Here is a 114,387-nt window from a genome sequence, read left to right as displayed (position 1 = left end):
AGTCGTGGCCGTCGCCTTCGGCGGCTCCCCGGGCCTGTCCTGGCTGCTGGCCCTCCCGGCGCTGGCCCTTCAGTTCGTCTTCAACACCGGACTGGCGCTGATCATGGCCAGGCTCGGGAGCAAGACCCCCGACCTCGCCCAGCTGATGCCGTTCATCATGCGGACCTGGATGTACGCGTCGGGCGTCATGTTCTCCATCCCGGTGATGCTCGCGAACAAGCCGGCCTGGATCGCCGATGTGCTCCAGTACAACCCGGCGGCCATCTACATGGACCTGATGCGCTTCGCCCTGATCAAGGGCTACGGCGCCGAGAACCTTCCGGCGCACGTCTGGATGGTGGCGCTCGCCTGGGCGGTCGTCGTCGGCGTCGCGGGCTTCGTGTACTTCTGGAAGGCGGAGGAGCGGTACGGCCGTGGCTGAGGACAACACTTCCGGGCGCGTCCCCACCGTCATCGCCGACGACGTGCACATCGTGTACCGCGTCAACGGCGGCGGGGGAGGCCGGGGCAGCGCCACCGCGGCGCTGAGCCGGATACTGCGCCGCGACAAGGGCGAGGGGCGCGGGGTGCGGAAGGTGCACGCCGTGCGCGGTGTCTCCTTCACCGCGTACCGGGGCGAGGCGATCGGCCTCATCGGGACCAACGGCTCCGGCAAGTCCACCCTGCTGCGGGCCATCGCCGGCCTGCTCCCGACCGAGAGCGGCAAGGTGTACACGGACGGCCAGCCGTCACTGCTCGGTGTGAACGCGGCGCTGATGAGCGATCTGACCGGGGAACGCAACGTGGTGCTCGGCGGCCTGGCCATGGGCATGTCGCGCGAGGAGATCCGCGAGCGCTACCAGGAGATCGTCGACTTCTCCGGCATCAACGAGAAGGGCGACTTCATCACGCTGCCGATGCGGACGTACTCCTCCGGCATGGCCGCCCGGCTGCGCTTCTCCATCGCCGCCGCCAAGAACCACGACGTCCTCATGATCGACGAGGCGCTGGCGACCGGCGACCGCAAGTTCCAGATCCGCTCCGAGAAGCGCATCAGGGAACTCCGCAAGGAGGCGGGCACGGTCTTCCTGGTCAGCCACAGCAACAAGTCCATCCGGGACACCTGCGACCGGGTGCTGTGGCTGGAGAAGGGCGAGTTGCTGATGGACGGTCCGACCGACGAGGTCCTCAAGGCGTACGAGCGCGAGACCGGCAAGTAGCCCGTTCCCGCGGCATACCGAATCGGCCTTCGCCGGAGCGCTCCGGCGAAGGCCGATTCGGTGTCCGGACCGTGGACCCGCCGGGGCGTCCTGCACGCCCGGCGGTAGGTGCTGGACAAGATCTCCTCCCGTCGGATGACGTCAAAATCCTTGAGCGCGGGGAAGGTTGGCGGAGCGGGATGTGGTGTGCGCCGGTGCACGACACCCCGTCCGTGCCGACGGGCTCGTACAACGTAAGCTGTACCGGTGCTGATTCGTAGCAAGTGGGGCGATACCGCCTGGCCGTACGGGCCGCAGGCGTGCTCCGCACTCGGCAGAGCGGGCGGCGTGTCCGGAATGGGATGTTTTGGGTCAGCAGTGTAGAACGGGAGATGTGACGGCAATGACGGAAGATCTCCAGCTCCGAGGTGTCCGCGCCGTCCCAGCGCCCCTCCCGGCACAGGGCGGTCCGTGGTGACCCCCACCCGGCAGGCCCGCCCGGCGGCGGCCGTGCCCACCACTCTCGACAAGGCCGCCGACGAGAACTTCCCCGTGGCCCCCTTCTTCCTGCCGCGAGCCTGGCGGGACGACCTGATGGCCGTCTATGGCTACGCCCGGCTCGTCGACGACATCGGCGACGGAGACCTCGCACCCGGCGGCGCGGACGCCCGCCATCTCGGCCTCGCCCCCGAGCAGGCCGACGACCGGCTCGCCCTGCTCGATGCCTTCGAGGCCGACCTGCGCCGGGTCTTCGCCACCACCGGCGACGGCCCGCACCACCCCCTGCTGAGCGCGCTGCGCCCCACCGTGCGGCGCCGCGCGCTCACCCCCGAACCCTTCCTCGGCCTCATCGAGGCGAACCGCCAGGACCAGAAGGTCCGCCGCTACGGGACGTACGAGGAGCTCGCGGCCTACTGCGAGCTCTCCGCCAACCCCGTGGGCCGGCTCGTCCTGCAGATCACCGGCACCGCCAGCCCCGAACGGATCCGCCGCTCCGACGCCGTCTGCACGGCCCTGCAGATCGTCGAGCACCTCCAGGACGTCGCCGAGGACCTCGGGCGCGACCGGATCTACCTGCCCGCCGACGACATGGCCCGGTTCCACGTCCGTGAATCCGACCTCGCCGCCCCCTCGGCGGGCGCGTCGGTGCGTTCGCTGGTCGCGTACGAGGCGGAACGCGCCCGGGAACTGCTGAATGAAGGCACCCCCCTGGTGGGTAGCGTCCACGGCAGGCTCAGGCTGCTTCTCGCCGGATTCGTGGGAGGGGGGCGCGCCGCCCTCTCCGCGATCGCGGCCGCCGGGTTCGACGTCCTGCCCGGACCCCCCAAGCCCACCAAGCCCAGCCTGCTGCGCGAAGTGGGAGTTGTCTTGAGAAGAGCGCGTGGAGAGGGGTGAGCCGGACCGTGGAGGCACAGACGACGCCCATGTCGGCACCGGTACAGGCCGCATACGGATACTGCGAGGCGGTCACCGGACAGCAGGCGCGCAACTTCGCGTACGGCATCAGACTGCTGCCGGCCGAGAAGCGACAGGCCATGTCGGCGCTGTACGCCTTCTCCCGGCGGGTCGACGACATCGGTGACGGCGACCTCGCGCCGGAGACGAAGCGGGCACGCCTGGAGAACACCCGCGAGGTGCTCGACCGGATCCGCGGTGGCGCGGTCGACGAGGACGACACCGACCCGGTGGCCGTCGCGCTCGCCGACGCCGCACGGAGGTTCCCGCTCCCGCTCGGCGGGCTCGACGAACTCATCGACGGCGTGCTGATGGACGTGCGCGGCGCGACGTACGAGACCTGGGACGACCTCAAGGTGTACTGCCGCTGTGTGGCGGGCGCCATCGGCCGCATCAGCCTGGGCATCTTCGGCACCCAGCGGGGCGCCCCCGGCGCCGACCGGGCCGCCGAGTACGCCGACACGCTCGGGCTCGCGCTCCAACTGACGAACATCCTGCGCGACGTCCGCGAGGACGCCGGCAACGGACGCACCTACCTGCCCGCCGACGACCTCGCCAAGTTCGGCTGCTCGGCCGGCTTCCACGCGGCCACCCCGCCGTCCGGCGCCGACTTCGCGGGGCTGGTGCACTTCGAGGTCCGCCGGGCCCGCACGCTGTTCGCCGAGGGATACCGGCTGCTGCCGATGCTGGACCGGCGCAGCGGAGCCTGTGTCGCGGCCATGGCAGGCATCTACCGGCGGCTGCTCGACCGCATCGAGCGCGACCCCGTGGCGGTGCTGCGCGGCCGGGTGTCGCTGCCCGGCCACGAGAAGGCGTACGTCGCGGTGCGCGGGCTCTCCGGACTCGACACGCGACACGTGTCCCGACGGACGGTCAGGAGGCGTGTCTGATGCGAAGCACGGACATCTCGCGCACCATGTGCATCACGGGCAGGCTTCCGTGCTCAACCCTCGGCCGTACCGACGCGTCCCTGACTGAAGCGACCCGACGAAAGGAGGACGCATGACGGACGACGCCCTGCGTTCCTCCCGCGCGGTGGTGATCGGCGGCGGACTCGCCGGCATCACCGCCGCTCTGCGACTGGCCGATGCCGGGCTCGAGGTGACCGTGCTCGAAGGGCGGCCCCGGCTCGGCGGACTCGCCTTCTCCTTCCGGCGCGGCGAACTGACCGTCGACAACGGACACCATGTCTACCTGCGCTGCTGCACCGCCTACCGCTGGTTCCTCGACCGCGTCGGCGGCACGAGCCTCGCGCCCCTGCAGAACCGTTTGGACGTGCCCGTTCTCGACGTCGGCCGACCCTCGGGGCCCAGGCTGGGACGACTGCGCCGCAACGACCTGCCGGTGCCGTTCCACCTCGCGGCCGGACTCGCCGGCTATCCCCACCTCTCGCTCGCCGAACGCGCGAGCGTCGGACGCGCCGCGCTCGCGCTGGGCCGCCTGGACCCGGAGGACCCCGCCCTCGACACCGTCGACTTCGGCAGCTGGCTGGCCCGGCACGGTCAGTCGCCGCGCACCGTCGAGGCGCTGTGGGACCTGGTCGGCGTCGCCACGCTCAACGCCACCGCCCCGAACTCCTCCCTGGCCCTGGCCGCGAAGGTCTTCAAGACCGGCCTCCTCTCGGAGCCCGGAGCCGCCGACATCGGCTGGGCGGGCGTACCCCTCGGCGAGATCCACGACACCCTCGCCCGCGCGGCACTCGACGCCGTCGGAGTCCGCGTCGAACTGCGCACCAAGGCGACCTCCCTCACTCGTACGGAGCAGGGCGGCTGGAGCGTCGGCACCGACGGCGAACGGATCGACGCGGACGCCGTCGTCCTCGCCGTCCCGCAGCGCGAGACCCACGGTCTGCTGCCCGCCGGAGCGATCGACGCACCGGACCGGCTGCTCGACATCGGCACCTCACCGATCCTGAACGTGCACGTGGTCTACGACCGCAAGGTGCTGCGCCGCCCGTTCTTCACCGCGCTCGGCTCCCCGGTGCAGTGGGTCTTCGACCGTACGGAGGCATCCGGCCTCACCGGCCCCGGGCAGTACCTCGCGGTGTCCCAGTCCGCGGCGGACGAGGAGATCGACCTCCCCGTGGCCGAACTGCGCGGGCGCTACCTGCCCGAGCTGGAGCGCCTCCTCCCGGCCGCCCGCACCGCAGGGATCAGGGACTTCTTCGTCACCCGGGAACGCGCGGCGACCTTCGCCCCCGCACCCGGCGTCGGCCGACTGCGGCCCGGTGCCCGCACCCGCCTCCCCGGCCTCGGCCTGGCGGGCGCGTGGACGGCCACCGGCTGGCCCGCGACGATGGAGGGCGCCGTCCGCAGCGGATCGAGCGCCGCGGACGTCGCGCTGAGGGCGCTGGGCCGCTCCCATGAACATCCGCTGCAGGAGGCGGCATGAGCAGTACCACCGGAACAAGAGGAGAGTCAGTGACCCCGGCGAATCCGGCTTTCGACACCGTGGCCGACACCACGGACGTCACCGCGCTTCTGGAGCGCGGACGGGCCCTTTCCACGCCGGTGCTCCGGGCCGCTGTGGACCGGCTCGCACCGCCCATGGACACCGTCGCCGCCTACCACTTCGGCTGGATCGACGCCCAGGGACAGCCCTCCGCCGGCGACGGCGGCAAGGCCGTCCGCCCGGCGCTCGCCCTGCTGTCCTCGGAGGCGGCGGGCGCCGCACCCGAGGCCGGCGTCCCCGGCGCCGTGGCCGTCGAACTCGTGCACAACTTCTCGTTGCTGCACGACGACCTGATGGACGGCGACGAACAGCGCCGCCACCGCGACACGGTCTGGAAGGTGCACGGCCCCGCCCAGGCGATCCTGGTCGGCGACGCGCTGTTCGCGCTCGCCAACGAGGTCCTGCTGGAGCTCGGCACCCCCGAGGCGGGCCGCGCGACCCGCCGGCTGACCGTCGCCACCCGCAAGCTCATCGACGGACAGGCCCAGGACATCTCCTACGAGCACCGCGAACGGGTCACCGTCGAGGAGTGCCTGGAGATGGAGGGCAACAAGACCGGCGCCCTGCTCGCCTGTGCCTGCTCCATCGGTGCGGTCCTCGGTGGCGCCGACGACCGCACCGCCGACACCCTGGAGGCGTACGGCTACCACCTCGGCCTCGCCTTCCAGGCCGTCGACGACGTGCTCGGCATCTGGGGCGACCCCGAGTCCACCGGCAAGCAGACGTGGAGCGACCTGCGCCAGCGCAAGAAGTCCCTCCCGGTCGTCGCCGCGCTCGCGGCGGGCGGACCGGCCTCGCGACAGCTGGGCGAACTGCTCGCCGCCGACGCCAAGAGCACCGATTTCGACAGCTTCTCCGAAGAGGAGTTCGCCGCCCGCGCGGCACTCATCGAGGAGGCGGGCGGCCGCGAATGGACCGCCCAGGAGGCGCGTCGCCAGCACGCGGTCGCCGTCGAGGCACTGCACCGCGTCGACATGCCGGAAACCGTGCGGGCGCAGCTCACGGCGCTCGCGGACTTCGTCGTCGTACGAAAGAGATGATCGCCATCTGCTCCATATGACTCGCAGTCGCCGGCCGGCGCCCCCACACCACAGGGCGCCGGCCGACGGAGACCCCAGCACAGCAGAGGACAAGACTGCACGAAGGGGAAGCCATGACAGCGACGACCGACGGAAGCGCAGGGGCCATGAACCCTCGCGCGGCCACGGCCACCAATCCGACCGATACGACCATCGCCGCGGAAGACGTGCTCGAAGCCGCGCGGCGCGCCGCGGAACGCTCGGTGGAGCACCTTCTCGGCAGACAGGACCAGCAGGGCTGGTGGAAGGGCGACCTCGCCACCAACGTCACCATGGACGCAGAGGACCTGCTGCTCCGCCAATTCCTCGGCATCCAGGAACCGTCCGTCGTCCGGGCGGCCGCCCGCTTCATCCGCGGCGAACAACTCGGCGACGGCACGTGGGCCACCTTCCACGGCGGCCCCGCGGACCTCTCCGCCACGATCGAGGCGTACGTGGCCCTGCGGCTGGCCGGGGACGCCCCCGACGCACCGCACATGGCCCGCGCCGCACGCTGGGTCAGGGAACAGGGCGGCATCGCCGAGAGCCGCGTCTTCACCCGCATCTGGCTCGCCCTCTTCGGCTGGTGGAAGTGGGAGGATCTTCCCCAGCTCCCGCCCGAGCTGATGTTCTTCCCCACGTGGGTCCCGCTCAACATCTACGAATTCGGCTGCTGGGCCCGCCAGACCATCGTGCCCCTCACCATCGTCTCGGCGAAGCGGCCGGTACGCCCCGCGCCCTTCCCGCTCGACGAACTCCACACCGACCCGGACAGCCCGAACCCGCCCCGACGCACCGCCTCCGCGGCCAGCTGGGACGGCCTCTTCCAGCGCCTCGACAAGGCGCTGCGCTTATACCACCGGATCGCACCGCGCAAGCTGCGCCGGGCCGCCATGAACAACGCGGCGCGCTGGATCGTCGAACGCCAGGAGAACGACGGCTGCTGGGGCGGCATCCAGCCTCCCGCCGTCTACTCCGTCATCGCCCTGCACCTGCTCGGCTACGACCTGGACCACCCGGTGATGCGCGCCGGTCTGGCCTCCCTCGACCGCTTCGCCGTCTGGCGCGAGGACGGCGCGCGGATGATCGAGGCGTGCCAGTCCCCGGTCTGGGACACCTGCCTCGCCACCATCGCGCTGGCCGACGCCGGGGTCCGCCCCGACCACCCGGCGCTCGTGAAGGCCGCGGACTGGATGCTCGGCGAACAGATCGACCGGCCCGGCGACTGGGCCGTACGCCGTCCCCGGCTCGCGCCGGGCGGCTGGGCGTTCGAGTTCCACAACGACAACTACCCGGACATCGACGACACCGCCGAAGTGGTCCTCGCGCTGCGCCGGGTCCGCCACCCCGACCCCTCGCGCGTCGAGGACGCCATCGCGCGCGGGGTGCGCTGGAACCTCGGCATGCAGTCCCGCGACGGGGCATGGGGGGCGTTCGACGCGGACAACACCAGCCCGTTCCCCAACCGGCTGCCCTTCTGCGACTTCGGCGAGGTCATCGACCCGCCGTCCGCCGACGTCACCGGACACGTGGTGGAGATGCTCGCCGTCGAGGGCCAGGCCGGCCGGCCCGCCGCCCGGCGCGGCATCCAGTGGCTGCTCGCCCAACAGGAGGCGAACGGCGGCTGGTTCGGCCGCTGGGGCGTCAACTACGTGTACGGCACGGGGTCGGTGGTGCCCGCGCTGGTGGCCGCCGGACTGCCCGCCGCCCATCCGGCGATCCGCCGGGCCGTCGCCTGGCTTGAGTCCGTGCAGAACGACGACGGCGGCTGGGGCGAGGACCTGCGCTCGTACCGCGAGGAGAAGTGGATCGGCCACGGCGCCTCCACCGCCTCCCAGACCGCGTGGGCCCTGCTCGCCCTGCTCGCCGCGGGACAGCGGGACACCGAGGCCGTACGGCGGGGCGTCTCCTGGCTCACCGGTGCGCAGCGGGCCGACGGCTCCTGGGACGAGCCGTACTTCACCGGCACCGGGTTCCCGTGGGACTTCTCCATCAACTACCACCTCTACCGTCAGGTCTTCCCGCTGACCGCGCTCGGGCGGTACGTGCACGGCGAACCGTTCGCCGACCGCGCGGCCGGCCTCAAGGGGGCCTGATGGGCGACGGCCCCCGGTCGGCCGGTCCCACGGCGCCGCTGCTGATCGCCTGCGCGCTCGGCATCGAGCGGTTCGCGCTGCGCAGCGGCAGGGGCAGGGCCGGCGGGGCGCCGGGGCCGGTGTCCGTCCTTCGCACGGGCATGGGGCCCAGGGCCGCCGACGCGGCCGTGACCAGGGCGCTCGGTACGGGCCGGGCGCCCGGTACGGCCGTCCTCGCCGCCGGGTTCTGCGCCGGACTGTCACCCGGCATGCACCCCGGGGACCTGGTGGTCGCCGACGAGACCCGGGGCACCGGAGACCCGACCGTCTGCACCGGCTCGGGGCTGCTCGTCGAGGCCCTCGCCCGGGCGGTACCCGGGCGCACCGTCCACACCGGTCCGCTGACCGGCTCCGCCCATGTCGTACGCGGACACGAGCGGGCCGAGCTGCGGGCCACCGGAGCGATCGCGGTGGACATGGAGTCCGCCGCCACCCTCGGCGCCGCACTGCGGTCCGGGCCGCGCCCCGTTGCGGCCGTACGGGTGGTCGTCGACGCCCCGGAGCATGAGCTCGTCCGTATCGGCACGATACGCGGTGGAATATCGGCTTTCTGCGTACTCCGTGCCGTCCTGCCTGCTTTTTATGAATGGCACCGATCTTTGCCGCTCCCCAGGAGGTGAGCCAGATGGCCATGCCGCTCCGTCAGTCCATCAAGGTTGCGACGTATCTCATGGAACAGAAGCTCCGCAAGCGGGACAAGTTCCCGCTCATCGTGGAACTGGAGCCCCTGTTCGCCTGCAACCTCGCGTGCGAGGGCTGCGGGAAGATCCAGCATCCGGCGGGAGTGCTCAAGCAGCGCATGCCGGTCGCCCAGGCCGTGGGCGCCGTGCTCGAATCGGGCGCTCCGATGGTCTCCATCGCGGGCGGCGAGCCGCTGATGCATCCGCAGATCGACGAGATCGTCCGGCAGCTGGTGGCACGCAAGAAGTACGTGTTCCTCTGCACCAACGCCATGCTGCTGCGGAAGAAGATCGACAAGTTCTCGCCCTCCCCGTTCTTCGCCTTCGCCGTGCACATCGACGGACTGCGCGAGCGCCATGACGAATCGGTCGCCAAGGAAGGCGTCTTCGACGAGGCGGTGGCGGCCATAAAGGAGGCCAAGCGGCGCGGCTTCCGGGTCACCACGAACTCCACCTTCTTCAACACCGACACCCCGCAGACCGTCATCGAGGTCCTCAACTACCTCAACGACGACCTGAAGGTCGACGAGATGATGATCTCGCCCGCCTACGCCTACGAGAAGGCGCCCGACCAGGAGCACTTCCTCGGCGTCGAGCAGACCCGCGAACTCTTCAAGAAGTCCTTCGCGGGCGGCAACCGCTCGCGCTGGCGGCTCAACCACTCGCCCCTCTTCCTGGACTTCCTGGAGGGCAAGGCGGACTTCCCCTGCACCGCATGGGCGATTCCGAACTACTCGCTGTTCGGCTGGCAGCGCCCCTGCTACCTGATGAGCGACGGATACGTCCCCACGTACCGCGAACTCATCGAGAAGACGGACTGGGACAAGTACGGCCGCGGCAAGGACCCGCGCTGTGCCAACTGCATGGCGCACTGCGGCTACGAGCCGACCGCCGTCCTCGCCACCATGGGATCGCTGAAGGAGTCCCTGCGCGCCGCGCGCGAGACCGTCGCCGGGAGCCGGTGACACCGCGACCGCGATGGAGCCGGGCGTGCGGGCGGCCCGCCCGGCTCCGCGGGGCGTGCGGGCCGCGGCGGACGAGTACGCGCCCGCGCGGTCGACGGCCGCGGCGCGTACGGCCGGCCGCGGTCGCGGCCGGGGAGCGGACAGGCAGGGACGGCACGGGGACACCACCACGGTCGTCCCCGTCGGCGTGAGCCGAACGGAATCAGAGAGGGGGCCCGGGCGTGACGATTCTGGAGAGGATCCGGGGACCGCGCGACCTCGAGGCGCTGAGCGAGGCGCAACTCGGTGAACTCGCCAAGGAAATCAGGGAGTTCCTCATCCGGGCGGTGGCGAGGACCGGCGGCCACCTGGGGCCCAACCTGGGCGTGCTGGAGCTCACCATCGCCCTGCACCGGGCCTTCGACTCGCCCGCCGACCGCATCCTGTGGGACACCGGTCACCAGAGCTACGTGCACAAACTGCTCACCGGACGCCAGGACTTCTCCGAACTCCGTGGCAAGGAAGGTCTGTCCGGCTATCCGTCCCGCGAGGAGTCCGCACACGACGTCATCGAGAACTCGCACGCCTCGACCGTGCTCGGCTGGGCCGACGGCCTCGCCAAGGCCGACGAGGTGCGCGGCCGGGGCGACCACGTCGTGGCCGTCATCGGCGACGGCGCCCTCACCGGCGGCATGGCCTGGGAGGCGCTCAACAACATCGCGGCGGCGCGGGACCGGCCGCTGATCGTCGTCGTCAACGACAACGAGCGCTCCTACGCCCGGACGATCGGTGGCCTCGCCGACCACCTCGCCACCCTCCGCACCACCGACGGCTACGAGCGCTTCCTCGCCTGGGGCAAGGAGGTCCTCCAGCAGACCCCCGTCATCGGGCAGCCGCTGTACGAGTCGCTGCACGGCGCCAAGAAGGGGTTCAAGGACGCGTTCGCCCCGCAGGGCATGTTCGAGGACCTCGGCCTCAAGTACGTCGGGCCGGTCGACGGCCACGACATCGCGGCGGTCGAATCCGCCCTGCACCGGGCGAAGCGCTTCCACGGACCGGTGCTGGTGCACTGCATCACCGAGAAGGGCCGCGGCTACCCGCCCGCGCTGCTCGACGAGTACGACCGCTTCCACACCGTGGGTGCCATGGACCCGCTGACCTGCGCCCCGCTCGTACCGGCCGAAGCGCCGTCCTGGACCTCGGTGTTCGGGGACGAGATCGCCGCGATCGGGGCGCGGCGGCCGGACGTCGTGGCCCTCACCGCGGCGATGCTGCACCCTGTCGGCCTGACGAAGTTCGCGCAGGCGTTCCCCGACCGGGTCTGGGACGTCGGGATCGCCGAGCAGCACGCCGCGGTCTGCGCGGCGGGCCTGGCCACCGGCGGACTCCACCCGGTCGTCGCCGTCTACGCCACCTTCCTCAACCGGGCCTTCGATCAGGTGCTCATGGACGTGGCACTGCACCAATGCGGGGTGACGTTCGTCCTCGACCGGGCCGGGGTCACCGGCCCCGACGGACCGTCGCACAACGGGGTGTGGGACATGTCCGTGCTCCAGGTCGTCCCCGGACTGCGGATCGCCGCCCCGCGCGACCCGGACGAACTGCGCGCCCAGCTCCGCGAGGCCGTCGACATCGATGACGCGCCCACCGTGATCCGGTTCCCCAAGGAGCCGGTGGGGGAGCGGATCGGGGCCGTCGGCCGGATCGGGGGCATGGACGTCCTGCACCGGGCGGACGACCCCGACGTCCTGCTGGTGGCCGTCGGGGTGCTCGCCCCGGTGTGTCTGGGCGCCGCCGGCCTGCTGGCCGGGCGCGGCATCCGCTGCACCGTCGTCGACCCGCGCTGGGTCAAACCCGTCGACGCGCATCTCGCGCCGCTCGCCGAACGGCACCGGCTGGTCGCCGTCGTCGAGGACAACAGCCGGGCGGGGGGCGTGGGCTGGGCGGTCGGCCGGGCGCTGCGGGAGGCCGGGGTCGACGTACCGATGCGGACGTTCGGCATCCCCGAGCGGTTCCTCGCCCACGGCAAACGCGCCGAGGTGCTGGCGGACATCGGGCTCACGCCGGTCGAGATCGCCGGACGGATCAGCGCCGCCCTGGCCACCCGGGGAACGGCCGGACGGACCGAGAGGGGCACGGAATGAAGGCCGACGGATCCAAGGGCTTCGACCTGGCGAGGCTCCTCGCCGAGCGCGGCGCAGAGCGCTACGAGCTGCACGCGAAGCACCTCAATCACCAGCTGCCCCGCATGCTGCGCACCATCGGCTTCGACCAGGTCTACGAACGGGCCGAGGGCGCGTACTTCTGGGACGCGGACGGCAACGACTACCTCGACATGCTCGCCGGCTTCGGGGTGATGGGCCTCGGCCGCCACCACCCCGTCGTGCGCAAGGCGCTGCACGACGTCCTCGACGCCTCGCTCGCCGACCTCACCCGCTTCGACTGCCAGCCGCTGCCCGGCCTGCTGGCCGAGCGGCTGCTGGCGCACAGCCCGCACCTGGACCGGGTCTTCTTCGGTAACAGCGGTACGGAGGCCGTGGAGACCGCCCTGAAGTTCGCCCGGTACGCCACCGGCAGGCCCAGGGTCCTCTACTGCGCGCACGCGTTCCACGGGCTGACGGCCGGCTCGCTGTCGGTCAACGGGGAGAGCGGCTTCCGGGACGGCTTCGCGCCGCTGCTGCCGGACACCGCCCTCCCGCTCGGCGATCTCGACGCGCTGGGCCGCGAGCTGCGGCGCGGGGACGTCGCAGCGCTGGTCGTCGAGCCGATCCAGGGCAAGGGCGTGCACGCCGCGCCGCCCGGCTACCTGCGGGCCGCGCAGGAACTGCTGCACCGGCACGGGGCGCTGCTCATCGCCGATGAGGTGCAGACCGGACTCGGCAGGACCGGCGACTTCTACGCGTACCAGCACGAGGAGGGCGTCGAACCCGATCTGGTCTGTGTCGCCAAGGCCCTCTCCGGGGGCTATGTGCCGGTCGGGGCGACGCTCGGCAAAGACTGGATCTTCAGGAAGGTCTACTCCTCGATGGACCGGGTCCTGGTGCATTCCGCGAGTTTCGGCTCCAACGCGCAGGCGATGGCCGCCGGGCTCGCGGTCCTCGCGGTGATGGAGGACGAGGACGTCGTCGCGGGTGCGCGCCGCACCGGCGACCTGCTGCGCGAGCGGCTGGCCGCGCTGATCGACCGGTACGAACTGCTGCACGAGGTGCGCGGGCGCGGGCTGATGATCGGCATCGAGTTCGGACGGCCCTCGTCACTGAAGCTGCGCGGTCGCTGGACGATGCTGCAGACCGCCCGCAAGGGCCTCTTCGCACAGATGGTCGTGGTGCCCCTGCTCCGGAAGCACCGCATCCTCACCCAGGTGTCGGGCGACCACATGGAAGTGATCAAGCTGATTCCGCCGCTGGTGATCGGGGAGCCGGAGGTCGACCGGTTCGTCACGGCGTTCACCGCCGTCATGGAGGAGGCGCACAGCGGCGGCGGGCTGATGTGGGACTTCGGCAGGACCCTGGTGAAGCAGGCCGTCGTTCACCGCTGACCCCGGCTGCGGTCGGCTCGTCCGGACGGGGGATGGTCGCGCCCAGCGCTTTGCCTCTGAGGTAAGAAATTTGCCCGAGAGGAAAGTTTTTGGCCCAATAGGTACATGAACTCTCCGGACGGAGCGGCGGCCGACGAGCTGCCCGAGGTCGCGCCTCGCCTGCGCGACCTGCGCCGTGGCCGCGGTCTCACCCTGGAGGCCGCCGCTCAGCGGGCCGGGCTGTCGCCCGCCCATCTCTCCCGGCTCGAGACGGGCCGTCGGCAGCCGTCGCTGCCGATGCTGCTCGGTCTTGCCAGGATCTACGGTACGACGGTTTCCGAGCTGCTCGGCGAGAGGCCCCCCGAACGGGAGGCGATCATCCGTGGCGGGGCGTTCGAGGGTGCCGAGGCCGACGGCTGGCAGTACCGGCGGACGGGCAGCCCCGGTCGGGCGATGCAGGCGCTCCGGGTCCGGGTCCCGCACGGCGCGCAGGGCGACCTGGTGCGGGTGCATCCCGGTGAGGAGTGGCTGTACGTGCTCACAGGCCATCTGAGGGTCACGCTCGGGGACACCGTGCACGACCTCGCCCCCGGCGACAGCGCGCACTACGACTCACTCACCCCGCACCGTCTCACGGCCCTCGACCGTGACGGCGCCGAGCTCCTCTTCGTCCACACCCTGCTGCAGAGCCCCGCCGCCGAGCTGTGCCTCGGCGACGGTATCCACCGCCGCTGAGACCGGCCCCCGGCCGGTCACCAGAGAGGACCGCCATGTCCGATTCAGAGAACTTCGACCCACTGGGGTCGAGCAAGAAATACGAGGCCCAGGAGCGCAAGTTCCCGCGTGGCGTCGTGATCCGGCTGGTCGCCTACCTCATCGCCGGGCACGTCATCGCGGCCTTCCTCTACATCCTCTTCGAGGTGGCCGGCAAAGGCTGACCACCACGACCGAAGGGCGGCTGCCGTCAGACCGATTCGAGGAGCCGGTCGCGCAGCCGCTCGCGGGTCTCGGGGGACAGCCCCAGCCCCTCCTCCAGATAGCGCTCCGTGCCGCCCCAGGTCTCCTCGATGGTGGTGAATGCCGCGGAGAGGTAGTCGCGGTGCGCGCCGAAGAGCGGATTGAGCAGTTCCAGCACCTCGGCCGACACGCCGTTCGCCGAGGTGTCGCCGCGGCGGATCCGGTATCGGCGGTGCGCGTCGTTGGACTTCAGGTAGTCGGCCTCGATGGCGTCGCGTTCGACACCGACCGCGAGCAGTGACACGGCGATCGACAGACCGGCCCGGTCCTTGCCCGCCGCGCAGTGCATCAGCGCCGGAACGCTGTCCTCGGCCAGCGCGTGCAGCACCCGGCTGTGCTCGGCGGTGCGCTCCAGGACGATCGAGCGGTACGAGGCGATCATCCGGTCCGCCCCCTTCCCGTCGGCGAGGAGGGAGCGCAGCTGGTCCAGGTCGCCGTCGCGGACCATCCGCCAGAACTCTGCACCGTCCGCCGGGTCGGAGAGCGGGATGCTGAGATTCCGTACGCCCGGCAGCTCCACGTCCAGCCCGTCCAGCCGACGGTCGGCGGCGTTGCGGAAGTCGAAGACGGTGTGCAGCCCCAGACCGGCCAGGAAGGCCGTGTCCTCGGCGGTGGCGTGCGCGAGATGCCCGCTGCGGAAGAGCCGCCCACAGCGCACCCGCCGGCCGTCCGCGGTGGGCAGGCCGCCCACGTCACGGAAGTTGCGGACACCCGCCAGCTCGGGTTCCGTCGGCGGGATCTGCGGCAGCTGCTGCGTCACAGTGACTCCTGGGGTGTCCGGCCGTCGGTGCGAGTCGCCGACAAGGCCACTCCTGCGACGATACGACATCGGTTCCTCAGGCAATCATTTCGTCCTCCTCCCTGTCGAGACCCGTGCCAACCGCCGTGCCTCCGAGGCGAATTCGATCCGATTCCCTGTCACTGGACGTTGCCCGGTCGCTCGGTGATGGTCGATGATGTGCGGAACTGTTCGAATGTGGGGATTTCATGATCGAGACGGGCGACACGGGCCGGACCTGGCTGCTCTCCGGGGCGAGCAGCAGCTACGCACTGCGGCTCACCGAACGGGACGAACTGCTCCATCTGCACTGGGGGCCACGGATCCCGCTCGCCGCGGCCGAGGCCCTGGCCGCCGCGCCGGAACCACCGGTCAGGGGGTTCGAGTCGCCGCTCGACGGGCGTGAGGAGTACCCGGTCGAGGGCGGTCCCCGATTCGTGCGGCCCGCCCTCTCCGTCCGTACCCCCGAGGTCCGCGGCACCGAGTGGGTCTTCGCCGACGCCGCCGTGGACGGCGACGAACTCCGCGTCGGCTTCACCGACCCGGTCCACCGGCTGGCCCTCACCCTGCACTACCGGATGCGGGACGACTCCGACGTGATCGAGCGCTGGGCCACCGTCGCCCATGCCGGGACCGACGGCCCACCGCTGGAACTGCTGCGCGCCGACGCGGCCGTCTGGACACTGCCCGCCCGCGACAGCTGGCGGATGAGCCGGCTGCACGGCCGGTGGGCGGCCGAATCGCGGCTGGTGCGGACGGAGCTGACGTACGGCGAGAGCGTCGTCTCCAGCAGGCGCGGCCACACCGGCCACCAGCATCTGCCGTGGGTCGCGCTCGACGCGGACGGCGTGGCGACGGAGGAGAGCGGCGAGGTGTACGGCTGCGCGCTCGGCTGGTCCGGGTCGTGGCGGATCGGCGTGCAACAACTTCCCGACGGAATCGTGCAGATCGCCGGAGGCGCCGGTCACGACGACTCGGGACTGCAACTGCTCGCGCCGGGGGAGTCGTACGTGACTCCGGTCTTCGCCGGGCTGTGGAGCGACGCGGGCTTCGGGGGCGCGAGCCGTGCCTGGCACGCCTGGCAGCTGGCCCATGTCGTCCCGGACGCCCGGAAGGTGCGTCCGGTGCTCTACAACTCCTGGGAGGCGGCCGGATTCGACGTCACGCAGGAGCAGCAGCGCGTCCTGGCGGGGCGTGCCGCGGCGCTGGGGGTCGAACTGTTCGTCGTGGACGACGCGTGGTTCGGCCGGCGCACCAGCGACCGGGCCGGGCTGGGGGACTGGACGCCGAATCCGGATCGCTTTCCCGACGGCCTGAAGCCCCTGGCCGACGAAGTGCACGCGCTCGGCATGCAGTTCGGGATCTGGGTCGAACCGGAAATGGTCAATGCCGACAGTGATCTTTATCGCGCGCATCCCGACTGGGTGCAGAATTTCCCGGGAAGGACGCGAACGGAGTTCCGTCACCAACTGGTTCTCAATCTCGCCCGGAGCGATGTCCGTGAGTATCTGTGGGAGCAACTCGACGCGCTGCTCTCCGATACGCCGATCGACTATGTGAAATGGGACTTCAATCGCAGTTTCACCGATGCGGGATGGCCGGGCGAGGACTATCCGCGGAAACTCTGGGTCGAGCATGTCGACGGTCTGTACGCGCTGATCGACCGGCTGCGGGCGGCACACCCCTCGGTGGCCTTCGAGTCCTGCTCGGGCGGCGGCGGCCGGATCGACCTGGGCATCCTCTCCCGTACGGACCAGGTGTGGACCTCGGACAACACCGATCCACTCGACCGCTTCGCCATTCAGGAGGGGTTCAGTCAGATCCATCCGGCCCGGGTGATGGCCGCGTGGGTCACGGACAGCCCGAACGTCCAGTTCAACGACAGGGTCAGCTCGTTGCGACTCCGCTTCGTGAGCGCGATGGCCGGGGTGCTCGGGGTGGGCGGGGATCTCGCCGCATGGAGCGAGGCGGAACTCGCCGAGGCGCGGAATTGGGTGGATCTCTACAAGGAGATCCGGCCGGTGGTGCAGCTCGGGGCGCAGTACCGGCTTCGTTCCCCGCGCGGCGGCCTCGGCGCGGTCCAGTACGTCCGCGGGGAGGAGAGCGTGGTTCTGATGTGGCTGGACAGGCAGCGGTACGAGGAGCGGCCGCCGGCCCTGCGGCTGCGCGGGCTCGACCCGTCGGCGACCTACGTGTGCCGGGACACGGGGGAGGTGCACCACGGTTCGGTGCTGCTCCATCAGGGGCTGCGGACGGGGTTGCGCGGGGACCTCGACGCGCGGGTGCTGAGGCTCCGTCGTGCATGACATCGGCTGAATGTCCGTATTGAGGGTATTTGTTGGCGTGTGCCCAAATTCATTCCGCCGGGGGGTTCCTCCTCGTGAGCGGAATCATATCCGTGACCGAGCGTACCGGCGGGCCGATCGGATATTCCGTACGCGGCGCGGAAATTCAAGATCCCGGATCCACGGAGGGTGACCGGAATTCCGCGCCGAATTCTCGGTGCGGATTCCTTTCCGGAATCGGCGGCTTGTTCTCGGTCTCCGGCTCGCCTACGGTCGCCGTCAATCCGGACGGACCGCCCAATCCTGCCGCCGACCGGATATCGAACTCACTCGACGCGTGGCAGGAGCGGGGGAACCAGGTAGGCCGCCGACCGGCGAAGACCGGTCGGCTCGGGGTGAAGTCGCGCTCGCCGCGGCCGGGCATCTCCAGCCCGAACCCGACAGCTCACCTCGCAGGCGCCGGAGAGGAAGCGCATCATGCCCATCTCGGGTAAGCACCGTCGTACCAAGTCCAGTGTGATCGCCCGCGGTGTCGCCGCCGTGAGCACCGGCGGCGCCGTCATCGCCCTGCCGCTGCTCGGCGCCACCGGCGCCCATGCCGCCCAGCCGGCCGCCCCGGCCGCCGCGCACACCGTCCCGGTCCAGCGGGTCGCCCAGGAGCCGGTCACCGCCACGACGTACTCCGTCGTCCCCGGCGACCACCTGTCGAAGATCGCCGCCGAGCACGGTGTCGAGGGCGGCTGGCAGAAGCTCTACCAGGACAACCGCGAGGCCATCGGCGCCGACCCGGACCTGATCCGCCCGGGCACCGAGCTGGCGCTCGGCGGCGAGGTGTCGGCAGACGTCGCGCCCACCGGCGCGGGCGCGGGCTCCGTCCTTCCGTCGAAGGTCCTCGCGGTGCCGTCGAAGCTCGTCCAGAAGTCCGCCCCGGCCTCGTCCGCCCCCGCGAAGGCGAAGACCTCTGCCCCGGCCGCCACGAGCACCGCCTCCGGCTACGTCCACCCGGTCCCGGGCAACCACACCACCGGGTACCGGGCCTCCGGATCCAACTGGTCCAGTGGCAGCCACAGCGGAATCGACTTCCCCGTCTTCACCGGCACCAGCGTGAAGTCCATCACCGCCGGCACCGTCGTCACCGCCGGCTGGGGCGGCGCCTACGGCAACCAGGTCGTTGTCAAGCACGCCGACGGCCGCTACTCGCAGTACGGGCACCTGTCCTCGATCTCCGTCTCGGCGGGCCAGTCCGTGAGCACCGGCCAGCAGATCGGCCTCTCCGGCTCCACCGGCAACTCCACCGGACCGCACCTGCACTTCGAGGTCCGCACCGGCCCGGCGTACGGCTCCGACATCGACCCGGTCTCCTACCTCGCGGCGCACGGCATCTACGTCTGATCCAAGCCGACCACGCCCGAGCCGAACGGTCCGACGACCGGAGCGGCCGGGTCCGGCCCGGACGACACGGAGGGGCGGCGCGCCACGGCGCGCCGCCCCTCCGTGCCCTGTATTCCCCCGACGGCGAACCTGACCGGGTGGTCTATCTCACCACCCGTCAACCCCTTATTACGGTCGCGTAGGTCACATTCGTCGGTGCAGGATAAGCGTTCGTGGCAGACGATTCGAGAAATAATCAGCGTGGCGTCATCGACCGACAGGGCGTCATCGGGTCGTACGCGGCGATCGGCGACAGCTTCACGGAAGGGGTCGGCGACCCCGGCCCGGACGGGACCTACGTCGGCTGGGCGGACCGGTTCGCCGTGCTTCTCGCGGACCAGCTTCCGGAATCCGCCGGGGACACGAGCGCCGAAGGCCCCACGCACGCGGGCTTCCGGTACGCCAATCTCGCCGTACGCGGCCGCCTCCTCGACCAGATCGTCGAGGAACAGGTGCCGCGCGCCAAGGAGCTGGCACCCGACCTGGTGAGCTTCTGCGCGGGCGGCAACGACATCATCAGGCCCGGCACCGACCCCGACGACGTGGCCGAACGCTTCGAGCGCGCGGTCGCCGAGCTCACCGACTCGGTCGGCACCGTCATGGTCACCACCGGTTTCGACACCCGGGGCGTTCCCGTACTGCGCCATCTGCGCGGCAAGGTCGCCACGTACACCGCCCACGTACGGGCCATCGCCGACCGCTACGGCTGCCCCGTCCTCGACCTGTGGTCGCTGCGCTCCGTCCAGGACCGGCGGGCCTGGGACGACGACCGGCTCCACCTGTCACCCGAGGGACACACCAGGGTCGCGCTGCGCGCCGCCCAGGTCCTCGGGATCGAGGTGCCCGCCGACCCCGACCAGCCGTGGCCCCCGCAGGCCCAGCGCGGCACGCTCGAAGTCCGCCGCGACGACATCCACTGGGCGCGCGAGCACCTGGTGCCGTGGATCGGCCGACGACTGCGCGGCGAGTCCTCGGGCGACCACGTCGAGGCGAAGCGGCCGGACCTCCTGCCGCTCTGAGGAACGTCGCGCGGCGGCGTCCCCCGTCGGGAGAACGGCCCGGACCTCGCCGACGGGATCCGGCCGGCGTCCCCCGCCCCGCGCGCCCCTCCCACCTCGCCGGTGACCCCGGCCCGGGCCGCCGGCGAGCGGGGCACACCTGTCGGAGGTCGTGCGGATCCGGGCCGGCCCGCCCTCACGGACGCTCGGCGAGCGACGACGGCGGGCCCGCCGGTATCCGTTCCAGCACCCCGCCCGCGAACACGTCGTAGAGCGGCAGCGTCTCCAGGTGCACATAGCCGATGTGGCAGTCGCACACGGCCAGCGGGCAGGCGCGCGGACGGAGCGCCTCCCGGTAGCTCCCGTCGTAGAGGTTGCCCAGCTCCGCACGGACGAAGTGACAGCGCCGCACCGTGCCGTCGCCGTCCACGGAGATCACCGACTCGCCCGTCCGGCACGGCAGTCCGGCCGACCGGTGCGGATGCCTGCTGTACGGGAAGAGCGGGTCGATCGCCGTCCAGCGGTCCGCCTCCTCGTCCGTGTAGGTGTGTCCCTCCGCCGCGTTCACCCACAGGTACACCTCGTCCGGCAGCGCGGCACGCAGCCGACGCGCCTCGTCGAGGTGCTCGTCGAGCCCGACCACGCCGACGCTGTGGCGGATGCCGAGCGCGGACAGCTCCCGGCACTTGCCCAGGAACCGCTCGTACGGCGTCTGCCCCGGGTGGTACGTGCACCAGAGCGCGATCTTCTCGTGGCCGGCCCCACCCGCCTCGGCCAGCCAGGCCGTCCGGCCGCTGAGGTTGGTCTGGATCGCGACCCGGCCGATGTGCGGCAGCCGGGCGAGATCGACCAGCGCCCGCCGGTACCAGGACCGGACCAGGCCCTCGCCCCACGGCGTGAACAGGACCGAGAGCCGGTCACCGGTGCGCTCCGCGGCCCACGCCGTGAACCGCTCCAGCGCCGCGCGGTCGGCGCGCAGCTGGTCCGGGCTGTCCCGCCGCTTGGCGAACGGGCAGTACGGGCAGTCGTAGTCGCAGGACGCGAGCGGACCGCGATAGAGGATGGTCAGGTCCATGGGCAGGCTCACTTCAGCTCGTACGCGGCCATCGCGGCCCGTACGCCGGGGGAGAACAGCTCGGGGCCCAGCGCGTCGGAATGGGCCAGGCCCTCGGGGGAGAGCCTCAGCAGACCGGACGTCCCGGCCCCCGTGTCGAGCCAGCCACGCTCCTCGAACCGGGCCAGCTCGGCGGGGAAGTCGTCGGCGGGGAGGCTGCCGAACCGTTCGCGGTAGTCGGCCAGCGCCATGCCCTCGGCCTGGAGCACCGACTGCAGGAGGTGGCGTCGGCGCGCCTCGTCGCCGTCGACGTACCGCCCCACCTCGGCGCGCGAGAAGTCCTCGGCGGTGGTGTAGCCGTCGATGATCGCCCGCACCTCGCGCATCTCCACCGCGTAGTCGAAGGAGTAGTGCAGCCGTGAGGTGTACGAACGGGCCCCGCACCCCAGACCGATCATGCCGTCCGTCTGGCAGGCGTGGCCGTCGGGCCCGTCCGTGCGCGGGGCGTCGGCGCGGCGGAACATCCGCATCGACACCTGCTCGTAGCCATGGGCGAGGAGATGGTCCCGGCCCGCGCGGTACAGCCGCAGCCGCTGACGGTCCCAGGCGGCGTCCGCCGCCTCCTCCTCGTCCGCGCGCGCCTCCGCACCCAGCCGGCCGAGACCGGTCAGCGGGCGGACGTACAGCGGGTACAGGTACAGCTCCTCCGGCCGCCACCGCAGCGCCGCGTCCAGCGAGGTGTGCCAGCTGTCCTCGGTCTGCCCGTCGATGCCGTAGATCAGGTCGATGTTGAGGACCGGGACACCGACGTCGCGTATCCGGTCCAGGGCGCTCTCCACATCGGCGCGGTGCTGCGGCCGGACGGCGGCGCGGGCCTCGGCCTCGACGAAGCTCTGCACCCCGATGCTGATCCTCGTCGTGCCCCGGTCCGCGAGGACGGCCAGCCGGTCGGCGGTCGCGGTGGACGGCGACGTCTCGACGGACAGCGGGACGGCCCGCAGATCGGCGCCCATCCGCTTCTCCGCGATGTCGCACAGTCGCTCCAGCTCCACCGCCGTCAGGAACGTGGGCGTGCCCCCGCCGAACGCCGCGGCGGCGAACCGTACCGGTTCCGCGTCGCCCAGTGCGTCCCGGACGGCGACGGCCTGCCGGTCCAGCGCGTCGAGGTAACGGGTCGTCAGCTCGCCGGGAGCGCCGATCCGGGTGAACAGGTTGCAGAAGCCGCAGCGGACCTCGCAGAAGGGTATGTGCAGGTAGAGCGAGAGCGCGTCCTTGCGCTCCGACGCCCACAGCTCCCGCAGCGCCGGACGGTCCGGCAGCGGGCGGTAGGCCGTCTTGTGCGGATAGGCGTAGACGTAGCTCCGGTAGGGACGGACGGCCGGTGCGGCGGTGGTGCGGCTCATGACGCGGTGGCCCCCGGTTCCAGGAAGAAGTGGGCGTACGGGACCGTCCACACGGACTCGTGGCCGATCCGGTGGCCGGTGTAGCCGTCGTCCCCGTACGCCGTGCCGTGGTCGGAGCAGACGATGGCGAAGCAGCGGCGACGGCTGCTCGCGGCGGCGAAGAGACGCCCGATGTGGGCGTCGACGTATTCGAGCGCGGCGGCGTGGGTGGCGCGGGAGTCGCCCGCCTCGCGGGTGGCCCCCGGCGTGTGGAACCAGTTGGGCTGGTGCAGCGCGGACACGTTGACGAAGAGGAACAGCCGCTGCTCCGGGGCGAGGGAGGAGACCACCCGCTCCGCCCGGGCCACCTGCGCCTCGAAGGACGTGGGCGACGCGACACCGAACTCCGGCTCCCAGTGGCTCTCCTGGAACAGGCCGGGCAGCACGGAGCCCAGCGCCCCCTGCTTGTTGAAGAACCCGACACCGCCGATGCACACCGTGCGGTATCCCACCGAGGCGAGGCCGGACGGCAGGTCCGGCGTGTCGAAGACGAAGGTGCCCGACGCCGTGGACTCGCTGCCCGCGAACCGGGCCGCGAACAGCCGGGGATGGGGACCCGGGCCGACCGGGGTCGGCAGGAATCCCGCGAACATCGCCTGGTGCGAGGCATACGTGAAGCTGCCGGGAGCGTGGCGCGTCTCCCACGCGCCGCCGGGCAGATGGCGCGCCAGATGGGGGATGCGTCCCGCGGCGGCGAGCTCCTGCGCCACGTCGTGGCGCAGCGTGTCGAGGGTGACGAACAGCAGGTCGTGGCTTCCCACGACCCCGCTCATGTCCGGGTTCTCGCAGGCCACGGTGGTGGGTGCGGTGTCAGTGAATGGGGGTTGCACGGTGGTTCCTTGCTCGGTTCAGTACGGCGGCGACCTGCGCCGCATAGGTGTCCAGGCCCTCGGCGCCGCTGCCGGGGAGCCCGGTCAGTCGCGGCAGCAGGTCGCCGAAGGCGTTGACCTCGCAGACGGCGAAGCGCCGCAGGTCGGACGAGGGCAGCAGATCGACGCCGACACACAGCGTGTCCGGGAAGCAGGCGGCGGCCCGTTCGCACACGGCCAGGGCCTCGGCCCAGTCGCCGCCCGCGGCCGTGACGGCCGCGCGGAAGTCGTCGAGATCCCCCCGTGCGCCGCCGAGATGGAGATTGGTCATGGGGGAGCGGCTGGTGCGCACGACGGCGTGGGTGGCGCGGCCCGCCACCACCACGACCCGCAGGTCCGCCGCCCTGCCGTGCCGGGTCGCCTTGGGCAGCCAGCGTTCCACGTGCAGCCCGTCCGGAGCGAGCGCGTCGACGATCGCCCCGACCTCCCGCTCCGTCGTGCAACGGCGCACCCGCAGCGAATTGAAGAGCCGGCCGGCCCCGTCGCGCTCCACCGATGTGGTGGCCCGCACCCGGCCGGCTCCGGCCGTCTCCACGGCCAGGACTCCCGAGGCGGACGAGCCGTGCGCGAGCTTCACGAAGGCCCTGGGCATCCCGTGGGCCGCCATCCGCTCGCGCACGTCCGCCCAGTCGCGCACCGCGGGGGCCGCGGCCCCCGACGTCGGCGAGGCGGGCACCGGGATCCCGGCCCCGTCCAGCACGGCGTGACACAGCCGCTTGTCGAACAGCACCGCGATGTCGCCGGGGGCGTCGAGCAGCACGGCACCGGATTCGGCGGCGTCCCGCGCCACCGACCGCAGGGCGGCGGTGAACCGGGCGTACCACAGGGCGGAGCCCTCGACCCTGGTCGGATCGTCGACCGCCCGGAGCAGCCGCTCCACCTCGGCGTCCTCCCCGGGTGAGTCCATGCGCACGGTCTCGCCCGGACGGAACACGGCCTCGCCACGCAGCACGTCCAGCCAGGGGACGACCCGCGCGGGCGGCAGCCCGGCGGCGCGCACGGCGTCCTGGAAGAGCGTGACCCGGCGGTTGCCGGGCACCCCCACGACGGCGAGACGCGGCGCCGGACCCGCCGGACCCGGCCTATTCGCTGACGGCGACATAGCGGAACTCGTCCTCGTCCGGATCCCAGTACGCGACCTCGTCCACGTCGCGGATCACCCGGTCGGGACCGAGCAGCTTCCCGAGACGGTCCATCAGCGTCGCGCAGGCGTAGTGGTGGTGCAGATCCAGCGAGGTCAGATGGGTGAGCGGCTGGCCCGAGAGCAGCGCCTCGACTCCCTCGTCGCCCAGGGTCCCCATCGCGAGGGACAGCGATTCCAGCTGCGCGACCACCGGGGCGGAGGCCACCGCGGCCGCGATCTCGTCCTGGATCTCGCTGTTCTGCAGTCCGAGATGGCGCAGGGCCGGGAACGACGCCCCGGACAGCAGGGGCGCCAGGTCCTCGACGCCCGCGTCCCCGCCGTACTCGGACACGCCGAGCCAGAGTTCCAGATGTTCCAGCGCGGGCAGCTCGGATGCGCCGACCGCGCGCACGACCTCGGTCGGCAGTCCGCCCGACTCGAACCGCAGCTTCCTGAGCGAGGTGTGCCGCACCGGGCGCAGCGCGAGCGTCGACCCGTCGCCGAAGGTGCTGCCGCACCCGCGGACCGTCAGCTCCTCCAGCGCGCCGAACGCCTCGACGACCGGGGTGATGTCGGCCATCTCCAGCCAGGACAGCTCGCACTCCTCACCGACGACGTCGGCGAGGAAGAGCGCCTTCAGGGCTGGGAAGCGATCCGCGTCCCCGGCCAGCAACTCGACGACGGGAGTGAAGGACACGTAGTCCTCCTGCCACCACGGACCGATCAGCAGGGCCCGGACCTTCGTCGTGTCGACCGTGTCGACGAAATGCCGCCACAGCCCGGCGAACGTCAGATCGCCCTGCCAGGCGCTCTCCAGCCGCCATGCGACGGAGTCGGCCGCGGGAAGAGGATCAGTGCTCTGCGCGCCGGGCGCGGGCAGCGTGAGAACCGGAAGCCCGTGGAACGTCCCGGGGTGTTCGATGTCCGTCATCGCGCGTCACTCCGACACCGCGGTGTAGCGGCCCTCGACCCCGCGGTCGCCCCACGGCTTCTCGCGCTCCGACACGTCGACCCGTACGCCGTGGGGCTTCAGCGACTGGACGATCCGGCGCTCCATCGGCTCGGTCATGAAGTGGTGGTGCAGATCGAGGCATTCGAGATGGGTGAGCGGCTGGCCGTCCAGGAGCGCAGCCGCGCCCTCGTCGCCCAGCGTGCCGTTCGACAGGTCGAAGACCCGGAGCTGGGCGACGACCGGGGCGGCCGCGACGGCGGTCGCGATCTCGTTCTGCACCTCGCTGTTGCGCAGGCCGAGGTGCGTGAGCCTCGGGAAGCGGGAACCGGAGAGCAGCGGGGCGAGGTCCGCCACGTCGACGTCGCCGCCGTACGCGGAGACTCCGAGCCAGAGGTCGAGCCGCTCCAGCGCGGGCAGTTCACTGTCCAGGATGCCTCGGAGCGCACCGACCGGCAGGCCCCCGGTCTCGATGGTCAACGCGCGCAGCCGCTCGTGCTTGCAGGGGGAGAACTCCAGTTCCGTGCCGCCGCGCACCCCGAGCTCCAGCAGATCGGGGAAGGCGTCGAGCAGGGCCGTGACGTCGGACTGCTCGATCCAGGAGATCTCGTTCTCCTCCATGGTCATGTCGCCCACGAAGACGGCCTGGAGCGAGGTCAGCCGGTCGGCCGCGGCGATCACCAGACCGATCGGGTACGAGGAGGTCTCCTCGTAGGACTCGCCCCACTGGCCGATGATCAGTGCTCGGACCCCTGCCGGGTCGACGGTGTCGAGAAATGTCCGGAACGCCTCCTCCCAGGTCTTCTCGCACTCGTCGTCGTAGGGGTCGACCGAGATGCGCCAGGCCGCCGCGTCGGCTGCCTGGGCGGGTGCTTCGCCCGTCGCGTGCTGGAAGTCGACGGCGGGCAGGCCGAGCAACTCGTGCAGGTGGTCCACACCGGACATGGCCCTGAGCTCCTGGTACTGGGGAACGGCTGATGTCCGCAAGGTTTATCAAGCCCCACTGACAACGCCGTGACCGGGGACCGTCCGGCACGTGTCCGGTGATGCCCGGCAGGCCGCCCGAGGACGCGTTGTCAGACCCTGCCCTTAGCTTTTTCCTCGTGGCCGGCACAGCAGGTGCGGCCGTCGAGGGGAGAGGTCTGTGTACCGACAGGGCGATGTACTGATCATGTCGTTGGCGGAGTCGGCGGTGCCCGCGCATCTCGTGGAGGCTCCGGGCGAGCCGAGGGACGGCCGGGGCCGGATGGTCCTCGCACTGGGCGAGGTGACCGGGCACGCCCACGCGGTCCAGGGACCGGGCCGGCTGATGCGCGAGGCCGGAGCGTTCGGGCCGATGCTGCTGCACCTTCCCGAGGGCGGCCGGGTGGTGCACGAGGAACACGCGGCGATACCGCTGCCCAAGGGCTGGTACCGCGTGGTGCGTCAGCGGGAGTACGCGCCGGGCGCGGTCCGCATCGTCGCGGACTGACCCGGCCGACCGGGCGGCGGCCGGAAGAGACACCGGTGAGCGGTGATCCGATCCGGCGCCGGATCACCGCGGCATGCGGGGCACGCCGGGCCGGGGACGCGACGCGTACGACATGGCGTGCGGAATCACCCGGCACCGAACAATCAACACCGAACACCGAACACCTGACATCGAACGCACATTTAGGGGACGGGGAAGACGGATGCAGTACGTGGACTCCTGGCGGGCCGTGGCGGCGGCGACGGGCGCGGCGGACCGGGCCGCGGCCGAGGACGGGGTGCGGCTCGCCTACCGCCGCGCGGGGCTCGCGGAGCCGGAGCGGATCGTCTGGGTCGACTCGCCCAGAGCCGCCGTGGAGGCGGTCGAGAAGATCGTCGACACCGGGCGCTCGGTGCGCGACGAGGTACGGACCCGGCCCTGGGCCCAGGAACGGCGCCGGATGTACGACGAACTCGGCCCGGCGGGCTGGTCCGCCCTGTGGTCGGCCACGGGGGCGCAGCTCTGGGAGACGACGGCGGCGCTCGCCGAGCGGATCAGGGGCGGAATCGTCGCGGACCTCGCCCGGACCGCCGAGGAGGGGGCCGCTGTTCGCCTGGTGCTGCTCGACGCGGTGCTGGGCCAGCACGACGCGGCCTGGCTCGCCGCGTTCGACGGCCGTGGCGACCGGCTGGACGGCCTGGCCGAGGTCGCCAGGAACGCGGGCTGGTGGTGGCCCTACGAGCGCGTGGTGGTGATCAGCGAGCGCCCGGAGGCGCTTCACAGGGACGAGGCTGGCCGCCTCGACCGCGGGGACGGCCCGGCGCTCGCCTACCGGGACGGCTTCGCGCTCCACGCCTGGCGGGGCATGCCCGTGCCGGCGGAGTTCCTCGCGGAGCTGAACACCCTGACGCCCCGGCGGATACGCGAGGAGGAGAACGCGGAACTGCGGCGTGTGATGCTGGAGTTCTACGGCTACGACCGCTACCTCACCGAGTCGGGCGCCGAGCCCGTCCACCGCGACGAGACGGGGGTGCTCTGGCGGATCGCACTGGACGGCGACGAGGACGTGGTGATGGTCGAGGTGGTCAACTCCACGCCGGAGCCGGACGGTACGCACCGCACGTACTGGCTCCGGGTGCCGCCCGGCATGCGGACCGCGAAGGACGGGGTGGCCTGGACCTTCGGGCTCTCGGCGGACGTGTACGCGCCCGTGCGTCAGACCTGATCCCCGTGGCAGGGCCGACGGCGCCGACCCGTTCGGTGCCGTCCCGGGGACGGCCGGAGCATCCATGCGCCGGATTTCCCGGTCGGCAGACGGTGTCGGGGATTTTTCCGGCAGGCGGTCGCGGCGTCCCGCCGGACGGTGGAGTGGACATCGGCGGACGGCGACGGGCGACACTGGATGGTGACGGGCGACGATGGACGGGCCCTGGTCCGGTGCGCGGTCAGGCCGTCAGCGCCGCGTGGTCGATGCCGAGTTCGCGGGCGAGGGCCTCGTCGGTCCAGGCCATCATGGTGGCCTGGGAGAGCGGTGCCGCGTACGACGTCATCTGCACCGTCAGGCCGTCCAGCAGCGCGGTGAGCCGCCACGCCACGGACATCGGGTCGTCGCAGTGGAACTCACCGGCGGCGGCGCCTTCCTCGATGACCTCGGCCAATTCCGCCTTCCACTGCTGGTCGAGGTCACCGGCCACGTTGCGCAGGGCCGGGTCGCGCAGGGAGGCGGCCCACGCCTCGATCCACAGCCGCCATACCTTGGCGCGGCCCGTCGGCGCGTACCAGCGCACGGCCGCGCGCAGCCGCCGTACCGCACTGGTGCGGCGGCTCAGCAGTTTGCGCAGATGGGCGAGATCGGCTTCAGCGGCATGGGCGAAGGCGGCCGCGACGAGCTTCTCCTTGGTCGAGAAGTGGTAGAGCACGAGCGCGTTGCTCACCCCGAGCACGGAGGCCACATCGGCGATCCGGACCGCCGCGACACCTCTTACCTCGATCTGCTCGACGGTGGCGCGCAGGAGTTCCTCGCGTCGTTCCGCCACGCCCAGTCGCACTCTTGCCACGGCGTCACCCTAACGAATGCACGACCCCCGGGCGGACCGGGGGGCACGGTCGCCCGGTTGTCACACGCGTGCGCGACGGTGCGGAATCCTGTGGTGGCGACGGTCGTCGGACTCTGCATGACGGGAATCGACGCAGGAAACACGCGACACGAAGCGCTGCTCGCTCTGCTCGGCGAGGTGGACGCCGACGTGCGTGCGCAGGCCTCGACGCATGAATGCGTCTCGCTCGCCGACTGCCGCGCCCGGCACGGACGGGCTCGCACCGACCCGGATGTGCAGACCCTCCACGCGGCGACGCCGTTCATCCCCACCTGGGACGACCACGAAGTGTGCGGCAGTACATGGTCCGGCGGAGCGGACGACCACGATCCCGCCACAGAAGGCCCCTGGTCCGACCGGGGCGCCGCGGCCCAGCGGGCGTACTTCGAGTGGCTGCCGATGCGCCGGACTCGGGACCGGCGCCTCGTGCTGCGGCTGCGTGCCGAGCACGCCTACGGGCAGCCGTATGGGTGACGGCTCCGGGGCCGTCGGTCAGCCCTTCGGGTGACCCGCTCTCGCGCGGTCCGTCCGAATGTTCCGCGCTCGCGCGGGTGTGCGCCCCGCCCATAATTGAGACGACACCGACTCCCCCAGGAGATGATGTGACCGGCGCCGACCCCTTGCCTCCGCTCCGTTCCCGGATGCGCTCGCTGCGTCCCGCCGCATTCGGCGCCGAGCCGGAGGGCGCACGCATGGAGCGGATCCGCCGCTCGCCCCACTTCGTCGACGGCTCCTTCCGCAACCCCGTGGGTGCGCGGACCGGACCGTCCGGATCCGCGCTGGAATTCGCGAAGGTCTACTTCCGCAAGGAGGGACGGATACGCAGGGCTCCGGCCGGCACCGTCCCCGTCCACGCCACGACCTACGCGGACCTGGCCGAGCCGCCCGCCACCGGACTGCGGCTCACCTGGATGGGCCATTCCAGCGTGCTCGCGGAGATCGACGGCAGACGCGTGCTGTTCGACCCGGTGTGGGGTGAGCGCTGCTCGCCCTTCGCCTTCGTCGGCCCCAAGCGGCTGCACCCGGTGCCGCTTCCGCTCGCCGCTCTCGGCCCGGTGGACGTGGTGGTGATCTCGCACGACCACTACGACCACCTCGACCTCCCGACGATCCGGGCCCTCGCGGGCACGGGCACGGTGTTCGTGGTCCCGCTCGGAGTCGGTGCCCATCTGGAGCGGTGGGGCGTGCCCGACGACCGGATGCGCGAGCTCGACTGGAACGAGACCACGAGCGTCGCCGGAATCGCCCTCACCGCCACTCCGGCCCGCCACTTCTGCGGACGCGGCCTGCGCAACCAGCAGCACACGCTCTGGGCGTCCTGGTCCGTCGCCGGGCCCGAGCACCGGATCTACCACAGCGGCGACACCGGCTATTTCCCCGGCTTCAAGGACATCGGCGTCGAACACGGTCCGTTCGACGCGACGATGGTCCAGATCGGTGCCTATTGCGAGTACTGGGCCGACATACACATGACCCCGGCCGAGGGGGTGCGGGCGCATCTGGACCTCCAGGGGGGCGAGCCGCTCGGCACGATGCTGCCGATCCACTGGGCCACCTTCAACCTGGCCCCGCATCCGTGGGCCGAGCCGGGGGAGGGAACCCTCGCCGCCGCGGAGGACGCGGGCGCCGCGGTCGCCCTGCCACGGCCGGGCGAACCGTTCGAACCCACGTCACTGAGCCTCCCCACCGAGCCGTGGTGGCGTCCGGTGGCCCCGCAGCCGGTGGAGCACCGGCCCGCCGACGCCGCGCGGATCACGGAACTCGCGCAGGCCCCGACGGGAGTCATGTCCCCGGCGGGAGCGGGAACGGCGGGAGCGGGAACGACAGGCCCGGGAACGGCGGACGCGGGGACGGAGGACGGGAGCGGCCACTCCGAGGTGGCCCCGACACCGTGACGGCACCCGGGGTGTCCCACTCGCGTCGAGCGCGCGGGCGGCCCGGAGGGCGGCGGCGATACAACAGATGGCCCGTCCGGTACGACCGGACGGGCCGAGCTGTTCCATGCGCCGGGCGGCGCGTACGGCACGGCGGCCCGTTAGGCCGTTCGAGTGTACGCCGACCGGAGGTTCCCCATGGGGTAATTCGGTCTTGTGTGCGAGATGCCATACCAGAGTGGGACGGATGGTGGGGAAGTTCGACAACTGCCCGTCGCGCATACGTGACGGGCAACTACCGTGTGTGTCCGGTGAGCAACGGTGGGCTTCCATTTGCGGGTCCGCCCGACCGCCGGACCGAGCCCGACCGAGCACCGTAGAGGGCCACGCATGGACGCCGATTCCTGGTGCCCCACGTACCGAGGACACTGATGTCTCAACTTCGCGCACCCGAGGCGCGACCGGAACGCCGCGAGGGCGGACGGCACGGCCGACCGGGTAGCCGCTCCCACGCGGCCTCCACGAGGGCACGCACCGCCCATCCGTCCCCCGAGACGCGCATACGGCCCCAGATGCTGCGGACCGCGGTGCTGCCGACCGTTGTCGCAGTGCTGAGCGGGGCCGCGGCGGTCATTTGCACCATCGGCTCGTCCGGCGTCCGGCCGTCCGCCTCGCTGTGGATCGCGCTGGGCGGGGCCGGCGCGATGGCCCTCGCCGCCGTGCTGGCCGCCTTCATCGCCGCCAACCGGGTCGTCACCACCGTCTTCGGACGCTGTCTCGCGCTCCGCCGCGCCAGTGCGCAGGGCCAGGCCGAACTGCAACGGATGGTGGAACTCCTGCGCAACGGCGAGTCCCTGCCCGCACGGAGGCCCGCGCGGTCCGCCGGCCCCGGCAGCGACGCCTTCGAGCTTCTCGCGCAGGAGATCGGCCGTCAGCAGGAGGCAGCCGTCGCCGCCGTCGTGGAGGTGTCCCGGCTCACGGACCGCACGGGCGAGGAGCAGAAGGTCGAGGTGTTCGTGAACCTCGCCCGCAGGCTTCAGTCGCTCGTGCACCGCGAGATCCAGTTGCTCGACGAACTGGAGCACCAGGTCGAGGACCCCGATCTGCTCAAGGGCCTCTTCCATGTCGACCACCTCGCCACACGTATTCGCAGGCACGCGGAGAACCTCGCGGTTCTGGGCGGCGCGGTCTCGCGGCGGCAGTGGAGCAGCCCGGTCACCATGACCGAGGTGCTGCGCTCGGCGATCGCCGAGGTCGAGCAGTACCCGAGGGTCAAGCTGGTGCCGCCGATCGCCGGCACCCTGCGCGGGCACGCCGTGGCCGATGTGATCCACCTGCTGGCCGAACTGGTCGAGAACGCCACGGTCTTCTCCGCCCCGCACACCCAAGTGCTGCTGCGCGCCCAGCAGGTGACCGCCGGGCTGGCGCTGGAGGTCGAGGACCGGGGCCTGGGCATGCCGGTCAACGAGCAGAGGCGGATGAACGCCCTGCTCGCCGACCCCGATCAGGTCAGTGTGGCCCGCCTTCTGCAGGACGGCCGGATCGGCCTGTTCGTCGTCGCGTCCCTCGCCCGTCGGCACGGCATCGCGGTACGGCTGCAGAGCAACATCTACGGGGGCACACAGGCCGTACTCGTCCTGCCCCGGACCCTGTTGGGGGTGGACGAGGACGCCCCGGCCGGGCGGGACGCGGTACCGGCGTCGCCCTCCGGGCCTGTGCATCGTCCAACGGCCCCGCAGGGCACGGAGGTTCACCAACGACCGAACCCCCATCCGGCCCCGAATCCTCGCTCGAACCCGAATTCCGGCCCGAATTCCGGCCCGAATTCCGGCCCGAATTCCGGCCCGAATTCCGGCCCGAACCACGGGTCGAATCCGCACGCCATCGCGCCCCCGGCCCCGCACCGCGGCGCGGCCCCGGTCCCCGGACCGAACCCGGACGCCTCCCCGCCGCGCGACCCGGTAGCCGGACCCGCCGCGGGCCCACGGCCGGGCGCCAGGCCGCAGCCGTACGTCCCCGGCCAACCGCTGAGCCCGTCCGAGCGCGGCGGTCGCTCCGGTGGTCCCGCCCCGGCCGGGCCGCCTCCCGGAGTCCGGCCCACAGGTGACGGACCACCGGCGCGCGATGGAGAGCACGACGGGTCCGGGGCCGCGCGCGGCGCCGCGGACCGGCCCCGCCTCCCCAGGCGCAGCACCCAGGAGCACCTGGCTCCTCAGCTCAGGCAGCCCCCGGCCCCGCGCACCGAGGACGAACACGCCCTGCACGACCCGGGTCTCATGGCGGCCTTCCGGCGCGGTATCGATCTGGCCGAGGCACGCAGCGAGTCCGAGGCCGACATCGACGGCGGGGGCACGGACCCGGCCCCCGAACCGGTGGACCGGCCCCGGACCCCGCCGCAGTCCCTGCCAGTCCGGGTGCGGACGGAGCCCTTCTCCCCGCACCGGCGCCTCCCGGGCCAGGACGCGGGCCAGGCACCGGCCCCCGCGCCCGTGGACGACCCCCTCGAAGCGAACCCCCTCAAGGAGTAGATGCGCCATGGCGACCGATATGCCGTCCGGTCAGGTCTCGGACCTCGACTGGTTGTTGAGCGGACTGGTGCAGCGTGTGCCGTACACACGCAGCGCGGTCCTCCTGTCCGCCGACGGACTGGTGAAGTCCCTCCACGGCATGGATGCCGACAGTGCCGACCACATGGCCGCGCTGGCCGCGGGGCTGTACTCGCTCGGCCGAAGCGCCGGCGCGCGCTTCGGCGACAACGGTGACGTACGTCAGGTCGTGGTCGAACTGGACTCGACCCTGCTGTTCGTCTCCACCGCCGGATCGGGCACCTGCCTCGCCGTGCTCGCCGGACGCGAGGCGGACGCCGCGGTGCTGGGCTACGAGATGACCATGCTGGTCAAGAGCGTCCGGCCGTATCTGATGACCCCGACCCGACAGGCAGTCGCGGCACCGGGTGCCACGGGGCTGTGAGCGTGTCGGTTCCGCAGGACGGGCCGTTGCTCGACGACGCCGCCGGGCGGCTCATCCGTCCGTACACCGTGAGCAACGGCAGGACCCGTCCGAGCACCGTGCTCGACCTGCTCTCCCTGGTGAGGGCCACGGGCGCCGAACCACAGGCCCCCCTCGGTCCCGAGCACTCCGTCGCGCTGGGGCTGTGCGGCGGCCCCACGTCGGTGGCCGAGATCGCCGCCCATCTGCGGCTGCCCGCGGTCGTCACCAAAGTGCTCGTCTCCGACCTGGTGGACTGCGGGGCAGTCACCGCGCACCCGCCCGCCTTCCATGACACGCCCACCGACCGATCCCTGCTGGAGGCAGTGCTCGATGGCTTACGACGACAGCTCTGACGGCTTCGGCAGCCCCGCCGCGTACGGGAACAGCGAAGGTCCCGAGGGCTACGGGCTCCCCGAGGAGTACGGAGGCCACGGGCGCCCCGAAGGGTTCGGAACGTACGAACGTCCGGTGACCTACGAGAACCTCGGAGGCCATGAGGCCGCCCAGGGGCTCCACGTACGTCCCGCAAGTCCGGGGGACCGCGGCCGTCCGGAGGGGTACGGAGGCCCCGGCCCGGGGCACGGTTCTGGTGCAGGGTCCGGCTTCGACGGCACTGCCCGCTTCGAGGGCGGTCCCGGTCCCGGCGGGGGCCACGACTCCGGCGTTCCGTACGGGTACGGGGGATCCCCCGGGGCGAGCGGTGGCCACGCCCCGGGGGGAACCTACGACCGGGGCCGGGACACCGGCATGTCGACGGCTCCCGCCGGTTTTGCCGCTTGCGTCGATCCCCTCGACGCCGAAGGGCCCGCCGCCGAGGGGTTTCCCGTCGCGCTGAAGGTGCTGGTGGCCGGCGGGTTCGGCGTCGGCAAGACCACGTTCGTCGGCGCGGTCAGCGAGATCGCGCCGTTGAGCACGGAGGAACTGCTGACCCAGGCGGGTGCCACGACGGACAACCTCGACGGCATCGAGTCCAAGACGTCCACCACCGTGGCCATGGACTTCGGCCGCATCACGCTCGACGAGCAGCATGTGCTCTACCTGTTCGGCACTCCCGGGCAGGAGCGCTTCTGGTTCATGTGGGACGAACTCTCCCACGGCGCGCTGGGGGCGGTGGTGCTCGCGGACACGCGACGGCTCGCCGAGTGCTTCGCCGCCGTCGACTTCTTCGAACGCCGCGGCATCGGCTTCGTCATCGCGGTGAACGAGTTCGACGGGGCCCACCGCTACGCGCCCGAGGAGGTACGGGCCGCGCTCGACCTGGGCCCCGACGTACCGGTCGTGCTGTGCGACGCCCGCATCGCCAGCTCGGGCGCGGGGACCCTGGTCACGCTGGTCCAGCACCTCATCAACGCCACCTCCGCCCCGGCCCCGCGGACCGCCTTCGGAGCCCGCGCGTGACGCGGCCCGCCTCCGACCGGCTGCTGCTCACGCCCGTGGACCGCGACTCCGTCGTGCGTACCCATCGACTGCGGACCCTGGGGCTCGGGGAACGTGCCGACGCCTCGTTCGACAACTTCGACGCCTTCGCCGACCGGGTGGCCGAGGTCACCGACGTCCCCTACTCGATGGTCAACTTCATCGACGGCAACCAGCAGTTCTTCGCCGGACTGCACACGCCGAGCGGCACGTACAAGGGATCCGACCTGGGCGCCGCCACCGCGGGCAGCAGCCGGGCCGGGCGGTACGTGGCCCTGGACCGCGGCTACTGCCCGCACGTCGTCGTGCGGCGCAAGGCGCTCGTGCTGGAGGACGTCTGCGACTATCCGCGCTTCGCCGGAAACCCGGTCGTCGACGACATAGGCATCCGCTCCTACCTCGGCGCCCCGCTGATCGACCGGACGGGCATCGCCCTGGGCGCCGTCTGCGCGGTCGACACGGTGCCCCGCTCCTGGGGCAGGGCGGGGCTCGACACGATCAAGTCGCTGGCCCGGGAACTCGTCGGCCACATCGATCAGCGGGAGGGCATCAGCACCGGAATCTGACCGTTCGGGGGCTCAGACCTCGACCGTCGTGCCGTCCAGGAACGTCAGCACCACCGAGTCCGCCCCCGTGTGCACCCGCACCGAGTCGCGCAGCGCCTCCGGATGCACGGTGTCCCGGGAGAGGACGACCAGCGAGACATGGATGCTCCGCCCTCCCGGGTGCGGCCGGCTGCGCAGGTACGGGATCGCGGAACGCGGACCGTGGGCGTTGGACTGGACGTCACGCGCCACGGCGGCCCCCTCGACGCCGCCGTCCCAGCCGTGCAGCGCGACCAGGGCGCTGCTCAGGCCGTCCGGCGTACGGGCGAGTGCCCAGTCGGGACCCGCCTGGGCGAGGGGGCTCTCCGCGTGGGCGACCGCGTGACCGCCCTCGCGCACCACCACTCCCTCCGGCGCCTCGACCCGGTGCACCCGGACCTCCCAGGGGCCGTGCAGCACGCTCGTCGTCTCGACCCGGTACGTCCGGTCGTCGCCGGGGAGCCTCGCCGCGTACCAGGACGCGGCCACCCGGCCCTCGCAGCGCAGCGGATGGATCCGGCGGCGCGGCGACGGGGTGCCGTCCGGGGCAACGAGCGCCAGATGCCCGTCGACGGAGCGGGCCAGGGCATGCGGGGCGGCTTCGGGGGCGGTGGCCGTCGAGTAGCCGAGCTTCGCGTAGTGCGGGTCGTGCGTGCCCTCGGACGGGTCGGCGGTTTGGTCGTACGGCGGATTGTGGTCGCTGCCGTGGTTGACCAACCGCACGATGCCGTCGTCACGGGTGCCGTGCAGCAGCCAGCCGGGGGCGGGCAGCGCCATGTACTGGTCCGACTCCTCGACGGGCAGCGGGAGTTCGCGTGCGGTCCACACCGGATGGTCCGCCGGGAGCAGCAGTCCGAGGAAGCCCTTGCTGGCCCAGTACGGCGACGCGGGGCCGGAGTACGGCTGGGTGCTGGGCAGGAACGTGTCGTACCACCCGAGCGTCAGCAGCCCCCGCTCGTCCGGCACGCCGCGCTCGGCGAAGTGCCGCATCGTGCCCGAGGCGAGGCGCCGGGTGAGCCCCGGCGCGAGCGGGGTGCAGTCGGCCAGCGCCCCCATCCACACCGGAGCCAGCGCGGCGAACCGGTACGTGAGAGAACGTCCCTGGTGGACCGGCGCCCCGTCGGCGCCGAAGAAGTGCGGGTAGTCCTCCAGGAACCTGCGCAGCCGCTCTCGGTAGACGTCGGTCCGGCCCCCGTCGTCGGCGCCCGCCATCCGCGACCACAACAGCGGGTACAGATGCATGGCCCAGCCGATGTAGTAGTCGAAGTTGCGACCGTCCCCGTCGGTGTACCAGCCGTCGCCGACGTACCAGTCCTCGATCCGGTCCAGGCCGCTCTCGATGTCGGAGCGGCTGTAGGGGGCGCCGACCGAGGCGAGGAACTGCTCGGACACCACCTGGAAGAGGCGCCAGTTGTTGTCCCAGGTGCGGCCGCCGACGAACCCGGAGAACCAGTCGACGACCCGCTCCTGCACCCGTGCGTCGAGACGGTCCCAGATCCACGGCCGGGTCTCGTGCAGTGCCACCGCGACCGAGGCCGCCTCCACCATCTGCTGCGAACAGTCGGTCAGCCCCGGCCACGCCTCGCCGCTGCCCGGGTCCGTGCCCGCCGCGAGCCCCGCCGCGTACCGCTCGACGAGCGCGGGATCGACCGCCCCGCCCGCGCCCGCGATGCGGCAGGCGGCGAGCAGGAACGACCGGGCGAACCCTTCGAGGCCGTCCGAGACGATCCCCGACCAGCTGGTGCGGCCGGGCAGCCGGTACTGGGCGAAGCCGGGTGTCGCGTAGGGCACCAGCGCGTCCAGCATCCGGTCGGCCACCGCCTCCCAGTGGTCCCGGGTCCAGCCGGTGCGCGACGACAACAGCCTGTCGGGCGCGGGGAGTCGCAGATACGGGGGGACGGACATGGTGGTGCTGCTCCTCGAAGGTGTCGCTGTGCGGTGGTGGGGACGGACGGTGGCAGGGTCGGGCGGCTACCGGACGAGTTCGGCCCGGTGGGTGTGGCCGCGCGATCCGCCGACGGCGACGGTGAGCACGGTCCTGCGGCCGGGGAGCACGTGCACCGTGTCGTCCTTCTGCGCCACCGATTTCGTACGGAAGGGGAGTTCGACCGAGACGGTGGTGAGCGTGCGGCCCGGGTCGGCGACCGCGACACCGATGCGCGCTCCCCGGCGTCGTACCAGCACCGAGGCCGGACCCGAGGCGGTGATCCCGGCCGCGCTCCCCGCCGCCCAGAACTGCGCCGCGACGAGCCCCGACCGGCGTACCTCCACGGCCTGCGCCGTGGCGTCGTCGGCGACGATCCGGACCGGCATGGAGCGCGACCAGACCGAGGTCGCGGCCGCCGACGCGCCGGGCAGCAGCACGTACGCGTATCCGGCGTCGACGGGGGAGACGCCGTGGTCGATGCGGAGCGTGAGATAGCGGCGGGTGACGGGGTCGGTGCTTCCGCCCGTGTCCGCACCGGAGTTGATGGTGCGCCAGGTCCCGGTGCGCTGCTCGGGCCACGGCGCGGTCCGTCCGGCACTCCGGTCGAGGGTGTCCCAGAGGCCCCGGGCCGTGGCGTCCAGGGCGGCGACCGCGGCCGTGAAGTCGGGGTCGTCCGGGTCGAATCCGCGCCCGGTGAGCAGGGTCTCGGCCCGCTGGAGGAGGGCGTCGAAGCCGAGGTCCGCGCCTGCCCCGGCGGAGGCGGGGGCCGTGACGGGGTGCGCCCGCGCGGTCCCGGCCGATGTCATGAGCGCGGTGACGGCCGTGGCGCCGCCCGCCGCGATGAGGTTTCTTCTGCTGAGTTCCATGGTGGCTCCCGGTCGGCCGGCGTCAGTCGGTCAGCGTCGACGGGTCGACGGGCGGCTCCGGCAGGTTCAGCGCAGCCAGTTCGGCCCTGCCGACGGCGTCGACCGGGAACGCCCAGGTGTTCACGAAGAAGTCCGTGAGGTCGTACCCCGCCACGCGACTGGCGTAGGTGGCCAGGGCCCGGTACCGCTTGTCGTTCTCCGTGTAGTCGGACCACGGGTTCTCCTCGCGCACCAGCTTGTGCAGCCGCGGCCAGAAATCCTCGCCGAAGGCCAGCTCCAGCTGACGCAGCGGGACGAGCTTCTCGTACGCGCCGAAGGACTTCTCGTACGTCAGGCCCGCCGTGCCGAACTTCTGCCGCGCGGACCGGAAGTACGTGAGCCCGGTCGTCGGATCGACCGTGAGGAGGTTCGACGGCTGCCCCAGTGTGCGCTGTGCGGCCAGCGAGTAGATGTTGACGGTGACCTCGGTCAGACCGGCGGGCTTGTAGGCGAACTGCTGGTGCAGATGGCCGAGTTCGTGGTAGAGACCCCACCCCCGGGTGCGGAGCCCCGTGACGGTGGTCGCACGGTCGAGATAGGCGCGGGGGAAGCCGTTGTAACCGTGCGTCGCGTACGCGCCGACACCGGACGGCACCTTGCTCACCTCGGTGAAGTGGTACGGCCCGGCCTTGCGCCGGTGCGCCGGCCGGGAACCGTCGAGACCGCTGATCCGGGCGTGGGAGTCGATGATCGTCTCCATGAGTCCGAGGAGCGCGGCGTGGTCCTCGTCGCGGTACAGCAGAGCGCCCTCGCGGGTGAGCGTGATGATCGTGTGGGGTGCGTGCAGTTCGACGTACGGCGAGGCCGTCAGCGTGTCCAGCTGCCGCTGGAAGTCGGACTCCGTGGTGCGGCCCAGCGCGAAGACGGGCATGGCCGTCGCGCCGGAGCGGATCAGCACACCGGCGCGCTCGCCGTCACCGGTCAGGGTGAGGTAGACGGGGCCGCCGTGGGGGTCCGTGACCGTGTTCGAGCCGGGGGTCAGGGGATAGGAGCGGGGTTCGGTGATCTCTCCGTAGTAGTCCCAGGCGCCGATCCAGAGGGTGGGCAGCACGCCGTCGTACGGCTGGACGGTCAGGGAGACGGGGGTGGCGGGCGGGGCGTACAGGCCGGTCGGCCGGAACTCCGAGCCCCGCAGCGCCTGTCCGAGCCGCAGCCGCTCGGCCTCGGCGGCGGGCAGGGCGGTCAGCCGCAGCGCGACCGGACGGCCACCGCGTCCGCCGGGGGAGGGGGCGGCCGTGGCGGCCCGGGCCGTTCCCGCGCCCAGGGCGAGCGCCGCACCCGCCCCGGCCGCGGCGGCGAGCACGGAACGCCGCCCGAGGGGCGAACCGGTGACCGAAGGGGCGGGAGCCGCGGGACCGGTGGCGGCAGGGGCGATGGAGGCGGTGGCGGAGCCGGCGGGGTCTGTGGGCATACGCATGCGGAACTCTCCCTGCGGAACGAGTGAGGGGCGAAGGCGTGCGGAACGATCCTGCTCGGCGTCAGCATGTAAGCGGTTGCTACAGAGTGGCAAGAGGGGGGTGGGAAGTTACTGTGTTTTTCTATGGTCGGAGGTGGCCCGGATGGAGTAATCGGTCAACTGCGGGCGGGTCGTCCGAGCCGCGGTGCGACGGAATCGCGTACCACGATGTGTGTGCCGAGGCGCAGCGCGCCCGTGGTCGGCTCGCGCCAGTCGTCCTCGTCCTCGCCGCCGAAGGCCAGCCGCACCGCCTGCCGCCCCATCTCCTCCAGCGGGATGTGGACGGTGGTGAGCCGGGGCCGCAGCTCCTGGGCGACGGGGATGTCGTCGTACCCCACCAGCGACACGTCGTCCGGCACCCGCACCCCCGCCTCCTCCAGGGCCTGCGCCGCGCCCGCCGCGACCATGTCGTTCGCGGCGAACACCGCGGTGAAGTCCAGTCCCTCCCGCAGGATTTCGGCCATCCTCCGGTGTCCGAAGCCCCGGCTGAAGGCGCCGGGGTGGACCAGTCCCGGGTCCGGGGCCACACCACGCAGCTCCAGGGCGCGGCGGTGGCCGGCCAGCCGGTCGCGGGTGGTGGAGAGCCTGGGCGGGCCGCCCAGGTAGACGATCCGCTCGTGCCCCTGCATCAGCAGATGGTCGGTGATGGCGAACGCGCCGCCCTCGTTGTCGTACTCGACCGAGGCGGTGGGGACCCGGTCGCCCAGGGGCGGCCGGCCGCACAGCACGAGCTTCGAACCACCGGCGTCCAGGTCGCGCGCCCTGCGGGCCAGTTCGGTGGTGTAGCCGCGGTCCGCGATGGAGCCGCCGACCACGACCACGGCGTCGGCCCTGCGTTCGTGCATCAGGTCGATGAAGGCCAGTTCGCGCTGCGGGTCGCCCTGCGTGCAGCAGACCAGGCAGAGCCGCCCGCCGAGGGCCGCCTCCCGTTCCACGCCGCGTGAGATGTACGCGTAGAACGGGTCGACGAGCTCGTTGACGATGATGCCCACGGTGCGGTTGGAGACCCCGGCCAGCGCGCGGGCGTGGGCGTTGACCACGTAGCCGAGCTCGCGCATCGCGCTCTCGACCCGCTCCCGGGTCGCCTCGGCGACCGGGTAGTTGCGGTTGAGCACGCGGGAGACCGTGGCCGTCGAGACGCCCGCGCGCCGGGCGACGTCGGTGACCGTCGCGCGGCGTTGCCCGTCCGCGGCTGAACCCTGCCGGCGCATCCGGCTCACCCCCTGGTCGCTGTGGTGTGACGTCGAGCCTAGAGCCTGCGGGGGGCGGGGACTCACGCGATCCTCCCGAGATCGCCCCGGTGCACCGGGTGCTCGAACGGCGCGCCCTGCGCGTACCGGGCCAGTTCGTCGACGGCGAGCGCCCCGAGCCGCCCCACCTCGTTGCCCTGCGCGCCCGCCAGGTGCGGGGTGAGGAACACGTTCGGCAGGTCCCACAGGGGGTGGTCGGCCGGCAGCGGCTCCGGCGAGGTCACGTCCAGCACGGCGTCCAGCCGCCCGTCGACCAGGTGGCCGGTCAGCGCCTCGGTGTCCACCAGCGGACCGCGGGCGGTGTTGACGAGCAGGGTGCCGGGGCGCATCAGGCCGAGGCGCCGGGCGTCGATGATCCCCCGGGTCTCGGCCGTGTCCGGGGCGTGGAGCGTCACCACGTCGCTGGTCGCCACCAGGGTGTCCAGGTCGGTCGGGGTGACGCCGAGAGCCGCCGCCTCGGCCGTGTCGACGTAGGGGTCGTACAGCAGGACCTCGACGTCGAGGACCCGCAGCAGGTCGATGACGCGTCGGCCGATCCGGGAGGCGCCGACGACCCCGATGGTCAGACCGTGCGTGCCGAGCCAGTGCTGGCGGTCGAGGTCGGCGCCGGTGCGGTGGGTGCGCCGGGTCCGGAAGAGCCCGGCCAGCGGGAAGACGCGTTTGGCGCCCATGATGATCGCCGCCAGGGTGAACTCGGCGACCGGCAGGGCGTTGGCGGCGGCCGCCGACGAGACGACGATCCCGCGGTCGAACGCGGCGGGGGACAGGAACGTCTTCACCGTGCCGGCCGCGTGGACCACGGCACGCAGCGACGGTGCCCGGTCCAGCAGGGCGGCGTCGACGGGCGGGCAGCCCCAGCCGGTGAGCAGGACCTCGGCCCCGGCCAGTGCCGCGGCGGCCTCCGGCGAGTCGAACTCGCCGACCGGGGACGGCCGAAGAAGGTCGGCCGTCTCCTCCAGCCGGGCCCGTACCGGCGGCGGGAAGACGTCGTCGAGGAGTCCCGGGCTCATGACCAGGACGGTGCGGGGACGCCGCGGGGGTGGTGCCGCGGCTTCGCCACCGGAATGCGCCGGTGCCTCTTCGGTGGTTCGCACCCTGCCTCCGGATAGTAATCGTGTTCTATGGGATGACCGGAACGCTAGGAGCGTGATGGCCGACCGTCAAGCGCATCCCGGGAGTAAGTGCCCGACTATCGCTGAATTCTGGGGATTCATCACCCGAGAACACGTCGACATGGGTGCGTGCGGCCCAGATGACTTTCAGCCGATCTCTTGACGCTTGGGTTAACCGCTTACTAACTTGCCGCCCCAGAAGGCCCACCATGCGCCACCCAGCCGAACAGGACGCCCCCATGGCTGAATCAGCACCCTCTTTGCCGCGGGAGAAGCGGCCCGAGGCCGAAGAAACACCCCCGCAGCCCGCCGAACGGGCCGTCGTCACGCAGCACCGGCTGACGCTCCGACAGCGGCTCAAGCGGGACCGGGTGATGCTCCTGCTCACCCTGCCCGGCCTGCTGTACTTCGTCGTCTTCCACTACGTGCCGCTGCTCGGGTACGTGGTGGCCTTCCAGGACTACCAGCCGTACCTCGGTTACATGCACAGCGCCTGGGTGGGCTTCGCCAACTTCACCGCGGCGTTCAGCGAACCGGCCTTCTGGACCGCCACGTTCAACACGCTGGAGATCGCCCTCGTCCAACTGGTCTTCTTCTTCCCGATCCCGGTCGCCCTGGCCCTGCTGCTCAACAGCATCACCAGTGACCGTGTCCGGCGCTTCGTGCAGAGCGTCGTCTACCTGCCGCACTTCATCGGCTGGGTCATCATCGTCTCGATCTTCCAGCAGATCCTGGGCGGCGCCGGGCTCCTGCCCGACGTGCTCGACGGACTGGGACTGCCGCGCTACGACATGATGAGCGACCCCGACGCCTTCCCCTGGCTGCTGACCCTCCAGGTGGCCTGGAAGGACGCCGGCTGGGGCACGATCATCATCCTCGCCGCGCTGCTGAACATCGACAGACAGCAGTACGAGGCCGCCGCGATCGACGGCGCGGGCCGGGCCCGCCGCCTGTGGCACGTGACGCTGCCCGGCATCGCCCCCGTACTCATCCTGCTGCTGATCCTCAACCTCGGGCAGATCCTCTCCGTCGGCTTCGAGCAGATCCTGCTCCAGCGCGACGCGGTCGGCCCGGACGCCGGAGAGGTGCTCGACACGTACGTCTACTACCACGGCATCAAGGACAACGACTGGGGCGTCGCCGCCGCCGTCGGTCTCGTCAAGGCGGTCATCGGGACCGCACTCGTCCTGGGCGCCAACAAGTTCGCCCACCGCCTCGGCCACGAAGGGGTGTACCGCGGTGCTGACCGCTGAGAAGACGCGCGCCACGACGCGCCCCACCACCACACCGCGGCCTCCGGCCGCCCCCGCCCGCTCCTCCGAGGGCCGGCCCCCGTGGATGGAACGCCCGACCCGCCTCGGACAGGCCGCCAAGGCCGTCGCCGTCGTCGTGGTCGTCCTCGCCGTCGCCTACCCGCTGGTCGGCGTCATCGGCACGAGCTTCGCCTCGCAGACCGACATCATCAAGAGCTCCGGCCTCGTCCTGTGGCCCGATCACCCGACCCTGGACGCCTACCGCACCATCTTCACCGGCGGAGTCGTCACCCGGGCCCTGATCGTCTCCGTCGGCATCACCGTCCTCGGCACCCTCGCCAGCCTGCTGGTCACCATCGGCATGGCGTACGGACTCTCCCGGCGCGACGTCACCGGCTCCCGCTTCATCCTGATGACGGCCCTGTTCACGATGCTCTTCAACGCGGGCATCATCCCGAACTTCCTGCTGGTCAAGGGTCTCGGCCTGTACGACACCTACGCGGCGCTCGTCATGCCCACCCTGGTCAGCGCCTTCAACCTGGTGGTCCTGCGCTCCTTCTTCATGAACCTGCCGGAGGAGCTGTACGACGCCGCCAAGGTCGACGGCGCCGGGGACTTCCGCATCCTGGTGCGGATCGTCCTTCCGCTGTCCAAGGCCGTCCTCGCCGTGATCAGCCTCTTCTACGCGGTGACGTACTGGAACGCCTTCTTCAACGCGCTCCTGTACCTCAACGACTCCGACAAGTGGCCGCTGCCGATGGTGCTGCGCACCTACGTCCTGCAGGGCCAGAGCCTGAACGCGGCCTCCGCCGGCGAGGTCCTCGCCCCGCAGCAGGCCGTCCAGATGGCGGTCCTGGTGATCGCCGTCGTACCGATCCTCTGCGTCTACCCGTTCCTCCAGCGCTACTTCACCAAGGGCGTCCTCACCGGCGCCGTCAAGGGCTGAGCGCAGCCACCTCCCCCCACTCCTTCCTTCCCCTCTCTCAAGGAGATCCAGGTGTCGAGCTCCACCCCCATCAACCGCAGAGCACTGTTCCGCATGGGTGCCGGTATCGGTCTGGGACTGGCCGCCGCCCCGCTGCTCAGCGCCTGCGGCGACGGCGGCACGACCGCCAAGGCCGAGGCCAAGAGCGCCTCGCTGCTCCCCAACACCGCCGTGCGCAACATCGGCCTCGCGCCCGACCTCCAGGGCACCGCCGCCGGGGTCCCGCAGGGCTTCTTCCGCTACCCGGCCAAGCCGCTGCGCGCCACGAAGGGCGCCCCGCTCAAGGGCGCGCAGCCGATCAGCGCGACGATGGAGACCTTCTCCCCGCCGCCGCCCGCACGGGGCAAGAACGCCGCCTGGCAGGCGATCGAGAAGCTGCTCGGCGGCCGGGTGGACATCACCGCCGTCCCCGCCGACGACTACAGCACCAAGTTCTCCACCATGGTCGCCAGCGACAGCCTGCCCGACCTCTTCATGTACCCGGAGAGCGGCGGCGTCGACAACAAGGCCGCCTTCCTCCAGGCCACCTGCGCCGACCTGACCCCGTACCTCGCCGGGGACAAGGTCAAGGACTACCCGAACCTGGCCGCGATCCCGAAGGCCGCCTGGCAGTCCGCGATCTTCGGCGGGAAGCTGTACGGCATCCCGATCGCCCGCACCGGCACCGGCGGCGCCGGCTTCTACCGCCACGACCTGTTCGCGGAGGCGGGCGTCACCAGCCTCGACCAGATCACCGACCTCGACCGGTTCGTGGAGCTCTGCAAGGAACTCACCCGGCCGAAGAAGGACCAGTACGCCATCATCGCGGGCGCCACCACCATGCTCGCCATGTCCGCGGGCGCGCCCTCGTCCTGGCGGCTGGACGAGAAGTCCGGGAAATTCACCCTCGACCTGGAGACGCCGGAGTACCGCAAGGCCGTGGAAACCGCCCGGCTGCTGTACAAGGCGGGCTGCTACTACCCGGGCACCCTCCAGATGTCCGGGGCGCAGAAGGCCCAGTACACGGACATGTTCAAGAACGGCAAGGGTGCCTACGTCTACGACGGCATGCCCACCTACCTGGCGCCCGGCGTCGGCTACGTCGCCGCCATGAAGGCGATCGACAAGACGTACGACCCGCGTCCGTTCGTCCCGGTCGGCAAGGACGCGGTCGCCTGGATGGACAACGTCAAGCTGGAGAACACCCACGTCAAGAAGGCGTCCGAGGAACGCGTCGCGCAGATCCTCGCCCTGGCCGACTTCGCCGCCTCCCCGTTCGGCAGCCAGGAGTACACGCTCATCAACTACGGCGTCGAGGGAACCGACTTCACCCGTGACGCCAAGGGCAACCCGGCACTCACCAAGCAGGGCACCCAGGACGTCACCGTGCCGTGGAAGTTCATGGCCTCGGCGGTCCCCGCGATCTTCAGTGCCGACTCGGAGCAGGGCGTCCGGCACGTCCACGACACGTTCACGAAGATGATCCCGATGATGGTGACCGACCCGGTGCTCCAGTACTCGTCACCCACCTGGGACTCGAAGGGCACCGGCAGCCTCTACACGCTCAAGCAGGACGCGCTCAAGGACATCATCGCCGGGCGCAAGCCCATGTCCGCCTACGACCAGCTCATCAAGGACTACCTGGCCAAGGGCGGCGAGAAGGCCCGCGGCGAGTTCGAGGAAGCCGTCCAGAAGGGGAAGAAGTGACGACACGACGCGCGGTTCTCCGGATCGGCGGCGCGGCGGTCGCGGCGGCGGCCGCCGTCCCCGCCCTCGGCTCGCCCGCCGCCGCGCGTTCGCGCGGCTTCGACCCGAAGCCCGGCTCCGACGGCGTCGGCGACCCGCTCTTCCCGACCCTCGGCAACGGCGGCTACCAGGTCGTCCACTACGACCTCACCTTCGACTTCACCCCGGTGACCTACGACTTCACCGCCGTGGTGAAGATCCACGCCAAGGCCACCCAGGACCTCTCCGCGTTCAACCTGGACACCGACGGCCACACCATCGACTCCGTCACCGTCGCCGGCCGCCCCGCCCGATGGGAACTGTCGCCCGGACAGAGCGGCCAGGAACTCAGCCTCACCCCCGCCCGCCCCCTCCACCGAGGACAGGCGTTCACCACCGAGATCCGCTACCGGGGCAACGGAAAGGACCCCCGACTCGGCCTGACCGGCTGGAAGTTCGGCAGCGACGGCGGTTTCGCCTCCGCCGCCCAGTCCTCCCGCGCCGACACCTTCCTGCCCTGCAACGACACCCCGTCCGACAAGGCCACCTGGACCTTCCACATCAGCGCCCCGCAGGGCTACGTGGCCGCCGCCAACGGCGAACTCCTCCACAGGACGCCGCGCGCCGACGGCTCCACGGTCTGGCACTTCGCCCTGCGCGAGCGGATGGCGACCGAACTCATCGGCATCGCCGTCGTCAAGGGCACCTACCTGTACGGCACCAGCCACCGCGGGCTGCCGCTGCGCCACATCGTCCCGCAGGGCCAGGAGGACACGTACGCGCCCATCGTGGCCCGCACCTCCGACCATCTCGCCTGGCTGGAGAAGAAGTTCGGCCGCTACCCCTTTTCCGTCTACGGCGTCCACATCTACGACGGCTACACCGACGCCCTGGAGAACCAGACCCTCTCCCTGTTCTCCACCAACTGGTTCAAACCCAACACCCAGGGACAGCCGGGCTACGAGACCACCATGGTCCACGAGCTCGTCCACCAGTGGTTCGGCGACTCCGTCACCCCGAACGACTGGCAGCAGGCGTGGCTCAACGAGGGCCCCGCCGTGTACTACGCGGGCCTGTACGGCGAGGAGCGCGGCTGGTCGGTCCTCGACGACAAGATGCGTGCCACATACGCCAAGCTCGACGCCGTCCGAGCCATCGACGGCCCGCCCGGCCTCCCCAAGGCGCTCGGTGGCATGAACATCTACGACGGCGGCGCACTGGTCCTGTACGCCCTCCGGCTCCGCACCGGGCAGCAGAGGTTCGACCGCGTCATGCGCGAATGGGTGCGGCGCTTCAAGGACTCCACGTACACCAGCGAGGCCTTCATCCGGCACACCGTCGACGTGACCGGCGACCGGTCCCTCGACCCGTTCCTGCGCGACTGGCTCTTCGGGGCCGTGAACCCGCCCATGCCCGGCCGGCCCGACTGGAAGGCGTCCGCGTGAAACGCCGTCCCCCGCACGTCGTCCGAGGAACCGCCGCCACCGTCACCGCCGCCCTTCTGACCGCCCTCCTCGCCGCCCCGACGGCCCTGGCCGCACCGGGCGCCCGCACCCTGTTTACGCGGCCCCCGACGGACACGGCACCGCCTGCACGGCCGCCCGCCCCTGCACCCCCGAGGGCGCCCGCGACCGGGCCCGTACCGAGACCGGGCGCGACGTCCGCGTCCTGTTGAAGGACGGGACGTACCGCCTCACCGAACCCCTCCGGCTCGGCGCCGCCGACTCCGGGAAGAACGGCCACACGGTCACCTGGACCGCGGTGCCCGGCGCCCGCCCCGTCCTCTCCGGCGGCCGGGACATCACCGGCTGGCGGCCCGGCGCCGACGGCACCTGGACGAGGGGCGGCCCGGCGCGCGGCCCGGACCGGGGCACCGTGGCCGACGACGGACACCGCCCCGTGCTCTGCCTGGCCGAGGCGGTCCCGTGCGACGAGCTCGACACGGACCGGGAGCTGGGCGGAAGCCACCGGGACCCGACGCCGGAAGCCCGCCTTGAGGCCCGCCCCGGCGATGCCGTGGCCGTACACCGCCGACAGGGTCACATCGCCCTGATCACGACCGTGCGCGGGCACCCGCCCCCGCGCCCCGGCTCGTGGACGGCGGCGCGCATCCGGCCCCGGCCATGGGCGGAGCGGTTGCCTCCGCGCCCCGTGGGCAACCGCTCTGGTCACCTCACCGCCTTCCGGTCACTCCACCGGCCTGCGCTCATCCCGTCCGCCCCGGCCCCGTCACCGGCCGAGGAAGGCGCCGATCCGCTCCCGCAGTCCCCGCGCGTCGAGACCGTGCGCGGCCAGGTGCTCGTCCATCTCCCCGTACGCGCGCAGCTCGGCCCGACCCACCCCGAGCCCCAGCACCCGGTGCGGTACGTCGGCGAGCGCGTCGTTCGCGACGGCCGTGGACGTCCCCGCCAGATACGGTTCGACGACCACCACGTCTGCGGCGCGGCCGGCGCCGACCGCCCGCCTCAGCCCGGCCCCGTCGAACGGGCGCACCGTCGTCGCGTACAGCACGGTCACGTCGAGCCCTTCGGTCGCCGCGAGCACGTTGTCGAGCATCGGTCCGACCGCGACCACGACCCCGCCCGCGCCCTCCCGCGCCGAGGTGAAGCCGGTCCCCGCGCCGATCGGCCGCGCGCGGTCGTTCGACTGGAGCGACAGCCGCACGTACACCCGGTCGTCCCCGGCCGCCGCCTTCCGCAGCAGCGCCTCCGCCTCGTCCGGATGGCCCGGGACATGGACCGTCCAGCCGTCGAGGGTGTCCATGAGGGCGACATCGCCCGGCGCCATATGGGTGAAGCCCCCGGCCGGCCAGTCGTACGAGGCCCCGGCACTCACCAGCACTCCGCCCACCCCCTGATGGCCGAAGTCCAGTTTGACCTGCTCGAACGGGCGCTCCACCAGAAAACTGGCGAAGGTGTGCACGATCGGCCGCAGGCCGGTGAGTGCCATCCCGGCCCCGGCACCGACCAGCAGTTGCTCCCTGATCCCGACATTGACCACCCGGTCCGGATGGGCCCGCTCGGCCGGTCCGAATCCGTCCCGGCTGATCTCCGCCAGTACGAGCGCGAGACGGGGGTCCTCGTCCAGCATCTGTGAGACGGTCGAGATGAACCGGTCACGCATCGTGTCCATGTGAAATGTCCTTCTTTCGATTCCTGGCGTCCTCGTCGGTTCCGCGCGTCCGGTCAGCTCTTGGGGTCGACGTGCGCGACCACCACGTGCGGCCGTCCGGGATGCGGCGCGGTGAACGCCGCGAACAACGCTTCGTGGTCGTGTCCGTCGACGGACACGACCGACCAGCCGGCGGCCTCGAACCGGGCGGCGATCCCGCCGGGCCGCGCGTGCGAGGCCGACGCGTTGTCGACCACCACGGTGTGCAACTGCTCGAGCCCGGCCGGGCCCGCGTACGCGATCGCCTCGTGATTGCTGCCCTCGTCCAGTTCGGCGTCCCCGATCAGCACCCACACCCGGGGACCGGTCAGCCCCTGTGCCCGCAGACCCAGCACGCTCCCCACGCCGAGTGGCAGTCCGTGCCCCAGCGATCCGCTGCCGATCTCCACACCCGGTACGAGCGTCCGGTCCGGATGGTGTCCGAGCGGCGAGTCGTACGTCCCGAACCCGGGCAGCAGTTCCTCGCCGAAGAAGCCGTGCGCGGCCAGCACCGCGTAGTACGCCATCGGCCCGTGCCCCTTGGACAGCAGGAACCGGTCACGGTCGGGAGCGTCGACGGTGCGGGGCGTCACCCGAAGCACCCTGTCGTAGAGCACCCAGAGCACGTCCAGAGTGGAGGTCGCGGCGGGGCCGTGCTTCTCGTCCCCCGTCATCAGGCTCATCAGCCGGTTCATGTCGCCGTAGTGGCCGGTCGTCGTGACTGTGGTCCTCGTCATGCCTCCAGCCTTGAACATCAAGCCTGGTTGAGGTCAAGGCGGGAAAGGTGTTCGTGACCACCCTCCTGAGTGCGGTATTGTTCTCATGCGCGTTCGGCCAGGGGAAAGCCCAGGTCAGACGGGCAGCGGGACGTGGCGCAGCTTGGTAGCGCACTTGACTGGGGGTCAAGGGGTCGCAGGTTCAAATCCTGTCGTCCCGACTGGAGACAGTCGCAGGTCAGGGCCGGTTTCGGAGCAATCCGAAGTCGGCCCTTGATCATTCTTGGGGACCAGTCGGGGACCGGCGAGCTTGACCGGGGTCAGCGGGTCATGACGATCGGGCTCGGCAGCGAGCGCGGGGCGCGGAGCACGCTGAAGTGGGCGGAGAGCGCCGCCCCGGCGGCCGTGATCTTGTGCACGTCCGGGTGCAGGTAGCGCTGGGTGGTGGTCAGGGACCCGTGGCCAGCGATCCTGCGTAGGACGTGTACGTGGACTCCGGCGTCGCAAACCAGGTCATTCCGGTGTGCCGGAGGTCATGGCGGCGCAGGTGCTCGTAGCCGAGCTTGGTGACCACGTCGTCCCACTGCGTGGCGTCGCGCAGGACGGCGGCCGAATACGTCCGCCGCGTGGGCCGGTGAACAGGCGGGCTTCGGGGTTGGGGCCGGCGGACAGGATGCGCTGGGCGACGAGGGGGCGGATCTCCTCGACGATGGGAACCTTGCGGGCCCGCTTGCCCTTGGTGCCCTTGTCGGTCAGCCCGCCGGGCGCGGGTGTGGTCTGGCGCCGCACGGTCCAGATCCACTGGGTGGTGTCGATGTCTCCGACGCGGCAGCCTGAGATCTCTCCGATCCGTGCGGCGGTGCACGCGGCGAAGACGACCACGTCTCCCCAGCCGCGGTACTGGTCGTGGGAGGCGGCCACGAGCGCCTCGGCCAGTGCGAGGAGGGTCTCCCAGTCGGGCAGGGCCGGCGCGCGTGGGTCGAGGAGTTCGTCCTCGGCCTGCTTGTAGAGTTTCTGCCAGCCGGTCACCCGGGCGGGGTTGACCTTGATGATGCCGTCACGGACTGCCTGCTCCATGACGCGGACCAGGACGGCGATGGTGTTCTTTACCGTCGATCGGCTGTGCTCGTCGGCGATCCAGTTCTGCACGGCGCGGTCGACGACACCATTCGTAATCATCCGCACCGCGAGGTGGCCCAGGACGGGGACAACACGCATCCGGCGTGGGGTGCTCGGCATTGTTCAGCCACTGGATCAGACAGGTGCGGGCGCGTGCTACTCGGGAGCGCACCGTCCCCACCGGGCAGTTGCTGACGAGTGCCGCTTCCGCGTAGGGCAACCCGAGTAGCTGGGTGAGGACGAAAGCCTCGCGGCGTTCGTCGGGCAGGTTGGCCAGCAGCTCGGCGAGGGCGATGCCGTCGTCGAAACCGGGCAGGCTGTGTGGCTGGGCGCGCTCGGCGGCGGCTTGCCAGTCGTCGGTGTCCGACAGGCGGGGCCGGGCGGCGGCGTGTCGGAGGTTGTCGACCACTGCGCGCCGGGCGATGGTCAGCAGCCAGGTGCGGGCCGAGGAGCGGCCTTCGAAGCGGTGCAGGCTGGTGAGGGCCCCTAGGAACGTGTCCTGGGTCAGGTCGTCCGCGGCCTGAGGGTCGGCGCCAAGGCTGGTCACGTAGCGGCGGACGTCGCGGTGCAGGGCCCGCACGAAGTGCTCGACGGCTTCGGCGTCACCGCTGCGGGCGGCGAGTGCCCAGGCCGTCGTCGATTCGTCGGGCGGGGTGGACAAGGCAGGAGCGATCATCTGGCGTCCTTCTCGGGAATCCGGGCCCGGCGTTGAACAGCGGCGGGTCCGGTGATGGCGTGCGGCCACGCAGAGGTGATCGATGTACGACCGCACGGAGGCGTACGGCCGATGCCCGGGGCCTATGGACGCGGGGTGCCGGGGCGGCAGCGGGAAACCGGCTGTTGGACGACAGCGGTTCCGGTGGGCGGGCCCCGAGAGGAGATGGCGTGGGCGAGGAGGAACTGCCACGGCGTACGGGCGGATCGGTTTCGGTGGGTGCGGGTGCGCGGACGGTGCGGTGGGGCGGGCAGCAGGAGGGGCAGTCGCAGCGGTGCGACGAGCCATCCGGCGAGGAGCCGCAGGATTCGGAAGGCGGCTCGTTCGCCGTACGCGAGCCACATGCTGCACAGCAGTGCGGCCAGTATGTGGGCCGCGACCATGTCGGTCGACGACATGCCTGCCATGTCGTGGCCCACGTGACCCAGGTGGGCCACGTGTTCCAGCGGCGTGCTGTCTGCCACGGAGTGATGGTGAGCGGCGGGCGCGGCAGGATTCGGCTGGTGGGGCCGCGTCGCCGTCTGGGCCAGCGAATACCATGCGTGTAAGCCCGTCTGAGCGGCCATCGCGGCAGAGACGACCAGGAGGAGTCCGCGCTCTCGCCCGGTCAGACACCATGCCATAGTGCCGGCCCCCACGAGTGCTGCGGCGATGGCCTACCAGGGCACCGTGGAGCCCGACATCATTCGGTGCCCCAGGGCTGCGAGCAGCGCACAGACGGCTGCGAACACCACAGTCCTTGTCGCGCGACAGACCCGCCCAACGGTCATGGCGGGCTCATCTTCGTATCCGCGCCTCTCGCGTCACGGGTACTCCTGCCGGATCAGTACGGATGGCGACCAGGCATCCCACTCACATCGACTCATGTGAACCATCGCACGTAACAGATGGGAACTGAAGGTGTGTTGAGGCCAACCGTGTGCGACGTCGAGGCCCTCGCCGCTGTCGTGAACCGCCGGGAACCAGCTGCCGGAAGCGGCCGACTACTGAAAAGACAGGAGTGACAGGAGCTGCCAACAGGGCCCATAGGGTCCAAGAGGGAGGCCGAGCGACTTGGAATGGTACGAGGACGACTCTCTGTGGTCCGACTTCGCGCCCACCATGTTCTCCCCGGTGCGCGCGCAGTCCGTTGCCGAGCTGGTGGCCACGTCACCTCTCCTTGACTTCCCGCCCAGGTCCAGGGTGCTCGACCTGTGCTGTGGTCCGGGACTGTTTCTGGTGCCGCTGGCCGACCGGGGGTTCGACGTCACGGGCGTCGACCTCAGCGAGTCGATGCTGGAGCGTGCGAGGAGCGCGTGCGAGGAGGCCGGTGCCGATGTGCGGCTGGTACGAGGGGACATGCTCACCTACACGGCTCCCGGGGCATTCGACGTCGTCCTGAACGTGTTCACATCCTTCGGGTACTTCGACGACCCGGACGACAACCTCCGGGTTCTGAGCAACGCATGGGAGAGCCTCGCCCCCGATGGGCAGCTTCTCGTGGACGTGATGGGCAAGGAAGTCCTGGCCGGCTGGATCGGGCGGCCCCAGGCCGTCGACCTGCCGGACGGCTCGTACGTGGTCCAGCGGGACGTCGTCTTCGACAGCTGGCGCAGACTGCGGACCGACTGGACGCTGGTGCGCGGTACATCGGCGCGCACGGCGTCCCTGACGTCCTACCTCTACAGCGCCGCCGAACTGCACGACCTGTTCGTGGCCGCGGGCTTCGCAGACGTGGAGTGCTTCGGCGGCTTCGACGGGTGCACGTACGACAACTACTCCCGGCGATTGATCGTCCGGGGACGCAAGAAGTGACGCGAATCATCAGGTCGCACGCGTCGCTCCCCGGCCGGGTGCCGCCGCGCGCGGCCCGCGCCGCCCCGGCAGGGACGGCAGCCCTACGCCCACACCTGCCTCTGCCGCCCACTCGCGGCCAACTACCCGGCGCCCGCAGCCCTGGAGGACCGGTACACCATGTCACCGCACCGTGAGAACCACGATCCCACGCTCGGCATCACGGCAGCAGCACACCTGCCCGAACGCGGCCCGCGGGCCGTGCGAGAGGGAGCGCGGACGGAAACCGCCGCCTTACCCCCGCCCATCACCGCCGCAGCACCCGTCCATGAGCACATCACCGACGCGTTGAAGACGCCGGATCTGATCCGGCTCGGCGGCAACGTCGTGCTCGCCCGCTTCGAGACGATGAAGGTCTACGCGGCTCTGGGCGCCGTCCGCACGCTGCTGCACCACGGGCGCATCGTCCGGGGGCAGACCCTCATCGACAGTTCCAGCGGCATCTACGCCCTGGCGCTCGCCATGGCCTGCCACCGCTACGGCCTGCGGTGCCACATCGTGGCGTCCACGACCGTCGACTCGGTCATGCGCGCGCAGTTGGAGGTCCTGGGCGCGACGGTCGACCAGATGCCTCCGTCGCGGAACCTCAGGCTCGACCAGGAGCGCCGCGTCCGCCGCGTCCGCGAATTGCTGGCCGACCGCCCCGACTTCCACTGGATGCGGCAGTATCACGACTCCATCCACTACGCCGGATACCGGGAGTTCGCCGACCTCGTCACCGGGACACTGCCCGACGCGCCCCTGACCGTCGTCGGCGCGGTCGGTACGGGGGCGTCCACCGGCGGGCTGGTGCAGGCACTGCGGGGGACGGGGCGGACGGTGCGTCTGGTGGGGATCCAGCCGTTCGGCAGCGTCACCTTCGGCAGTGAGCACTTCAACGATCCCGAGGCGATCATCGCGGGCATCGGCAGCTCCATACCCTTCGAGAATGTGCGGCACGAGCTGTACGACACCATGCACTGGGTGGACTTCCGGCACGCCATGGCCGGCGCGATCGGCCTCCTGCAGGAACACGCGACCTTCGCGGGGCTGTCCACCGGAGCCACACACTTGGTCTCCTCCTGGGAGGCGGAGCGCGATCCCGAGCGCCTCCACCTCGTCCTGGGCGCGGACACCGGCCACCGCTACGCCGAACGGGTCTTCGCCAGGCACACCGAGGCACAGGACATGCGGACCCTCCGGCCCCGGCCCATCCAGGCACTCGACGAGCTGCGTCCGCCCTGGTCGGTGATGGAGTGGGGGCGGCGTCCCGATCCCGCGGCGGTACGGCCAGGCGGATGCCCGGGTACGAACAGCGTTGAACCGGTTTCGTCCGTGGAGGTGACGCCATGACCATCGCAGCCCTGGAATTCCTGTCCTTCGGCCTGGGCCACATAGCCGCGGCGGCGGCGGAAGCGGGACACAAGCTGTGCCTGCTCACTGCGGACCGGTCCGTCTACCAGCACGAACTCGACACCCTGCCCGACGACACGCTCACCGTCATCGACGTCGACACCTTCGACGAGACGGCGACCCGCAGCGCACTGACCGCCCTGCCCGACCTGGCCGGCCTGCTCAACACCACCGACACCTGGAGCGTGCCGGCCGCCGACCTCACGGCCGAACTCGGGTTCCACGGCCCGGATCCGGCCGCGGTACGGTCGCTCCGCGACAAATATCAGGTACGTGAACTCCTGCACCGCCGGGGGCTGAGCCGGAGCGGTGCCGTGCGCGTCGCCCCGAGTCCCGACAGCGCCGACGAGGTGCGTCGTACGGTCGGCCTGCCGGCAGTGCTCAAGGACTCCGCGGGCACCTCCTCGCGCAATGTCTGGATCGCCCACGACGAGGAAGCGCTGCGCCGCGCGCTCGACGAAGCGGCCCAGCAGCAGCTCATGGGAGAATTGTTCGCGGAGACGTTCCTGGCAGGGCCGCTCTACAGCGCCGAGACCCTCAGCTGGGACGGCGCCACCCGGCTGCTCGGCGTCCTCAGCCGGCAGACATCCCGGCAGTCCGCCGTACGGGAGGAGGCCGCCGCCTTCCCCGTCGCGCTGCCACCGGCCGAGTCGTCCGCCATCGAGCAGTGGGTCGGGGACGTCCTGCACGCGGCTGGGCATCACAGCGGCTTCGCTCATGTGGAGTTCATCCTCACCACCGAGGGGCCAGAACTCGTCGAGATCAACCGCAGGATCGGCGGAGCCCTGGTGGGAGAGGTCATGTGCCGCTCGCTCGGGACCAACGTGTACGCCGCCATGGTGGAGGAGGCACTGGGCCGCAGACCGCGTCTCATGGACGCCCCGCTCGACCACACCGGCCCCGCGCATGCCTTCGTCCTCGTCTACGCGGACCGGCCGGGTGTTCTCAAGGGCTGGCACGGGCTCGACGAGCTGGCGACCTTTCCCGGAGAAGTGCGCTGGTACCCGACCAGAGCGCCGGGAGACGTGCTGCCGCAGGTGGGGGACCAGCGCGGCTGCACCGGCATCGTGCTGGCCGAAGCCGCGACGGCGGAGCTGGCGCAGCACCGGGCGTGGAGCGCGGCCACCTGCGTGTGCCCCGTCGTCGCCGACGATGGGCCGTAGGCCCCGGCTCGGTGGGTGGCGGGGCACCGGCCCGCGGGCTTTCCTGCTGGCCGCCTCGTTCCTGATCACTCTGGGCAGCTTCGCCGTCCTGCCGTACATGTCGGTGCTCCTGCACCAGCGGCTCGGGCTGGGGCTCGGTACGGTCGGCATCGTGCTGGCCGTCGCCTCGCTGGTGCAATTCTCCGGCGGCGTGGCCGCCGGCGCGCTGGCCGCGCGCATCGGCTCGCGGGCCACCATGCTGACGGCGCTGGCCGTGCGGACGGCCGGGTTCGCGGCGTTCGTGCCCGGGACGACCAGCCCCGTGCTCGCGGTCGGCGCCGTCATCCTGGTCTCCTGCGGGGCGGCCCTGTATCTCCCGGCGAACAAGGCGTACTTGGTGGAAGGAGCCGACGAGGCCGACCGCCCCCGGCTGCTGTCGGCGAGCGGGGCGGCTTTCAACGCGGGCATCGCCCTCGGCCCGCCGGCCGCGGCACCCTTCGTCCTGGGCTCACCCACCGTGCTCTTCTCCTGCGTCACCGCGCTGTTCGCTCTCGTCGGCATCGGCCACGCGCTGCTGCCACCGGCCGCGGCGCGCCCGGTGGCCGACGAGGCGCGGGATGCCACCGGCGACGCCGACCAGCCCCAACGTCATGACGACGGCTTGCCGCCCTTCGCCGTGACCGTGCTGAGTGTGTACGTCTTCATGTTCTTCCAGCACTACTTGGCGCTCTACGCCGTCCCGCGCACCTCGGTGGCCTACTACGGGGCGGTGCTGACGGGCTATGCCTGCCTTCTGGTCATCGCCCAGCCGCTGCTGTCACGGTGGATCGCCGCACTCGCCTACCGGGATGCCATGAAGGTGGGCTTCGGGAGTATGGCGGCAGGGATGGCCGTCATCGCATACGGCGGCCACACGGGCATCGGTGCGGGAGCGGCGCTCATGTGCGTGGGCGAGGTCGTGCTCTTCCTGAAGAACGACCTGGAGGCGCTGGCCCGTTCATCCGCGGCACCCGCCTCGGTCTTCGGCCGGCAGCGACTGGCGGCCGGCCTCGGAGCGTTCGGCAGCGGAGTGGTCGGCGGCCAGGTGTACGCGGGTGCGGAAGCCATGGGCTCGGCACGGGGGTTCTGGCTCGCCGTGTGCCTCCAGGCCCTGCTTCTTCCCGTCCTGCTGACGGCCGTGGTACGCCGCCGTATCAGGGCCTCCATCCCAGAGCCCGGCAGCGAACGGCCGTCGTCACAGCGGCAGCGGCCACCGCGAGGGTGAGAGACGACACTTCCCCCATGTGACCCACGCCATACAGTGCTCGTGGGAACTTTCGTCTTTCCCTCCCCGACTCATCCAATAGCGCGACGGGGCACGCCGTGCCCCGGAAAGCCGACGCCCCCGCTCACCAGCCGAAGCGACTGAGAAGGCCGCACGATGACGTCATTGCCAGCGCAACCCGCCTCCGAACCGGCCGACGCCCCCGTCGTCCAGACCGGTGACCGGCAGCAGCGGCGCCCCACTCTGCGGTCCGACCTACGCGCATCCATCCCCGACGGCCTGATCGCGCTGATGGTGACCGGCGCCGTCTTCGCACTCCTCTACGCGCGAATCCGCGCCGAGACCTCCTCGACCGTGTCGGTCATGCCCTTCATGACCGACACAGGCAAGTTCTGGATGTACTTCCTCAGTCAGGCATTCGGCTGGTCCGCCCTGCTGTGGGCCTGGATCACGGTCGTCCTCGGACTCCTTCTCTCCGGCCCCCGCCCCTCCTGGCTACCGCTGTCAGGCCAGGGCCTCGAACGCCTGCACCGCACCACCAGCCTCAACACCATCGCCCTCATCGCTGCCCACGCGCTGCTGTTCGCCGCCCAACTGGCCCACTCCGGCACCGCACGCTGGCACTCCGCTATCGCCACGGCCTTCGTGGAGAGCTTCGTCCCCGGCGGCTACGACTCGGGCACCGGCAAGATCGCCATCCCTCTCGGACAGGCGGCCCTCTACCTGGCCATCCCTCTGGGCCTGCTCTTCTACATCAGGCACCGCATCGGCCCCAAGACCTGGCGGGTACTGCACCGCTTCGTCATCGTCGTCTACATCCTGAGCATCTGGCACACCCTCCTCTACGGGACGAACGTCTGGTACGACGGCTGGTTCCGCACCGCGATCTGGCTGCTCCAGCTCCCCATCGCCGCACTCCTCCTGCTGCGCCTGATGCAGCCCGCCCGGCGCTCGGAGAAACTACGCGGCCTTCGCGCCCACACCGGCTCACCAACGGGCTGGGCCCTGCGCCTGAGCGGCCGTCTCGCCATCGTCGGCGTGATCGCCGCACTGATCGGCGTGGTCATCAGCGGAAACGACGGCGGCCGCACCGCGCCTCCCGAGGACACCTCTTCCAGTCACAACGAACACGGCTGATTCCCGCATACGCCACGGCGGGCCATGGATCATGCCGGTCGCGGTGGCCTCAACGGCGGTGAAGTGGTGGCGTGCGGTGGCGGCGGCGCGGTGTGGGGTGCGGCAGCCGGACTTGATCGGATACGGCGGGGCGCCGCCCCCGCCGGTTACGGCATAGGTGACGCCGCAGGGCGAGGTGAACCGCTGGTAGTTGTGGTCGTGACCGCTCAGGACCAGGGTGACCCGGTGGCGTTCCAGCACCGGGACCCACCGGACATCGATCGCCGGCGTGGAGCCCTGCAGCGAGCATGACCAAGCGGGCTGGTGACCACCACCCTCACCGGTGGGCCGGGCGCGGACAGCCGCGTTTCCAGCCATCGCGCCTGGGCGGCGTCGGGGTGGTTGGCGTTGAGGAACAGCAGCTGGATGCCGGGAAGTTGCCTGGTGTACGGCAGGGACGGCAGGGAGGGCCTGCGGCTCCGGTGCTGGGGGTCATGGCCCGCCTGCGCGTTCCCCCGTCGTCGTGGACGGCCCCAGGGTGACAGCCTGCCGCCCTCGGCCGAATCAGTGGTTCGGTCGGGGGCGCGGTGCGCGAAGCACCCCGGGCGGGTATCCGGAGCAGTGAGCGACGGGTGCGACCCCGTCTTCTGGCAGAGGGTACGACAAAGGCGGCACGTGATGAATGACCGACCGAGTTCCGACACGGCTCGGCCCGAATACGCCCACAGCACCGACCCGGCCATGCTGGGCATCTACCTCAACGACCACCTGATGGGCGCAACCACGGGGGTGGAGCGGGTTCGCCGTCTGGTACGCACCGTTCGCGGTTCGGCGCTTGCCGGGGCTCTCGAACCCGTCGCCGCCGAGATCGTCCAAGACCGGATGACTCTGCTCGGCATCATGAGAGACCTGGGCATCCCGGTGCGCCGCTACAAGGTCTGCGCGGGCTGGACGGCCGAAAAGGTGGCGCGCCTGAAGAGCAATGGTCGCCTCGCCCGGCGTTCTCCGCTGAGCACCTTCCTGGAATTGGAGATGCTACGACTGGCGGTGGAAGGCAAGACAGCCGGATGGCAGACCCTCCGCAGACTTACCGCCACCGAGAAGCGCTTGGATCCGCAACTGCTCGACGACCTCCTCGACCGGGCTCGGCGACAGCAAGGCGTAGTGGAAGAGTGGCGCACCCGCCAGGCCACTTCAGCCTTTGGGACAACTTGACACACACCGTTGCGCGCCGTAAACGGGCCTCTTGTGTCGGTCTGCCCCGTCGTCGGCAAAGACTGATCGCGTTGGCGGGGCGATGCGTTCCTCGTGAGCGATGAGGTGCGGGGCCGGTGTTCCGCCCTGTAGGGGCCAGGACGTGGAGGCGCTGGCAGTGGCGGGTGACAGCCCGCTCAGTGGCCTCGCCGAGGTTGTTCCACAAATGCCACCTGTCAGCGGCCTGAATAGCCTGGGGTGCCCCAGTCGTGCCGTCCTCCGCGAAGAACGGCGCGCGGGCCAGTCTGAGGGCGTGGCCCGTACGCCGCAACCCGGTAACCGCCTGAAGGCGACGGCGACTCTCGGCGCAGCAACCACGTCATCGAGGGGCGGACCGGTGCCCGAAGAAGTGCCACCTGCGCGGCCCGCTACTGCCCGGGGAGACCGGGCGGTCGTCGTGGGGCCGGTGCGCATGCTCCGCTCGGTGGGTGCCGCGTTGGCCTGGTGCATCTTCGCGATCGGCGGTCGGCTCGCGGCCTGGTTGTCCGAGGGCCCGGAGCGAGGCTCTGGAATGGTGGGATGGGCGACGCCCAGCGGCCACGATCAGGCTCAGCCCGAACATGGCCAGCGCCCCGACGACGATGCCGTAGAGGAACAGTGTGCCGGTGGACCCGGTCACGTGATATCCGAACACCGAGAAGCCGTTGGTGAGCTGGTGAGCGCTGCCGCCGTTGGCGAAAATGTCGGCCGCGGCAACGACAACCGCGGCGATCAGAATGATGAGCCCCAGGAGGAGAATCATGGCGTGCTCCGGGAATTGCGGCGTATATCCAGGTTAAGTCCGTTCAGGAGATCTGAGCGTCAGACCCCGGCCAGGCTGCATGGTCGCTGTCACATGCGACATGCCACCCCGTCCTGCTCTGGGCACCTGTTGCCGACACCGCCTTTCACCAGGTGCCAGGAGGGCACGTGGCCGTCGGCCTTTGGCAGTACTGCACGCGCACAGGCGGGCCCATGCCCGGCCTGCGGTGTGGCTGACCGTTGTTGATGCTGCTGGCCAATTTGTCAGTAAGACGGGCAGGGAGGACGATTTAGAAGGGCTGGGGCCTCATGCGTGATCGGAGGAAGCCGTGATCGTCATTGGAGTCGTCCTGTTGATTTTGGCGTTCTTGACCAAGATCGCCATCCTGTGGACGGTCGGGATCATTCTGATCGTGATCGGAGCGGTCCTGTTCTTGCTGGGAAGCGTGGGTCACGCGGTCGGCGGACGACGGCATTACTGGTAGATACCGCACCTGAGCGGAGTTCCTCCGCCTATTGCTCGAGTGTGGAATCGTTCCGCACTGGAAGATCATTCACAAAGGAAGGCCGACCATGGGCATCGCCAAGAAGATCGCGCACAAAGCCGAAGCGATCAAAGGTGGCTCCAAAAAGGTTGCCGGCCGAGGGGCAGGTAGCCGACGTCTGCAGGCGGAAGGCCGCGGCGACCAGATCAAGGGCAACATCAAACAGGCTGGGGCGAAGATCAAGGATGCTTTCAAGCATTGACCAGTGCGGCCCATAGTCGGGCGCTAAGAGAATCTCAACACCTTGTCACGGAAGCGAAATTCGAGTCACCAGCTGTGTCCGCGACGAGGAAGAACTCGGGTCAAGCCGCCCCGCGAACGCCCCAGCGCGGCTTCAGCCTTGCGCGGTGCTTCCGGTGGACCCGGCGGCCGCCCGGCACGGTCGGGGTCGGCCGCAGCTGCCTACTGCGCACCTTCTTGATCCTTTCGTCCCTTATGCAGCCCCCTCTGACTGCTCGATGGCCTACTCCAGGGCGGCCAGCACGTCCACACCCACCCGTGCGCCCGCGCCTTCTTCGGCGTCGCCGATACGATCTTCCTGTCTACGCAGCCTCTCAGTGCGGCAGTTCCGGCATCCTGATGCCGACATGATCGGTAGGTATGCCTGTCGGCGTATGGGTACAGCCGCCACCACCCTGGTCGGTGTGTGGAGCGCGTCGTCACAGCAGTAGAGCGTTTCTTCCCTCTATGGGAGACGATCGGTGTATGGGTGACGGTCGGTGTGGCTGGTGCGGAGTTCCACTGCCGGATTCGGCGGGCCCGGGTCGGCGGTATTGCCGGCAGGCGCACCGGCAGGCGGCCTGGCGGGCCAGGCGTCGCTGGCAGGCGGCGACGGAGGCGCGACAGGCGCTGGCGTTCGCGGAAGCGGATTCTCTCACGCAGGCGCAGACCGCAATCCGGCAAGCGAGCGACTCATGCCCGGGGCGTGGAGCGCAGCGCTGTCATGTTGCCGCGGTGGCGGAGCTGCCCTGGCTGGCCGGACAGCTGGTGCGCCGTGCGGTGTTGGCGGACCGGCGAGCAGGGGCCCCCTGGGCGCAGATCGGTGCTGGCCTGGGCATCAGCGCGGAGGCGGCCAGAAGTCGCTTCGGGCGCTTGGAGGGGTCACTGCCCGGTGCCGCCGGGGCAGGTGAGAGTACGAGGGACCTTGCCGGCGCTGGCGCAGGTCCCGGTACGCATCTGATCGGCGCCGTGGTGGACGATTTCGTGCGGGAGACGGGCGCCTCCGGGTGCTTGGTGTACCTGCTGCCGCCGGGCGGCCGGGTGCTGCGGCTGGCGATGCTGAGTGGGGTTCCCCGGCAGGTCGCCGCGCACTGGACGCAGGTGCCGCTGGCGGCCCGCACCCCGGCGACCGACGCCGTGCGCGAGCGCTGTCTGGTGTGGATAGGCTGCCAGGAAGAGATGGCGCGGCACTACCCGCAGATGGCGCTCGCGCTGCCTTACCCCTTCTCGGCGGCCGCTGCCCCCATCACCACCGGCACCACCGCGTGGGGCGCCCTGGTCGTGCGGTGGCCCGGCTCGCATCCACCGGCGCTGACCCGACACGAACGCAACGCGGTCCGTACCTCCTGCCGCCGTCTGGGCCTTCTGCTGCGGCAGGCCGCCGACAGCGGCCACCCGCTGCTGCCCGGGTCCGAGCCGCAGGTCCTGCCCTCCCTGCGTGCCCACGCTCGCAGGCCGACACAGGAGGCGGCAGCGGCGGACTTCGCCGAGCGCCTGCCCGGAGGGTGCTGCACCTTGGACCTCGACGGCCGGATCACCTTCATCACAAACACCGCCGCCGACCTTCTCGGCGCCAGCTCCGCCGAGCTGCTGGACGCCCTGCCCCGGCAGGTCCTGCCGTGGCTGGACGACCCAGTCGTCGAAGACCGCTACCGGGCCGTGGTGCTCAGCCACCAGCCGACCTCCTTCACCGCCCTGCGGCCACCGGACAGGTGGCTGTCCTTCCACCTCTACCCGGGCGTCTCCGGCGTTAGCGTCCGCATTGTCCCGGCCTCCCCAGCCCCTGCCTCGGAGACGTCAGAGCTCCCGCTCCCCGCACCACCGGCTGCACCGGGCCGGTCGACCGCCCACCACCACCTGATGCACCTCGCCGCCACGCTGACCGAGGCCGTCGGGGTCACGGACGTGATCGACCGGATCGCTGACCTGGTCCCGACTGCCTTCGAGGCCCAGGGCCTCGCCCTGATGATCGCGGAGGAGGGCCGACTGCGGGTCATCGGCCACCGCGGCTACACCGCCGAACACATGGACCACTTCGACGGCGCCCCCCTGGCCTCGGACACCCCTGCCGTGCGTGTCCTGACCAGCGGCGTCCCCAGCTTCTACGCCACCTTCTCAGACCTCAAGCGCGCGTATCCCCCCGCCGTCCTGCAGGGCGGCAAGGCCGCCTGGGCCTTCCTGCCCCTGATCGCCTCCGGCCGCCCCGTCGGCTCGCTGGTCCTCGCCTACGACCGGCCGCATCCCTTCACTCCCGAGGAACGAGCTGTCCTCACCGCGACCGCCGGCCTGATCGCCCAGGCCCTGGATCGCGCTCTCCTCTACGACGCCACGCACGCTCTCGCCCACAGTCTGCAAGCCAGCCTGCTGCCCCAAACGCTGCCCCGCGTCCCCGGGCTGGACGTGGCCACCTACTACCTCCCCACCGCTCATGGCATCGACGTCGGCGGCGACTTCTACGACCTCATACACATCGGTACCGACCTCGCGGCCGCAGCGATCGGCGACGTCCAAGGCCACAACGTGAACGCCGCCGCCCTCATGGGGCAGGTCCGCACCGCTGTCCACGCCACCGCCGGCGCACCGCCCGGCCAAGTCCTCGCCCGTACCAACCGCCTGCTCACCGACCTCGACCCTGGCTTGTTCACCAGCTGCCTTTACGTCCAGCTCGATCTGGCACGCCAGCGCGCCTGCCTGGCCACCGCGGGGCACCCGCCCCCACTCCTGCGCCACCCCGACCTGCACACCGAGGTCCTCCCGCTGACGCCCGGGCTCCTGCTTGGCATTGACCCCGCCGCCGACTATCCGGAGACCGAGATCCGCCTGCCGCCCGGGGCTGTGCTCGCCCTGTACACGGACGGACTCGTCGAAACCCCCGGCATCGACTTCGAGGACGCCATCACCGACCTCGCCGCTCAGCTCGCACAGGCCCGGAGCCAGACCCTGGACGCCCTCGCCGGCACCCTCATCCACCACGCCCAACGGTCCGCCCCCCGTAACGACGACATCGCCCTGCTCCTCATTCGGCCACAACAACACCGCCGCTGACACCAGTGGCGGGCGACATCGACGCAGCCGCGGACGGCACCGTCCGGCACGTCAACAGCGTCGGCGGCATCTACCGCTATGCCGGAGACCAGCCGGGCTGATCCGCACTGTGACCGGGACCGCAACGCTGACTGATTGCCAGCCTTGAGACGTTCAGGAGCTCCAGCCGCCCGGCGAGGCGTACGCCGAGTGGTTCCACGTACAGCCAGGCATGGGCCCCTCACACATCGAGGGCTCCGGCGTCCGGGACGACGCAGACGCACTCGGCCTGATGCACCGCATGGCCAAACTCGGCCCACAGACCGACATGTTGATCACCGAGGAGACCTGCTTCCGCGTCCTTGACGGCGAGAACGAGATCTCTCCCCCCGAGCGGAGGCGGGCTGGCGCTATGCGCCCACCTCATCGCCCCGTCTGCTCGGTGCCGCTCAGAGTCGCCTTCCTGATCAGCTGTTCCCCACGCGATTCCTGAGCAGAGTCTGTGGGCTGAGCGGTGCCTTTTCCTGAGCTGTCGCGGTGAGAGGGACGTAGCGTGCGAGAGCCGCCGCGCGGGCGCGGTACATCAGCTGGTCGACCGCGCCCGCGACCTCTTTGCCCGCCGTAGCCGCGGCTACTGAGCCCGTTCTTCCGTAGGCGCTGATCGCCGTATGGAGGAACCGTGCTTCCGCGACAGCCGCAACGGACCCGCCGCCGGGTCCTGGCGAGGGCGTTCCTGTGACGGCCAGTCGGCCGGCCCGTGCCCGGGCCTCACTCTCCGGGGCCCGAAGGCCGGTCCGGGGGAGCGGCTCGGTACGGAGCGGCGCGGCGGCGGTGACTGGTGTCGCACCACGGAAGGGTTCGGCTGCGTCGACACGTACAGACAGCGACGACGAAGCGGTCCGAGACATGCGTGACGCCATCGGGCCCCTCCACCTCCACCGGCCCCTCGATCAGCAACGGGCCTCGTTCGGTCACGACGACACGGCGCGGGGGATCAGTCTCGTTCGGCACGGATGACCACCAACTCCTCGGTCGTCCCCTCGCCGTCCAGCAGCCTTTGCTCGCGCAGCCAGTTCAACCGCGACAGCAGAACGGGGCCGAAGGGGATGCGCACGCGGTTGCTGACGACCGCGTTCAGGCCTACATGTCCGAGGAGCCGCAGTGAGGCATCGGGGTCACACAGGCCGGAGTGCACCATCAGGAGCACCCCGCCCCGACGCAGCGCCGTGGGCGCGCCCGCACAGACTCGGTCGACCACGGCCCGGCCGTCGGTCCCGGCGTCCCACGCACGGGCGGCGCCGTGCCGAGGGGTGTCCGGGGCCGGCGCGGGCACGTACGGCGGGTTGCACAACACGAGATCGTAGGCGTAGGCGCGGACGGCGGAGGTCAGATCATCTCGGCGCACGGTGATACGCCGACGGTGCAGCATTGCATTGAGGCGTGCTGTCACCACCGCGCGGCGCGAGATGTCGACGGCCGTCACCCTGCCGCCCAACTGTGCGGCCCGCACGGCCAGCACCCCGCTCCCGGTTCCGATGTCCAGCACCGTCGCCCCAGGCCGGACGCCCTCACGGTCGAGGGCCCCCATCAGCAGCCGTGTGTCGTGCTGAGGTGCGTAGACGCCCGGCAGTCTCACCAGGAAGGGGCCAGGGAGGTCCAGGAGTGTCTCGGCCATGCGTTTGCTCCCGTCGGGGGAAGCAGGACGTGGTTCCATGGTGCGCTCGGAGGCGGGCGGCCGCCTCTCGGAGCGACGGCACGTGCCGGTTCGTACGCCGTGTGCCGTCCCTCACCCGCCCCAGACCGTGAGCAGCCGGGTGCCGAGGCGGTCCTCGAGATACGAGGTCGCGGTGATGCCGAACGCGACGTCCGGCTCCAGCTCCGGTTCGTCGTCGAGGAGTCCGCCGATCACCTCACGTCGTACGACCTGCTCGTGTACGGCGTCGGCCTCAACGTGTTCGGTGTAGAAGCGTTTCGCGGACGGCCCCGCGCCGGTGCGCTCCATGGCGCCCGCGAGGCGCCGGGAGGCCGGTGACGAGGTGATCTCCACGGTGGCGAAGTGGCCCACCAGGGCTCCCCGCAGACGCCGGTGCAGTCCGAAGAGCGACATGGCGTTCACCAGGGCGAGCATCTCCGCGTATCCCACGTCCAAGTAGTGACCGTAGGCCGTCTCCAGGCCGAGATCCGACATGAGATCCGCGAACAGCCGGGCGTGCACCCGGTCCGCCCTGCCCGCACCGAACTCGTCGTACTCGACGGCAGCCATCCCGGCCTTGGCGCGACCGCTGAGTCGAGGCAGCACCCAGGCGTGCGGATCCGCCTCTTTGAGGTGGTAGAGGGAACGCTGCGCCGCGTAGGCGCGGAGATGATCCAGCGTCCCGTGCTCCTCGAGGAATTCCGGTACGCTGCGGCCGCCGACGGCGTCGACCGCCAGATCGGCGAGGAGAGAACCGAGCGGCCGGCGGGCACACGCGTCGCGGCGCAGAGCGGTCAGGAAGCGGTTCTCCAACGCGGCACGGAGCGCGAGGAGCGTGGGGTCCCATTCCCAGCCGGGATCCACCCCGTCGAACCCTCGGTAGTGCAGTTCGTAGCAGGTGTACAGGGCCAGTTGCAGATCGTCGCCGTAGGCGTCGGCCCCTTCCGCCGCCGCTGTCGCGGGCGGTGGGCGGTCGTCGCGAAGGGCCCCGGACACCCCGAGGGAGAGAGGACCGCGCTCCCTGGGAAGGACCGGCTTGTGATGGTGGTCGGCCATGCCTTCACATCCCTGCCGTCTCAGGAGTGCACGCTCGCGATGAACGCCGCGCGTGCGGGGCGGGGGAGCGGCACACGGACCGGGCCGTACCTTCCTGCTGCTTGATGTTCGGCCTGTCCGAGGAAACCCGCATCTCCCGATGCGACCGGCAATCCGTTCGTCGAGCCGTCAGAAAACAGCACGCTGCAGCACCGGCATTGGTCGCGGTGTCGGCACCCGCGGTGGACGGGACGGGACCGCGCGCTTCCGGGAGCGGGACCGTTCCGGGCCGGTCTCAGATCAGCGGAACGAACGACGATGGCGACCGTTACCACGAGAATGATGACCGGGATGATCCACACCCGCGGGGACCGGTGCCTGGGAGACGGATCCTCCGGGCCACCTCCACGCGGCCGGTGCTCGGGAAGGGCTGCGTCATAGGGCCGGTCGCAGCGTAGAACTCTGAGTCGGACATGACACAGGCCCTTCTCTCGCCTGAGCGTCCCACTTGAGTGGGACGCCCCCACATGCCCATGGTCTCACCTCCGGTTCCACCGCGACGGGGCTGCGGCGTGTGCGTGCCGGTGCGGCGCCGCGGTGCAGCGGCCGCCGAGCCGCGAGGCGACCTCGGCGCCGTCGCCGATGCGGGCCGGGCATCTCGCCGCTGACCCGGACATCGTGCTGCACCAACTCGAGTGTCAGCAAAAGCCCTATACCATGAAATAATGCCGCAATGCGGTGAGGGCAGTACGTTGTTTCCGCCTTCGGAGGGTGACCGGCTGCGGCCGAAGAAGACGAGACGCGGCGCCACCAGGCTGCCCGGACAGGGAGTCGGCCGAAAAGGCCGGTGACCGGCAGGGTGGCCGGACGAGTGGAGCTGGACGTCCGGCTCATATGTCCGCGCCGCAGGTCATGAGGCGTGCGGCCGACCAGTTGCAGGAGTTGCTGCGCTGGAGCAGGCGCTGGCCGGCCTCCCCGGCGTCTCCGGGGCACCCGCGTACCTCGTGCGATCGAGGGGCTGCGACGGCTTGATGGTCGCCGTCAGCCCGGTGCGCCCGGCGCGGGACAGAATTTCAGCAACGATGCCTATCTGGTCCCGTCGCGGTACACCGACGGGTTCCGGACCACGTGGGGCGGGCGGCAGAGGGGTTCGAGCGTGGGAGCGGGGCCGTCGGACACGCCGACAGGAGCTGACGATGACAGGGTGAGGGCCGGCGGTCGCGCGACCGCCTCGACGAAGTCGCGAGCGTGCACGGCGGGCGAGCCGAGGAGTGCACTTGTCTCGGAGCGCCGGTCAGGGAGCGCCTTGACCCGCTCCGGGCAGTTGGACGCGCACGATGCCGTCGGCATCCACCCGCACACGGAAGGCCGGTTGAGGTGCGGTGGCCGGTCCGTGCACGTTGGCGCCGTCCGACAGCCGGAAGACACTGCCGTGCCAGGGGCATTCCACGCAGCCGTCGGTGATCCTGCCCTCGGAGAGAGGGCCCGACAGATGACTGCAACGCTCCGCGATGACGCGGATCCGCCCGTCCTCGCACCGGAACACCAGAAGGGGCACCTCGCCCAACTGCCGCCGGACCGCCACACCCACCGGGAAGTCCTCCAGGGGCCCGACGGCGTGCCAGCCCGCTTCCAGCAGGCGTGTGACGGACTCGGACTTGTTGGCGCCGACCGCCTGCCGGTAGGCGAGATGACCGCCCAGCAGTCCGCCGACGCCCACGGCGCACAGTCCCGCGAGCCCGAGTGCTTTCGCCGCTGCCGCCCGGCCGCCCTGACGGCGATGCACCCACGAGCGGGCGTACAGCACCAGGGCGGTGGTGACGAACGCCGCATGGACCAGCCCGGTGCGCAGGTGCTCGGGCGGCTGCTCCGCCCAGTCCACCCAACCGGCCAGGGTCGCGGGTACCGCCGTCACCACGCCCACGCCCACCAGGACGCGGGCCCCGCGACGGCTGCCGGGAACGAAGTCCAGCACCGTCGCCGACAACCATGCCCCGATCGGCACCTGCACGAGAGCGGGGTGCAGCGGATGACCGATCGGCAGCCCCCGTAGCGCATCACGGGAGGGGCCGAGGGGCAGACCACGTACCACCCGCCGCAACGGCGCCGACAGGGCGTCGAGCTCCTTCGCGCGGCCCGGGGCGTCGAGCCAGTTCGGCACAAGACGCTCGGTCCGGCTGACGTCGGGGTGCGCGCCATCGGGCGAACCCGGGTCCGAGCAGTCCGTCATTTCGGCTCTTTCCGTCTTTTTCTCCCAAGGCCGCATGGCAGGCGTCTGCCATGCGCGCGCGCCCCTCAAACGTCGCGGGGAACCGCTCCACCCCGCTGGCCGCAGCGTTCGCGCGGCGACGAGTGAGGAGGCAGGTGGCGAGAGGCTCAGGCCGACTCGTTCTCTTCCTCCTCCTCGTTTTCGGGCTCCTCCGCGTCGTCCTCCCAGGCCTCGTCCGGCTCTTCCTCGTCTTCCTCGCTCTCCTCTGCCGACTCGCGGTCCTGCCTGGCCTCCTCGTCCTCGACGGCCTGTTCGTGGGTCCGTACGACCTCGCCGTCACGGATCTCACCGCGCCAGCCCTCGGGCTCCTCATCGGCGAGAGTGACATGGCGCTGGAAGTGTTTGAGGTCCAGCCGCAGCCTGCGGCCCTGCGCGCGCCAGAGATTGCCGGTCTTCTCGAACAGCCCCGATGCGTAGTACTCGACGACCAGCACGATGCGTGTCAGGCCAGGGGTCAGCTCGTGGAAGGTCACGGCACCCCGTGTCGTTCCCTTGGCGCCCTCGGACGTCCAGGCGATGCGTTCGTCCGGCACCTGCTCGTGGACGGTCGCCTTCCAGCCGCGGGTCGAGGGGCCGACCTTCACCTTCCAGTCGCTCGTGGTCTCGTCGGCCGTCGAGACGTTGCGCACGCCCTTGGTGAAGCCGCTGAACTTCTCGTAGCGGGTCCAGTGGTCATAGGCGGTGCGCAGGGGGACTCCCACGTCGACCACCTCGACGATGTTGGTGACCTTGGTGTCTCCTGGCGCACTCCCCTTGCCACCGCGAAGGCCGCCCGCCTTGTTCAGGAGCGTTTCCTTGACGCTCTTCGCCGTTCCGGAGAACAGCGCCTTGACGGGGGAGCGGCCGGCGAGGAGACCCGCACCCACCTGGGAGAGCGAACCACGTTTGTTCGCGACGTCGGTGAGCTGGTCCGTCACGTCGAACAGCTTGTCGCTCGCCCTCTCCGCCAGGTCTCCGACGCGAGCGGCCAGGTAGTCCGTCAGTTCGTCGCGGAACCGGTCGAAGCCCGAATCCAGGGTTTCTGCGTGCCGTCGTGTCATGGCTCGTCACCTCCGGCGCTCGGCGCGTGGGGAGGCCTTCTCCGCGGAAGGAGCCCTCTTTTTCGGTGCGGCCCTTTCGTCGGTCCGTCGCCTGGCCGTGGGCTTCCTGGAAGGCGCGGTCTTCCCGGCTCCTCCCTGTCTGCGGTCACCCGCCGTGCGCTTGCCGCCTTCTCCGGTCGCGCGACTTGCCGGCTTCCCCCCTGAGGCCCCGGCGGTCCGCGGCGCTCTTCTCCGGCCCTCAGGGGCCTGCTCCTCCTCGGCGAGATCCTCTTCCTCGCCCTCCGCTTCGTCCTGGGGGAGGTCTTCCTCGTCCCGGTCTTCTTCCTCGTCGCCGCCTTCCAGCTGAAGAGTCCGCTCGTGGAGAGAGCCGGCGAGCGAGGAGAGACGGCGTTCGGCGGCCGCCGATACGGCCTCGCGGCCGGCCGCCATCAGTTCGCCCCGCAATTGGCCACCCAGGTCCGCGACCTGGGGAATCTCGCCGAGCCTGCGCATGCCCTGGCTCATGAGCTTCCGCGGCTCGACCCCGTAGTGGCGGCCGGCCGCGTAGGACACCAACGTGAGCGCGAGCCGGCCCTTTTTAGTCCGTCCCAGGACGTAACCACCTGCCACTGCCGCAGCGAGCAACAGTCTGTTGACTTCAGTCATGGGTCTGTCACCCTCTCAAGGCGTCGAGGGAGGCCGCGTGGGAGCGGCTTCCTCCGTTCCGCTGTTCCGTGCTCGCGCCGTCTACCGCGCCTTCGCGGGCACGGGCACAAGGGGCACCTCGCTTTCCCAGCGGCCCTTGGAGCCGCACCGCGGAGCGAGGAGGACACGCCGGAACCGCGAACGGCCCGCACCTCTCGGGGCGCGCGGGCCGTCATGTGGATTCCACCCGCCGACCTTCCCCGGTCACGCGGCGGAAGGATGGTGCTCCACGGCTACAGAACGGGCGGCGGCGGAGGCGGCGGGGTGCGATCACGGCCGCGACTCATCTTCTTCTTGATCTCGCCCTTTGCCTGTTCGACCTTTCCCTCGGCTTCCTTTCGACGGTCTCCCGTCAACTTGCCCAGGGTTTCCTTGGCTTTGCCCTTGATCTTGTCCTTGCCGCTTCCGTGAGCCATTGCGACTCCTCCGATCGGCTGTTTCGGGCTCTCTTCCCAACGTAGTTCCTGCCTGGGGCATCGGCGCGGTGTGCGTCGCAGGATGCGGACCCGGGCGGCCTGAGGCCGGGAACCGGCCGTACTCCGCGGGACCCCGGGGAGATCCGCCGGCGCGGGCGCGGCGGAGCAACCGCTCCCCGCTCGGTCGCTGTTCTGCTGTGGCGGGGGACCGGCCTGGCGCATGCAATGAAAGAGTCCACTTTTTCCCCTCGTCGTGGCCTGCGGCTGCGTCGCCGACACAAGGAGCCGACATGCCGGCCGGATCGAGCAAGAAGCGGGAACGCCAGTACGAACACATAAAGGAGGGTGCCGAGAAGCGCGGAGCCTCGGAGAAGCGCGCGAAGGAGATCGCCGCACGCACCGTGAACAAGGAGCGGGCGCGGTCGGGTGAGGCCCGCACGTCGAGCAAGACCTCCACCGAGGACCCGAAATCTTCGTACCAGCGCGGTGGGCAGCGTTCCCACGGCGGCTCCCGGGGGCCGACGCGCGACCAGTTGTACGAGGAGGCCGAGGTGATCCTGTGGTGGGCCGCGCTGCTCGTGCTGTGGCTGACGCTCATCAGCTCGGTGGATGCCCTGGAGGCGTGCGTCGGCGCCACGGCCGCACTGCTGGGGGCGATCGCCGGATCGGAGGCCCGACGGGCGGTGGAGCGGCGATGAACCCGTGGCTCCTCTCGGGAGCCCTTTGCTGGTCCCGGCCGGATGCACGGTCGTCGCCGCCACCACGGGTTCCCTCGCCCGCAGGGCGGGGCCCAGAACTTCGCCACCCTCCTGATCTGCCTGGTCCTGCTCCTGCTCGCCCAGGGGTTCGCCCGGCCTTCGTACGGCGACGCCGCCCTGGTGCTCGCGCTCCTCGGCCCGGCCGGCACGCTGGTCCATGCCCGGCTCCTCGGCCCCGAACTGCCGGCCGCCTCGCACCGGGGCGGTTCACCGACCTGGCGGCGGTCCTCCTCACCTTCGCGGTCGTCCTCCCGCTCTGCGCGGCGGCCGGACCGGGGCGAGCGGCCGCCAAACTGCTGGTGACGGGAACCCTGTTGCTCGTGGGGAACCTCGTCGGGTCGAGCGCGCTGCGCCGGCCTGCGCGCGGGGTGGTCGCGGGTGACTGACGCCGTGGTTGTTCTCGCTCTGGGACTTGTCGTGGTGGCGGCGACCGCCGCAGCACTCGTGCGCGACCCCACCCGACAGGCGCTGGTGCTCTCCGTACTCGGCCTCGCCCTCGCCGTGTTGTTCCTCGTGCTACAGGCCCCCGACGTGGCGTTGTCGAAACTCGCCGTCGACTCGGCCCTGACACCGCTGTTGCTGCTCCTCACCGTGCGCAAGGCGCGCAGAAGCGCCCAGGACGACGGACGCGATGAGCCCGGAACGGCGGAGCAGGAGTAGCCGCCGCGCACGAAGCGTCCGCGCGGAGTCACCGAGTAGTGGCCGGGGCCGCCGGTGAGGGCGGCGAACACCGCATCGGAATGCCAGTGCGGTGCACACAGCCATGAGATGTCCCCGCAGGGGCCGACCAGGGCGCCGCGCTCGCCGTCCGCGATCAGGGCGTAGTCCCGCAGCGCATGCGGCTCGGGCATGCCGCCGCCCCAGGGCACGAGGATGCAGTTCACACGAGGGTCCCCTTTCTGCCCGGAGGCGATGCGCGGGCGTGCGGCGATCACGGTCTGACGCGGTAGCGCTCGGCGGCCTCCTCGCGCAGTTCGAGCCCCAGGCCTGGACGCCCGTTCCGGCCGGGGCGGATCGTCCCCCCTTCGGGGGACAGCGCGCCGTCGAAGAGTTGCTGCTCGATACGGACGTGGTCGTGGAACCACTCCACGTGCCGCAGGTTGGGCACCGCCGCAGCCGCATGGGCGTGGATGTGGGGCGCGCAGTGCCCGGAGATCTGCAGACCGGCGGCTTCGGCCAGGGCGGCCGTTCGCAGCCATCCGGTGATTCCGCCGCACCGGGTCGCGTCCGCCTGGAGGCAGTCCACCGCGCCCGAAGCGATCATTGCGTCGAAGTAGGACAATGTGCAGCCGTATTCCCCGGCGGCGACGTCGGGGGACACGGCGGCCCGGATCCGGGCCGGTCCCGTCAGGTCGTCGGAGGAGACCGGCTCCTCGAACCAGGTCACTCCCTCATCGTCGAGGCAGGAGGCCAGCCTGATCGCCTGCTTGCGGGTGTAGGCGCCGTTGGCGTCCACGTACAGCTCTGCGGCTTCACCGATGCTCGTGCGTGCCGCAGCGACACGTTCCCGGTCGCGTCGTTCGCGGCGCCCCCACGACTCCCCGACTTTGATCTTCACTCTGGGAATGCCCAGTCCGTCCACCCAGTCGCGCAGTTGACGATCCTGCTGCTCCGCAGAATAGGTAGTGAAACCGCCGCTGCCGTACACGGGCACCTCGCGGGTACCGACTCCCAGCAGATCCGCGAGGGGCAGCCCCAGCAGGCGGGCCTTGAGGTCCCACAGGGCGATGTCGACGGCGGAAACGGCGCCGGCCACCAGCCCCGGGAGGCCGACGTTGCGCACCGCGCGCCGCATTGCCTCGTTCGCCCCCGGGGGATCCCAGACCCGCAGGCCGATCACCGCCCTGGCCAGCAGTTCGTCGACGACACGGGCGGCGGGCGGTGCGCCATAGGTGTAGCCGAACCCCGTCGTCCCGCCGGAGCGCGTCCGCACGAGCACCAGCGTGGTCGATTCCCATGCCAGGGTGCCGTCCGTCTCCGGGGCGTCAGTCGGGACGGTGTACGCCGCCGCTCCCACGGCATCGACGAGCGGCCCACCGGGTGCCGCGGGCGCACTCACTCAGGGCTCCCGGCCGTGCGCACCGTCGCGGTGGCGGTGGCCGGGCAGCAGCTCCTGCACCTTGGCCTTGAGGCCCTGCTTGATCACGCTGCCGCGATCGCTGTCGCCCCTGGCGACGGCGCTGACCAGTGCCTCGGCCTGGTCCGGGGTGGCGTGCGGCGGGATCGGCGGGACGGCCGGGTCGGTGACGAAGTCGATGACGAAGGGCCGGTCGGCCGACAGCGCCCGTCGCCAGGCGTCCTCGACCCCACCGGGTTCCTCCACCCGTACGCCACCCAGTCCGATCGAGCGTGCGAAGGCAGCGTAGGGCACGTCGGGCAGTGACTGGGAGGGAAGGAACTGCGGAGCGCCGGACATGGCACGCATCTCCCAGGTGACCTGGTTCAGGTCCTGGTTGTTGAGCACCGCGACGACGAGCCGGGGGTCCTGCCAACGTGACCAGTACTTCGCGACGGTGATGAGTTCCGCCATGCCGTTCATCTGCATGGCACCGTCCCCGACGAGAGCCAGCGCGGGCCGGTCGGGATGGGCGAACTTCGCACCGATCACATACGGCACGCCCGGACCCATCGTGGCGAGCGTGCCCGAGAGCGAGCCGCGCATCCGCCCGCGCAGACGCAGGTGACGCGCGTACCAGTTGGCTCCGGAGCCGGAGTCGGAGGCCAGCATGAGGTCGTCCGGCAGGAGCGCGTCGGCGCAGTGCACGACGTACTCCGGATTGACGGGGTCGGCCTCCACGGCCGCCCGTCGTTCCATGACCTCCCACCAGCGCGCTGTGTCCTTCTCGATCTTCTTGCGCCAGGCCCCGTGCTTCTTCCGCTTCAGCCTCGGCAGCAACTCCCTGATCGTCTCCCTCGCGTCACCGACCAGGTTCACCTCGAACGGATACCTGAGCCCGATCATGTGCGGATCGATGTCGATCTGGACCGCGCGGGCCTGGTCCAGCTCGGGCAGGAACTGCGTGTACGGGAAGCTGGACCCCACCACCAGCAGCGTGTCGCAGTCCCGCATGAGCTCGTACGACGGCCGGGTGCCGAGCAGGCCGATGGCCCCGGTCACGTAGGGCAGTTCGTCGGACAGCACGTCCTTGCCCAGCAGCGCCTTGGCCACTCCGGCACCGAGCACGTCCGCCAGCTGCTCGACCTCCGCCCGTGCGTGCCGGGCTCCCTGCCCGATCAGTACGGCGACCTTTTCGCCGGCGTTCAGTACCTCGGCGGCCCGTGCCAGGTCCTCGGCAGAAGGGACTGGGGCCGAGGACGCCAGGCCCAGGCTGGAGGGCACCATCTTGAAGGCGTGCGTGGGCGGGTTGTAGTCGAGTTCCTGCACGTCCGCGGGGATGATGACCGCCGTCACCGTGCGTCCGGCGTACGCGGTGCGAAAGGCCCGGTCGATGACATTGGGCAACTGCTCCGGAACGGTCACCATCTCGCAGAACTCCGACGCCACGTCCTTGTACAGACTCAGCAGATCGACCTCCTGCTGGTAGGAGCCCCCCATGGCGCTGCGATCCGTCTGCCCCACGAGGGCCACCACGGGGACATGGTCGAGCTTCGCGTCGTACAGCCCGTTCAGGAGGTGGATGGCCCCGGGACCCGAGGTCGCCGCGCACACCCCCACCCTGCCGGAGAACTTGGCGTAACCCACCGCCTCGAAGGCGGCCATCTCCTCGTGACGGGCCTGGATGAACTCGGGTCGGTTGTCGGCACGCCCCCATGCGGCGAGGAGACCGTTGATGCCGTCGCCCGCGTAGGCGAAGACGTGGTCGACCTCCCACTCACGCAGGCGCTGGAGAACGTAGTCGGACACTTTCATCGGCCTCGGTTTCCCTTCGTCTCGTTCCGTGTGTTCGCGGTGGCCGGGCCGCCGTCGGCGCGATGCCCCGGTACCCGGGCGGCGACAGCACAGCGCTGGACGTGATCACAGCGGGGGCCGGGCGCGGCCGCGCCGCCGCGCTGCGTACGCGCCCGCGCCGGCCGTCGCCCCGAGTGCGAGGACGGCGGCCGTCATACGTCGGGCGTCGTCCGCCGAAGCCTCGGGCCGGTCGGCGAGCTTCTCCGGCCGCTCTGCGGGCAGGCCGCCGTCCGGGCCGAGAGCCAGGGCCTCGGCCAGATGCATCGCGCGTCGGCCTGTCCCACCCTCCTCGATCTGGGTGCGGCAGCTGAAGCCGTCGGCGAGGACGAGCACGGTCGGGGGAGCCGCCCGTACGGCGGGCAGGACACCCTGTTCACCGATGGCCATGGAAATACCGTGGTGCCCCCGCTCGAAGCCGAAGTTCCCGGCGAGCCCGCAACAGCCCTCGTCCAGCACGACGGCGTCGATACCGGCGCGGCGCATCAGTTCGCGGTCGGCGTCGTTCTTCAGCACGGCGTGCTGGTGGCAGTGCGTCTGGACCACCGCGGTACGCGCCAGTCGCGGCGGCCGCCAGTTCTCCTCCGGAACGTCGTCGAGCAGCAGTTCCGCGAAGGTGCGGAACTGCCGGGACAACCGCTGGATGTCCAGGTCCTGCGGCATGAGCTCAGGGGCGTCGGCACGGAAGACGGCGATGCATGAAGGCTCCAGACCGACGATGGGCGTCCCGGCTTCGAGCCACGGACGCAACAGGTTCACCGTGCGGCGCAGCACCCTTTTCGCAGTGGCCAGTTGGCCGGTGGAGATCCAGGTCAGGCCGCAGCACACAGGATGGGTCGGCACCGCTACCCGGAAGCCGGCGTCCTCCAGGACCCGCACCGCCGCCTGCGCGACGGCCGGGTGGAAGTAGTTGCTGAACGTGTCCGGCCACAACACGACCGTGCGGCCGTCCGCCGGGTCGGGCTCCGGGATCCGGCGTGCCGCCCACCACTGGCTGAAGGACTCCCGCGCGAAGACCGGTGCTGTGCGTTCGTCGGCCACTCCCCCCAGGCGCTTTCCGGCACGGGCGATGCCGGGGGCGTGGAGCAGGGCGTTCACCGGACGTGGCGCGAAGCGCGACATGCGCGCCCACAAGGGCAGCCAGCCCAAGGAGTAGTGGGCCGCGGGGCGCAGCCTTCGTGCGTAGTGATGGGACAGGAATTCGGCCTTGTAGGTGGCCATGTCGACGCCGACGGGGCAGTCGGATCTGCACCCCTTGCAGGAAAGGCAGAGGTCGAGTGCGTCGCGCACCTCGGTGGAGCGCCAGCCATCCGTCACCGGTGAGTCCTGGTGACCGCCCAGCATCTCGAAGAGGAGACGTGCCCGGCCGCGGGTGGAGTGTTCCTCCTCGCCCGTCGCCCGGTAGGAGGGGCACATCACCCCACCGGTGTGGGTGCGGCAGTTGCCGATCCCGACACAACGCTTCACCGCTTGTGTGAAGGAGCCGTCGTCGTCCGGGTATGCGAAGTGCGTGGTGTGGGCAGCCGGACGCCACTGCGCTCCGAGCCGGAGGTTCTCGTCGGTCCGGCGCGGCGCGACGACCTTCCCCGGATTCATCCTGTTGCCCGGATCGAAGAGGTGTTTCACTTCCTCGAAGGCGTCGAGGAGCGGCCGGCCGAACATCCGCTGCAGCAGTTCGCCCCGTGCCTGCCCGTCGCCGTGTTCCCCGGAGAGGGACCCACCGTAGGACGTGACCAGGTCGGCGGCGCGGAACAGGAACTCCCGGAAGGCCGCGACCCCTTCGGCGTGTGTGAGCTCGAACGGGATCCGCGTGTGTACGCATCCTTGCCCAAAGTGACCGTAAAGTGAGGGTTGGTCGTAGCCGAACTCCGCGAACAACCCTTTCAGGTCGCGAAGATAGTCACCGAGCCGGTCCGGCGGAACGGCGGAGTCCTCCCAGCCCTCCCAGGTCTCCCGGCCGTCGGGCGGGCGAGCGGTCACACCCAGACCCGCCTCGCGGGCCCGGAGCATCTTCCCCTCGCGCGCAGGGTCGTCCGAGAAAGAGACTGTCGGCTCGTCCGCGTGCCGGCCGAGCGTGTCAAGCAGGTCCCGTGCCTGCGCATCCACACCGTCCCGGCTCTCGCCGCTGAACTGGACGAGTAGCCAGCTCTCCCCTTCGGGGAAGGTGTCCAGCGACTCCAGATGGGAGCCCTCCTCGCGCATGAGTTGCGCCATCCGCCCGTCCAGCGCCTCCAGCAACTCCGGCTCGCAGCGCTCCAGCAGTCTGGGCACGTCGTCGGCCGCGGCACAGATGTCGTCGTAGCCGAGCACGACCATCGCCTCGCACGACGGCACAGGCACCAGGTGGAGCTCGGCACGCAGGACGGTGACGAGGGTGCCCTCGCTCCCGACGAGCGCGCGGGCCAGGTCGAACCCGTTCTCCGGCAGGAGCGAGTCGAGGTTGTAGCCAGACACCCGGCGCGGGATGCGAGGGTAGCCGTGACGGATGTCCGACAGATGCTCGTCGACCACCCGGCGCAGCCCCGCGTAGAGTTCGCCGCGACGGCCCCCGGCGGCGACGACGGCCTCGTACTCCTCACGCGAGGTGGGTCCGACCCAGCAGCGCAGTCCGTCATAGGTCAGGATCTCCAGGCGCCGCACGTTGTCCACGGTCTTCCCGTAGGCCTGCGCCGACGCTCCGCAGGAGTTGTTCCCGATCATCCCGCCCAGTGCGCAGTGGCTGTGGGTCGAGGGCTTCGGCCCGAACTGCAGCTTCGCTCCGGAGAGTCGGCGGTTCAGCTCGTCCAGCACAATGCCGGGCTCGACCACGCAGGTCCTGTGCCCGGCGTCCACGGAGACCAGACGGTCGCAGTACTTGGTCCAGTCGACGACCACGGCGGCGTTCGTGCACTGGCCCGCCAGGCTCGTCCCCCCGCCCCGGGACAGCACCGGTGCGCCGAACCGGGCGCAGACCCGCACCGCCTCCGCTCCCGCCTCGACGTCACGGGGCGCGACGACGGCGATCGGCACCTGCCGGTAGTTCGACCCGTCCGTGGAGTAGGCCCCCCGGCTGCCCGCGTCGAAGCGCACCTCTCCCCGTACACGCGCGCGCAGGGCCTTCTCCAGGGCGACGGCGTCCACGCCCGCCTGGGCGTCGTCGCCCCGGCTCGGGGAGCGTGAGAAGGGCTGGAACTTCATGATCGTTCCTCCTTCGGGGGACCACTGGTGGGGAGCCAGAGGGGCACGGGGGGACGGGCGCCCCGATCCCCCGGCTGCTCGGGGCGGCGGCCGACCCGCCCGTCATCCCCACCGCCTGCCGACGAGAGGCGCGGTCTCCAGACCTGCGCCGCGGCGCACGCCGCTCAGGAACGACGACAGCGCCTCCTGCGCCGTCCGGGACGGCCGCCAGTCCAGCAGGTCACGCGCCCGGGCGCAGTCGAGAACGGGAAGCCGCAGGACGGCGTCGAAGAGATGCGGGGAAGCGGGGACCGCGTGGGCATGCCACGCCGCCGCCAGCGCCGGCCGCACCAGGGCCCTCGGCACCCGTGCCACCCGGGCGTCGAGCAGTTCTCCGAGTTCCCGCGCACCAATGACCGGCTCCGCCGCCAGGTTGAACGGTCCTCGAACGTCACCGATCACGGCCGCCCGGTAGGCCCGCGCCGCGTCATCGGTGTGCAGGGCTTGGAAGCGCAGCCCCTGCATGTCGGGCACGAAGGGCAGAAGATCCGGGCGCAGCAGAACGCCGGGCACGCAGCGGCCCGCGAAGATGCGGCGCTGTTCGCTGGCAGCCTGCTCCTTGAACAGAAACGCGGGCCGCATCCTGACCACCCGGACCCCCGGATGCCGCAGCTCGAAGGCGTCCAGCACACGCTCCACATAGGACTTCTCGCGGCAGTATGCGGCATCCGGCCATCCGTGCGTCGGCCACTCCTCGTCCACCCCCGGCCCGTCCTTCGGGCCGGGGGAGTAGGCCCCCACCGACGAGGCATGCACCAGGGCCGGTACGCCCGCCCTCGCCACGGCCTCGAAGACGCGGATCGACCCCAGGACATTGCTCCGCCAGGTGACCAGGGGGGCGTGCGTGGGCTGGAAACGCCAGGCGAGATGGACGACGGCGTCCGCGCCGGCCAGGTGCTGGTCCAGGACCTCCGGGCTGTCGCGCCGGGAGAGGTCCACCGTGGCCCACTCCACACCCGGGACCGACATCTTCGGAAGGCGGCGGGCGAGACCGACGACGGCCGCCACGTCCGGGTCCTGTGACATGGTCCCGACGACACTGGTGCCCACGTTGCCGGTCGCCCCCGTCACTACGACGCGCAAGCCTGCGTTTGTGTTCATCGTCGTTCCGTCCCTTCAGACGGTCGTGCGGTGTCACGGTCCGCGCCTCGTCCGATGCTGCGCATCGACGGTGAGCTGTCGCTCGCCGTGAGTCCCACGGCGAGCGACGCCAGTGCTGCGACCGGAAAGGTTCACCGGCTCGCGACGCCCGGCACGGCACCTCGCCGCGTTGTCGCGTCACCCGAGTACGTCCAGTACGAGGGCGATCCTCCGCGTTGCGATGCACCGCACCGGACGCCGCGAGCTTCCCGGCAAAGCTTTCCGGCCACAGCACTAGGGGTGGAGGAGCGTCTTGATCATTTCGCCCTCCTCGGCCTGGAACATCGCGTACGCCTTCGGGCCGTCCGACGGGGGGAGACGATGGGGCGCGAAGCTGTCCACTCCGAGCACGTCCTCCTTGTCGAGGAGCGGAAGGGGGCTCGGGAACCCAGCGCCTCACGTTGGCCTGGCCCATCCGCAGCCGGCCCCGAACACGGCGAGCAGGTGCGCTGTTCCCGTCCCGCCGAAGGATCGAACGCGTCGACGGCGTCCTGGGGTGGCCGCCGGGACCAACGTGGCGCGTCCGGTCCGACAGTCCCGCTCGTCGGTACGGGCCGACTCATCCAGCGAACCAGTGACTCGGCCATCCCGCCTCTCGGGCGGAGACGTTCCATGTGAGAGCGCTGCGCCTCGGGGAGGAGGCGGTCAGGAGGCTCGGCTCATCCCCGGGCAGGGGCACTGGGACAGCGGGCGCGACCGCAGCGGCGACGCCGCGCGTCGGGGTGGCTTCAGCCCGCCCTGCGCGGTCTTCTCAGCCGCTGGCGCGGCCGGCTCCTCCAGCAGCTCGGCGGACAGGCCGTTCACGGACATCGGCATCGACTTCACGTCGAAACACTTGGCGCCCTCACCGGCCACGGCAATCGACTTGCCCTCAGCGTCCCCGACCAGGTGATCCATTGACGTGCTCATCGGGTGACTCCTTCGTGGAGGTACACACCTGATTCATGACACTCCCGGACGGGCCCAGGCCAGACGCCGGTCCAGCTGCCTATGGGCCTTTGGCGTGGGCAGCCACCGATACGTCCCTGGCTGAGGCCACGTCTGTGGGGTTCGTGCTGTCACTTCGCTTGATGCCGCTCCGGGTGGTGAGCGGCCTCGATGAGGGTGTGTACGACGTCAGGCGGGAGGCCGAGCTGGTGGCAGATGCTCGATGTGCTGTGGCCGTGGGTGGCCAGGATCCAGGCAGTGAAGAGTTGGTTGAGTCCCGGGGCGTTCGGACCTGTCAGGAAGGGTTGGAGGCGTTTCATCGGGAAGCCTTCGAGGGCGTCCGGGCTGAACCAGCCCTCGGGGCCTGGCTCGGGCAGTGTTGGGTTCCGAACCTGCCGTGCCGGCCGGTGTCGGCTGTGCCGCAGGGCGGCGAACGCGATGAACGCAGCCAGGCTGAAGCCGAGGAGCACACTGTTGAGGAAGGGGTGCTCGTGGCGTGGCGCCATCCGGAGCAGCAGTATTTCTGCGCCGAAGACGGCCAGGAGGGCCGCTGCAAGTCAGGACGTCGGCGTTCCACCCGCGCGGTGAAATCCTCATACCGAGCCTCCTCGTCTGTTTCCATCATTGCGGGCGGCTGAGGGACCGGCAGGTGGACGGGCGTATGGCAGGCTCTGGATCGGGGGGCTGGAGGAGTGGGCATGGAGGCTGTGGAGATCGTCAGGGTCCTGTCCGGTTTTGCGCAGTGGCCTGCTCGTCCGCATGTTCTTGCACAGTGGGCCAAGGATGCCGGGGCAGACGATCTGCTGGTCGGGGTCCTGCGCAGCCTGCCCGATCGCGCATACGCGGACGTCGATGATGTGCGGACGACTCTCGCCAACCTCGCAGCCCTTGACCCGGACCGTCCTTAAGGACCAGTCATTACCGCGCAGGCACCGGCTGACGGCATTCGCTGACGGTATGCCTCTCGGGAAACTGCGAGGTTCTCCCCTCCCCGCCCTCGCGCCTTCTGTGCTTGAGCGCACTCCTGCTGCTCATCAAGGCAATCAGACTCGGTGGTGCCTGACGAGGGACGAAGCGCGGGCCGTGTGGGAAATTGCTTCAGCGCAGGTCAGGGAGGTGAATCGGAGTGAACTTCGCACGCGAGGCAGTGGCGGCCCGAACGTCGACCAGGCAGCTCTTCGCCTTCGGTCGGGACGACGAAGTCCCGGAACATTCATCTTTTGCAGGACATCCGGCTCAAGGGCGTATTGATCAGCGACGCCATGCGGCACGCGGCCTGGGAGGAACAGCTCCGGCCCGGCCGGGGCCGGGCTGAACGATCCGGTCACGGGGTATCCCCAGAGCCAGCCGAGTTCGGGGAAGGCCGTTCTCTCATGACGAGAGGACGGCCTTTCGTGCTTTGGGGGGGCGTGACGGTCGCAGTGCGGCACGCCTGGGACACGGACGGACCGGCCGCCGGGGGGTCGGTCGGTGCGACGCATCGCGACGGTCCGTGCACGGATGGTGGGCGGACCGTCGTGGGCCAGAAGGAGCCGGCACGGCGCCCTCGGCCACCGTACCGGGACGGCTCAGCTGTTGATGCGGTCGGTCACCGCGGCACTGCACTCGTCGGAGCCGATCCCGGGTCCCGTCGTGCAGACCCAGAGGGTGATCATTCCGTCCTCGCGCATGTCGTAGTTGCAGGTCCTGCTCACCTGGGGGAGGGTCACGCTGCAGGAGCCCGACCGGCCGTAGTCCGTGTACCACTCGACCGAACTGGTACGGCCCTCGTAGTGCTCGACCCAGATCTTGTCGCCGTAGCCGATGAATCCGCCCTCGGCGTACCCGTTGCTCACGACGGCATCGGCGTGCGCCGAGGTCGAGAGCCAGAGGACGGTCGCGGCGGCGCCGATCGCGGCCACGGCGAACCTGGAAGCGTTACGCATCGAATCACCCACTGTCGTAGTAGTGCTGTCCGTCGGGAGCGTCGCCGTCCGATGCGGTGGCGATCCGTGCGGTCATGGTGCGGGGGCGGCCGTCGGTGAACCTTCGGAAAAGCTTGAATCCGTCTTGGCCTGGCCGACCGGCGGCGCGCAGAGTGGCCGTGGGGGTTGTCGGTCGGCTCAAGGGGGGTGTCGGTGGCCACGCTCTTCGGGATCCTCGGGACCATCGAGGTGCGGCGGGACGGTGTCCCCGTGGACGCGGGGCACGCGGTGCAGCGGCGGGTGCTCGCGGCGCTCCTCGTCGACGCGGAGCGGGTGGTGTCGGCCGACGCGCTGGTGGACCGGGTCTGGGGCGACGCCGGGGCGACGAGCGGCCGCACGAAACTCTATGGATACGTCTCCCGGCTGAGGCAGGTGCTGGCGGGCGAGGCCGCGGCCCTCACCCGGGAGCGGGGCGGCGGCTACCGGCTGGCCGTCGAGCCCGCGTCGGTGGACGTCCACCACTTCCGGGAGCTGTCGGGCCTGGCCCGGAAGGCGGGCACCGACGAACGGGCCGAGGCGCTCTGGCGAGAGGCCCTCGGCCTGTGGCGGGGCAGTGCGTTCGCCGGCGTGGACACTCCCTGGTTCAACGCGCAGCGCGATCTCCTCGACGGTGAGCGGCTGGCCGCGCAACTGGAGCTGGTCGACGTCCGGTTGCGGCTGGCGCAGCATGGTCGGCTGGTGACCGAGCTGCTCGCCCGGGCGGCCGAGCGGCCACTGGACGAACGAGTGGTCGGGCAGCTGATGCTGGCCCTGTACCGCTGCGGGCGGCAGGCGGATGCCCTGGACGGGTACGAGCGTGCCCGGCGGCTGCTCGCCGACGAGCTCGGGGTCGACCCGGGTGCGGAGCTGCGGCGGTTGCACGGGCGGATCCTCGCGGCGGACCCCGAACTGGCCGTGGTCCGCCCCGTCGTGCGGCTCGACGCGGCGAAGCCGGCCCACGAGTCCGGTGCGGCGGTCTCCCCGGCCAACGCCGCGGGACGGCAGCTCGTCCCGCGTCTCCTGCCCCCGGACCTGTCGCTGTTCGTCGGCAGGGAAGCCGAGCTGAACGAGGCGCACCGGCTGTTCGACGGAGACACCGCCGGTCCGGTGACGCTGCTCGTCACGGGACCCGCCGGGGTGGGCAAGACGGCCTTCGCCGTGCGCACGGCGCACGGGCTCGCCGCCCGTTTTCCCGACGGGCAGCTCCACGCCGACCTGCGAGGCTTCGGTGACGAGCCCGCCGAGCCGTTCACGGTCCTCGGTACCTTCCTCCGCGCCCTCGGCACGAGCGGCGGGAGCGTACCCGGCGAACTGGCCGACCGCGTCCACCTCTACCGGACCCTGCTGGCCCAGCGCAGGGTGCTCGTCGTCCTGGACAACGCGGCCGACGCGGAGCAGGTACGGGACCTCATGCCGAGCGGCGGGCACTGCGCCACCCTGGTCACCAGCCGGACGACCCTGGCGGAGATGAGCGGCCGTCGCATCGCGCTCGGCGTGCTCGGCTCCGTGACGGGGCTCGCCCTGCTGCGCGAGATGCTGGGACCGGAGCGGACCGGGGCGGAGCCCGAAGCGGCCCGCTCCATCGTGGAGACCTGCGGAGGTCTGCCCCTGGCGGTGTGGGTGGCCGGGGCGCGCCTGGCCGCACGACCGCACTGGCCCCTGAACAGGGTGGCCCGTGCCCTCGCCGACGAGCAGCGCAAGCTCGACGAGCTGGCCGTCGGCCACATCGCCGTACGGGCGAGCCTCGGACTGACGTACCGGGGGATGGCCGAGGCGACACAACGTGCGCTGGGAATGCTGGCCCTGCTGCCGGGACCGGACTTCGCCCCCTGGGTGCCGGCCGCACTCCTCGACGTGGATCTGTCCGAGGCGGAGGCCGTTCTCGACGATCTGGTCGAGGTGCACCTGGTGCAGACCGGAGCGGTCGGCGCCACCGGAATCCGCTACCAACTGCACGATCTGGTACGGCTGTTCGCCCGGGAGCACGCTGAACGGAGCCTCTCGTACCGTGACCGTGCGGGCGCGCTGGACCGGTTGCTCGGGGCGAGTCTGCATCTCACCGACTTCGCGGCCGGCACCCTCAGCGTCGACTTCCAGGGCATCCCGCAGAAGGACCTGGCCTCGTGGCGGCTCCCCGAGGCCGACACCGGAGCCCTGCTCGCCGACCCACTGGCGTGGTTCGACGACGAACGCCAGTTCCTCGTGGGCGTCACCGAACAGGCCCTGGACCGGGGGGAGACCGCGCCCGCCGCCGGGCTCGCCACCGCGCTCACGGCCTTCTTCCAGGTCGGCAGCCACTTCGACGACTGGGAACGGCTCCAGAGCCGGGCGCTCAAGGCGACACTGAGCAGCGGCGACGAGCACAGCGCCTCGAAGCTCCACCGGTGCCTCGGAGAGCTCACCACCATCCTCGATCGGTACCCGGAAGCACTGCACCACTTCGAGCAGGCCCTCCTGCTCGCCGAGGGGCAGGAGCCGACGTACCGGGCCAGTGCGACGGCCGGGCTGGCGTACGTGCACCGACTGCTCGGAGCGTACGACTCCGCCGTCCTCCACTTCGAGGCGGCCGTCGAACTGGCCGACTCGGCGGGGAACGTCAACTGCCTCGTGTACGCGACCAACGGGCTCGGCGTGATCGACCTGGAGCGGGGGCGCGTCGAGGCCGCGGTGGCGCGGTTCACCGAGTGCCTCCGGGCCAGTCGGCTGGCGGGCTACCTGCCCGGGGAGGCGCAGGCCCTGCGCTGCCTGGGCCAGAGCCACCGGGCTCGCGGGGCCTACCGGGACGCCGCCGACGCCTACCGGCAGGCGGCGGTGATCAGCGAGAACCTCGGCGACCGGCTCACCGCCACCCACGCTGCCTGCTGGCTCGGCGACGTCCTGGTCCGCCTGGGCGAGCACCACGAGGGGCGCCGCCTGCTGGCGAAGAGCCTGTGGACCTACCGGGAGTTCGGCAACCTCTGGGGTGAGGCGGCGACGCTGTACGCGCTCGCGGAGGCACAACTCGCGGTCGGCCGCGCGGCGCCCGCCCGCAGCCGCGCCCGGGCCGCCGTCAGGATCTGGCGGCACATCGGCTCCAGCACCTGGCTGGCCGTCGGCCTCGACACACTGGCCCGGGCGCACGGCCTGGCAGGCGAGCGGGAAGCCGCACTGCGGGCCCGTGCGGAGGCCGCGGCCCTGCGCACGGTGTGAGCGCGGGCCGACGCCACCCCCACCGGACCGACACGGTCGGGGAGCCGGGGCCGCGGTTCCCCGACCGTACGGGGTGCGGCCCCGCCCGCGTACGGAACGGGCGGGACCGCACCCGGCCCGCTATCCAGCCGCGGCGGCCGGCGCCGGGGCGTACCCGGCGGGCCGGGCGGTGAAGGTTCCCCGGCCCCGGGTCCGGCCGCGCAGCCGGGTGGCGTAGCCGAACAGCTCCGCCAGCGGCACGGTCGCGGTGATCACCGATGCACCGGACCGGGCCGCCCGGCCCGACACCCGGCCGCGCCGGGCCGCCAGGTCGCCGAGCACCGCGCCCACGGCATCGTCGGGAACGGTGACCGTGACCTCCGTGACCGGCTCCAGCAGCGCCATGACGCCGATGCGCAGCGCCTCACGCAGCGCGAGCCGGCCGGCCGTCCGGAACGCCGTCTCCGAGGAGTCCTTGGAGTGCGTGGCCCCGTCCGTCAGCGTGACCCGCACACCGGTCACCGGGTGGCCTCCCAGCGGCCCCTCGGCCAGGGCGTCACGGCAGCCCGCCTCCACCGCCCGCACGTACTCCTGCGGCACCCGGCCGCCGACGACGGCCGACCGGAACTCGAAGACCGCCGCTCCTGCGCCGCCGTGCTCACCGGTCGCCTCCAGCGGTTCGGTGTCGAGGACCACATGGGCGAACTGACCGGCACCCCCGTCCTGCTTGACGTGCCGGTACACCAGCCCCGACACGCCGCGGACGACGGTCTCGCGGTACGCGACCCGGGGACGGCCCACGCCGACCTCCAGCCCGTGCGCACGGCGGTCTTCTCCACCGCGACCTCCAGATGGAGTTCCCCCATGCCCGACAGCACCGTCTGCCCGGTCTCCGGGTCGGTCCGGACCACCAGTGACGGGTCCTCCTCGACCAGCCGCGCGAGGGCCGACACCAGACGGTCGGTGTCGGCGCCCCGTCGCGCCTCGACGGCCACGGAGACGACCGGATCGGCCACGGGCGGCGGCTCCAGGAGCAGTGGGGCGTCCGGTGCGCACAGCATCGCACCGGTACGGGTCCCCTTCGGCCCGATCACCGCGACGATGCTCCGCCACGGTCTCCTCCAGGAGGCGACGGCGCCGGTGCGCCTCCTCCCGCAGGGTGTCGGGAACCGGCCCCTCCTCGTACCCGCCACGGTCGCCGTCCCAGATCAGGAACCGCATGCGCGGCAGGTCGACCACTCCGGTGAATCCGTCCTCCGCACCGATCGGCATCTGCGTGACCAGGGGCACCGTGCCCAGTCGTTCGTGCGTCGAGGCGACCGCGGCGTCGAGGTCGGCGCCGGTGCGGTCCATCTTGTTGACGAAGGCGATCCTGGGCACACCGTGCCGGTCGGCCTGCCCACGCGTGATCGAAGGCGAGTGTAATGACGCCCCTCGTCGGCACGGAACCGGTTTATGGCCCGGGACCGGTCCTGGCGGCCCGGGGGACGGAGCGGCGCACGGCGTGCCAGTCGCTGACATGACGTCATGAGCGGGTGTGCCGGAACCCGTTGGACATCAGGAATGATGGCGATCACGAAGAGGTGCCGGAGCAACGGAAGGACCGCAACGATGGACGACGACCACGGCCGGTCGGCCGCCGCAGTGTTCGACGCGCTGGGGGAGGAGTACGAGCGGGCGTTCGCCGGCTCGCCCGCCCGCCATGCCTCGCTCCAGCGCCTGTTGGAGGAACTCCCGCCGCACGGAAGGGTCCTGGACGTCGGGAGCGGCACGGGGCGGCCGACGGCGTCGGCCCTCGTCGAAGCCGGGCACGCCGTCCTGGGCGTCGATGTCTCCCCCGTGATGGTGGAACTGGCGTCCCGCCAGGTTCCGAGTGCCTCGTTCGTCTGCGCCGACATCCGCGAACTCGACCTGGACGAGGGCGGGTTCGACGCCGTGTGCGCCTATTTCTCGTTGCTGCAGATGCCCCGGGAGGACCAGTCGAAGGTGCTGCGGAAGCTCGGGCGGTTTCTGACACCGGGGGGCGTGCTCGCCGTCGCGACGGTGCCACTGGACGTCGAGGACGCCTCCGTGGTCTTCATGGGTCAGGAGATGCGGGTGTCCAGCTTCGACGCCGCGTCGTTCACCGAGACGGTCACGGCCGCCGGGTTCTCGGTCCTGTGGGAGCGCAGCGATCTGTTCACCCCGGCGCACGGGGCGGCCGTGCCGGAACCGGAACTGTTCCTGCTCTGCCGTCGGGGCTGATTGGGCCGCCCCACCGGGACGGCCCACCGGGGACTGCCCGGCCGGGGGCGGTGCTCCCTCAGTGCTCGCGCGTGATCCGCGTGCTCGCGCGCAGCCGTGCGCGCGCCGCCGCCCGTCCGCGACCGCCGAGCGGACCCCGCCAGCCGCGCAGCGCCCGGGCACCGCACCCGCGCCACTGCGCGGGCGAGAGGGGAACGGGCTGGCCGCCCCTGGTGACCAGCGCGTTGACCGGTGTCATCGGGTCCGCGGCCATGGCCTTCGCCAGGAGCACGCCGATGACCAGCGGGGCCAGGGTCACGGCGAGGGCTGTACCGGCCGTGGTCACGTGCTGGAGGCGGGGGCGGTGCGGTGTGTCGGGAACCATGACCGTCATTCGACCAGCTGCGCGCGGACGGGGGACCGGTCCGCGTACTCAGCCCGACCGTCTCTCGTACTCAGTGCCGCACGTGCCCGGGCCGTGTCCTCGAACTGCCGTCGTCCGGCCGGACGACGGGTGGCGGTTCGAGGACACGGGCGGGAGGCTACGCGGTGGTGCCCGGACCGGAACCCGCCGTGGAGGCCGCCTTGATGCCCTTGGTGATGTCGTCCATGACGGAGAGCGCGGGCGCCTGCGGACCGATGTCGAACCCCGAGCGGACGACGACCATCGTGTCCTCGTCGCGGGGGGACGGGAAGGCCAGCGACTGCACGTACCCGTCGTCGCCGTTCTTCGTCACCACCTTCCAGCGCACCAGGTAGCCCTGACGGCCCGCCACCGTGACCGCCCCGGACTTCAGTTCCTCGTGCGAGGTGATGCCGCCGTAGATCTTCTCGCCGTAGGACTCCGTGGCGTTGGCGGAGATGTCCCGCGTCGCCGTGGCCTTCGCCGTTCCCGCGTCGAGCTTCAGGGCCTTCGCCGGCGCGGAGAACACCCCTCCGCGCACGCACTGCTCGGACGCGTCGCCCGGGCAGGGGTACTCGCCCGTGGTCAGGCCGGCACCCGACATTCCGGACCGGCCCGTCCAGCCCTTCGGCACCGGAAGGCTGATGCCGCTGAGCAGGTCCGTGGCGTATCCGTCCTCCATCCGGGGCCGTTCCCGCCCCGGCGTACGGTCCTCGCCGCCCCGGTTCTCCCCGCCACGCCCTCCGGGCGCGCCGTCGGGCCCGGTGGACGGCGCCCTGGCCGCGTCCCGCCCCGCCGGCGCGTCGTCGGAGTCGTTCAGGAGGAAGAGGCCGCCCGAGACGGTGGCGAGCACCACCGCACCGGCGGCGACGCCGATGCCGATACGTCTCCGGCGTCGCCGGATGGTGGCGGGCGGCACGCGCAGATGGTCGGTCCATCGGGTGCCGTCCCACCAGCGTTCGTGAAGGGGACCGATTCCTGTATGCCCGGGGTCGGGATGCCAGCCGGGCGGGCTCGTCTGGGTCACACGGCCCACCGTAGAGCGATTGCCTGAGAATCAGATGAATCCGTTGGCGCGGGGTGTGTGCGACGGGCACCATCGGGGTACTTCCCGGCGGCGGAATCCTCCACCGGGCAACGGCGATCCGTCGCGGGAGGGCGAACCATGGACGAGCGGCCTGCGGTACGGATCGAGCGCGACGGGCCCGTGTTCACCGTGATCCTGGGCCGGCCCGAGGTGCGCAACGCGGTGGACGGCCCGACTGCCGGGCAACTGGCCGATGCCTTCCGTGAGTTCGACGCGGACCCGGACGCGTCCGTCGCCGTGCTCTGGGGCGAGGGGGGTACGTTCTGCGCCGGTGCCGACCTGAAGGCGATCGGCACCGAACGGGGCAACCGGGTGCGGGCGGACGGCGACGGGCCGATGGGGCCGACCCGGCTGAGCCTGAGCAAGCCGGTCATCGCGGCGGTGGCGGGGCACGCGGTCGCCGGGGGACTGGAGCTGGCCGTCTGGTGCGATCTGCGGGTCGTCGAGGACGACGCCGTGTTCGGGGTGTTCTGCCGCCGTTGGGGAGTGCCGCTGGTGGACGGCGGAACCGTGCGGCTGCCCCGGCTGATCGGTGAGAGCCGGGCCATGGACATGATCCTCACGGGGCGCCCCGTAACGGCGTCCGAGGCGTACGCCGTCGGGCTCGCCAACCGGATCGTCCCGCCCGGTGAGGCCCGTCGCGCGGCGGAGCGGCTGGCCCGGGAGATCGCCGCGTTCCCGCAGCTGTGCCTGCGCCACGACCGGCTCTCGGTACGGGAGCAGCACGGTCTGGACGAGCGGGACGCCCTGGCCGCCGAGTACCGGCACGGCCTGGTGCCGCTCGCCGCGGGGGAGGCGCGGGCCGGGGCCGCCCGGTTCGGCGGCGGTGCGGGGCGGCATGGAGTCTTCGGCGACTGAATCCGCTCTTTGGTCCGACCATACGTTATATGTGACATAGTGGGGAGAGGATCAGAGGACGTGACGGCGGCCGGACGACACCGGCCGGGGCAGGGGGCGACGGATGCCGGTCGAGTGGCAGCCCGTACGGCAGTCGCGCACGCACGAACTCGTGCTTCAGAGCATCGAACAGCGGGTGTTCGCCGGTGAGCTCAAGGCCGGTGACCGCTTGCCCCCCGAGCGCGAGCTGGCGCCGGTTCTCGGGGTCAGCCGGTCCGCGTTGCGCGAGGCGCTGCGGGTGCTGGAGACCATCGGCGTGCTGGTCGCCCAGCCGGGCCGGGGGCCGGACGCGGGGGCACGGATCGTACGCAATCCGGACGACGCCCTCGGGCGACTGTTGCGTCTGCACTTCGCCCTCGGCAGCTACGGGCTCCATGACGTCCTGGAGGCGCGCGTCGCGCTGGAGCGGTCCAGTTTCGAGGCGGCCGCGCGGCATGCCTCGAAGGAGGACCTCGACGAGGCGGAGGGCCTGGTCGAGCGCATGAGGGAGCCCGGGATCGAGGTCGCCGAGTTCAACGACCTGGACACCCGGTTCCACGTCCACATCGCCCGCAGTTCGGGCAACGAGCTGACCTCCACACTCACGTCCGCCGTACGCGAGTCGGTGCGCCCGCTGATCCTGCGGGCGCTGGAGCGGGCCGAGGACTGGCCCGCCATGGCTGCCGCACTCGACGCCGAACACGCCGAACTGTTGGGGCTGGTCCGGGCCGGGCGGGGCGCGGACGCCGCCGACCTGGTCGAACGCCAAATCCGCGACCTGCACGGCACGCTGGTCGACGAGGACGCCGGGCAGGTGTGAGGCCGCCGGCCGATCCATTCCGAAGCGGTCGGACGTTCAGTAAGTGATTGTCAGGTGCATGACTTTCACAGGCTTCTCGCCCCCCTGAATGTGTGCCTCACTCTTCGCGTTCTGGACGGAGGCTAGTATGGTCGGACCATAAAAGAATCGGAGAAACGATCGGAGAGATCCATGCGCATCGGACTCTTCGCCACCTGTCTGGGAGACACGCTCTTCCCGGAGGCGGTGAAATCGACCGCGGTCCTGCTCGCCCGTCTCGGCCATGACGTGGTGTTCCCTCCGGGGCAGACCTGCTGCGGACAGATGCACGTCAACACCGGCTACCAGCGCGAACCCGTGCCGCTGGTGCGGAACTTCGCCGAGCAGTTCGGCGACGCGTCGATCGATGCCGTCGTCATGCCGTCCGGTTCGTGCGTCGGAACGGTCCGCCACCAGCACGACCTGGTCGCCCGGCGGTACGGCGACGCCGCGCTGCGCTCCGGGGTCGCCGCCGTCAAGGGCAAGACGTACGAGCTGTCCGAACTCCTCGTCGACGTCCTGGGCGTCACCGATGTCGGGGCCTACTTTCCGCACCGCGTGACCTACCACCCCACCTGCCACTCCCTGCGCATGCTCCGGGTCGGCGAGAAGCCCCTGAAGCTGCTCCGCGCCGTCGACTCCATCGACCTCGTCGAACTCCCCGAAGCGGACGCGTGCTGCGGGTTCGGGGGCACGTTCGCCCTCAAGAACGCCGACACGTCGACGGCGATGCTCCAGGACAAGATGCGCAACATCGCCACCACCGGCGCCGACGTCTGCACCGCCGGTGACTCGTCCTGCCTGATGCACATCGGCGGCGGTCTCTCCCGCATCGGATCGGGCACCCGCACCCTGCACCTCGCGCAGATCCTCGCCGCCACCCGCACCGCGCCGTACGCCCCGACGGAGGCCCTCCGATGAGCAGCACCTTCCTCGGCATGCCCGCGACCCCGCCCCGCTCCCCGTACGGAACGGGCAACCTGCGCGGCGACCGGACGTTCCCGAAGGCGGCCCACGACGAACTGCGCAACGAACAACTGCGCCGCAATCTCGGCAGGGCCACCCGCACCATCCGCGCCAAACGCCTCGACGTCACCGGTGAACTGCCCGACTGGGAGGCGCTGCGCGACGCCGGATCGGCCATCAAGAACGACACCATGAACCGGCTCCCCGAACTCTTGGAGGAACTGGAGCGCAGGGTCACCGAGCGCGGCGGCATCGTCCACTGGGCGCGCGACGGCGTCGAGGCGAACGAGATCGTCACCCGGCTCGTCAGGGCGACCGGCAGCACCGACGTCATCAAGGTCAAGTCGATGGCCACCCAGGAGACCGGCCTCAACGAGCACCTCGAATCCGCCGGCATCACCGCCCACGAGACGGACCTCGCCGAACTGATCGTCCAACTCGCCCACGACAAGCCGTCGCACATCCTGGTCCCCGCGATCCACCGCAACCGCGACGAGATCCGGCAGATCTTCCTCAAGGAGATCCCCGGTGTCGACCCGCGTCTCGACAATGTGCCCGCGCATCTCGCCGCCGCCGCCCGCGCCTATCTGCGCGAGAAGTTCATGACGACCAAAGTGGCGGTCTCCGGCGCCAACTTCGGCATCGCGGAGACCGGAACGCTCTGCGTCGTGGAGTCGGAGGGGAACGGCCGCATGTGTCTGACCCTGCCCGACACCCTCATCACCGTCATGGGCATCGAGAAGGTGCTGCCGCGCTACCAGGACCTGGAGGTGTTCCTGCAACTGCTGCCGCGCTCCTCCACCGGGGAGCGGATGAACCCCTACACCTCGATGTGGACCGGGGTGGCACCGGGCGACGGGCCGCAGGAGTTCCACCTGGTCCTGCTCGACAACGGCCGCACCGCGGCGCTCGCCGACCGGATCGGCCGCGAGGCCCTCAACTGCATCCGCTGCTCGGCCTGTCTCAACGTCTGTCCGGTGTACGAACGGGCCGGCGGCCACGCGTACGGATCGACGTACCCCGGACCGATCGGCGCGGTCCTCACCCCGCAGCTCGCCGGGATGGACGCGGTCAAGGGCGACCCCAACGGCTCGCTGCCGTACGCCTCCAGCCTCTGCGGCGCCTGCTTCGACGCCTGCCCGGTCAAGATCGACATCCCGTCGCTGCTGGTCGAACTGCGCCATCAGCACACCGAGCACGCCGGGACGACGGCGGAGAAGCTGGCCATGAAGGCCGCCGCCACGGTGATGCGACGGCCCGGGCTGTACACGACCGCGCAGAAGGGCGCCGCCCTCGGCCGCGTCCTCGCCGGACGGGACGGCAGAATCAGACATCTGCCGCCGCCGTTCGACAACTGGAGCGCCGGACGCGACACCGCCGCGCCGCCGAAGCAGACCTTCCGCGCCTGGCTGGCATCGGCCGAGGGAGCCGCGACGATGCGCGCGGCCGCCGCCGAGCGCTCGGACGACCCGCGGAAGGAGGAGGGGAAGTGACGACCGCACGCGAGACCGTGCTGGGCCGGATCAGGGACGCCCTGACCCTCGCCCCGGTCCAGGACACCCCCGTGGACCGTGCCTACCGCACCGGGCGGACCCTTCCCGACGACGAACGCCTGGCCCTCTTCACCGACCGCCTCGTCGACTACAAGGCCGAGGTGCGCACCTGTACCGCCGACCGTACCGCCGCGACCGTCACCGAGGCGCTGCGGGAACACGACGCACGGCGGATCGGGGTACCGGCCGGACTCGACACGTCGTGGCTGGGCACGTACGACGGCGAGGTCCGGGTGGACTCGGCCGACCTTCCGGCACCGCGCCTCGACGCGCTGGACGGCGTCGTCACCGCGTCGGCCGCCGGCTGCGCCGAGACGGGCACGATCTTCCTGGACGGATCGCCGGACCAGGGCAGGCGGGCGCTCTCCCTCGTACCCGATCTGCATGTGTGCGTCGTCGACCTGTCGGCGGTCGAGGTCGGTGTGCCCGAGGCGGTGGCCCGGCTGGTGCCGGACCGGCCGACGACGCTGATCAGCGGGCCGTCCGCCACGTCGGACATCGAACTGGAACGCGTGGAGGGTGTTCACGGACCGCGCACCCTGGTGGTGGTGATCCGCACCGACGCGTAGGGCGGGCAGGGCCCCCGGACACGGGTGCGGGGTGCGCGGCGGGGTGCGTGGTCTTCCCCGGCCGCGCACCCCGCGCCACCGGGCCGTGGTCCGCCGGTGCTCAGCCGTGCGTGACGGTGAGCGGCTCGAAGCGGACACGGGTGGTCGTCGCGTCGTCCGCCCAGGACACCGCCACCGTGTCCCCGTCCACGTCGACATCGCTCACCACGGCGTCGAGGGGCGCCGCACCCGGCTCCGCGGTCAGCGAGGCGAGTGCCACCAGCAGCGTCGTTCCCTGCGCCGGACCGGACAGCCGGGGCACCTGCGCCCACGGCGTGTACGCGGTGCCCTCCGGGGCCCGCACCACGTCCCGCGTCTCCCAGCCGTGCAGACCGTGCAGCGCCGACACCACCGTGTCGTCACGGCCGGTCGCCCATCCCGTCTGCTCCACCCGGGCCCCGTCCGGCGCGCCGAGCACCCGGTGCACCCGCAGCTCGTACCGGCCGCGCACCACCGTGACACTCTCCACCCGCATCCTCGGCGCCATCGGCTGCCCGGAGGCGAACACGGGGCGGTGCCAGGAGGCGGCCCACCCCCAACCGTCCCCGTCGCCCGCACCCAGCGGACGGATGGCCCGGCGGCCGCTGCGCGCCCCGGCGACGACCACCGCCAGATGGTTGTCCGCCACGTTCCCGCCCGCGGTAGGGCCGGTCACCGTGGAGTACGACTGACGGCTGTACAGCGGATCGGCCGGGGCACCGGCCTCGCCCTCGTGCGGCAGCACGTGGTCGCTGCCGTGGTTGTGCAGCCGTACGATCCCGTCCGCACCCGTGGACTGCACGAGCAGCCCCGGCGCGGGCAGCGCGAGCACTCGGTCGGGCCCCTCGCTCGGCGCGGGCTCCTCGGTCGCCGTCCACAGCGGATGATCCTCCGGGGCCAGCAGCGACACGAACGCCTTGGACGCCCAGTACGGCGACGCGGGGGCCGAGTAGTTCTGCAGACCGGCCGGGTGCGGGCCGTGCCAGCCCAGGCTCAGCAGCCCGTCCGCGCCCACCGCGCCGCGGTCCAGGAAGTAGCGCAGCGCACCGTCGATCACCCGTCGGGAGACGCCGGGCGCGAGCGGGGTGTGCCCGGTGACGGCACCGAGCGCGACCGACGAGGCGGCGGCGAAACGGTAGGTCAGCGACCGACCGAAGTGGATCGGCGCGCCGTCGCCGCCGAACAGCAGCGAGAAGCCCTCCAGATGTTCGCTCAGCCGCGCGCCGTAGTGCGCGCACAGCCCGGTGTCGCCCGACAGATGGGCGTCCAGCACGGGGTAGAGGTGCAGCGCCCAGCCGTTGTAGTGGTCGAAGGCGCGTCCGTCGCCGTCCGAGTACCAGCCGTCGCCGCGGTACCAGCCCTCCAGCAGGTCGCGGGCGCGCTCCTTCGCGCGGGCCGTCTCCGCGTCGCCGCGGCCCACGAACTCCAGGAAACCGGCTACCGCGTAGGGGAACAGGTACCAGTTGTTGGGCGCGGGGCGGTGTCGCAGGGCATCGCGCAGCCACGCCTCGGTCCGGTCCCGCACCCCGGGCTCCAGCCGGTCCCAGAGCCACGGACGGGTGAGCCGCAGTCCGATGGCGACGGAGGCGGACTCCACCATGGGCTGGCCGAGGGCCGGGTGGTCGCGGATCAGCGGCCATGACTCGGCGTCGTCCCGGCCCGGGGTGAGCGTGCCGGCCGCGAGCCCGTCGGCGTAGCGGCCGAGCCAGCCGTGCGGGTCCTCGCCGCCCGCGCCCGCCACCCGGAAGGCGGCGGCCAGGAAGGTGCGCGCGTATCCCTCCAGACCGTCGGAGCGCACCCCGGACACGGAGGGCCTGCCGGGCAGGTCCAGCAGGGCCCCGCTGGGAGTGGCCCACTTCCAGGCGGCCGCCAGCAGTCCGTCGGCAACGGCCTCCCAGTGCGCTCGGGTGTAGCCGGTGCGCGGGCTCAGCACCGGGTCGTCGGAGGGGAGTTCGAAGGGAGGGCGCGGGTGGGGTGCGGTCATGCGAGGAATGCCGGCCTTTCACGTCGTACGCGGTGGGCGAATCCGTCGCCCGCGGCTCGTCTCCCGGGCCGGACGTCCGCGCCGCCGACGCGGCTCCTGTTTCGGGTCACAGAGGAATTCTGATCGATTGATCGTTATTGGGTCAAGAGATCGATCAGAGGGAAATGGGAGCGATCGAACGATCATTTCGTGAAGTGTCGAGGTGCCCCCGAGGTGTCGGGGGCGCGCCTATGATCAGCCTTTGGCATGGACACCCTCGCACTCTGGCAATGGGCGGCGCTCGCCGCGGCATCCGCTCTCGTCGGCTTCTCCAAGTCGGCCGTCAGCGGCGCCAACACGATCAGTCTCGCCGTCTTCGCGGCCGTACTCCCGGCGCGCGAGTCCACCGGGGTGCTGCTCCCGATCCTCGTCGTGGGCGACGTGCTCGCCGTGCTTCTCTACCGGCGACACGCCCACTGGCCCACTCTGTTGCGACTCTTCCCCGCCGTCGCGGTCGGCGTGGTGGCGGGATGCGCGTTCATGGTGTGTGCCGACGACGCGGCGATCCGTGTGTCGATCGGCGCGATCCTGCTGTTCATGGCGGGCGTCACCGTGTGGCGGCGGCGCACGCACCACGGGACGCGCGAGGGGGCGGGGGCACTGCCGACGAGCGGCGAGGACGTCGGCGAGGGCGTCGGCGGGGGCGTCGGCGGGGGCGTCGGCGGGGGCGCGGCCGAAGGGACGGCCGGGCGCGGGAGCGGGCTCAAGGCCCGTTCCTACGGGGTGCTCGGCGGGTTCACCACCATGGTGGCCAACGCCGGAGGACCCGTCATGTCGCTCTATCTGCTCTCCGCCGGCTTCCGGAAGCTCGGCTTCCTGGGGACATCGGCGTGGTTCTTCCTCATCGTGAACGTGTCCAAGGTGCCGTTCAGCGTGGGGCTGGGGCTCATCGACGCACGGTCGCTGCTGCTGGACGCCTGCATGCTGCTGTTCGTGATCCCCGGTGCCTGGATCGGTCGCGCCTGCGTGGACCGGATCGACCAGAAGCGCTTCGAGCAACTGGTGATCGCGGCGACCGTCCTCGGCGGACTGCAACTGCTGCTGCGCTGAACGGCGCGCGACGGCTCACGATCACGGGCGCGCGGGCGGTGCGGCGGCCGTCCGCGCGGGGCGCCCCGCGCGAACGCGTGGGCGAGCCCGGTCAGATGACGTCCTCCTCGATCTGCGCCTGCTCGCGCGCGGTCCCGTACGCCGAGGGCGTGCTGTACGAGCGGCGTGCGACGAACCACCACACGGTGGCCAGGACCAGCACCGCGATCAGCGCGATCGACGCGTAGTTCATCGAGTCGATCGTCACCGGCGACGACTGCGGGAGCAGGAACAGCACGGTGACGAAGGCCACCCACACCACGGCGATCCAGCCGATGGGCTTGCTCCAGCGACCCAGGTGCCACGGACCGCGCTCGAAGCGGTCGCCCGAGCGCAGCTTCAGGAAGATCGGGATGGCGTAGGCGGGGGTGATGCCGATGACGTTGATCGCGGTCACCGCTCCGTACGCGGTGGCCGAGTACAGCGACGGCAGCGCCAGCACCGCGGCGACGACGACCGACAGCCACACCGCGTTGACCGGCGTCTGGGTGCGCGAACTCACCTTGCGCCACAGGGCCGAGCCCGGCAGGGCGTTGTCACGGCTGAACGCGAACACCATCCGGCTGGCGGCGGCGACCTCGGCGTTGCCGCAGAACAGCTGCGCCGCGATCACGATGAGCAGCAGGGCCGTGGCCCCGGAGGTCCCCAGCGCGTCGATCATGATCTGGGCCGGTGGAACGTTGGTCGCGGTCTCCTGGGTGCCCTTGTAGTCCTGGATGGCGAAGGTAAGCCCGGCCAGCAGGACGAACCCGGCGATCCACGACGCCCAGATGGCGCGGACGATGCCCTTGGCGGCCGTCACCGAGGCGTTCGACGTCTCCTCCGACAGATGCGCGGAGGCGTCGTAGCCGCAGAAGGTGTACTGGGCGAGGAGCAGACCGATCGCCGCCACGTACAACGGGTTGTCCCAGCCGGTGTCGTTGACGAACTCGGTGAAGACGAACGACGGGGACTGGTGGTGCGAGGGCACGACCGCCAGCACGATCACGATCACCGCGACACCGGCGAGATGCCACCACACACTGATGGAGTTGAGCACGCTGACGAGACGGACGCCGAACAGGTTCAGCACCGCGTGCAGCAGCAGGATGCAGACAAAGATGATCATTGTCTTGCCCGGGGTGGGGGTGAAGCCCCACTGCAGGTTCATGAACGCGCCGGTGAACAACGCGGCACCGTAGTCGATGCCGGCGATCGCGCCGAGCAGGCCGAGCAGGTTCAGCCAGCCCGTGTACCAGCCCCACTTGCGGCCGCCGAGCCGGTCGGCCATGTAGTAGAGCGCCCCCGACGTCGGGTAGGAGCTGGTGACCTCGGCGAGCGCCATGCCGACACAGAGCACGAAGAGCCCCACACCCGCCCAGCCCCAGAGCATCACCGCCGGACCGCCGGTCGACATGCCGAAGCCGTACAGCGTCATGCAGCCGGACAGGATCGAGATGACGGAGAAGCTGATGGCGAAGTTGCCGAAGCCGCCCATGCGACGGGCGAGAACCGGCTGATAGCCGAGCTCCCGCAGTCGCTGCTCCTCGTCGTGCGGTGGGGCGGCCTCCGCACCCGAATGGGTGGGGGTGGATATGGACATGGGAAGACCTCCGTGAGCGGTGGACAGGGGGACGGACGGACAGAGGGAACGGCCGGACCGCGGACGCGTGCGCGAGGCCCTGTCCGGAACGGGGAGTGCGGTGCGACGGCGCGGCGTACCGGCTCAGCCGGGCGGACCGTGCCCGGGTTCGCGGGGCGCGGCCAGGCAGCGGCTCCGGGCACGCAGGAAGATCTCCTCGGCGCCTCCCGGGGCCTTGGGATCACGTGTCCGGTACATCCAGGGGACCGAGGTGAAGTACGGCCCGAGCTCCTCGAACACCGGCGCCGCCTCGGCGAATTTGAGCGCCCCCCACAGCGCGTGGGCCAGATGGTTCAGATCCGGCAGGGAATGGGAGAGCGGGGGAGTGCGGTGGAACCACAGCCACGAGGCCCGCATCGCGTCCCGTTCGGCGTCCTCGGTGACCCAGTGCAGGTCCAGGGCCTTCTCGTGGCCGTGCTCCCGCCGGTACCGCTCGACCCGGACGTACAACGGAAGCACATGCAGCGCGGAGCCCTCCGGGGCCGAAGAGGCCGCCCACTGGACGAAGTTGAACGCCTCCGAGAGTGCCCCGCCCGCCTTGCGTGCATACACGAACTGGAGCATCCGGTGGTACGCCTCGCGGTTGTACGGGTCACGCTTGTCGGCCTCCGCCAGCAGCCCCCACGGGCCGGGGAAGAGCATCGGCCCCGGCGGGTGCATCCGGTGCTCCTCCAACTGCTGGCGCTCGTCCAGCTGGGACAGGGCGAGCAGACACACCCACGGCACCGGATCGGCGGGCGAGGCGTGCGCGGCCGTCCGGCAGGCACCCCACGCCTCCTGCCACAGCTCCCGGGCACGGTGATGGCCCTCGCGGTGGGCGCGTACGGCCCGTTCCACGACGACCCGCGCGCGCATCACGGCGGCGGCCACGCTGTGCGGCTCCTCGGCCAGCCACGCCTGCACCGCGTCCGAACCGGCGGCGACCGCGCCCAGCACCTGCGTGCGCTGCGTCCACAGGGACCAGTCCGGAGTGTTCTCCAGCAGCTTCCGCATGGACAACCAGCGTCCGGTGCGCAAATCCTGTAACGCGGACCGTAATTCGTTGTCATGGCCGGCCGGGTGATAGACCGGCCGGAATTCACTGTTGGCCATCGACGTTCCCTGCTCCCGTGCGACGGGACGGAGAGCGGGGCACGGAGTGTCTCCTCAGCACGTCGCACAACCCCGTGGCGGAGTGGAACCCGTGGTGCGGCGGAGTGCCCGGGAAGCGGGGTCCCGGCGCTCGGGGCGGTGTTTCGGTTTCATGAATCCTCGGGGGCGTGGGGGGTCGTACTGCTGTTGAATGCCGAACTGCTTTAAAGTGTCGGGGTGTTGCTCGGCGGTGAGTGTAAGGCCAGTCGCCCCGAACTCCCGACCGATTCGCGGATCTTACGGCCTGGAGGCCGTAACTCAAGTCCGCTGAGCCTTGCGCGGGTTGATTTGCCGACAACGATTCCGCGCCCCTGCCCGGACGACCCTTGACGTGGGCGGTGGTCTGCATCACGCTGGGCGTCGCAGAGCAATGATCACGATTCCGTTCGAGCCGCAGATCCGTTCAAGCCGCAGAGCTTTTGCCCCGATGGAGTGTCGATGACCGGCCCGGTACTCGCCGTGGACCAGGGCACATCGGGCACCGAGGCGCTCGTGGCCTGCCCCGAACGCGGCGTGATCGGTTCCGGGGCGGCGCCGGTCCGGCCGCGGCACGGCAGCGGGGGAGCCGTTGAGGTGGACCTGGTGGAGCCGCTCGATTCGGTCCTCGTCGCCGGGAATCGGGCGATGGCACAGGCGGACGAACCCGTGTCGGCCGTCGGCCCGGCCAACCGGGGCGAGACGGTCCTCGCCCGGGATCCGGACACCGGGCGGCCCCTCACCGACGCCATCGTCGGGCAGGACCGCCGCCCCGCACCGATCTGCTCCGAACTCGAAGCGTGCGACGGCGAGTTGAGGCACCTCACCGGCCTTCCGCCCGCCCCGTACTTCGCCGCCCCCAAAATGGCCTGGATCAGTCGGGAACTCACCCGCGAGGGCGTCGTCACCACCAGCGACTCCTGGCTCGTCGACCGACTGACCGGTGCGTTCGTCACGGACACCGCGACCGCGGGCCGCACCCAACTGCTCGATCCGGAACGCGCCGAGTGGTCCCCTCGCAGCCGCCCCGCCGGGCCCGCAGGACACACCGGCCCTGGACATGACCGTGGTCGGCGCGGCTGAGGGTGCCGGTGCGGGCTTGGCCGGCGTCGCCGTCGCCCGCGATCCGGATCGACCGGGTCGATCCGCACGGCACGACGGTACGGATCGCATGTCCTGACCCCGTGTTCCGCGCCCGTGCCCGGGTCGGGTCCGGCGTCCTGGCCCGCGGCACGACCCCACGTTCCGTGCCCGTGCTGCGATCGCGCCTTCCACCAAGGACCCTGACGTGACGTCAGGGAATCAGCAGCCAGTCCGAGCCGATCGCCGCGACCAGCCCCACCACGAGCAGCCACGTGCCGAGGCGAGTGCGGCCGTTCCTGCTGAGCTCGATGACGATTCCGCACAGGATCAGCGCGAGCCCGTACACCCCGACCACGAGCACGGAAGACCTGCTGGCGATCCGCAACGCGAGCACGACGGCCATCGCGGCCATGCCGACCGAGGACAGAACGACGCGGAGCCGCCTCGCCTGACGCGGCGTCAGCCGTCGCTCCCCGGACCCGGGTCCGACCTGCGCGACGGGCTCCGGACGGGCCTCGTCGGCCGTGCCGGTGCCCCGCGTACCGGCGACGCCCGTGTCAGCCGCGTCGGCAACGGTTTCGGCGGAGGTCCGGTCGGCAACGGCTGCGTCGGGGGTCTCGACGGGGGTGTCGGAAGCGTCCTCGGAGCCGGCCCCCGTGGCCGGCCCCCCGTACGTCGACCGCGCCGGTTCCCCGTCCGGCCCGGCCTGGGCGCGGCGTACCTGCTTCGTCTCACCCTCCGGAACGCCGTCGGAGGCCGCCCCGGGAGCGGCTATCGCGGCGTCCGCGGCCTGGTCCTGGTCAGAAGTGCTCATGACGCCGGATCGTAATGGCTGCGGGCCCGCCCCGTTCACCGCTCGGGCGGACGGACGCGAACGTGACGTAGGTTCGACGCATGCCCGGCCACATCCTCGTTCTCGGTGGTACGACCGAGGCCCGGCAGCTCGCCGCCGAGCTGACCGCGCCCGGCCGCCCCGCCACGATCCGCGTCACCACGTCACTGGCCGGACGGGTCGCCCGGCCCCGCATGCCCGCCGGTGAGGTGCGTGTCGGCGGCTTCGGCGGTGCGCGCGGCCTCGCCGACTGGCTGCGCACCCATGACGTGGACACCGTCGTCGACGCCACCCACCCCTTCGCGGACACCATCAGCGCCCACGCGGCGCAGGCGGCTCGGGCCACCGGCACCGCGCTGTTCGCGCTGCGCCGCCCCGGCTGGACGGCGGGCCCCGGCGACCGCTGGTACCCGGCCCGCGACCTGGCCCACGCCGCCGAGCGACTGCCCGGCATGGGGGAACGGATATTCCTCACGACCGGCCGTCTGGGTCTGGCGGCCTTCGCCACGGCGCCCGGTGCCGACCGGCTCCACTTCCTCGTCCGGTCCGTCGAACCCCCGGACCAGCCGCTGCCCCGGCACACCGAGGTGATCCTCGACCGCGGCCCGTACACCGTCGAGGGCGAGACGGAACTGTTGCGCGCGCACGCCGTCGATGTCCTCGTCACCAAGGACAGCGGTGGCCCCGCCACCGCCGCGAAACTCACCGCGGCCCGGCACCTCGGCCTGCCCGTGGTCGTGGTCCGCCGCCCGCCGGCACCCGACGGCGTGCCCGTCGTCCGCGACGTGCCGTCGGCGCTCCGGATCCTGTACGCGGAAGGCGGGTTCAGCCGCGGCGCAGGAGATACGTGTCCATGATCCAGCCCTTGCGGGCACGCGCCTCGGCCCGCAACTCCTCGATCCGCTCCGCCACCTCGGCGAGGCGTCCGGAGACCAGGATCTCGTCCTCGGTCCCCACGTACGCCCCCCAGTAGATGAAGAGGTCCTGGTCGAGATGGCGGGTGAACGCCTGCCGCGCGTCCAGCATCACCACCACGTCGTCGACGCCCTCGGGCCAGCCCTCGGCCAGTCGCCGCCCGGTGGTGATCTGCACCGGACGCGCCACCCGGTTCAGCCCCGTGCGGTGCTTGGCCAGCAGCGCGGACACACTGCTGATCCCGGGCACCACCTCGTGCTCGAAGGCCACGGAACCCCGGCCGGCGATCTCCTCCAGGATGCCGAGAGTGGAGTCGTAGAGCGCAGGATCGCCCCACACCAGGAACGCCCCGCACTCGTCCTCGCCCAGCTCCCGTGCGATGAAGTCCTCGTACAGATCCGCGCGACGCCGGCGCCAGTCGTCCACCGCGGGCGAGTAGTCCGACGTCACGCGGTCGCGCTCCGGGTCCCGGGCCTCGACGAGCCGGTACGAGCGGTCCTTCGCGTGCGCGTCCAGGATGTCCCGCCGCAACCGGGTCAGATCGGACTTCTCCTCGCCCTTGTCGAGGATGAAGAACGCATCCGCCCTGTTCAGCGCCTTGACGGCCTGCAGGGTCAGATGGTCGGGGTCGCCCGCGCCGATGCCGATGACATAGATCTTTCTCACCGCACCGAGTCTGCCCGATGCCCCGGCGCCGGGGGAGCCCGGGCCACCGGCCCCGGCCGCCGCCCCCCGTGCGCGCGGGCCGCGTTCCGTGCACACGGGACGGTGGACCCTTCCGGGTCCCAGCACTGGGGCGTGTTCCGAAAGCCCCGTCCGGCCCGCGACGCCCGGCACGGCGCCTCACCGCGTTGTCGGGATCCCACGTACGCCCGGTACGAGGACGGCCCTCCGCCCTGCGATGCACCGCACCGGACGCCGCGGGTCCCGCCGTTCGGGCGGACGACGCTACTTTCGGAACACGCCCCGGCGGCCTCCGGGGAGCAGGCGGGGTGCCTCACCGGCCGCGTCGACGGGCCGTGCCCCGCCGCCGGGTACGCCTTCGCCCTCCCCGGCCTCCACCCGTCGTGCCAGGTCCCCGGCCCAGCCGATCAACGCGTCGACCGCGATCCCGTGCGGCCGGGCGGTCCCGAACCCGTCGAGCGCCGCCGCTCCGCGCCGCAACAACCGGGCTCCGCCGGTGGCGTTGCCGCGCGCCGCGTGCGTCAGCCCCACGGCCAACTGCGCCAGCCCGCGCCACAGTTCCCGTTCCGAGGGCGGGCCGGACTTCCACGCGTCCTCGAACACCTCGTGCGCGTGGAACGGCATTCCCGCGTCCAGCAGCCGCTGCGCCTCCCGCACCGTCTCCTCGGGAGTGCGGGTCACCCCCTCGGGCTGCCGCTCCACTCCCGGGGCCCCGTACGGCAGGGGGCGGCCCAGTCCGTCACGGGGACGCGCGTTGCGCGCCCGGCCCTCGGCGTCCCGGTCCCTGCTGGTGGCGTCCATCATTCGATTGTGCCCCGCACCTGCGATGAAGTGTACGAACCACTGTCCGTGGACCCGGGTTCACGACTAGTGTCGACACTCGTCCGCACCACTTTGGGGAGGGTAGGGATGAAGCAGTCCCGGCCACTGTACGAGCGCGAGCCGGAACTCGCCGCTGCCGCACAAGCCGTGGATGCCCTGTGCGGCTCCCAGGCCACCGGAGGACTGCTGGTCTTCAGCGGCGAGGCGGGTATCGGGAAGACGGCACTGCTCGACGAGATCCGTTCGATGGCCGCCGACCGCTGCACGGTCTGGTCCGCACGCGGTGGTGAAACGGTCACCTCCGTTCCCTTCCACGTCGTACGGCAATTACTGCAACCGGCTTTCGACGACTTCCGGCCCGACGAGGTGCGGGACCTGTTCGGTCCCTGGTACGAGATCGCCGCGCCCGCCCTCGGGCTCGCCCGACCGAGCGGACCGCAGGCCGACCCGCAGGGTGTCCGGGACGGCCTCGACTTCGTCGTGGCCCGGCTCGCCACCCGGCTGAGCCACCGCCCGCTGCTGCTCATGATCGACGACGCCCACTGGGCCGACGGCGAAACCCTCGCCTGGCTCGACTCCTTCACCGCGCGCCTCGCCGAACTGCCGGTCCTCGTCGTCCGAGCCCACCGGCCGGAGGAGATGGCGGCACGGCACCAGGACGCCGGAAAGGGCGGCGCCCACCCGCGCCAGACCCGGGTGGCCCTGCGAGCCCTCACCCCGGACGCCACCGCCGAACTGGCCCGCGCCGCCCTCGGCGAGCACGCCGACGACCCGTTCTGCCGCGAGGTGTGGGCCGTCACCGGAGGCAATCCCTACGAGGCGGTCGAACTCGTCGCCAAGGTCCAGGACCGTGAACTGGCACCGCTGGAGGAGTCGGCCGGTCTGCTGCGCGAACTCGGTGCCTCCGCCCGGGGCAGCGGTCTCGTCGCCCGGCTCGAACGGCTCGGCACCAACGCCACCCGCTTCGCCTGGGCCGTGGCCGTTCTCGGCACGGACATCTCACAGGACCTCGCCGCCACGCTGGCCGGGATGAGCCAGGCCGAGGCCGCAGACTGCACGGCGCTGCTGCGCGAGGCCCGTATCGTCACCGGGTTCGATCCGCTGGAGTTCGTCCATCCGCTGATCGCCTCCGCCATCTACCGCTCCATCCCGCCGGCCACCCGCACCGCCTTCCACGGACGGGCCGCGTGGGCCATCACCCGTGCGGGGCTCGGCGCCGCGGCGGCCTCCCGGCACCTCCTCGAAGTGCACCCGGACGACGATCCGGAACTCGTCGAGCAGCTCCGCGAGGCGTCCCGGCAGCACCTGGCCGTCGGCGCCCCGGAAGCCGCCCGCCGCTGTCTGGAGCGTGCCCTGGAGGAGCCCCCGCATCCGGACATCAAGGCGACCCTGCTGTACGAGCTGGGCTGCGCCACCCTGCTCACCTCCCCGGCCACCACGGTCCAGCACCTGCGGGCCGCTCTCGACATGCAGGGTCTGGACGAGACGCAGCGGATCGACGCCACCTACCGGCTGGCGGCCGCGCATTCCCACAACAACCAGCTCAAGGAGGCGGCGAGCGCGCTCGCCGCCGAGGCCGCGCGCACCGCGCCGGGTCCCGGCCTGATGCGACTGCAGGCCGCCCACTTCCTCTGGGAGGGCATGCAGGCCACGGAGGACGACGGGCCCGCCAGGTCCGAGCGGCTCGCCCGGAACGCCGACCATCTCACCGGCCGGGACAACGCCGAACGGGCCCTGCTGACGCTGCGGGCCTTCGACGCCATGATGCGCGGCGAGAACGCCCAGCTGATCGTCGACCTCTGCGAACGCGCCCTGGTCGACGGCCACCCCGCCCGGGGTCTCGGCTGGACCGACACCGAATGGGGCTTCGAGCTGCCCACGCTCGTCGGCATCACGTACGCCTTCACCGACCAGGTCGACCGGGCCGAGGCACTGTTCGGCGAGGCCGTCCGCGCCTTCGAGATCTCGGGGTGGAGCGGTGCGCACCTCGCGTTCGCGCATACGCTGCTGGGCCTGGTCCACCGCCGTCGCGGCCGACTCGCCGAGGCCGAAGGCTTCCTCCGCGAGGGACTGCGCCTCGCCGACCGCGTCGGCAGCGGACTTCCGGTCCACTGGGACGCGGCCTGCCTGCTCATCGACACCCTGATCGCCCGGGGCCGCGTCGCCGAGGCCCGACAGATCGCGGACCGCTACGACTTCGGTCCGCCCTATCCCAGCGCGATGGTGCTGCCCGACGCACCCTGCCTGCGCGGCAGGCTGCTGCTGGCGGAAGGCCGTACCAAGGAGGCCGCCACCGAACTCGAAGCGGCCGGTCGGGCACTCGAGGCCCGGGGCAGGTTCAACGGCGTGTGGGCACCCTGGGCCGGTGACCTGGCCCGCGCCCTGGTGGAGGAGGACCCGCAGCGCGCCGCCCAACTCGCCACCGCCGCCCGCGTGCACGCCGAACGGTTCGGTACGGACACCGCGATCGGCGAGGCCCTGCGCTGCGTCGCCCTCTTCTCCCGTCCCGAGGACGCGGTGCATCTGCTGGCCGAGGCGGTCCGTCACCTGGAGGCGTCCCCGGCCGCGTACGAACACGCCCTGGCGCTCGTCGACTACGGCATCGCGACCCGCTCCCCGCGCGAACTCGCCAGGGCTCACAAGCTGGCCACCGCGTGCGGCGCGGAAATGCTCGCCGACCGCGCCCACCAGGCACGTGCGTCGATCCGGTCCTCGGAGTGAGGTAATGTTTGTCCTGCGCGGTCGCCCGGAGCACCGGGAAGAACCGTAGCGGGACGTGGCGCAGCTTGGTAGCGCACTTGACTGGGGGTCAAGGGGTCGCAGGTTCAAATCCTGTCGTCCCGACTCATGAGAGTCACAGGTCAGGGCTGGTTTCGGAGGGATCCGAAACCAGCCCTTGATCGTTTTTGGGGGCCAGTCGGGGACCGGCGTGCTGGACCGGCGTCAGCGTGTCCTGACGAGCGGGCTCGGCAGGGGGCTCGGCGTGCGGAGAGCGATGCGCGAGGAAGGTATGACCTTGTGCATGTCCGGGTGGCGGTAGCGCTGGGTGGGGGTCGGTGAAATCCGGCATCGGACGAAAGCGAGGCACGTCATGGCGCGGGGAGCCCGCTACGGGCATCCGGGCACCTGGCCTGACGGCGGTTGCTCCCAGCCGGGTGCATCAGCGCGGTGAACGCCTCGTCCGCCACCGGTCCCGCACCGAGTCCACAGCTGTCTCGTCGAAGACACCACACACCGGGCAGGACACGGGGACGTTCCGGGGCCGGGCCGCGACACGGATCATCTCGCCGTCGTCCGCCACATCATCGATGGCCAGTGCCGCCGGCCCTGAAAACACCGTTGTCACAAGGACGTTGACATCTCGCACAGGACGTCGACGACACCCGTCACCTGCCGTCACCACCGACTGTGCAACAGAGCCCAGTACGGGCCGGGGGCTCCGCATCGATGCTGCGGAGCCCCCGGCAGGGCGGCTACTTCGCCTGCCAGCCGATCAGCTGGGGCGGGCCCATGACGCCGTAGTTGCCGTAGAACTGGGCCGATCCGTAGTTGGCGAGACCCTTCTTGACGGCCCAGATGGTGGGGCCGTTGTGGGTCGGCATGATGCCGTAGGTCTCCATGGCTTCCAGCTCGACCTTGTTGCCGACATCGAACTGCTGGTCAAGGGTCGGCAGGTTGGTGACGGCCTTGACGTCCTTGTCCATGCTCTTCGGCACCGAGCGGGAGACGTTGAGAGTGGAGTCGGAGCAGTACATCTGGCAGATGAAGAGCATTCCGTTCGGGTCGCTCGAAATGAAGCCCATCGCGAAGACGTCGAAGGCGCGCTTGGTGAACACCTTGTTGAAGTCGGCGGAGGGGTGAGCCTCGATGTCCAGTTTGACGCCGATGTCCTTCATCATCTGGGCGAGGGCAGTGGCGCGGGCCTTGGTGGTCGACCTGTCACCGATGGTGGGGAAGGTCAGCTCCAGCTTCTCGCCGTCCTTGACACGCACACCGTCCGAGCCGACCTTCCAGCCCGCGGCATCCAGGTCCTTCTTCGCCGTGGCGGCATCGAACTTCACGAGCTTGCCGAAGTTGTCCTGGTACCCCTTCTGGAAGGGGTAGAGATTGAAGGATCCGGGCAGCGGCTCGGTGTAGCCGAGTCCCTGGAACGAGATCTTCGCGAGTTGGGAACGGTCGATTCCCTCCATCAGGGCCTTGCGCACCGCCGGGTCCTTCAACTGGGGCGAGGTGCTGTTGAAGACCATGAGGTTGTTGGAGGTGGTCGTGCCGCGGCGAAGTTCGGTCCCCTTCACCGACTTCACCTGGTTGAGCTGCTCGGCGTTATTTGCCTCCACCGCGTCGATCTGGCCGTTCTTGAAGGCGTTGATGCTGGCGCTCTCCTCCATCTGTACGAAGGTGAGCTCGTCCAGATGCGGCTTGGCGCCCCACCACTTGGGGTTGGGCTTGTAGGAGACGGTGCCGCCCTTGGCATCGAACTTGGAGATGATGTACGGGCCGGCACCCCACTCCGGGCGGGGGTTGTTCACGTAGGCCTTGTTGAAGGCGTCGGACTTGGCGATGTGCGGGCTGACGAGCTCGTAGAAGAGGGACTTCCAGTACACGAACGGGCCGTCGAAGGTGACGATCGCCTGCTTGGCGTCCTTGCCCTTCTCGACCGAGGCGATGCTGGAGTAGCCGTCGGTGGAGCTGACGTCGTACTCCTTGTCCTTCCCGTTGAGCGCGTTCCAGGTGTCCCGGAACGCCGTCCAGTCGATGTCCTGGCCGTCGTTCCACTTGGCCTTCGGGTTGATGTCGTACGTGACCTGGGTGTTGCCGCCCACCGTCGTCTGCTTGACGTCGGTGAGGTAGTCCTCGTTGTAGGTGATGTTGCCCTTGGGGTCGTTGAAGGACAGCTTCGGCTGGTAGAACCAGGCGATCTTCGATGTGTACAGCGATGCGTTGCCGTGCAGGGTGTTGAGCTGATCGGGAATCTCCACGATGGGAAGCGTCAGCTTGCCCCCCTGCTTCAGGTTGCTCGCAGGCTGGGGGTTGTACGAGGTCAGCACCTCGTTCTCCGAGGTGGCGCCCTTGGACTTCTCCTGCCCGGAGTTGTCGGTGTCACCACCGCCGCACCCGGAGAGGACGAGGGAAGCGGCGGCGGCGAACGCCAACCCGCTCAGAGAAATTCTTCTCATGACAGCCTTTCAGCTTAGTTGTCTACAGACGTGGTCGTGTCCGCGAAATGGCATGCGTCGCGGTGGTCCTGGTCTCCCCTTCCAGTGAGCTGCGGAGTGACCCCGCGACACTGCTCCTTCTGCGGCTCCGACAGCGTCAAGTGGAGCGGACACCTGGTGACGAACCGGCAGCCCGGCCGGTCGTCGGTCGGACTGGGGAGGTCGCCCTTGAGCAGAACTCGTTCCCGAGTGCGTTCCGCGACCGGATCGGGCAGGGGGATCGCGGAGAGGAGCGCCTGGGTGTAAGGGTGCCTGGGGTCGTCGAAGAGGGAGTCGGTGGTGCCGATCTCGACGATCCGCCCCAGGTACATCACCGCCACGCGGTCGGAGATGTGGCGCACCACCGACAGGTCGTGGGCGACGAGGAGGTAGGACAGGCCCAGCTCGGCCTTGAGGTCGTTGAGCAGGTTGATGACGCCGGCCTGAACCGAGACGTCGAGAGCCGAGACCGGCTCGTCGAGAACCAGCAGCTGCGGCTTCGTGGCGAGCGCCCGGGCGATGCCGATGCGTTGCCGCTGCCCGCCGGAGAAGGCCGCGGGGAAGCGGTCGCGGTGCTCGGGGTCGAGTCCCACCAGCTCCATGAGCTCCGCCACCTGGGTGCCGAGCACCTTCTTGTCGCGTTCACCGACCGCGCGGAGGGGTTCCGCGAGGATGTCGAAGACCGTCATCCGGGGGTCCAGTGCCCCCATGGGGTCCTGGAACATCATCTGGATCTTGCGGCGGACGGAGCTGATGTCCTGCTTCCGCTTCAGGCCCGTGGTGTCCTGGCCGCAGACGGCGATGCTGCCCTGCTCGGGCGGCTTCAGTCCCATGACCTCCAGCAGTGTGGTGGTCTTGCCGCACCCCGACTCGCCGACGAGTCCGAGCGTCTCTCCCTCGCGGATGTCCAGGTCGATGCCGTTGACGGCGAAGACGGTGCCCACCTTGCGTTTGAGCAGGCCGCCCTTGGTGAGCGGGAAGGTCTTGGTGACACCGGAGAGTTCCAGGACCTTCGGCCGGTCCTCGCGGGGGACGGCCGTGGCTCGGTTCTCCCTGCCGACCGGGACGGGGTAGATCGGCCGGCCGCCGATGGCGCCGTCGTCGATCTCCGCGGCACGCCGGCAGGCGGCCGAGTGCTCGTCGCCGGTGTCGTCCTCGGCGATCGCCAGCAGGGGCGGTTCGGCCTCCCGGCAGGCGTCCTGCACCACGGGGCAACGCGCCGCGAAGGGGCAGGCGTCGGGAAGGTCCACCAGGAGCGGTGGAGTTCCCGGGACCGGGGTCAGGGCGTCCCTGTCGCGGTCGTCCAGTCGGGGAATCGCACCCATCAGGCCGATGGTGTACGGCATGCGCGGTCGCGAGAAGAGTTCGTCCACCCCGGCACGCTCGACCGGCCGACCGGCGTACATCACCATGACGTCGTCGGCCGAGCCGGCCACCACCCCGAGGTCGTGGGTGATCATGATGACCGCGGCCCCGGTCTCGCGCTGGGCGGTCTTGAGGACATCGAGGATCTGCGCCTGCACGGTGACGTCGAGAGCGGTCGTCGGCTCGTCGGCGATGATCAGGTCGGGGTCGTTCGCGATCGCCATGGCGATGACGGCCCGCTGCCGCATACCGCCTGAGAACTCGTGCGGGAACCCTTTGGCGCGGCGGTCGGGGTTGGGGATGCCGACCAGGTCCAGCAGTTCGACGGCCCGTTTCCAGGCGGCCGCGGACGAGATGTCCTGGTGGATCTGGAGGGCCTCGACGATCTGGGCTCCGATGCTGAAGATCGGAGTGAGAGACGAGAGCGGGTCCTGGAAGATCATGCCGATGTGCTGACCGCGCACCTTCGACATCCGTCGGTCGTCGAGGTCGAGGAGGTTCTTCCCGCCGAGCGTGATTTCGCCGGTGACCGCGGCGTAGTCGGGCAGCAGCCCCATGACGGCCATGGACGTGACGGACTTGCCCGACCCCGATTCGCCCACGATGCCCAGGGTTTTGCCGCGATGCAGGTCGAAGGAGACGCCGCGGACGGCTTCCACCCGGCCTGCTTCCGACGGGAAGGCCACCTTCAGGTCACGTACGGACAGCAGGGGCTGCTGGGTGTCGGCATTGGTCGTGACAGCGCGCTGCTCGATCATGCGCGGCCTCCAGACTGCGAGGTGGGGTCGAGGGCGTCCCGCAGACCGTCGCCGATCAGCGCCATCGCCACGGTGAGCAGCACCACCATGGCTGCGGGCAGGTAGAACAGCCAGGGAGCGGTGGACAGGGTGTTCTGCCCGTCGGCGAGCATGGAACCCAGCGACACGTCGGGCTGCTTGACGCCGAAACCGATGAAGGAGAGCGCCGTCTCGGCCTGCACGGTCGAGGCGACACCGAGGGTGAACGTCACGATGAGCAAGGATCCGATGTTCGGTACCAGGTGGCGGACGATGGTGCGCATCGGGCTGACGCCCATGAAGCGGGCCGCCATCACGTACTCGCGCTCCCGCAGGGAGGTGGCCAGGGACCAGATCACCCGGGCTGTGAGCATCCAGCCGAACAGTGTGAGGACCACGACCAGAACCTGCCACTCGCCGCGGTAGTGCGTACCGACCAGGGCGATGATGAGGAACGAGGGCAGGATGAGCAGGAAGTGCACGAGACCGAGCATCGCCCGCTCGACCTTGCCGCCGAAGTAGGCGGCGGTGGTGCCGAACAGTCCGGCTATGGCGGTGGTCAGCAGCGACACCGTCACAGCGATGATCAGCGATCTGCCGAGGCCGTGCACGAGTTGGGCGTAGACGTCGTTGCCCGCGCCGTTGGTGCCCAGCAGGTGGCCGCCGACTCCGGGGGAGACGGAGAGCGCGGTGAAGTCCGCCTCCATGTGGTCCCAGTGGGTCAGGTACCGGCCGAACAGCGAGAACAACACGAGGAGGACGAAGAGGACCAGACCGCCGAGCGCCGCCTTGTTGCGCGCGAAGCGCCGCATGTAGAGCTTGGACGGGGAGAGGCGTTTGCCACCGGGGCCGGTCGTCCCCGGTTCCTGCGCTTCAGCCCTGTCGGGGCGCACCTCTTCGGCGTCGGGTCCGGCACCGGGCATGTTGATGGCCACGTCAGCTCACCCTGATCCTGGGGTCGAGGGCCACGATGACGAGGTCGGCCAGAACCGCACCGATGGCTGTCATGAGGGCTCCGAAGGCTGCGACAGCGACGACGCCGTGCACGTCGTTCGTGCTGATGGTCTTGGTGAAGTACTCACCCATTCCGTGCCAGGCGAAGACCGTCTCTGTGATCACCGCGCCGGTGAACAGCGCCGGCATCGCGAACGCGACCTGAGTGGCGACGGGGATGATCGAGGTCCGCAGCCCGTGCCGGTAGATGGCCTGCTTCCGCGTCAACCCCTTGGCCCGTGCGGTACGGACGTAGTCGGAGTTGATGTGGTCCAGCAGCAGCGATCGCTGCAACAGGTGGTATCCCGCATAGGAGATGAACGTGAGCGAGATCGTGGGCAGGATCGCGTGCGTCGCTCTGGACCCGAAGACCGACCAGAACCCGGTGACGTCGGGGCTCTGCGCTCCGGCGACAGGCAGCAGCGTGCTGCCCAGGGCCTGGTTCAGCGCGATGGCCGCGAGCACCACCGCGAGGGAGGCCACCGCGGAGGGCGTGTTGAAGGAGAGCACGGAGAGCCCCTGCCACAGCCGGTCGGCGGCCTTGTACTGGCGCGAC

The 114,387-nt window shown here is 71.0% G+C and carries 93 protein-coding genes, 2 tRNA genes, 8 pseudogenes and 1 riboswitch (2 of these 104 running past the window's edge); of the genes and pseudogenes, 55 read left to right on the top strand and 48 right to left on the bottom strand.

Annotated elements, in window-relative coordinates:
* The 13 genes from AMK22_RS01725 to AMK22_RS39900 form a co-directional block, all read left to right on the top strand.
* Positions 1-421, top strand: partial view of an ABC transporter permease gene (locus AMK22_RS01725; RefSeq protein ID WP_073781368.1) — the 3' end only. It extends 509 nt beyond the left edge of the window; the window shows 421 of its 930 coding nt (coding positions 510-930); the start codon falls outside the window, past its left edge; the stop codon is at positions 419-421.
* Positions 414-1,199 (top strand): ABC transporter ATP-binding protein, encoded by a 786-nt coding sequence (locus AMK22_RS01720; RefSeq protein WP_073781367.1) that lies wholly within the window; start codon positions 414-416, stop codon positions 1,197-1,199. The genes AMK22_RS01725 and AMK22_RS01720 overlap by 8 nt, the downstream gene beginning before the upstream one ends.
* 453 nt (positions 1,200-1,652) lie before the next feature.
* Complete coding sequence (gene hpnC, locus AMK22_RS01715) at positions 1,653-2,573, top strand: squalene synthase HpnC (RefSeq protein ID WP_073781366.1); 921 nt, start codon at positions 1,653-1,655, stop codon at positions 2,571-2,573.
* Positions 2,570-3,523 carry a presqualene diphosphate synthase HpnD gene (gene hpnD / locus AMK22_RS01710; protein ID WP_199883093.1) on the top strand — a complete coding sequence of 318 codons (954 nt, stop codon included), beginning with the start codon at positions 2,570-2,572 and terminating at the stop codon, positions 3,521-3,523. The genes hpnC and hpnD overlap by 4 nt, the downstream gene beginning before the upstream one ends.
* A gap of 112 nt (positions 3,524-3,635) precedes the next feature.
* Positions 3,636-5,024 carry a hydroxysqualene dehydroxylase HpnE gene (hpnE, locus tag AMK22_RS01705; RefSeq protein ID WP_073781365.1) on the top strand — a complete coding sequence of 463 codons (1,389 nt, stop codon included), beginning with the start codon at positions 3,636-3,638 and terminating at the stop codon, positions 5,022-5,024.
* Positions 5,021-6,124: a polyprenyl synthetase family protein gene (locus AMK22_RS01700; RefSeq protein WP_073781364.1), complete on the top strand. Its 1,104-nt coding sequence runs from the start codon at positions 5,021-5,023 to the stop codon at positions 6,122-6,124. Before hpnE ends, AMK22_RS01700 begins: the two co-directional genes overlap by 4 nt.
* Before the next feature lie 113 nt (positions 6,125-6,237).
* Positions 6,238-8,238: a squalene--hopene cyclase gene (shc, locus tag AMK22_RS01695; protein WP_073781363.1), complete on the top strand. Its 2,001-nt coding sequence runs from the start codon at positions 6,238-6,240 to the stop codon at positions 8,236-8,238.
* Positions 8,238-8,897, top strand: a complete 660-nt coding sequence (locus tag AMK22_RS01690; protein ID WP_073781362.1) for a phosphorylase family protein — start codon at positions 8,238-8,240, stop codon at positions 8,895-8,897. Before shc ends, AMK22_RS01690 begins: the two co-directional genes overlap by 1 nt.
* A 5-nt stretch (positions 8,898-8,902) precedes the next feature.
* Positions 8,903-9,922 (top strand): adenosyl-hopene transferase HpnH, encoded by a 1,020-nt coding sequence (gene hpnH, locus AMK22_RS01685; RefSeq protein WP_073781361.1) that lies wholly within the window; start codon positions 8,903-8,905, stop codon positions 9,920-9,922.
* Between the two features lie 221 nt (positions 9,923-10,143).
* Positions 10,144-12,045: a 1-deoxy-D-xylulose-5-phosphate synthase gene (gene dxs, locus AMK22_RS01680; RefSeq protein ID WP_073781360.1), complete on the top strand. Its 1,902-nt coding sequence runs from the start codon at positions 10,144-10,146 to the stop codon at positions 12,043-12,045.
* Positions 12,042-13,439, top strand: a complete 1,398-nt coding sequence (locus AMK22_RS01675) for an aspartate aminotransferase family protein (protein ID WP_073781359.1) — start codon at positions 12,042-12,044, stop codon at positions 13,437-13,439. The genes dxs and AMK22_RS01675 overlap by 4 nt, the downstream gene beginning before the upstream one ends.
* A 105-nt stretch (positions 13,440-13,544) precedes the next feature.
* Positions 13,545-14,153, top strand: coding sequence for a helix-turn-helix domain-containing protein (locus AMK22_RS01670; RefSeq protein ID WP_073781358.1), 609 nt, complete (start codon positions 13,545-13,547; stop codon positions 14,151-14,153).
* A 35-nt stretch (positions 14,154-14,188) separates the two neighbouring features.
* Positions 14,189-14,356, top strand: coding sequence for a DUF6126 family protein (locus AMK22_RS39900; RefSeq protein WP_199883092.1), 168 nt, complete (start codon positions 14,189-14,191; stop codon positions 14,354-14,356).
* A gap of 26 nt (positions 14,357-14,382) precedes the next feature.
* On the opposite strand, the gene AMK22_RS01665 is transcribed toward AMK22_RS39900, so the two are convergent.
* Entirely contained in the window at positions 14,383-15,195 is an 813-nt protein-coding gene (locus AMK22_RS01665; protein WP_073781357.1) for a tyrosine-protein phosphatase, read from the bottom strand.
* Between the two features lie 227 nt (positions 15,196-15,422).
* Between AMK22_RS01665 and AMK22_RS01660 the strand changes: the two genes are divergently transcribed.
* From AMK22_RS01660 to AMK22_RS01650, 3 genes are all read left to right on the top strand, one after another.
* Positions 15,423-17,519 carry an alpha-galactosidase gene (locus AMK22_RS01660; RefSeq protein WP_073781356.1) on the top strand — a complete coding sequence of 699 codons (2,097 nt, stop codon included), beginning with the start codon at positions 15,423-15,425 and terminating at the stop codon, positions 17,517-17,519.
* Between the two features lie 296 nt (positions 17,520-17,815).
* Positions 17,816-17,970, top strand: a riboswitch (cyclic di-AMP (ydaO/yuaA leader).
* Between the two features lie 5 nt (positions 17,971-17,975).
* Positions 17,976-18,890: a M23 family metallopeptidase gene (locus AMK22_RS01655; RefSeq protein WP_073781355.1), complete on the top strand. Its 915-nt coding sequence runs from the start codon at positions 17,976-17,978 to the stop codon at positions 18,888-18,890.
* A gap of 212 nt (positions 18,891-19,102) precedes the next feature.
* Positions 19,103-19,948 (top strand): SGNH/GDSL hydrolase family protein, encoded by an 846-nt coding sequence (locus AMK22_RS01650; RefSeq protein ID WP_073781354.1) that lies wholly within the window; start codon positions 19,103-19,105, stop codon positions 19,946-19,948.
* A gap of 175 nt (positions 19,949-20,123) precedes the next feature.
* On the opposite strand, the gene AMK22_RS01645 is transcribed toward AMK22_RS01650, so the two are convergent.
* The 6 genes from AMK22_RS01645 to AMK22_RS01620 are packed head-to-tail and all read right to left on the bottom strand — an operon-like array spanning position 20,124 to position 26,309.
* Positions 20,124-21,002 (bottom strand): STM4011 family radical SAM protein, encoded by an 879-nt coding sequence (locus tag AMK22_RS01645; RefSeq protein ID WP_073781353.1) that lies wholly within the window; start codon positions 21,000-21,002, stop codon positions 20,124-20,126.
* Between the two features lie 8 nt (positions 21,003-21,010).
* On the bottom strand, positions 21,011-22,384 hold the full coding sequence (locus AMK22_RS01640) for an STM4012 family radical SAM protein (RefSeq protein ID WP_073781352.1): 1,374 nt from the start codon (positions 22,382-22,384) through the stop codon (positions 21,011-21,013).
* Complete coding sequence (locus AMK22_RS01635) at positions 22,381-23,196, bottom strand: STM4013/SEN3800 family hydrolase (RefSeq protein WP_073781544.1); 816 nt, start codon at positions 23,194-23,196, stop codon at positions 22,381-22,383. Before AMK22_RS01635 ends, AMK22_RS01640 begins: the two co-directional genes overlap by 4 nt.
* 37 nt (positions 23,197-23,233) lie before the next feature.
* Positions 23,234-24,394 carry an STM4014 family protein gene (locus tag AMK22_RS01630; protein WP_073781351.1) on the bottom strand — a complete coding sequence of 387 codons (1,161 nt, stop codon included), beginning with the start codon at positions 24,392-24,394 and terminating at the stop codon, positions 23,234-23,236.
* Positions 24,375-25,346 (bottom strand): STM4015 family protein, encoded by a 972-nt coding sequence (locus AMK22_RS01625; RefSeq protein ID WP_073781350.1) that lies wholly within the window; start codon positions 25,344-25,346, stop codon positions 24,375-24,377. Before AMK22_RS01625 ends, AMK22_RS01630 begins: the two co-directional genes overlap by 20 nt.
* A gap of 6 nt (positions 25,347-25,352) precedes the next feature.
* Positions 25,353-26,309 carry an STM4015 family protein gene (locus AMK22_RS01620; RefSeq protein WP_073781349.1) on the bottom strand — a complete coding sequence of 319 codons (957 nt, stop codon included), beginning with the start codon at positions 26,307-26,309 and terminating at the stop codon, positions 25,353-25,355.
* 199 nt (positions 26,310-26,508) lie between these two features.
* On the opposite strand from AMK22_RS01620, the gene AMK22_RS01615 reads away from it, so the two are divergent.
* Together AMK22_RS01615 and AMK22_RS01610 are read left to right on the top strand one after the other, a co-directional pair.
* Entirely contained in the window at positions 26,509-26,835 is a 327-nt protein-coding gene (locus tag AMK22_RS01615; RefSeq protein ID WP_073781348.1) for a hypothetical protein, read from the top strand.
* A 202-nt stretch (positions 26,836-27,037) separates the two neighbouring features.
* A complete protein-coding gene (locus AMK22_RS01610) occupies positions 27,038-28,039 on the top strand; it encodes a DUF6745 domain-containing protein (protein ID WP_073781347.1) in 1,002 nt (333 codons plus the stop codon).
* A 220-nt stretch (positions 28,040-28,259) separates the two neighbouring features.
* On the opposite strand, the gene AMK22_RS01605 is transcribed toward AMK22_RS01610, so the two are convergent.
* Entirely contained in the window at positions 28,260-28,871 is a 612-nt protein-coding gene (locus AMK22_RS01605; RefSeq protein WP_242433792.1) for a TetR/AcrR family transcriptional regulator, read from the bottom strand.
* A gap of 117 nt (positions 28,872-28,988) precedes the next feature.
* On the opposite strand from AMK22_RS01605, the gene AMK22_RS01600 reads away from it, so the two are divergent.
* From AMK22_RS01600 to AMK22_RS01570, 7 genes are all read left to right on the top strand, one after another.
* Positions 28,989-29,384: an alkaline phosphatase D family protein gene (locus AMK22_RS01600; RefSeq protein WP_079185880.1), complete on the top strand. Its 396-nt coding sequence runs from the start codon at positions 28,989-28,991 to the stop codon at positions 29,382-29,384.
* A 128-nt stretch (positions 29,385-29,512) separates the two neighbouring features.
* Positions 29,513-30,805: an MBL fold metallo-hydrolase gene (locus AMK22_RS01595; RefSeq protein WP_199883091.1), complete on the top strand. Its 1,293-nt coding sequence runs from the start codon at positions 29,513-29,515 to the stop codon at positions 30,803-30,805.
* 410 nt (positions 30,806-31,215) lie between these two features.
* Positions 31,216-33,312, top strand: coding sequence for an ATP-binding protein (locus tag AMK22_RS39895; protein WP_242433791.1), 2,097 nt, complete (start codon positions 31,216-31,218; stop codon positions 33,310-33,312).
* Between the two features lie 7 nt (positions 33,313-33,319).
* Positions 33,320-33,754 carry a roadblock/LC7 domain-containing protein gene (locus AMK22_RS01585; protein ID WP_073781344.1) on the top strand — a complete coding sequence of 145 codons (435 nt, stop codon included), beginning with the start codon at positions 33,320-33,322 and terminating at the stop codon, positions 33,752-33,754.
* 2 nt (positions 33,755-33,756) lie between these two features.
* Positions 33,757-34,128 (top strand): DUF742 domain-containing protein, encoded by a 372-nt coding sequence (locus AMK22_RS01580; RefSeq protein ID WP_107430453.1) that lies wholly within the window; start codon positions 33,757-33,759, stop codon positions 34,126-34,128.
* 394 nt (positions 34,129-34,522) lie between these two features.
* On the top strand, positions 34,523-35,173 hold the full coding sequence (locus AMK22_RS01575) for a GTP-binding protein (RefSeq protein ID WP_073781542.1): 651 nt from the start codon (positions 34,523-34,525) through the stop codon (positions 35,171-35,173).
* On the top strand, positions 35,170-35,757 hold the full coding sequence (locus tag AMK22_RS01570; RefSeq protein ID WP_073781342.1) for a GAF domain-containing protein: 588 nt from the start codon (positions 35,170-35,172) through the stop codon (positions 35,755-35,757). Before AMK22_RS01575 ends, AMK22_RS01570 begins: the two co-directional genes overlap by 4 nt.
* Before the next feature lie 12 nt (positions 35,758-35,769).
* Here AMK22_RS01570 and AMK22_RS01565 read toward each other — a convergent pair whose 3' ends face one another.
* The 5 genes from AMK22_RS01565 to AMK22_RS01545 all read right to left on the bottom strand — a co-directional run bounded on the left by AMK22_RS01565 (position 35,770) and on the right by AMK22_RS01545 (position 42,323).
* Positions 35,770-37,680, bottom strand: coding sequence for a DUF2264 domain-containing protein (locus AMK22_RS01565; RefSeq protein WP_073781341.1), 1,911 nt, complete (start codon positions 37,678-37,680; stop codon positions 35,770-35,772).
* A 66-nt stretch (positions 37,681-37,746) separates the two neighbouring features.
* The gene (locus AMK22_RS41960) at positions 37,747-38,568 is read right to left on the bottom strand and encodes a polysaccharide lyase beta-sandwich domain-containing protein (RefSeq protein ID WP_107430445.1); all 822 of its coding nucleotides are present in this window, start codon (positions 38,566-38,568) and stop codon (positions 37,747-37,749) included.
* A 22-nt stretch (positions 38,569-38,590) separates the two neighbouring features.
* Positions 38,591-40,024 (bottom strand): M60 family metallopeptidase, encoded by a 1,434-nt coding sequence (locus AMK22_RS01555; protein WP_073781340.1) that lies wholly within the window; start codon positions 40,022-40,024, stop codon positions 38,591-38,593.
* A gap of 155 nt (positions 40,025-40,179) precedes the next feature.
* Positions 40,180-41,274, bottom strand: a complete 1,095-nt coding sequence (locus AMK22_RS01550; RefSeq protein ID WP_073781339.1) for a LacI family DNA-binding transcriptional regulator — start codon at positions 41,272-41,274, stop codon at positions 40,180-40,182.
* Positions 41,275-41,336: 62 nt separating this feature from the next.
* Positions 41,337-42,323, bottom strand: a complete 987-nt coding sequence (locus AMK22_RS01545; protein ID WP_199883090.1) for a hydroxyacid dehydrogenase — start codon at positions 42,321-42,323, stop codon at positions 41,337-41,339.
* A 341-nt stretch (positions 42,324-42,664) separates the two neighbouring features.
* On the opposite strand from AMK22_RS01545, the gene AMK22_RS01540 reads away from it, so the two are divergent.
* The 4 genes from AMK22_RS01540 to AMK22_RS01525 all read left to right on the top strand — a co-directional run bounded on the left by AMK22_RS01540 (position 42,665) and on the right by AMK22_RS01525 (position 47,812).
* A complete protein-coding gene (locus AMK22_RS01540) occupies positions 42,665-43,678 on the top strand; it encodes an ABC transporter permease (RefSeq protein ID WP_073781337.1) in 1,014 nt (337 codons plus the stop codon).
* Positions 43,679-43,763: 85 nt separating this feature from the next.
* Complete coding sequence (locus tag AMK22_RS01535) at positions 43,764-44,624, top strand: carbohydrate ABC transporter permease (RefSeq protein ID WP_073781541.1); 861 nt, start codon at positions 43,764-43,766, stop codon at positions 44,622-44,624.
* Between the two features lie 51 nt (positions 44,625-44,675).
* Positions 44,676-46,349, top strand: coding sequence for an extracellular solute-binding protein (locus AMK22_RS01530; protein WP_073781336.1), 1,674 nt, complete (start codon positions 44,676-44,678; stop codon positions 46,347-46,349).
* Complete coding sequence (locus tag AMK22_RS01525) at positions 46,346-47,812, top strand: M1 family metallopeptidase (protein ID WP_073781335.1); 1,467 nt, start codon at positions 46,346-46,348, stop codon at positions 47,810-47,812. The genes AMK22_RS01530 and AMK22_RS01525 overlap by 4 nt, the downstream gene beginning before the upstream one ends.
* 784 nt (positions 47,813-48,596) lie before the next feature.
* Here AMK22_RS01525 and AMK22_RS01515 read toward each other — a convergent pair.
* Complete coding sequence (locus tag AMK22_RS01515) at positions 48,597-49,499, bottom strand: transketolase family protein (protein ID WP_073781334.1); 903 nt, start codon at positions 49,497-49,499, stop codon at positions 48,597-48,599.
* A gap of 53 nt (positions 49,500-49,552) precedes the next feature.
* The gene (locus AMK22_RS01510) at positions 49,553-50,254 is read right to left on the bottom strand and encodes a transketolase (RefSeq protein ID WP_073781333.1); all 702 of its coding nucleotides are present in this window, start codon (positions 50,252-50,254) and stop codon (positions 49,553-49,555) included.
* A gap of 126 nt (positions 50,255-50,380) precedes the next feature.
* Between AMK22_RS01510 and AMK22_RS01505 the strand changes: the two genes are divergently transcribed.
* Positions 50,381-50,454 (top strand) — tRNA-Pro (locus tag AMK22_RS01505).
* A 99-nt stretch (positions 50,455-50,553) separates the two neighbouring features.
* Here the strand turns inward: AMK22_RS01505 and AMK22_RS41955 are convergent.
* From AMK22_RS41955 to AMK22_RS01490, 3 pseudogenes are all read right to left on the bottom strand, one after another.
* A pseudogene (locus AMK22_RS41955) lies at positions 50,554-51,472 on the bottom strand (tyrosine-type recombinase/integrase).
* Positions 51,459-52,028 (bottom strand): annotated as a pseudogene (locus tag AMK22_RS01495) (sigma-70 family RNA polymerase sigma factor); the annotation flags it as partial. The pseudogenes AMK22_RS01495 and AMK22_RS41955, both read right to left, overlap by 14 nt.
* Positions 52,029-52,150: 122 nt before the next feature.
* Positions 52,151-52,837: pseudogene (locus AMK22_RS01490) on the bottom strand (hypothetical protein).
* A 283-nt stretch (positions 52,838-53,120) separates the two neighbouring features.
* Between AMK22_RS01490 and AMK22_RS01485 the strand changes: the two are divergent.
* The 6 genes from AMK22_RS01485 to AMK22_RS01460 all read left to right on the top strand — a co-directional run bounded on the left by AMK22_RS01485 (position 53,121) and on the right by AMK22_RS01460 (position 60,029).
* Positions 53,121-53,861, top strand: coding sequence for a class I SAM-dependent methyltransferase (locus AMK22_RS01485; RefSeq protein ID WP_073781332.1), 741 nt, complete (start codon positions 53,121-53,123; stop codon positions 53,859-53,861).
* 240 nt (positions 53,862-54,101) lie between these two features.
* On the top strand, positions 54,102-55,232 hold the full coding sequence (locus AMK22_RS01480; protein WP_073781540.1) for a pyridoxal-phosphate dependent enzyme: 1,131 nt from the start codon (positions 54,102-54,104) through the stop codon (positions 55,230-55,232).
* Complete coding sequence (locus AMK22_RS01475) at positions 55,229-56,455, top strand: ATP-grasp domain-containing protein (RefSeq protein WP_073781331.1); 1,227 nt, start codon at positions 55,229-55,231, stop codon at positions 56,453-56,455. Before AMK22_RS01480 ends, AMK22_RS01475 begins: the two co-directional genes overlap by 4 nt.
* On the top strand, positions 56,445-57,698 hold the full coding sequence (locus AMK22_RS01470) for an MFS transporter (protein ID WP_073781330.1): 1,254 nt from the start codon (positions 56,445-56,447) through the stop codon (positions 57,696-57,698). The genes AMK22_RS01475 and AMK22_RS01470 overlap by 11 nt, the downstream gene beginning before the upstream one ends.
* A gap of 156 nt (positions 57,699-57,854) precedes the next feature.
* A complete protein-coding gene (locus AMK22_RS01465) occupies positions 57,855-58,835 on the top strand; it encodes a ferric reductase-like transmembrane domain-containing protein (RefSeq protein WP_073781329.1) in 981 nt (326 codons plus the stop codon).
* 657 nt (positions 58,836-59,492) lie between these two features.
* Entirely contained in the window at positions 59,493-60,029 is a 537-nt protein-coding gene (locus AMK22_RS01460; RefSeq protein WP_073781539.1) for a hypothetical protein, read from the top strand.
* A 358-nt stretch (positions 60,030-60,387) separates the two neighbouring features.
* On the opposite strand, the gene AMK22_RS01455 is transcribed toward AMK22_RS01460, so the two are convergent.
* The gene (locus tag AMK22_RS01455; RefSeq protein WP_073781328.1) at positions 60,388-60,810 is read right to left on the bottom strand and encodes a hypothetical protein; all 423 of its coding nucleotides are present in this window, start codon (positions 60,808-60,810) and stop codon (positions 60,388-60,390) included.
* Between the two features lie 328 nt (positions 60,811-61,138).
* Here AMK22_RS01455 and AMK22_RS39890 point away from each other — a divergent pair, with 328 nt between their 5' ends.
* The 3 genes from AMK22_RS39890 to AMK22_RS01445 all read left to right on the top strand — a co-directional run bounded on the left by AMK22_RS39890 (position 61,139) and on the right by AMK22_RS01445 (position 64,618).
* Positions 61,139-61,294, top strand: coding sequence for a DUF6131 family protein (locus AMK22_RS39890; RefSeq protein WP_143203513.1), 156 nt, complete (start codon positions 61,139-61,141; stop codon positions 61,292-61,294).
* Between the two features lie 88 nt (positions 61,295-61,382).
* Positions 61,383-61,556, top strand: a complete 174-nt coding sequence (locus AMK22_RS01450) for a CsbD family protein (RefSeq protein ID WP_073781327.1) — start codon at positions 61,383-61,385, stop codon at positions 61,554-61,556.
* A gap of 986 nt (positions 61,557-62,542) precedes the next feature.
* Positions 62,543-64,618: a SpoIIE family protein phosphatase gene (locus AMK22_RS01445; RefSeq protein ID WP_242433789.1), complete on the top strand. Its 2,076-nt coding sequence runs from the start codon at positions 62,543-62,545 to the stop codon at positions 64,616-64,618.
* A 747-nt stretch (positions 64,619-65,365) separates the two neighbouring features.
* Here AMK22_RS01445 and AMK22_RS01435 read toward each other — a convergent pair.
* From AMK22_RS01435 to AMK22_RS01405, 7 genes are all read right to left on the bottom strand, one after another.
* Complete coding sequence (locus tag AMK22_RS01435) at positions 65,366-65,530, bottom strand: CDGSH iron-sulfur domain-containing protein (protein WP_242433808.1); 165 nt, start codon at positions 65,528-65,530, stop codon at positions 65,366-65,368.
* Between the two features lie 61 nt (positions 65,531-65,591).
* Positions 65,592-66,272 carry a HemK2/MTQ2 family protein methyltransferase gene (locus AMK22_RS01430; RefSeq protein WP_073781324.1) on the bottom strand — a complete coding sequence of 227 codons (681 nt, stop codon included), beginning with the start codon at positions 66,270-66,272 and terminating at the stop codon, positions 65,592-65,594.
* Positions 66,273-66,383: 111 nt separating this feature from the next.
* Positions 66,384-67,346, bottom strand: coding sequence for an iron-containing redox enzyme family protein (locus tag AMK22_RS01425; RefSeq protein WP_073781323.1), 963 nt, complete (start codon positions 67,344-67,346; stop codon positions 66,384-66,386).
* Between the two features lie 1,273 nt (positions 67,347-68,619).
* Complete coding sequence (locus AMK22_RS01420; protein WP_079185855.1) at positions 68,620-69,555, bottom strand: Rieske (2Fe-2S) protein; 936 nt, start codon at positions 69,553-69,555, stop codon at positions 68,620-68,622.
* Between the two features lie 146 nt (positions 69,556-69,701).
* Complete coding sequence (locus tag AMK22_RS01415; RefSeq protein WP_073781322.1) at positions 69,702-70,634, bottom strand: SRPBCC family protein; 933 nt, start codon at positions 70,632-70,634, stop codon at positions 69,702-69,704.
* Between the two features lie 6 nt (positions 70,635-70,640).
* Positions 70,641-71,279 (bottom strand): hypothetical protein, encoded by a 639-nt coding sequence (locus AMK22_RS01410; RefSeq protein WP_079185854.1) that lies wholly within the window; start codon positions 71,277-71,279, stop codon positions 70,641-70,643.
* Between the two features lie 272 nt (positions 71,280-71,551).
* Positions 71,552-71,734 carry a CsbD family protein gene (locus tag AMK22_RS01405; protein ID WP_073781320.1) on the bottom strand — a complete coding sequence of 61 codons (183 nt, stop codon included), beginning with the start codon at positions 71,732-71,734 and terminating at the stop codon, positions 71,552-71,554.
* A gap of 290 nt (positions 71,735-72,024) precedes the next feature.
* On the opposite strand from AMK22_RS01405, the pseudogene AMK22_RS01400 reads away from it, so the two are divergent.
* From AMK22_RS01400 to AMK22_RS01390, 3 genes and pseudogenes are all read left to right on the top strand, one after another.
* Positions 72,025-72,285: pseudogene (locus AMK22_RS01400) on the top strand (plasmid stabilization protein); the annotation flags it as partial.
* Positions 72,286-72,474: 189 nt separating this feature from the next.
* Positions 72,475-72,795 (top strand): MrpF/PhaF family protein, encoded by a 321-nt coding sequence (locus AMK22_RS01395; RefSeq protein WP_242433788.1) that lies wholly within the window; start codon positions 72,475-72,477, stop codon positions 72,793-72,795.
* Between the two features lie 75 nt (positions 72,796-72,870).
* On the top strand, positions 72,871-73,152 hold the full coding sequence (locus AMK22_RS01390; protein WP_073781319.1) for a hydrogenase subunit MbhD domain-containing protein: 282 nt from the start codon (positions 72,871-72,873) through the stop codon (positions 73,150-73,152).
* A gap of 80 nt (positions 73,153-73,232) precedes the next feature.
* On the opposite strand, the pseudogene AMK22_RS42215 reads toward AMK22_RS01390, so the two are convergent.
* The 8 genes and pseudogenes from AMK22_RS42215 to AMK22_RS01350 form a co-directional block, all read right to left on the bottom strand.
* Positions 73,233-73,343: pseudogene (locus AMK22_RS42215) on the bottom strand (hypothetical protein); the annotation flags it as partial.
* An 80-nt stretch (positions 73,344-73,423) separates the two neighbouring features.
* Positions 73,424-74,551, bottom strand: coding sequence for an enolase C-terminal domain-like protein (locus AMK22_RS01380; protein ID WP_073781318.1), 1,128 nt, complete (start codon positions 74,549-74,551; stop codon positions 73,424-73,426).
* The gene (locus AMK22_RS01375; RefSeq protein ID WP_073781317.1) at positions 74,552-76,363 is read right to left on the bottom strand and encodes a thiamine pyrophosphate-requiring protein; all 1,812 of its coding nucleotides are present in this window, start codon (positions 76,361-76,363) and stop codon (positions 74,552-74,554) included.
* 105 nt (positions 76,364-76,468) lie between these two features.
* Positions 76,469-79,576 (bottom strand): FAD-binding and (Fe-S)-binding domain-containing protein, encoded by a 3,108-nt coding sequence (locus tag AMK22_RS01370; RefSeq protein ID WP_073781316.1) that lies wholly within the window; start codon positions 79,574-79,576, stop codon positions 76,469-76,471.
* Positions 79,577-79,678: 102 nt separating this feature from the next.
* Positions 79,679-80,716, bottom strand: coding sequence for an NAD-dependent epimerase/dehydratase family protein (locus AMK22_RS01365; protein WP_073781315.1), 1,038 nt, complete (start codon positions 80,714-80,716; stop codon positions 79,679-79,681).
* Between the two features lie 273 nt (positions 80,717-80,989).
* Positions 80,990-81,179 (bottom strand): annotated as a pseudogene (locus AMK22_RS01360) (glutathione-dependent formaldehyde dehydrogenase); the annotation flags it as partial.
* A gap of 221 nt (positions 81,180-81,400) precedes the next feature.
* On the bottom strand, positions 81,401-81,664 hold the full coding sequence (locus tag AMK22_RS01355) for a hypothetical protein (protein WP_073781314.1): 264 nt from the start codon (positions 81,662-81,664) through the stop codon (positions 81,401-81,403).
* 149 nt (positions 81,665-81,813) lie between these two features.
* Positions 81,814-82,188: a hypothetical protein gene (locus tag AMK22_RS01350; protein WP_073781313.1), complete on the bottom strand. Its 375-nt coding sequence runs from the start codon at positions 82,186-82,188 to the stop codon at positions 81,814-81,816.
* 192 nt (positions 82,189-82,380) lie between these two features.
* On the opposite strand from AMK22_RS01350, the gene AMK22_RS01345 reads away from it, so the two are divergent.
* Positions 82,381-82,590, top strand: a complete 210-nt coding sequence (locus AMK22_RS01345) for a DUF2795 domain-containing protein (RefSeq protein WP_073781312.1) — start codon at positions 82,381-82,383, stop codon at positions 82,588-82,590.
* A 660-nt stretch (positions 82,591-83,250) separates the two neighbouring features.
* Here the strand turns inward: AMK22_RS01345 and AMK22_RS01340 are convergent.
* Positions 83,251-83,607 (bottom strand): hypothetical protein, encoded by a 357-nt coding sequence (locus AMK22_RS01340; RefSeq protein ID WP_143203512.1) that lies wholly within the window; start codon positions 83,605-83,607, stop codon positions 83,251-83,253.
* A gap of 192 nt (positions 83,608-83,799) precedes the next feature.
* Between AMK22_RS01340 and AMK22_RS01335 the strand changes: the two genes are divergently transcribed.
* Positions 83,800-86,814: an AfsR/SARP family transcriptional regulator gene (locus AMK22_RS01335; protein WP_073781536.1), complete on the top strand. Its 3,015-nt coding sequence runs from the start codon at positions 83,800-83,802 to the stop codon at positions 86,812-86,814.
* A 120-nt stretch (positions 86,815-86,934) separates the two neighbouring features.
* On the opposite strand, the pseudogene AMK22_RS37220 reads toward AMK22_RS01335, so the two are convergent.
* Positions 86,935-88,227: pseudogene (locus tag AMK22_RS37220) on the bottom strand (hypothetical protein); the annotation flags it as partial.
* 177 nt (positions 88,228-88,404) lie between these two features.
* Between AMK22_RS37220 and AMK22_RS01320 the strand changes: the two are divergent.
* The gene (locus AMK22_RS01320) at positions 88,405-89,037 is read left to right on the top strand and encodes a class I SAM-dependent methyltransferase (RefSeq protein ID WP_073781309.1); all 633 of its coding nucleotides are present in this window, start codon (positions 88,405-88,407) and stop codon (positions 89,035-89,037) included.
* A 58-nt stretch (positions 89,038-89,095) separates the two neighbouring features.
* Here AMK22_RS01320 and AMK22_RS01315 read toward each other — a convergent pair whose 3' ends face one another.
* Together AMK22_RS01315 and AMK22_RS01310 are read right to left on the bottom strand one after the other, a co-directional pair.
* On the bottom strand, positions 89,096-89,401 hold the full coding sequence (locus AMK22_RS01315; protein WP_073781535.1) for a hypothetical protein: 306 nt from the start codon (positions 89,399-89,401) through the stop codon (positions 89,096-89,098).
* 157 nt (positions 89,402-89,558) lie between these two features.
* Positions 89,559-90,446 (bottom strand): DUF2510 domain-containing protein, encoded by an 888-nt coding sequence (locus AMK22_RS01310; protein WP_073781308.1) that lies wholly within the window; start codon positions 90,444-90,446, stop codon positions 89,559-89,561.
* A 138-nt stretch (positions 90,447-90,584) separates the two neighbouring features.
* Between AMK22_RS01310 and AMK22_RS01305 the strand changes: the two genes are divergently transcribed.
* From AMK22_RS01305 to AMK22_RS01285, 5 genes are all read left to right on the top strand, one after another.
* Positions 90,585-91,364 (top strand): crotonase/enoyl-CoA hydratase family protein, encoded by a 780-nt coding sequence (locus tag AMK22_RS01305; protein WP_073781307.1) that lies wholly within the window; start codon positions 90,585-90,587, stop codon positions 91,362-91,364.
* A 103-nt stretch (positions 91,365-91,467) separates the two neighbouring features.
* Positions 91,468-92,202: a FadR/GntR family transcriptional regulator gene (locus tag AMK22_RS01300; protein ID WP_073781306.1), complete on the top strand. Its 735-nt coding sequence runs from the start codon at positions 91,468-91,470 to the stop codon at positions 92,200-92,202.
* 171 nt (positions 92,203-92,373) lie between these two features.
* Positions 92,374-93,141: a (Fe-S)-binding protein gene (locus tag AMK22_RS01295; protein WP_073781305.1), complete on the top strand. Its 768-nt coding sequence runs from the start codon at positions 92,374-92,376 to the stop codon at positions 93,139-93,141.
* Positions 93,138-94,679, top strand: coding sequence for a lactate utilization protein B (locus AMK22_RS01290; RefSeq protein ID WP_073781304.1), 1,542 nt, complete (start codon positions 93,138-93,140; stop codon positions 94,677-94,679). Before AMK22_RS01295 ends, AMK22_RS01290 begins: the two co-directional genes overlap by 4 nt.
* The gene (locus AMK22_RS01285) at positions 94,676-95,308 is read left to right on the top strand and encodes a LutC/YkgG family protein (RefSeq protein ID WP_073781303.1); all 633 of its coding nucleotides are present in this window, start codon (positions 94,676-94,678) and stop codon (positions 95,306-95,308) included. Before AMK22_RS01290 ends, AMK22_RS01285 begins: the two co-directional genes overlap by 4 nt.
* Positions 95,309-95,408: 100 nt before the next feature.
* On the opposite strand, the gene AMK22_RS01280 is transcribed toward AMK22_RS01285, so the two are convergent.
* Positions 95,409-97,310, bottom strand: coding sequence for a DUF2264 domain-containing protein (locus tag AMK22_RS01280; RefSeq protein WP_073781302.1), 1,902 nt, complete (start codon positions 97,308-97,310; stop codon positions 95,409-95,411).
* A 246-nt stretch (positions 97,311-97,556) separates the two neighbouring features.
* Between AMK22_RS01280 and AMK22_RS01275 the strand changes: the two genes are divergently transcribed.
* Positions 97,557-98,399, top strand: coding sequence for a sulfite exporter TauE/SafE family protein (locus AMK22_RS01275; protein ID WP_073781301.1), 843 nt, complete (start codon positions 97,557-97,559; stop codon positions 98,397-98,399).
* Between the two features lie 91 nt (positions 98,400-98,490).
* Here AMK22_RS01275 and AMK22_RS01270 read toward each other — a convergent pair whose 3' ends face one another.
* Positions 98,491-100,020 (bottom strand): amino acid permease, encoded by a 1,530-nt coding sequence (locus tag AMK22_RS01270; RefSeq protein WP_073781300.1) that lies wholly within the window; start codon positions 100,018-100,020, stop codon positions 98,491-98,493.
* Positions 100,021-100,143: 123 nt separating this feature from the next.
* Positions 100,144-101,151 (bottom strand): hypothetical protein, encoded by a 1,008-nt coding sequence (locus tag AMK22_RS01265; RefSeq protein ID WP_073781299.1) that lies wholly within the window; start codon positions 101,149-101,151, stop codon positions 100,144-100,146.
* A gap of 477 nt (positions 101,152-101,628) precedes the next feature.
* On the opposite strand from AMK22_RS01265, the pseudogene AMK22_RS01260 reads away from it, so the two are divergent.
* Positions 101,629-102,189: pseudogene (locus tag AMK22_RS01260) on the top strand (FGGY family carbohydrate kinase); the annotation flags it as partial.
* Between the two features lie 271 nt (positions 102,190-102,460).
* On the opposite strand, the gene AMK22_RS40470 reads toward AMK22_RS01260, so the two are convergent.
* A complete protein-coding gene (locus AMK22_RS40470; protein ID WP_242433787.1) occupies positions 102,461-103,063 on the bottom strand; it encodes a hypothetical protein in 603 nt (200 codons plus the stop codon).
* Positions 103,064-103,143: 80 nt separating this feature from the next.
* Here AMK22_RS40470 and AMK22_RS01250 point away from each other — a divergent pair, with 80 nt between their 5' ends.
* Positions 103,144-103,938 carry a cobalt-precorrin-6A reductase gene (locus AMK22_RS01250; protein WP_073781298.1) on the top strand — a complete coding sequence of 265 codons (795 nt, stop codon included), beginning with the start codon at positions 103,144-103,146 and terminating at the stop codon, positions 103,936-103,938.
* On the opposite strand, the gene cobF is transcribed toward AMK22_RS01250, so the two are convergent.
* Together cobF and AMK22_RS01240 are read right to left on the bottom strand one after the other, a co-directional pair.
* The gene (gene cobF, locus AMK22_RS01245; protein WP_073781534.1) at positions 103,907-104,662 is read right to left on the bottom strand and encodes a precorrin-6A synthase (deacetylating); all 756 of its coding nucleotides are present in this window, start codon (positions 104,660-104,662) and stop codon (positions 103,907-103,909) included. The genes AMK22_RS01250 and cobF overlap by 32 nt on opposite strands.
* Before the next feature lie 282 nt (positions 104,663-104,944).
* A complete protein-coding gene (locus AMK22_RS01240; protein ID WP_073781533.1) occupies positions 104,945-105,481 on the bottom strand; it encodes a DUF309 domain-containing protein in 537 nt (178 codons plus the stop codon).
* Positions 105,482-105,589: 108 nt separating this feature from the next.
* On the opposite strand from AMK22_RS01240, the gene AMK22_RS01235 reads away from it, so the two are divergent.
* Together AMK22_RS01235 and AMK22_RS01230 are read left to right on the top strand one after the other, a co-directional pair.
* Positions 105,590-108,223, top strand: coding sequence for an ATP-binding protein (locus AMK22_RS01235; RefSeq protein WP_073781297.1), 2,634 nt, complete (start codon positions 105,590-105,592; stop codon positions 108,221-108,223).
* Positions 108,224-108,272: 49 nt separating this feature from the next.
* Positions 108,273-108,346 (top strand) — tRNA-Pro (locus AMK22_RS01230).
* A 629-nt stretch (positions 108,347-108,975) separates the two neighbouring features.
* On the opposite strand, the gene AMK22_RS01220 is transcribed toward AMK22_RS01230, so the two are convergent.
* The 4 genes in view from AMK22_RS01220 to AMK22_RS01205 are tightly spaced (at most 14 nt apart) and all read right to left on the bottom strand, a layout consistent with a single transcriptional unit that may run on beyond the window.
* Positions 108,976-110,679 (bottom strand): ABC transporter family substrate-binding protein, encoded by a 1,704-nt coding sequence (locus tag AMK22_RS01220; RefSeq protein WP_242433786.1) that lies wholly within the window; start codon positions 110,677-110,679, stop codon positions 108,976-108,978.
* Positions 110,680-110,693: 14 nt separating this feature from the next.
* Positions 110,694-112,820, bottom strand: a complete 2,127-nt coding sequence (locus AMK22_RS01215) for an ABC transporter ATP-binding protein (RefSeq protein ID WP_073781294.1) — start codon at positions 112,818-112,820, stop codon at positions 110,694-110,696.
* A complete protein-coding gene (locus AMK22_RS01210) occupies positions 112,817-113,773 on the bottom strand; it encodes an ABC transporter permease (RefSeq protein ID WP_073781293.1) in 957 nt (318 codons plus the stop codon). The genes AMK22_RS01215 and AMK22_RS01210 overlap by 4 nt, the downstream gene beginning before the upstream one ends.
* A 1-nt stretch (position 113,774) precedes the next feature.
* Positions 113,775-114,387, bottom strand: partial view of an ABC transporter permease gene (locus tag AMK22_RS01205; RefSeq protein WP_242433785.1) — the 3' portion only. 146 nt of this gene lie beyond the right edge of the window; only the last 613 of its 759 coding nucleotides appear in the window; its start codon lies off the right edge, out of view — the gene reads right to left on this strand; its stop codon occupies positions 113,775-113,777.

Origin of the sequence: Streptomyces sp. CB01580, from assembly GCF_001905795.1 — a bacterium.
Taxonomy (GTDB): Bacteria; Actinomycetota; Actinomycetes; order Streptomycetales; family Streptomycetaceae; genus Streptomyces.
Note: the sequence above shows the minus strand (reverse complement) of the source record. Positions and strands in the feature narration are given on the sequence as shown.

What these genes read in the sequence shown, in the direction of transcription:
- AMK22_RS01690 (WP_073781362.1), top strand. Translation starts at nt 8,238, where the DNA reads ATGGGCGACGGCCCCCGGTCGGCCGGTCCCACGGCGCCGCTGCTGATC.
- AMK22_RS01565 (WP_073781341.1), bottom strand. Translation starts at nt 37,680, where the DNA reads ATGTCCGTCCCCCCGTATCTGCGACTCCCCGCGCCCGACAGGCTGTTG.
- AMK22_RS01370 (WP_073781316.1), bottom strand. Translation starts at nt 79,576, where the DNA reads ATGAAGTTCCAGCCCTTCTCACGCTCCCCGAGCCGGGGCGACGACGCC.
- AMK22_RS01675 (WP_073781359.1), top strand. Translation starts at nt 12,042, where the DNA reads ATGAAGGCCGACGGATCCAAGGGCTTCGACCTGGCGAGGCTCCTCGCC.
- AMK22_RS01280 (WP_073781302.1), bottom strand. Translation starts at nt 97,310, where the DNA reads ATGACCGCACCCCACCCGCGCCCTCCCTTCGAACTCCCCTCCGACGAC.
- AMK22_RS01265 (WP_073781299.1), bottom strand. Translation starts at nt 101,151, where the DNA reads ATGGCCAACAGTGAATTCCGGCCGGTCTATCACCCGGCCGGCCATGAC.
- AMK22_RS01550 (WP_073781339.1), bottom strand. Translation starts at nt 41,274, where the DNA reads ATGCGCCGGCAGGGTTCAGCCGCGGACGGGCAACGCCGCGCGACGGTC.
- AMK22_RS01470 (WP_073781330.1), top strand. Translation starts at nt 56,445, where the DNA reads ATGGGCCGTAGGCCCCGGCTCGGTGGGTGGCGGGGCACCGGCCCGCGG.
- AMK22_RS41960 (WP_107430445.1), bottom strand. Translation starts at nt 38,568, where the DNA reads ATGGAACTCAGCAGAAGAAACCTCATCGCGGCGGGCGGCGCCACGGCC.
- AMK22_RS01395 (WP_242433788.1), top strand. Translation starts at nt 72,475, where the DNA reads ATGCACGGTCGTCGCCGCCACCACGGGTTCCCTCGCCCGCAGGGCGGG.
- AMK22_RS01670 (WP_073781358.1), top strand. Translation starts at nt 13,545, where the DNA reads ATGAACTCTCCGGACGGAGCGGCGGCCGACGAGCTGCCCGAGGTCGCG.
- AMK22_RS01365 (WP_073781315.1), bottom strand. Translation starts at nt 80,716, where the DNA reads ATGAACACAAACGCAGGCTTGCGCGTCGTAGTGACGGGGGCGACCGGC.
- AMK22_RS01455 (WP_073781328.1), bottom strand. Translation starts at nt 60,810, where the DNA reads ATGATTCTCCTCCTGGGGCTCATCATTCTGATCGCCGCGGTTGTCGTT.
- AMK22_RS01660 (WP_073781356.1), top strand. Translation starts at nt 15,423, where the DNA reads ATGATCGAGACGGGCGACACGGGCCGGACCTGGCTGCTCTCCGGGGCG.
- AMK22_RS01460 (WP_073781539.1), top strand. Translation starts at nt 59,493, where the DNA reads ATGAATGACCGACCGAGTTCCGACACGGCTCGGCCCGAATACGCCCAC.
- AMK22_RS01430 (WP_073781324.1), bottom strand. Translation starts at nt 66,272, where the DNA reads ATGGCCGAGACACTCCTGGACCTCCCTGGCCCCTTCCTGGTGAGACTG.
- AMK22_RS01630 (WP_073781351.1), bottom strand. Translation starts at nt 24,394, where the DNA reads ATGTCGCCGTCAGCGAATAGGCCGGGTCCGGCGGGTCCGGCGCCGCGT.
- AMK22_RS01345 (WP_073781312.1), top strand. Translation starts at nt 82,381, where the DNA reads ATGGAGGCTGTGGAGATCGTCAGGGTCCTGTCCGGTTTTGCGCAGTGG.
- AMK22_RS01635 (WP_073781544.1), bottom strand. Translation starts at nt 23,196, where the DNA reads ATGAGCGGGGTCGTGGGAAGCCACGACCTGCTGTTCGTCACCCTCGAC.
- AMK22_RS01220 (WP_242433786.1), bottom strand. Translation starts at nt 110,679, where the DNA reads ATGAGAAGAATTTCTCTGAGCGGGTTGGCGTTCGCCGCCGCCGCTTCC.
- AMK22_RS01535 (WP_073781541.1), top strand. Translation starts at nt 43,764, where the DNA reads ATGGAACGCCCGACCCGCCTCGGACAGGCCGCCAAGGCCGTCGCCGTC.
- AMK22_RS39900 (WP_199883092.1), top strand. Translation starts at nt 14,189, where the DNA reads ATGTCCGATTCAGAGAACTTCGACCCACTGGGGTCGAGCAAGAAATAC.
- AMK22_RS01320 (WP_073781309.1), top strand. Translation starts at nt 88,405, where the DNA reads ATGGACGACGACCACGGCCGGTCGGCCGCCGCAGTGTTCGACGCGCTG.
- AMK22_RS01425 (WP_073781323.1), bottom strand. Translation starts at nt 67,346, where the DNA reads ATGGCCGACCACCATCACAAGCCGGTCCTTCCCAGGGAGCGCGGTCCT.
- AMK22_RS01275 (WP_073781301.1), top strand. Translation starts at nt 97,557, where the DNA reads ATGGACACCCTCGCACTCTGGCAATGGGCGGCGCTCGCCGCGGCATCC.
- AMK22_RS01375 (WP_073781317.1), bottom strand. Translation starts at nt 76,363, where the DNA reads ATGAAAGTGTCCGACTACGTTCTCCAGCGCCTGCGTGAGTGGGAGGTC.
- AMK22_RS01555 (WP_073781340.1), bottom strand. Translation starts at nt 40,024, where the DNA reads ATGCGTATGCCCACAGACCCCGCCGGCTCCGCCACCGCCTCCATCGCC.
- AMK22_RS01515 (WP_073781334.1), bottom strand. Translation starts at nt 49,499, where the DNA reads ATGGACACGATGCGTGACCGGTTCATCTCGACCGTCTCACAGATGCTG.
- AMK22_RS01640 (WP_073781352.1), bottom strand. Translation starts at nt 22,384, where the DNA reads ATGAGCCGCACCACCGCCGCACCGGCCGTCCGTCCCTACCGGAGCTAC.
- AMK22_RS01355 (WP_073781314.1), bottom strand. Translation starts at nt 81,664, where the DNA reads ATGAGCACGTCAATGGATCACCTGGTCGGGGACGCTGAGGGCAAGTCG.
- AMK22_RS01295 (WP_073781305.1), top strand. Translation starts at nt 92,374, where the DNA reads ATGCGCATCGGACTCTTCGCCACCTGTCTGGGAGACACGCTCTTCCCG.
- AMK22_RS01250 (WP_073781298.1), top strand. Translation starts at nt 103,144, where the DNA reads ATGCCCGGCCACATCCTCGTTCTCGGTGGTACGACCGAGGCCCGGCAG.
- AMK22_RS01620 (WP_073781349.1), bottom strand. Translation starts at nt 26,309, where the DNA reads ATGTCCGGTGTGGACCACCTGCACGAGTTGCTCGGCCTGCCCGCCGTC.
- AMK22_RS01405 (WP_073781320.1), bottom strand. Translation starts at nt 71,734, where the DNA reads ATGGCTCACGGAAGCGGCAAGGACAAGATCAAGGGCAAAGCCAAGGAA.
- AMK22_RS01315 (WP_073781535.1), bottom strand. Translation starts at nt 89,401, where the DNA reads ATGGTTCCCGACACACCGCACCGCCCCCGCCTCCAGCACGTGACCACG.
- AMK22_RS01420 (WP_079185855.1), bottom strand. Translation starts at nt 69,555, where the DNA reads ATGACGGACTGCTCGGACCCGGGTTCGCCCGATGGCGCGCACCCCGAC.
- AMK22_RS01465 (WP_073781329.1), top strand. Translation starts at nt 57,855, where the DNA reads ATGACGTCATTGCCAGCGCAACCCGCCTCCGAACCGGCCGACGCCCCC.
- hpnH (WP_073781361.1), top strand. Translation starts at nt 8,903, where the DNA reads ATGGCCATGCCGCTCCGTCAGTCCATCAAGGTTGCGACGTATCTCATG.
- AMK22_RS01450 (WP_073781327.1), top strand. Translation starts at nt 61,383, where the DNA reads ATGGGCATCGCCAAGAAGATCGCGCACAAAGCCGAAGCGATCAAAGGT.
- AMK22_RS01240 (WP_073781533.1), bottom strand. Translation starts at nt 105,481, where the DNA reads ATGGACGCCACCAGCAGGGACCGGGACGCCGAGGGCCGGGCGCGCAAC.
- AMK22_RS01415 (WP_073781322.1), bottom strand. Translation starts at nt 70,634, where the DNA reads ATGACACGACGGCACGCAGAAACCCTGGATTCGGGCTTCGACCGGTTC.
- AMK22_RS01475 (WP_073781331.1), top strand. Translation starts at nt 55,229, where the DNA reads ATGACCATCGCAGCCCTGGAATTCCTGTCCTTCGGCCTGGGCCACATA.
- AMK22_RS01350 (WP_073781313.1), bottom strand. Translation starts at nt 82,188, where the DNA reads ATGGCGCCACGCCACGAGCACCCCTTCCTCAACAGTGTGCTCCTCGGC.
- AMK22_RS01585 (WP_073781344.1), top strand. Translation starts at nt 33,320, where the DNA reads ATGGCGACCGATATGCCGTCCGGTCAGGTCTCGGACCTCGACTGGTTG.
- AMK22_RS01290 (WP_073781304.1), top strand. Translation starts at nt 93,138, where the DNA reads ATGAGCAGCACCTTCCTCGGCATGCCCGCGACCCCGCCCCGCTCCCCG.
- shc (WP_073781363.1), top strand. Translation starts at nt 6,238, where the DNA reads ATGACAGCGACGACCGACGGAAGCGCAGGGGCCATGAACCCTCGCGCG.
- AMK22_RS01540 (WP_073781337.1), top strand. Translation starts at nt 42,665, where the DNA reads ATGGCTGAATCAGCACCCTCTTTGCCGCGGGAGAAGCGGCCCGAGGCC.
- AMK22_RS39895 (WP_242433791.1), top strand. Translation starts at nt 31,216, where the DNA reads ATGTCTCAACTTCGCGCACCCGAGGCGCGACCGGAACGCCGCGAGGGC.
- AMK22_RS01305 (WP_073781307.1), top strand. Translation starts at nt 90,585, where the DNA reads ATGGACGAGCGGCCTGCGGTACGGATCGAGCGCGACGGGCCCGTGTTC.
- AMK22_RS01300 (WP_073781306.1), top strand. Translation starts at nt 91,468, where the DNA reads ATGCCGGTCGAGTGGCAGCCCGTACGGCAGTCGCGCACGCACGAACTC.
- AMK22_RS01510 (WP_073781333.1), bottom strand. Translation starts at nt 50,254, where the DNA reads ATGACGAGGACCACAGTCACGACGACCGGCCACTACGGCGACATGAAC.
- AMK22_RS01410 (WP_079185854.1), bottom strand. Translation starts at nt 71,279, where the DNA reads ATGACTGAAGTCAACAGACTGTTGCTCGCTGCGGCAGTGGCAGGTGGT.
- hpnE (WP_073781365.1), top strand. Translation starts at nt 3,636, where the DNA reads ATGACGGACGACGCCCTGCGTTCCTCCCGCGCGGTGGTGATCGGCGGC.
- AMK22_RS01645 (WP_073781353.1), bottom strand. Translation starts at nt 21,002, where the DNA reads ATGGACCTGACCATCCTCTATCGCGGTCCGCTCGCGTCCTGCGACTAC.
- AMK22_RS01235 (WP_073781297.1), top strand. Translation starts at nt 105,590, where the DNA reads ATGAAGCAGTCCCGGCCACTGTACGAGCGCGAGCCGGAACTCGCCGCT.
- AMK22_RS01545 (WP_199883090.1), bottom strand. Translation starts at nt 42,323, where the DNA reads ATGAGCCCGGGACTCCTCGACGACGTCTTCCCGCCGCCGGTACGGGCC.
- AMK22_RS01700 (WP_073781364.1), top strand. Translation starts at nt 5,021, where the DNA reads ATGAGCAGTACCACCGGAACAAGAGGAGAGTCAGTGACCCCGGCGAAT.
- AMK22_RS01625 (WP_073781350.1), bottom strand. Translation starts at nt 25,346, where the DNA reads ATGACGGACATCGAACACCCCGGGACGTTCCACGGGCTTCCGGTTCTC.
- AMK22_RS01610 (WP_073781347.1), top strand. Translation starts at nt 27,038, where the DNA reads ATGCAGTACGTGGACTCCTGGCGGGCCGTGGCGGCGGCGACGGGCGCG.
- AMK22_RS40470 (WP_242433787.1), bottom strand. Translation starts at nt 103,063, where the DNA reads ATGAGCACTTCTGACCAGGACCAGGCCGCGGACGCCGCGATAGCCGCT.
- AMK22_RS01215 (WP_073781294.1), bottom strand. Translation starts at nt 112,820, where the DNA reads ATGATCGAGCAGCGCGCTGTCACGACCAATGCCGACACCCAGCAGCCC.
- AMK22_RS01575 (WP_073781542.1), top strand. Translation starts at nt 34,523, where the DNA reads ATGTCGACGGCTCCCGCCGGTTTTGCCGCTTGCGTCGATCCCCTCGAC.
- AMK22_RS01340 (WP_143203512.1), bottom strand. Translation starts at nt 83,607, where the DNA reads ATGCGTAACGCTTCCAGGTTCGCCGTGGCCGCGATCGGCGCCGCCGCG.
- AMK22_RS01655 (WP_073781355.1), top strand. Translation starts at nt 17,976, where the DNA reads ATGCCCATCTCGGGTAAGCACCGTCGTACCAAGTCCAGTGTGATCGCC.
- AMK22_RS01270 (WP_073781300.1), bottom strand. Translation starts at nt 100,020, where the DNA reads ATGTCCATATCCACCCCCACCCATTCGGGTGCGGAGGCCGCCCCACCG.
- AMK22_RS01600 (WP_079185880.1), top strand. Translation starts at nt 28,989, where the DNA reads ATGACGGGAATCGACGCAGGAAACACGCGACACGAAGCGCTGCTCGCT.